Raw genomic sequence first — 115343 nt, 5'->3', positions numbered from 1 at the left:
CATTCTTTCGCTCATATCAACAGAATTGTAATCTCTTCCGCCAACTCCAGCTCCATACGCTGCGAAGTGTTTTACGCATGCCATTACAGAATTTAGATCTCCCAATTTATTTCCCTGGAAACCTTTTACTCTTGCGTAGGCAATTTTAGAACCTAAATAAGTATCTTCTCCTGCGCCTTCCATTACACGACCCCATCTTGGATCACGGCTGATGTCGACCATTGGAGCAAATGTCCAGTGAATACCGCTTGCAGAAGCTTCTGTTGCAGCCACTCTTGCCGCTAATTCAATTGCCTGTAAATCCCAGCTGGCAGCTTCGGCTAAAGGAAGGGGAAAAGTAGTTTTGTATCCGTGAATAACATCCTGACCAAATAACAACGGAATTTTTAATCTTGACTGCATTGCCAATTCCTGATATTGTCTGGTATATTTTGTTCCGATGATATTAAGCATCGAGCCTATTAATCCGGCTTTGATTTCAGATTGTTTGTTTGGGTTAATAGTAATTGGCCCTGTCGCCTGATTGTCTCCAGTGTATTGGTTTAGCTGGCCGATTTTTTCTTCAATAGTCATTTTTTTCAACAGATCATTTACTTTTTGATCTATTGTTTGCTGCTGTGCCGACGCAAAAAGCGAAAGCATAAACAGAGTAATTGTGGTTACTTTTTTCATTCTTGTTTAATTAATTCGATGTAATCGAGGTCATTCTTTGTTTTTAAAGCCTGCCTGAATAGTACAAACATATATTCGTTTTTATTTTTATACTATTAAGGCAGGTGTTAAAATTAAACTCTAGTTTTTATATATAGTATGTGATTCTGAATGGCTGTCAAAAGTAATGTTAACATAATATATACCAGCTGTATAAGAAGTCATACTGAAACCATTGTATCCAACACCAAAAAACGATGTGTTATTCTGTAAAAGCTGCCCATATTGAGAGTAAATACTTATCAGTCTTGCGCTTGATGTTGGTGGTGGAATGTTTGGATCTAATAAACTTATATCAAAATAAGTTGTGACTGGATTTGGTGATACTTTAAAATATTTTGTAGGAGGAGTTGTCGGGGTTGTTGGGGTTGTTGTTGTACCATCATTCCAATGGTAGGTTCTCCAATTCCCCCATCCACATGCATTTCTTACTCTAACTTTAAATTTCGCCGGCTCATTTGTAGGATTGGCACCATTTATATAAATATTAGCCTGTTGCCCTACTGCTGTAGCACTATTATATAATCCATTGTTTAGAAAATAAAAGTTTCCTGAAATTTTTTCCCACTCCCAATCAGCGTTTACAGGGATATAACTGCCAAGAGGGGCATTTAAACTATAAATTAAATAGTTATTATTTGCAGGATTACTTAATGAACAAGGTGCACTTTCTGTAGGACAGTAATAATTATCAATAAGAGGCATTGGAGATCCAACTGTAACTGTTTTTGTTTTTGTAACCGTCTGTCCGCATGAATTTGTAATAACTGCTGTTAACGTAAAAATACCTTGTGCTTTAGAAGTTACAGTTACCTGCGAATTTGTTGGTGAACTAAGTGTTCCTACTGAAGTATTAGAGATACTCCAGGCAACGGTGTTTCCTGCTCCTGCATTAATAGAAAAATTGGAAGCGGTTTGATAAGTACAATATGAATCTATTCCTGAAATTGCTGCTGTACTTGTAAATGGTGCTAAACTCATTATTGAACTACCTCCACTATAATTAACTCCTCCTAATTTAGCAACAACTGAAATATTTGACGGAGGATAACTTGTTGGTGTCAGGGTAAAAGTATTAGTTGTTGTTTGATAAGTCCCTGCACTAAGATTCCATCCTGTACCAATTGTCCATGAATAAGTAACCGAACCTGGAGAATTGTGTACATTTGATTCTGTAAAAGTTATTGGTGCTGTAGAATTACACGGTATACTAACTGATGTTGGTGATACTTTAAACTCCGGAATCACATTTCTTACTACTGCATACGTACAAGATCTTCTGGCAATACCGTCGGAATATTCAACAAAAAATGTCCCTCCTGATGTATCAAATTCATTAACATTAACACTTACTGTTGTTGCTAGTTCTTTAACTGAAGGATTACCAGGTCCCCCTGTGGACCAACTGCCTGATGGAACTGAAATTACTTGTTTTTGTTTTTTTTCAGAAATGGAATTTTTTTGAGTATAAACAAAAACGTTACCATTACCAATTGCCATATCATATGGTTTTGTTAATCTAACCCCAAAATTTATATTCGTATCATTACTTGAAGCTAAATCAATTGTTCCGCAGCTTGCAACATTAACTGTAGGCTCTCCATAATTAGTATACTGTAAATTTTGTATTGAAACTGTAATTTGACTGAATACAGTGACGCTAAATAATAATGCGAATAATTGTAAAATTCTTTTCATAATTTAATAATAGTTAATTGTTAATTAATATGGTTCATTACTTATTCAAAATCTTATAAAACATTAAAATATTAGAAGTCTTTATACTAATTTCTTGGGGTTATAAATTTTACGCTTCTATTATTTAATAACATCTTCTATTTTCATAATTTTCTTTTTTGAGTTATTAAATCATGATTTTATTATGCTTAACTAATTTTAATTTAAATTATCTCATTGTTCGTGCATATCATTGTTTTAAATCTATTTCTATAAAAACAGGTAAATGGTCCGACGGATATTTTAAATCTTTCGAATCACTCAGCACTGCATGTTTTTGAACTGTTAGTCCGCTGTTTTTTGAAATAAAAATATAATCCAGCAATAATGTAACAGGTTCATTGTGTTTAAAATCATTGAATGTTCCTGATGGTCCAAATGGCTTTTCTTTTGAAACATCTTTGGTATCATCCATTACTTTTTTAATTTCTGCAATTTGAGCTGTTTCTGGCTCTGAGTTAAAATCACCCATTAAAAAAGCCGGGTAATTTTTTGTGTTTAATTCTTTCATTTTTGAAAGAGCAAGCTGAACACCTTTTATCCTTGCCACTTCGCCCATGTGATCCAAATGCAGATTAAAAACGTAAAATGTTTTTTTTGTTTTAAGATCTTTAAAAAGTCCGTAAGTACAAACACGATTACAGGCAGCATCCCAGCCTCTTGAAACTACATTTGGTGTTTCTGACAGCCAAAATGTATTGGAATCTAAGACTTTAAAACGATCTTTTTTATAATAAATCGTACAAGCTTCTCCTAATCCTCCTTCTTCACGCCCTACTCCAAATTTGCTGTAATTTGGTAAAGCTGAAGCTATGTAATCAACCTGACCCGGTGTTGCTTCCTGAACTCCAAAAATATCCGGACTATAAAATTGTATTTGAGAAGTAAAATAATCCTTTCGGTTTGGCCATGCATTTTCTCCATCTGATGCAACATCTAAACGAATATTGTAGGTCATAATTTTTAGATTCTGACCGTAAAATGTACTGCTTACCAAAAGGAGCATTACTACAAAAACAATTGAATTTATCTTTTTCATCTTTAAAAAATTTTAATCTGTAAAGCTAATGTTTCCGAAGCCTTAAAGAAAAAAACTTATTTAAAAGTTATGTTAATTAAAGTTGTTACTATCATTAGTATCAAATATGTCATAACTATGATTTTTGCTATTCTGTTTAAACCTGTAAAACCATAAGACTTTACAGGTTTAGTAATTTATTTCAACAGAAAATCCTTTTTTTGATTTCCTATCTGAACAGTAAAAGATCCTTTTTCAGAAATCCATTTTAAATCTTCGTTTACAAATTGAAGATCTTTTTGTTTTAAAGTAAATTTTACTGTTTGAGTTTCATTTGGTTTTAAACTTATCTTTTCAAATCTTTTTAAAGATTTAAATTCAGGTGTAATACTTGCAACGTTATCAGACAAATACAATAAAACGGATTCTTTTCCTGCTTTTGTTCCTGAATTTGTAACGTCTACCGAAACATTTACTTCATCTGTATTATTGATTTCTGTTTTATCAATTTTTAGATTTGAATAAACAAAAGTGGTATACGATAATCCGGTTCCAAATTCAAACTGAGGAGAATAACTTTTCTCGTATTTGGCATCATTATTCTGTTCTCCTTCAGAAATACTTTCAGTATATTTTCTATTGTATTTTTCTAAAGAGTTGGGATATCTAGGATAATTATAAGGCAGTCTTCCACTTGGATTTACGTCTCCGTATAAAATATCAACTAAGGCTCTTGCTCCTTCATTTCCTGGAAGATAACATTGAACAACAGCGCTCATTTTGTCTTCAAAATTGCTTATTAATCTTGGTCTTCCTTCATTTAAAACTAAAATAATCGGCTTATTTACTTTTGCTAAAGCTAAAGCTAGTTTTATTTGAGAAGCACTCATATAAAGATCGCTGATATCGCCCGGAGTTTCTGTATAGTTTTTTTCTCCTAAGCATAAAACGATTTTAGAAGCGTTTTTTGCCAATTCTACTGCTTTCTGAATTTCTGCATCGTCTTCTTTTTCAAGATCTGTTCCGGCTGTATAAAGTACATTTTCTTTGCCTAATTTATTTTGAAAAGCTTCAAGAATGGTGAATTTATCAGCTGCATATGTATCTGAGTTTTCGCCCTGCCAGGTATATGACCAGCCTCCGTTAAGGTATTTCATACTATTGGCCGTTGCACCTGTAACCAAAACTTTTTCGTTTTTACTTAATGGCAGAACTGATGCATTGTTTTTTAATAAAGTAATCGATTCTGCGGCAGTATTATAAGCTTCTTCGATATGCTCTGCTGATCCAAATTTTGGGTAATCTTTTAAATCTGCTACCGTATTTTGAAACAAATTCAGTTCAAATTTCATCTTTAAGATTCTCGAAACGGCATCATCGATTCTTGAAACCGGTACTTCTCCTTTTTTTACTAAATCTAATAAATCAGTATAAAAAGAAAATTCTTCAGGAACCATACTCATATCGATTCCGGCCATAACAGCAATTCGAACAGCATCACGTTTCGATTCGGCAACTTTGTGTCTTGTGTATAGATAAATGATATCTTTCCAGTCAGTAACTACAACGCCAGAGAAACCTAATTCTTTTTTAAGGATATCAGTAATTAAGTGTTTGCTAGCATGAACTGGAGTTCCGTTGATTTCTCCTGAGCTTACCATTACGCTTTTTGCACCGGCATTAATAGCTGCCTGATAAATCGTTAAGTCATATTGTCTTAAAAGTCTTTCCGGAATAATGCTTGGTGTTCTGTCTTTTCCTGTCGTAGTACTTCCGTAGCCTATGTAATGTTTAATGCAGGAAGCTACGCTGTATTTAGAACCTACATTGTTATTTCCTTCAAATCCATCAACTAAAGCTACTGCCATTTTTGATGATAAATAGGCGTCTTCTCCAAATGATTCCCACATTCTTGACCAGGCTGGATTTCTTGGAAAATCTAAATCTGGCGAGAAAACCCACGGAATTGAAGAAGCTCTTGTTTCATAAGCTGAAATAGCTGCTCCTCGTTTTACTAAATCGGTATTAAAAGTTGCTGCCAAACCTATTTGCTGAGGAAATAATGTTGCACCAGCTGTATAACTTGCTCCGTGAATAGCATCGATACCGTATAGCACAGGAATTTTTAGCCTTGTTTTATTTGCCTCATTTGTAATGGCCTGCATAGTTTCCTGCCATCTTTTTAAAGTTGGAGCTCCCGGATTGGGTACATTTAATATAGAACCAATATGATAATCCTGAATTCCCTGCTTTAATTTTGCAGCATCAAAATATCCCGGTTTTTTGGCATCTCCAAAAATTGTTACTGTAATTTGGGTCATTTGTCCCACTTTTTCTTCAAGCGTCATTTTTGATAATAATTCAGAAACTTTAGCATCAATTTCTGCTTTATTATTTTTAACCTGCTGGCTCCAGACTGCTCCGCAAAAAAGGAACATAAGCGCACAAAAAATACTGTTTTTCATTTTATACTTTTAATATTAATATCAAATAATGTCTTAGTATACCAGTGTCTGCATTGCATGTGCCGGTATGGTAATGGTATATTTTTGAGAATTAATTGTTAGGTTGTAAACCACACTTTTGTTTTCCTGATTCATGATTATTGTGGCAATCTTTCCATCAGTATTTTTAAATGAAGTACTTAGAAGTGACTTGTTACTTACCGTTTCATTTATTCTTTTTGCATCAGGACGAATGAATTTTGAAAAATGCCCTATATAATAATACATTGGTGTATAAATAAGCTGTCCTGAATTGGTATCGGCATGAATTGGAGCAAAACAAAAATTACCTACATGATTTGGCCCTCCGTTTTGATCCAAAAGAATATTCCAGTCTGTCCAGCCTACCGTTCCATTATTGAAATCGTTAATCATATTAAGTCCATAACGTTCTGCATTACCCCAAAACTGGTATTTTGAAGCATCAAATTTTTCAATACATCCTTCTGTAAAAAGTAAATTTTTGTTTGGAAAAGCTTCGTGAACTTTAGCTACTGATTCGAATTTTGGCGTGCCTCCATTCCATGTTTCATACCAGTGAAAACCAATTCCCCATGCATATTTTGAAACTTCAGGATCAGAAAAAACAAGCTGTGCTCTTTTTTCTAACATGTCTCCACGGTTGTGATCCCAGATTATTATCTTTTTCGAACCAAGTCCTTCATTTTCAAGAGTCGGTCCTAAGAAATTTTTTAGAAAATCTCTTTCGGCTTCAGGAGTGTAGATACAGGATTCCCATCGCTGTTTTGCCATAGGCTCATTCTGGATAGTTAATCCCCAAATTGGAATACCTTCTTTTTCATATTCCTTTATAAATCTGGCATAATACTTTGCCCATGATTGTGCAAATTCAGGCAATAGAACGCCGCCGTGTAAAATATCATTATTGTCTTTCATGAAAGCTGGGGGACTCCAGGGACTAACAAATAAAGTTAATTTTCCGCCGGCATTTTCAATTGCTTTTTTAAGTAATGGTATTCTATATTTTCTATCGTGATCGATATTAAAAGTTTTTAAATCTTTGTCTCCTTCACTGATATAAGTATAGCTTTCACTGCTAAAATCACAGCTATGAATATTTGTTCTTGCAAGCGAATATCCAATTCCTTTATCCTTATCATAATACGCCGTTAAAAACTCTTGTTGTTTATCTGCTGGTAATTTTGCGAAAACTTCGGCACTTGCATCTGTTATAGCACCTCCGATTCCTAAGAAAGTCTGAAAGGTTTTAGCCGGATCTACTTCTATCGAAACTGCTGTATTTGCCGAAGATTCTTTTGAAATAAGATCATTTGAGAGTGACAATCTTAAATTTGAGTTCTCTGCAGTTGTATACACATCTAACTTTTTACCTGAAACAGATAAATCAATCTTAGAAGAATCAGCATGTTTTGACGGAGAACAACTCAGCTGTAAAATTAGTATCGATGTCAGTACTATACTTTTTGTTGATATCATGTTTTTATGAATAGAAAAACTGTTTTATATAAATTAATATACTAGTGTCTGGATTGCATGAGCAGGAATTTTTACAATTGCTTTTTCCTCAGCAATAATAAAATTGTATGTAATCTCATTATCGGTATGATTCATAACAATAGTTGCCATTTTGCCATCGGTATTTAAAAATGACGTGCTCAATAAATAGCTTCTGCTTACTGAAGAACTTACGCGAACAGCATTTGGACGAATGAATTTTGAAAAATGTCCAATGTAATAATAAGATGGTGTGTAAATTAATTCTCCTGTAACTGTATCAGCATGAATTGGAGCAAAACAGAAATTACCAACGTGATTTGGCCCGCCAAACTGATCTAAAAGGATATTCCAGTCAGTCCATGCAACAGTTCCATTATTAAAATCATTTATCATAGAAGTTCCGTATCGTTCTGCATTTGGCCAAAATTGGTATTTTGCCGCATCAAATCTTTCTACACATCCTTCGGTAAACATTAGTTTTTTATCAGGATAAGCTTCGTGCACTCTGGCAACGTTTTCAAACATTGGCTGTGCTCCTGTCCAGGTTTCATACCAATGAAAGCCTAATCCCCATACATATTTTGAAGCTTCCGGATCTGAGAAAATAACATTGGCTCTCTGTACCATTAAATCTCTGTTATGATCCCATGCAATAATTTTTACATCTCCAAGCCCTTCTTTTTTAAGTGTTGGCCCTAAGTAGTTTTTTATATAATCTCTTTCTTCTTCTGCTGTATATAAACAAGATTCCCAAGTTTGTGTTGCCATTGGTTCATTTTGTACCGATGTCCCCCAGATTGGAATACCTTCTTTATTATATGCTTTTATAAATTTTGCGTAAAAATTTGCCCATGGCTGAAAATATTCTGAAAGTAATTTTCCGCCTTTTAGTACGCTTTTATTACTTTTCATGAATGCATTTGGTGACCAGGGCGTAGCGTAAGTCAGTAATTTTCCTCCTGCAGTTTTTATAACATCTTTAATTAATGGGATTCTGTATTTTCTATCATGATCAATTGAAAACGTTTTTAAATCTTTATCTCCTTCTTCGATATAAGAATAGCTTCCACTGCTAAAATCAGAGCTTTGAATCGTTGTTCTTAGCAATGAATACCCAATTCCCTTTTGAGCATCGTAATAAGCATTTAAAAATTCGGTTTGTTTTTCTTTTGATAATTTAGCAAAGATCTCAGCACTGGCATCTGTTACAGCACCACCAATTCCCATAAAGGTTTGAAACTTTTTTGAAGGCTCTACAAAAACTGATATTTCTGTTTCAACAGGTTGTTTCGAAGCTGTAAAACTTAAGTTGTCTGTCGCAGTTAGTTTAAGATTGGTATCTGCTGCAGTAGTATAAACGGTTATTTTTTTGTTGGCTGTTGTAAATTTCTGTACCTGCTTTTTTGGGTTTGTTTGTGAAAAAACAGATAAAGAGAAACATAAACAAGTTGTGATAATAAATTTCATTTTTTTCATTGTATATGTTTGTTAGTCTATAGGCTTTTGATTTATTTTTCTTGGAAATTAAGCACAGACTGATTTAAAAAATAGCCCATAATCAATAAAGAATATGGGCTATTCTGACAACCAAACTTAAACTTAACTTAACTCAAAATATATTAATAAATGAACTTGTTTGAAGAGTAGATTATTCCGATTAATCTATCATTCGGCTCAAACATTAACATATGTATTTTTTAATAATTTTGGTTTTGAACCATTTTAGTGTTGTTAAACTCACTATAAGGAATTGGGAATGCTTCGTTTTTATTAGCAGTAAATCCTTTAAAAGCAAGTTTTGCTGCTGCCTGACCTGTTCTAACTAAGTCAAACCAACGGTGTCCTTCTCCTGCAAGTTCTAATCTTCTTTCTGCATAAATTGCGTTTAAAGAAACTGGTACAGATCCAAGTCCAACTCTAGCTCTTACAGCATCAAGTAATGCTTGTGCTCTTGCTCCTGTTCCTCCTAAAGCTTCAGCTTCCATTAAATATGTATCAGCTAAACGAATAACATAAGTGTTAATTCCAAAGTTTAGGAAAGGGTTTGCAGCTTTAATATCTTCATTAACTGGTGCATATTTTATAAAGTGATATCCTGTTTCGTTATAACTGTCAGTATACTTTAAAAGTCCGTTTGGATCATCATTTCCAGTACCTCTGTAAGTTCCTGCATCAAAAATTGTAGAAGCATAACGAGGATCTCCCTGCATAGCAGTTTGTAAATCTTTTGTAACTACCATGAATCCCCATCCATTAATGTAATCTGGTAATCCCGCAGTAACACCTGCTGCTTTTCTTGAATAATCTCTAATACCCATTAACTGAGCTGCTACGTTACCTTCATCATCACCTCTTTCAAAGTTACCCCAATCAGCATTTGATTTATCAGAGTAGCTGATTTCAAGAATTGACTCACTATTAAACTCATGTAATTTATCCCATAATTGAGCAAAATTATCCATCAATTTATAACCGTAGCTGCTAGTTCCTCCTGGAGTACCATTTACTAAAGCGAACTGTGCCGCTGCTTCAGGTTTTTTATTGTCATATAAATAAGCTTTTCCTAAAAGTGCTGTTGCAGCTCCTTTTGTCAAACGTCCTAATTCATTAGCTGGTAATGTTATTGGTAAGTTTGGAATTGCTTCAATTAAATCTTTTTCAATTTGAGCATAAACATCTGCTGGTGCAGCCTGCATAACCAAAGGAATTTCTTCTTTTGTTAATGGCGTCAAAATCAATGGAACATTTTTAAACATTCTTACAAGGTCTAAGTAGTAATAAGCACGTAAAGCTTTTACTTCTGCCATGAATCTTGCTTTTTTAGTTTCATCCATAGAAATACCTGGCAATTTTACCACCATGATATTACATCTTGCAACCCCTTTATAATAATCTGCCCAAATATTTGGCGGTATATTAGTTGGAGTAATAGAATAATTTGATGCTACCTGAAGTCCTGGCTGATCACCTGCTCCTCCACCTCCTGCATAAAAATCATCTGATGCAGAATTTAAGAATAACAAAGGTGCGTTTTCCATAGCTCCAGCGTATTTACCTAATTTATCATATGCAGCTACTAAACCAGAATAAGCTTCTGTTTCATTTCTGTAAAAATCTTGTTCGAGTACAACTCCATCACCTTTTACTTCCAACTTTTCATCTGTATCGCACGATGCAAGTGCCAATAACACTCCAAAAGCGATAAATGATTGTTTAAAACTTATAAGTTTCATAATATTTTATTTTTTTAATTAAAATTGCAAATTAACTCCTAACATGTACGATTTTGCCTGAGGATAGTATCCTCTGTCAACACCTTGTACATTGTTCATTCCAGCTGTAGTAGGTCCTCCAATTTCTGGATCAAAACCAGTGTATTTTGTAATCGTAAACAAGTTTTCTCCAGTTAAGTACAGTCTTACTTTTGTTAATGAAATACTGTTTATCCATTCTTGTGGGAATGAATATCCAAACTGAATTGTTTTGAATCTGAAGAAATCACCTTTTTGTAAATTAAAATCAGATGGATTACTAAAGTTTTTGTTTGTATCGTCAACAGTAACTCTAGGATAAGAATTTGTTGATCCTGGTCCTGTCCAACGACCTAAAACTTCTGTCTGGTAGTTCGCATTTGTAATATCTAATCTTCGTAATCCCTGATAAATCATGTTTCCGCCAGCTCCCTGACCAAAAACTAATAAATCAAATCCTTTATAGTCTAAGTTTAAAGTTAAACCGTAAGTAAATTTAGGTAATGAAGTTCCTAAGAAATCTCTATCGTTACCGTCAATTTTACCATCTCCGTTTAAATCCTGCCAACGGAAATCTCCTGGTTTAGCATTTGGCTGGATTACTACACCTGCTGCATTTTTGTAATTATCGATATCTGCCTGAGTCTGGAAAATACCGTTTGTTTTAAATCCGTAAAATGAGTTATAAGCCTGACCAACCTGAGTTCTGTTGATTTCATAAGAAGTTGATTGTACTGTTTCATCTCCTGCAATAAAATTCACTCCTTTATCAATATAAGTGATTTCATTTTTGATGTAAGAGAAGTTTCCGTTTACAGAAAGATTCAATGCACCAATTTTTTTACGATATCCTAATTCAATATCAACACCTCTATTTTCCATATCTGCTAAGTTGGCATAAGTATCACCACTTGCTCCAACATATCCAGGAATTGGCACTTTCATTAAGATACCTGATGTTTTTTTGTTAAATAAGTCAACACTTAAATTGAAGTCGTGGAAAAGTGTACTTTCAAAACCAATGTTTGCTTGTTTAGTTTCTTCCCATTTCAAATCAGGGTTTGGAATAGCGTTAGGGCTTTGTCCTGGAACTGGTGTTCCTCCAATAGTATAATTTCTTTTGTTACCAATAGTTGAAAGGTATAAGAAATCAGGAGAAGAGTCATTTCCTGTTACACCATAACCTCCTCTAATTTTTAAACTAGTTACAACGTTATTTTCTTTCCAGAATCCTTCTTTAGATGGTACCCATCCAAGTGATACTGAAGGGAAAGTTCCGTATTTGTGGTTTGGTCCAAATCGTGTAGAACCATCACGACGAATAATACCTGTAAAAATATATTTTTCTTTATAGTCGTAATTTAATCTTGAGAATAAAGACTCTACTCTGTGCTCAACTGCTGTTGAATTATAAGCATTAACAAATTTATCAGCCAATGGAATATCTACGTTGAAAGACGCTTCATCATGAGTAGTTGCTGGAATTCCTTGGTAAGTAGCATCGTTACCTGATGTAATACCATCTACATAAGTACCTTTACCAATTAAGATACTGAAATTGTGATCACCAAATTTTTTAGTATAATTTAAAGTGTTTTCCCAGTTCCAGCTGAATGATTTTTTGTATGATCTGAACAATTCATTTTTATCTCTTTTTGTAGCTCCGTTTAAGTAGAACACTGGAGTAAAATTGTCAGAACCATAATAAGCTAATTTTGCACCTGCAGAAGATTTAAATTTTAAACCTGGCAATAACTCTGCTTCAATAAAAACATTACCAACAAAATTTTCTGCAAAATCATTATTTCCTAATCTTGTCTGCGTGTATGCTAATGGGTTTGTGTTTTCCTGTGTTACAATAGTAGAAATACCATAGTAATGACCATTTGCATCTTTTAGAGTATTTGGATTAGCATAAATTGAACCTGGACCTGTTTTAGAAGGATCAGTTTCAATAACTGGAGTCAACGGATCTAAGTTGATTGCAGATGCTAACGGTCCTCCAAATTCGTCATTTGTATTACCAATTCCAATCGTTTTTTCATTAGAATATCCTAAAGTCTGACCAACTTTAATGAATTTTCCAATTTTATGATTAGAGTTTAATCGGATATTTTTTCTTGTATAATTAGAAATATCTGTAGTCACAATACCTTCCTGATCTGTAATACCAAAAGACATATAGAATGTAGAAACATCATTACCTCCGCTGAAGCTTAATTCGTGAGAATAACGCTGTGCATGATTGTTAAAAATAGCATCCTGCCAATTTGTACCTTTTCCATAGTTTATAGGCTGGCCGCTTCCATTAACAGTTGGAAACAATGGTGCTTTACCTCCATTAGTATACGCTTCGTTCATGATTGTTACATATTGAGAAGCATCTAATAAATCGATCTTCTTTGCTGCCTGAGATGTACCTGCAAATCCAGTATAGTTTACAGAAATTTTTCCTGCTTTACCTTTTTTAGTAGTAACAATGATAACCCCTGCTGCTGCACGAGAACCATAAATAGCTCCAGAAGCACCGTCTTTTAAAACCTCGATAGATTCAATATCTGATTGATTCAAGTAACCAATACCACCGTTGTCTACCACAACACCATCAACAACCCATAGAGGATCATTATTGTTTAATGTAGTAAATCCACGAATTCTAATTGTAGAAGCAGAACCTGGCTGACCAGCATTTGCTGCAATAGAAACCCCAGAAACTCTACCTTGTAAAGACTGCTCAATTCTGGTAATTGGAAGATTTTCTAAATCCTTTCCTTTTACACTAGAAATTGCTCCTGTAACAACGCTTTTCTTTTGAACTCCGTATCCTACAACAACAACTTCATTTAAGTTTTGAGATTCCGGCTGAAGTTTTACACTTATTTTGTTTCTTCCATTTACTGCTTCCTGTACAGTAACGTATCCAACAAAACTAATTGTTAAAGTTCCATTAGAAGGAACATTGATCTGAAATTTTCCATCAAAGTCAGAAGCTGTAGCTTTATTTGTTCCTTTAATTAAAACTGTTGCTCCCGGGACGGGCATTCCACTTTCATCATTAATAGTTCCGGTTACCGTAACATCCTGTGCCATTGCGATAACTGAGAACAATAGAGATGAAACACAAAAGATAAGTAATTTTGTTAATTTCATTTTTCTAAAAATTTTGGTTAATTAATTAGTAATTTGATGCAATAATAAAGTTAAATTTTTACTATTGGTAATTAAATTTCATTACAAAAACACATCAAACTAAATTTTTATACATTACAAAAACACATCATTTTTTTTGTAAAAAACTGATTTTTAATATTTTAAATAAAAAATATTGAATGTTATTAAAATGTTAATTACAAAAATAAACACTACATTTATTGAAAAACAATTATTTTAGCTTTTCTAGGAAAAAATCAAGAAAAAGTACTGATTAACAACACCGTTATTTAAGATTAAATCAAAAAACAAAACATTTCTTATAAAAATACTCTCATAAAATTATGAAATTCATAAAATCATTTTTTTTAACGTTTGTACTTATACATCTGTCAAATATGCTGTCTGGGCAGGTAAAAAATATTGGATTACCTCAAATAAAAAATTATAAAAGAACAGAATATAAAGGAGGAACTCAAAACTGGAATATAGATCAGGATAAAAATGGAAATATTTACTTTGCCAACAACAGCGGCTTGATTCAATTTGATGGATCAACCTGGCATAAATATTCTTTACCTAACGGAACTGCAATTAGAAGTGTTAAGATTGATTCAGACGGAAAAATTTTTGTGGGAGGAAATGATGAATTTGGATATTTTAACAGCGACCAAAATGGTGTTTTAAGGTATCATTCTCTTTCGAAGTTAATTGATAAAAGTACTAACAAGAATATCAATTTAATATGGAGAATACATATATATAAAGGAGAGGTAATTTTTCAGTCATTTACAAAAGTGTTTTTCTACAAAAACAATAAATTAAGACATATAAATGCTCCTAATAAATTTCAATTTTCATTTTTAGTAAATAATAAACTTTACTTTCAGGATAAAGTATTAGGAATTCTGGAATACAAAAACCAGAAACTAAAACCAATTGAAGGCTCAACTGTTTTTAATGATAAGGAAATATGGTCTGTATTTCCTCTTCCGAATAACAAACTATTAATGGCTACACTTGAAAAAGGACTTTTTGTTTCAGATGGGAAATCGGTTACGCCATGGAATACGGAAGCAAATGACTTCATCAAAAAAAACACATCACTGGGCGGATGTATAATTAAAAATAAATTTATAGTTTTAAATTCAGTTCTAAATGGATTTATCGTCTGCGATTTAAACGGAAAAATAATTCAGCATCTTAATCGTCAAAAAGGCCTTCAAAATAATACCATTTTAACTTCATTTGTAGACAATAAAAACAATCTCTGGCTTGGACTTGATAATGGAATTACATTTATCAATGAAAACTCTCCTTTTACTTTTTTCGATTACAGCTATAATATAGGAACTGTTTATTCATCGGTAATTTTTAATCAAAATTTATATGTAGCAACCAATCAGGGATTATTTTATCATCCTTGGAATAAATCATTTAAAGACGAACCTTTTAATAAAGTAGAAGGTACAATTGCTCAGGCCTGGAATGTTCAGGTAATAAACAATACTTTATTATGTGCCAGTAACAGCGGAGCCTTAGTAATAAACAACAATAAGGTGTCAAAAATTTTAGACACAAAAGGATATTTTGGTTTTAAAGCCATTCCCGGCCATGATAATTATATAATAGGTGAAAGCTATAATGGCTTTTCGATATTTAAAAACGGGCCAAACGGAATTGAATATGTTAATCAGGTAGAAGGCTTTGATGAAACGACAAACACATTTGAAATTGAATTAGATGAAAATTATCTATGGCTGAAAAAAGATCCATATTTATATCAAATGACGCTTTCCAGCGATTTAAAAAGATTTGATCATATCAAAAAACACACTCAAATTTCAGATAAATACAAAGGAATCGAAAGCTTACAGTATATAAATAGAAAAATTTACTTTCAGGCAAAAAATCATTTCTATAGATATTCTCAGGAACAAGAATCATTTTTTGAAGACAAAAAACTCAGCGCTTTATTCGAGAATATCCCAGTAATTAATACTCTGATCGAAGACTCAAATGGAAATCTTTGGTATTCATATAACGAATCGCTGGGAGTTTTATTAAAAAACAAAAATGGCAGCTTTACCCGAAACCAAGCCCCTTTTTCAAATCTTACCGGAAACCTTGTAAATAATTATATTTCAGTAAACACAATCGATCCAAGCAATATATTTATTGGATTAACAGACGGCTTAACACATTATGACTCAAAAATACCTAATTCGTTTATAACTAAACCAAAGGCTTTTATTGAAAGCTTTTCATTTCCAAAAGACACTATATTAATTGGAAATTTAAAAACTGTTTCTAAAGAATTCAGACTGCCATACAGTTCAAATCATGTTAAATTTACTTTTTCGTCTCCAACTTACGAAAATCAGGAAAATCTAATGTATTCTTATAAATTAGAACCATTTGATGACAGCTGGAGAAATTGGTCTACCGTGGCTATAAAAGAGTATACAAACTTAAGAGAAGGCAGCTATATTATGAAAATAAGAGCTAAAAACAGCTACGGAATCATTTCTGATATCAGCGAAGTAAAATTTACGATTTCACCTCCTTGGTACCGCCATTTTCTGGCGTATCTTTTATACTTCTTTTTGGTTATTGGGGCAGTTTATATTATATCTAACAGAATTCAATCTAAGATTAGAAAAAATAAATATTACGAAACTATTGAACAAAGAAGATTATACCTGGAAAAAGAATCCAAAATCAGGTACGAACAGCACGAACTTGAAAAAGAAATTGAAAAACTTAAAAACGACAAACTTCAAATAAAAATTCTGGCAAAGGATAAAGAATTAGTCAATAACTCATTACAAGTTGTTAAGAAAAACAAGGTCCTAAATGGCATTATCCACAAATTAAAAGACATTGATACCAACATCCTAGACGATTCGACAAAATTTGAGTTTAACAAATTACACAAAAGCATTGTAAAAGAAGTAAATACAGACAAAAGCTGGAAAGATCTTGAAAAACACATTAAGAATGTACATTTTGATTTCTTAAAGCGTTTAAAAGAGAAATATCCAACAATATCACCTAGAGAACTCGATTTATCGACTTATTTATTAATGAATATGTCCACAAAAGAAATTGCCGAAATTATGAATATTTCTGGCGGCGGTGTCGAGCTTGCCCGTTACCGACTTAGAAAAAAACTGGGGCTGAATAAGAAAGAAAACTTAATTGGTTTCTTGATGAGTATTTAAAAAAAAGATCCGACAGAAGTGTCGGATCTTTTTTTTATGAGATATAATCTAAAGTGCGTTCCAAAGCCATTCCTCTGGAGCCCTTTATCAAAATCGTATGATCTTTAAATTCAATTGTTTTTAGATAAGCTGCGAAAGCATCAAATGTTTCATAAAATTGAATATTTTCATTCGAAATCTTATTTTCATAAAATGATTTTCCAATCAAATAACATTTTGATTTATTCTGGTTAGATAGAGAATCTACAATAGCTTTATGCTCTTCATGGCTTTCATTTCCAAGTTCAAACATATCGCCCAGAATCATTATTTTATTTTGATTTTCTAATTGCAGAAAATTAGTAATAGCCACAGCCATACTGCTTGGATTTGCATTATATGCATCTAAAATAATCTCATTTGAACCTTTTTTTAGCAATTGAGACCTGTTATTTGCCGGAATATAATTCTCGATAGCTTCTTTTATTAAAGCATCTTCTACATTGAAATATTTCCCTATCGAAACTGCAGCGTTGATGTTATTCGCATTATATAGTCCAATTAAATGCGATTCTACTTTAAAATCTTCATATTCTATAACCACAAAAGGATTTGCCTGAATGTTTTTAATCTTTAAATCGGCAGATTCTTTGTTTACACCAAAAGTAAAGTTTTTAATTCCGGTTGATTTTTCTATCTGAATCGGATCTTCAAGATTTACAAAAACAGTTTTATTGTTTTTTAACAAATATTGATACATTTCACTTTTCCCTTCAATAACCCCCTGCACACCGCCAAAACCTTCTAAATGGGCTTTCCCGAAATTAGTTATGTAGCCATAATCAGGTTGGGCAATTTCGCATAAAAATTCTATTTCTTTTTTATGATTAGCACCCATTTCTACAATTCCAATTTCAGTTTCTTTTGTAAAAGAAAGCAGCGTTAACGGAACACCTATGTGATTATTCAGATTTCCAATAGTGGCTTTTGTTTTAAACTTCTTAGACAAAACGACATTAATAAGCTCTTTCGTCGTTGTTTTTCCATTGCTTCCTGTAAGCGCAACAATTGGAAGTTTTAAATAATTACGATGAAATTTCGACAGTTCCTGCAGTGTTTCTAGACTGTTATTAACTAAGATAGTTCTGTCGTCAATAAAATAAGATTCGTTATCTATAACAACGTATAATGCACCTAAATCCATTGCTTCTTTAGCAAAAGTATTTGCATCAAAATTTTCGCCTTTTATGGCAAAAAACATAGAACCTTTTTCAATTTTTCTAGTATCAATTGAAAGAGATTGGCATTTCAAAAACAAGTTATGAATTTCCTGAATATTCATTTAATATCTTTTTTATAGACTATAAAAGTAGAAAAAAGCAATAAAAAAATTCCAAATTCCGAACTGAAAATGCAGCTTTGGAATTTGGAATTTTTTATGAAATTTTCTTTATCTTAATTTCTTGGTGATTTTCTTCTTTCAGTTTTAGCACCTACTCTAGACATTGCACATCTGAAACCAATGTAATCAGTTGCCATATCCTGAGGGAAGTATCTTCTTTGAGCTGGATCTAACCAATAAGCTCTGTCTCTCCAAGAACCTCCTTTGTAAACTCTTACTTTATCATCGATTAAAGTTGTACGTTTACTAGAGTTATCATATTTTCTAATCATTTTACCTAAACTATCAGTAGTGATATTGTGCTTAGGAGAGTTGTACATTGCCTGATCAGCTTTTGATCCTGACTCAGAATCTCCAAAGTCAAAATATCTTGAAGATTGTTTGTCACCATCTCTGTAGTTGATATTATCACTTGTACTGAAGTTTGTTCTTAAGTAAGTTTCTTGTTCATCAACCGGAACCTGAGCAATTTCTCCAGGAAGGTTTCTTGCAACAACTTTACCATTACTTAAAGTGTCATACTTAATAGTTGCTGTAGAAACGATTTCAATTTTACCGTCTTTACCAATTTTGTTTTTAGCATATTGGTTACCTCTGTAGTAGTTGAAATCATTTGCTTCGTTATCAATAATAGGTCTGTAAACATCGGCAACCCATTCTGCAACGTTACCAGCCATGTCGTATAAACCGAAATCATTAGCTGCATAACTTTTCACAGCATTTGTGATATCAGCTCCGTCATCAGACCAACCTGCAATTCCACCGTAATCACCGTTTCCTTGTTTAAAGTTAGCCAATTGATCACCTCTGTTTTTACGTTTGTTAGAACGTGTGTAATCTCCAGACCAAGGATATTTCTTTTGTCCTTTGTAGATATTGTATTCTCTTTGTCCAACATCAGCTGCCGCTGCATATTCCCATTCTGCTTCAGTAGGAAGTCTGTATTCTGGTAAAATGATACCAGAAGAACGTTGTGCATATACGTTTTTCTCTTCAGGAACAACACCGTCTTTTCCAGCTTTTGGTCTTCTTCCGTTAGGGTTTTTCTTTAATACTAACTCTTCATTTCCACCATAAGTTGTAGATGGAGATGCAACGTAAGCTTCAGTGTTAAATAAACTTTCAGCAGTTACATCATTTGTTTTAGCACCTTTTTTAAGATAACCATTTTTCTCTAAAACAGCCTCGTTTACACGGTCTGTTCTCCATTTACTAAACTCAACAGCTTGAATCCAGTTAACACCAACTACAGGATAGTTAGCATAAGATGGGTGTCTTAAATAGTTGTTAGTCATCGTTTCGTTATAACCTAAACGATTTCTCCATACTAAAGTATCAGGAGATGCTCCTTCGTAAATATTTTTGTAATTTTCTTCTGTTGGCGGGAAAACTTTCTTTAACCACTCTAGGTATTCTAAGTACATACCATTAGTAACTTCGGTTTCATCCATGTAGAATGATTGAACGTGTTGTTGAGTTGGTGTGTTATTCCAATCGTGCATAACATCATCCTGTACTTTACCCATAGTAAACGTACCTCCTTCAACAAAAACTAATCCAGGTCCAGCCTGTTGTTTTTTCCCAGCATTTCTAGCAGCTGTTCCATTCTGACTATCTACATCCCAGCCAGTTGCTCTTGAAGCGTGACTCGAACTCGATTTTTTGCTACAACTAGCCGTGCCCAACATCAATACCATTGACATCATTAATTGCAAGACTACAATTTTGTTTACTTTCATACTCATTCTTAGGTGATAAATTTAGGTGCTGCAATATAATAATTAACATTTAATTAGCAACATCTGTTCTAATAATTTTATTTAGCTGTTTTTTACCAGAAAATAACCTATAGTTACGAACGCAAAAATATACTTTTTATTATTTACTGTAACATGAAATACTATATTTTTACTTACTAATTTTTTTTTGATTAAATTTCGTTTTTGAAACCAATGAAACAAGCCCTGATCGCATACTTTATACTACTGCCAATACTCTCATTTTCTCAGATAAATGGGAGCTTCACGATAGATTGGCAAAATAAAAAAGAGATAAATTACGGCGAGAGTAAAATCACAATTCCATACTTTTCAGGAGATGGTTTCCGCTTCGACATTACAAAAAAAAGCATAACATTACTGCTTAATCTGAACCAATCTAACATTTCAAACGGCAGTTTAGCTACGTTGACCAGTGTAAATTATGAAGCAGTTTCAAGAGCAGAATTAGGCGATTTACTACTTGAAAACATCCCCGATAAGCTTAATGAAACGTTAAAAATTACAAATTCGAGAGATATAAAGCAGGCTTTTCTGTTTCTTTCACCTATAATTAAAGAAGGCAGCAGCTTTAAACGTGTTAAGTCATTTTCATACTCAATTCAAAATACAACAGCCAGAACCAGCAGCTCTTCTACATTTCAAAAATCGGCTGCGATTTCAAATTCTGTTTTGGCTTCCGGTGATTGGTATCGCTTTTACATTGAGAAATCGGGCGTTTACAGAATTTCCAAATCTTTTTTACAAAGTCTGGGATTTGATCCAAGCAAAACTGATCCCAAAAGAATTAAAATTTACGGAAACGGCGGACGAATGCTCCCGCTGGCAAATAATGTTTATTATCCGGAAGATTTAGAAGAAAATGCCATCCAGATCATAGGCGAAAGCGATGGTGTGTTTAACAATGAAGATTATATCTTATTTTATGGTGAAGGAGTTGAAAATTGGGACTCTGAAAACCAAACCAATCTTAATTTATACGATACTAAATCCTATTATTATATAACCTCAGGCGGAAATGAAGGTAAAAGGATTTCTAACTTAAACCAACCTGCAGGAAACAGCACTTTAGAGCTAAACACGTTTGATGACTATCAATTTCACGAAATCGACCAGACCAATATCGCCCATCTGGGACGTCAATGGCTTGGTGAATCTTTTGACATCAACCAAGAACAGGAATTCAGCTTCAGTTTTCCTAATCTTGATACGACAGTACCTGTAAAAATCGAATTAAATGCAGCTTCTGCCGCTTTTACTACAACTTCATTTGGAGTTTCGGCAAACGGGCAAAATATCGGAACAATTAATATTGGAAGCATTACAGCCAATTCTGACATTAAATATTTAACCGAAAAACTTCCAAACAACACAACCTTTACTGGTGCAGAAACCATAAAAATTAAACTTACCTATAATAATAATGGTGTTCCGGGTTCAAAAGGTTATCTGGATTATATTAATCTTACTGCCAAAAGAAAACTGCTGGGAACAGGAAAACAATTTAAGTTTCAATACAATCTTGCAGGCTCAACTACCGGAATCGTAAATTATAGTTTTGGAAACGCTGCAGGAATTTCTCAAATTTGGGATATTACAGACCTATATAATGTATCAAAAATAGAAAATACAAATCAAGCCTCTTTTAGCTTTAAAGCTGCTTTAGGAGAAATTAGAAAATATATTGCCATTGATGCGTCTGACTATTATACTCCTTTAAAAGAAAATCAATCTAAAGTTACCAATCAAAATTTAAAAGGAACTATTTTTAGAAACAGCCAAAACAACTTTCAGGATATTGATTATGTAATTGTAACGCCAAGATCATTAAGTTCTCAAGCTGAAAGACTGGCAAATTTTCACCGCACAAATTCTAATTTAAATGTAAAAGTAATTTCGCTTGAAAACATCTATCAGGAATTTTCTTCGGGAAAACAGGATATTGCAGCTATTAGAAACTGCATTCGATACATATATAATAATGCTTCTTCTTCAGACAAAAGAATAAAATATTTAAACCTTTTTGGAGATGCTTCATTTGATTATAAAAACCGAATTGCAAATAACAATAATATTGTACCTATATATCAAGCCTTAAGAAGCAACTCTGTTGGCGAATCTGGATTTGCCTCTGATGATTTCTTTGGTCTTATGGATTCTAACGAAGGTGTTGTAGCTTTCCCTTTTGGCGGTATTGACATTGCCGTTGGAAGAATGTTAGTTTCAGACAATACACAGGCTCAGGAAATAGTCAATAAAGTTTTAGAATATCACGACGCAAAATCATACGGAAACTGGAAAAACAATGTCGTTTTAATAAGCGATGATTCTGACAGAGCTTCAGACGCCACGTTACAAACACGTCAAAATAATTTAGCTGATAAAATCTCAGCCGAAAAACCTTTTTTAAATGTCGATAAAATTCTTTTGGATTCTTATACTCAGGAAGCTTCTGCCGGAGGCGCTCGTTATCCAAAAGCCCGAACTGATTTTTTCAACGCATTCGAAAAAGGTGCATTAATCTTTAATTATCTGGGACACGGCGGTGAAGACGGTTTGGCAAGCGAAAGAATATGGGAAAAAGCAGATGGTCAAAACTTAAACAATCAATATAAATATCCGTTATTTATAACCATTACCTGCGAATTTTCAAGATTTGACGACCCTTCAAGACCTACTGCCGGAGAATATGTATTTTGGAATCCAAAAGGAGGCGCTATTTCTATGCTGACAACGATTCGCGAAATTGGTCAGTCTAATGCAGAAAATTTTAATGACATTCTAAACAAAAACCTGCTCTCGTACGGATCAAATCAATACAACAGCATTGCAGAATCTCTTAGAATATCTAAAAATGAAAGTCCGAGTTCATCAAGCAATGTTGTAGTATATCTTGGAGATCCTGCTTTAATGCTGGCGATTCCAAAACCCCGAATTAATTTAACGAAAATAAACGATATTGTGATTTCGCAGCCAATTCCTGACTTTAAATCATTGGCAAAAATTAAAATTTCAGGCGAAATTACAGATGAAAACAATGTTCTTTTAAGCAATTATAACGGCGAATTGGCAACAGCAATTTTCGACAAAATGATTACTTCTTCTACCTTAAATAATGATGGATATAGCCCTGCAATGTCATTTAAAACTTTGGGAGAAACCATATTTAGAGGAAACGCAACAGTAACCAATGGTCAGTTCGAATTTAGTTTTGTAGTTCCGAGAGACATACGCATACCGGTAGACAACGGCAGAATCAGCTTTTATTCAAAGAAAAACCAGGCTTTAGAAAATCAGTCGGGTTATAATACTGTTATTAAAATTGGAGGAATAAATGAAAATGCACCTCAGGACAATATAAGTCCGAAAGTTAAGTTATATATGAACGATGAAACATTTGTGTCTGGCGGCATTACAAATGCATCACCGTTTCTTCTAGCCTTTTTGGAAGACGAAAATGGTATTAATACTGCCAGCGGAATTGGTCATGATATTGTAGCTGTATTAGATGGCGATACCAGCAATCCTTATATTTTGAACGATTATTATCAAACAAAATTAGATGATTACACAAACGGAAATTTACGTTTCCCGCTGCGAAATTTATCTGCAGGACTGCACACTATAACCTTTACAGCATGGGATGTTTACAACAATCCCGTAACAAGTGAAATACAATTTGTGGTTGTAGGAGATGAAGAATTAACATTATCACACGTTCTTAATTATCCTAATCCTTTTTCAACTTACACCCAATTTTGGTTTTCACACAACAGACCGTATGAACCTTTAGATGTTCAGGTTCAGGTCATGACAATTACAGGAAAAATTGTCTGGACTAAAAATCAAATTATAACAACAGAAGGCTTTTTATCGAGAGAAATTACGTGGGACGGAAGGGATGATTTTGGCGACCGGATTGGAAAAGGAGTTTATATCTATAAACTTACTGTTAAATCTAATTTAACAAATAAAAAAGCAGAAAAATACGAAAAACTTGTCATTCTATAATATTGTATATATTTGTAACATAAATACCATTAAGCCCACAAATGAAAAAAATATCGCTTCTATTAATTTGCCTATTAATTACCACATTCGCAAAAGCCCAAGATATTGAGCGCCCTATCACAACTGGAGTACCATTTTTATTAGTAGCAGCCGATGCGAGAGCAGCTGGTTTAGGAGACCAGGGTGTTGCAACTTCTTCAGATGTTTTTTCTCAACAATGGAATCCTGCCAAATATGCTTTTGCAGAAGATGCGCAGGGACTTTCTATCAGCTACACTCCTTATTTAACAGATCTTGCCAATGATATTTCTCTTGGTCAGGTTACGTATTACAACAAAATTAATGACCGAAGCGCCTTTGCTGGTAGTTTCCGTTATTTTGGTTTTGGAGGAATTGAACTGAGACAAACCGGAGATCCTAACGAACCTACAAGAGAAGTAAATCCAAATGAATTTGCTCTTGACGGATCTTATTCATTAAAATTAAGCGAAACATTCTCTATGGCTGTTGCAGCAAGATATATTCGCTCTAATTTAAAAGTAGCAACCGAAGAAATTGATGCATCAGCAGCAGGTTCTTTTGCTGTAGATGTTGCCGGATTTTATCAATCAGAAGAAATCGCTTATTCTGACTTTAATGGTAGATGGAGAGCTGGTTTCAATATCCAGAATTTAGGACCAAAAATAAGCTACGACCATGACGATTTAAGCGCCAACTTTTTACCGGCTAATTTAAGAATTGGTGGAGGTTTTGATTTTATTTTTGATGATTACAACAAACTTGGAGTAAGCCTTGAACTTACAAAACTTTTAGTACCAACTCCTCCGGGACCTGGAACACCTTACGATGCTAACGGAGACGGTGACTTTACTGATCCGGGTGATATTTCACAGACTCAGGCTGACGAAGCAAACTATAAAAAATACAAAGATATTGGCTGGGTATCCGGAATTTTCAAATCTTTTGGAGATGCTCCGGGCGGATTCAGCGAAGAATTAAAAGAAATCACCTATAGCGCTGCTGCAGAATATATGTATCAGGATGCTTTTGCAATGCGTTTAGGATATTACCACGAAAGCCCTATGAAAGGAGCTAAACAATTCTTCTCTCTGGGAGCAGGATTTAAATACAGCATGATAAAAGTTGATGTTTCATACTTATTCTCTGCATCAAAAGTTAAAAATCCTTTAGAAAATACACTTCGTTTCTCTTTAACCTTTAACTTTGGCGACAAATACGAAACGTACTAAATAAAAAACATAAAGAAAACTAACAATCCAAATTTCTGCATTTTAGAAATTTGGATTTTTTTTCCTCAAAATAAAATGAAAGAAATAAGCATTACATCGTCATTCACTATTTACGACACCATCAATGAGCTTTCTCAGGATGTTCAGGATTTAATGAATCAAGCCATCGAAATTCGTAAAAAAGCATACGCTCCCTATTCAAAATTTAGAGTTGGAGCCGCCTTACTTCTCGATAATGGAAAAGTAATTCTAGGATCTAATCAGGAAAACGCCGCATATCCGTCAGGTTTATGTGCAGAAAGGACAGCCATTTTTTATGCCGGAAGTATTTATCCCGAAGCTAAAATTTTAAAAATGGCAATTACTGCAGCTTCAGACACAAATCAAACTCAGGCTCCAATTCCGCCGTGCGGTTCTTGCCGTCAGTCAATTGCAGAATATGAAATCAAACAAGACACCTCTATCGAAATTTATTTTATGGGCGAAATAGGTGAAGTTTATAAATCAGCATCCCTAAAAAATTTACTGCCTTTTATGTTTGATAAAAAGTTCTTGTAAAAAAAAGCCAAAAAGTATCGTTTTAATTTTAGTTCTTAAATGTAATGTCTTATTTTTGCATCCCGACCTTTCGGGCGCAAATTTGTGGGAGGAAACTATTTTGCGTTACAGGCAACAATAATCGATAACACAAACAACTTTAGCAAAAGAAAGAATTCAGATGAAAGAAGTTACAAAAGAGGTATATTTAAAGTGGTATGAGGACATGCTGCTTTGGAGAAAGTTTGAAGACAAACTTGCAGCATTATACATTCAACAAAAAGTTAGAGGTTTTCTACACTTATATAATGGTCAGGAAGCTGTATTAGCGGGTGCACTGCACGCTATGGACTTGACTAAAGACAAAATGATTACTGCTTACAGAAACCACGTTCAGCCAATTGGTATGGGAGTTGATCCTAGAAACGTAATGGCTGAGCTTTTAGGAAAAGCAACTGGAACTTCTAAAGGCATGGGAGGTTCAATGCACATTTTCTCTAAAGAACATGGTTTTTACGGTGGACACGGAATCGTAGGAGCTCAAATTCCTGTAGGAGCTGGTATTGCTTTTGCAGATAAATATTTCAACACTGGCGGTGTTACCATGACTTACTTTGGTGACGGAGCTGCTAGACAAGGTTCTCTTCACGAAGCTTTCAACATGGCTATGTTATGGAAACTTCCAGTTGTATTTATCGTTGAAAACAATGGTTATGCAATGGGAACTTCTGTAGAAAGAACTGCAAACCACACTGACATCTGGAAATTAGGTTTAGGTTATGAAATGCCTTGCGGACCTGTTGACGGAATGAACCCTGTAAAAGTTGCCGAAGCAATGCACGAAGCTATCGAAAGAGCTCGCCGCGGAGACGGACCAACTTTCCTTGAAATGAAAACGTACCGTTACAGAGGACACTCTATGTCTGATGCACAATTATACCGTTCTAAAGAAGAGGTTGAAGAGTACAAAAAAATCGACCCAATTACGCAGGTTCTTGACGTAATCTTGGATCAAAAATATGCTACAGCAGAAGAAATTGAAGTAATTGACCAAAGAGTTAAAGACTTAGTTGAAGAGTGTGCGAAATTCGCTGAAGAATCTCCATACCCAGACTTACAACAATTATACGATGTAGTATACGCACAAGAAGACTATCCATTTACACCTCATAAATTATAAGAATTATGGCAATTAAAGTAACTATGCCTCGTTTGAGCGATACAATGACGGAAGGAACGGTAGCAACTTGGCTTAAAAAAGTAGGCGACAAAGTAAGCGAAGGTGATATCTTAGCTGAAATCGAAACAGACAAAGCAACAATGGAGTTCGAATCTTTTAACGAAGGAACTCTTTTACATATCGGAATTCAAGCTGGAGAAACTGCTCCGGTTGACTCATTATTAGCAATCATTGGTAAAGAAGGAGAAGATATTTCTGCCCTTTTAGCTGGTGGTGACGCTCCAGCTGCCGAAGCTCCAAAAGCGGATGCTCCTGCTGCTGAAGCAAAAACTGAAACTGCTGCTCCTGCAAAAGCAGCTGAATTACCAAAAGGAGTTGTAGTTGTAACTATGCCTCGTTTGAGTGATACAATGACTGAAGGTACTGTAGCAACTTGGTTGAAAAAAGTTGGTGATACAGTAGCTGAAGGAGATATTTTAGCAGAAATTGAAACAGACAAAGCTACTATGGAGTTTGAGTCTTTCAATGCCGGAACATTATTATACATAGGAATTCAGGAAGGAAATACTGCACCAGTTGACAGCTTATTAGCTATCATTGGACCTGCAGGAACTGACATCTCTGGAATTGCTGAAAATTATACTGCCGGAGGCGCTGCAACCGCAAGTGCTCCTGCTGCAGAAGAAAAAGCTGCACCTGCTGCTGAAAAAGCACCAGAAGCTGCTGCTGAAACTTCAAACGGAGGAAGAATTTTAGCTTCACCTTTAGCTAAGAAAATCGCTTCTGACAAAGGAATCCAATTAAGCCAGGTTAAAGGATCTGGAGAAAACGGACGTATCGTAAAAAGCGATATCGAGAACTTTACTCCATCTGCTCAAGCACAAACTGCTGCTTCTGCACCTGCTGCTAAACAAGAAGCATCTGCTCCTGCTGCACCAAAAGTTTTTGTTCCTGCCGGAGAAGTTTACACAGAAGAGATCAAAAACTCTCAAATGCGTAAAATCATTGCAAAACGTCTTTCAGAATCTTTATTCACTGCGCCTCACTACAACTTAGTGATCGAAGTAAGCATGGACGAAGCAATGCAGGCAAGAGCTGCTATCAACAGCGTTCCGGATACAAAAGTATCTTTCAACGACATGGTAATTAAAGCTTGTGCTTTAGCATTGAAAAAACACCCAAAAATCAACTCTACTTGGAAAGAAGATGCTATCATCATCAACCACCATGTAAACATTGGTGTTGCTGTAGCTGTTGAAGACGGATTAGTAGTTCCTGTATTGAAATTTACTGACGCAATGAGTTTATCTCAAATTGGCGGTTCAGTAAGAGATCTTGCCGGAAGAGCTAAAAACAAAAAATTGGGACCACAAGAAATGGAAGGAAGTACTTTTACAGTATCTAACCTTGGTATGTTTGGTATTACTGAATTTAATTCAATTATCAACCAGCCAAACTCTGCAATCCTTTCTGTAGGTGCAATTGTTGAGAAACCAGTAGTTAAAAACGGTCAAATCGTAGTTGGAAACACAATGATGTTATCATTAGCTTGCGACCACAGAACAATTGACGGAGCAACTGGAGCTCAGTTCTTACAAACATTAAAACAATACATCGAAAGCCCGGTTACTATGCTGGCGTAATCTTTGTTAATTTTATAATTAAATCCCGTCCCGAAGTTTTTCGGGACGGGATTTTTTATTTAATTTCCCTCTTCAAATCCAATAACTTCACAAAATGAAAAAACTAACCTTTCTAATCTTATTTCTTACAGCAATTGCCTGCCAGAAAAAAGAACAAACAGAAAAAACAACAGTTGTTACAGATGAACACAGCTACTCTAAACCAGAACTTGCAGTAGTAAAGCATCTTGATCTTGACATTAAAGTTGATTTTGATACACAGACAATTTCAGGAAAAGCTTCCTGGACTATTGACAATATCAGTAAAGGAAATGAAATTATTTTCGACGAAAACACACTAAACATTACCAAAGTAACTTTAGGCGACGACGAAAAAGAAACCAAATTCGAACTTGGAAAAGATGTTGAGTTTCACGGAAAACCACTTCATGTTACAATCGAACCAAATACAACCAAAGTAAATATCTATTACAGCACAACTAAAGATGCTGTTGCATTACAATGGTTAACACCTGCACAAACTGCAGACAAAAAGAAACCTTTTCTATTCTCACAAGGAGAAAGCGTTTGGTCAAGAACGTGGATTCCTTGTCAGGATTCACCGGGAATTCGTTTTACCTACAATGCAAAAGTTACCGTTCCTAAAGATTTGTTAGCTGTAATGAGCGCTGTAAATCCGCAGAAAAAAAACGACACAGGAGTTTATACTTTTAAACAAGACAAAGCAATTCCATCTTACTTAATGGCAATTGCAGTTGGAGATATCGAATTTCAGGCAATCGACAACAGAACCGGAGTTTATGCAGAACCATCAATGCTGAAAAAATCGGCATGGGAATTTGCCGAACTTGGAAAAATGGTGGTTGCGGCCGAAAAATTATACGGACCTTACCGTTGGGGACGTTACGATGTTTTAGTTTTACCTCCAAGTTTCCCTTACGGCGGTATGGAAAACCCAAACTTAACATTCTTAACTCCTGGAGTAATTGCAGGAGATCGATCTCTAACGAGTTTATTAGCACACGAATTAGGCCACAGCTGGAGCGGAAACCTGGTTACAAATGCAACTTGGGATGATATTTGGTTAAACGAAGGTTTTACAACTTATGTAGAACACCGTATTGGAGAAGCTATTTTTGGCAAAAAAGAATTTGAAATGCAAAACGTTATCACACGCAAAGAACTTGTTGATAATGTAGCCGAATATGGCGATACAAATCCAGACACCAGACTTAAAGTTTCGCTGACAGGAAGAAATCCTGACGACGGAATCAGCATGATCCCTTATGTAAAAGGTTATGCGTTTTTAAGAGTTATTGAAGATGCGGTAGGCCGTGAAAAATTTGACGTTTTCATTAAAAATTATTTTGATGCACACGCTTTCAAATCAATCACAACAGAAGATTTCGTAAAATACATCAACGAAAACCTTATCAAAGGCGACAAAGCACTGGCTGATAAAATAAAACTGGAAGACTGGATTTACAAACCAGGAATTCCATCAAACATAACTCCTGTAAGTTCTGCTGATTTTGACGCTATTGACACTATCCAAAAAAGCTGGAGAGAAACCGGTGTTGCAGGTTTAAGCAAAAAAATCACTACAACAGCCGAAAAACAACATTTTATTGATCATCTCCCTGATGATATTACGGCAAAAGAAATGGAAGCGATTGACAAAGAATTCAATTTTACAAACGGAGGTAATTTCATCATTAAACGTCAGTGGTTTGTTCAGGCAATCCGCCATCAATACAAAGCTGCAAATCCAGCAATTGAACAATTTTTAATTGGAAGCAGCAGAACCGGATCTGTAATGATGCTGTATAAAGAAATGGCCAAAACTCCAGAAGGAAAAACTTGGGCAAAACAAATTTTTGACAAAGCAAAATCTGGATATCACGCTACAACAATTCAGGCTTTTGAAAGCGTTGTGAAATAGTTTCCAGTCTCAGTATTCAGTCGCAGTTCTCAGCCCTAAGACCACATCTAACTGTTCACTGTGACTGAATACTGTGACTAAAACAAAAGCTAAAAAAAACCGATTACTTTGTAATCGGTTTTTTTTAGCTTTTGTTTTTAGCTTCAATCCATTTAGACATATACATTGTACTTTTATAAGCATGATGCTGCAATAAATTGCCCATAAAATTATGAAGGCGGTGGCTTTTAGAATCTGTCAGCAGAGAATTTACTATTGCAGTTAATTTACCTGAATAATGGCTTTTTTGATAACATTCATTGATAATCACAACGCCATTTTTTTGAGATTCTTTCCAAAGATTTTCATCCTGATAAAGTGTAATTGCTTTTTTTGAAAACTGCTCTGGATCATTTTCAACAATTCCATTCCAAGGCAAAACATCGTGCATAGCTTCAGAACCAATTGTTGTGGTTACACTTGGAGTTCCGCACTGCATCGCTTCTAACAATTTCCCTTTTAAACCTGCCCCAAAACGAATTGGCGCCAGAACAACCCGAGCCTTTTTCACTACTTTATTTGCATCTTCTGCCCTTCCCATAATAAAAAATCCGTTTTTGGGCTGATGCAATTGTAATACTTTTTGCGACGGATAAGCACCGTAAACCTCCAAAACAGCTTCCGAAAAATCTTTTTTGATTAAAGGCCAGATTGCTTCTTTTAAATACTGAACTGTATTCCAATTTGGTTCATGAAGAAAATTACCAATGAAAACAAAATTTTTCCGATCTTCAAATGAAGGTAATTTTAAAAGATCATTATCAGAGATTTTATCAACTAAAAAAGGAAGATAAAAAAGCAAATCTCTGTTTATTCTAAAAACATCTTCCAGAATATCCATTTCAAATTCAGAAATAATAAGAGATAAATCACACCTCAAAATACTGGCAATTTCTCGTTTTGCCACTTCTTCAGACAACAAATCGTGTATTTCAAATTTTCTGTTTTCTTTAAAAGCTTTCTGCCTTGCTGTTCGCAGACAATGCAAATCTTCTGTATCTAAAATCCGGATTGCATTTGGGCACCTTTCCGTCACTCTCCAGCCAAATTGTTCTTCGATCATAAAACGATCAAACAATACAACATTAGGATTTAATGCAACTATAAAATCATCGAAACTGGCAGAATTGAGCTCAATACTTTTCTTTGCTATTCCAAATTCAGATAAATCAACCATAAAATCACTGTCTAGAGCTGCACTTGCAAACGTAATTTCAAAACCATTTTCTTTAAAAATAGAAATCAGCTGCATCATCCTTCCGCCTGCTGCAGAAGAATTTGGCTCAGGCCAGACGAATCCAATTATGAGAAGTTTTTTTATCTGATTCATTGTAATTTATTTCAACTTACAAAATAATGCTTTTTTCGGCGCAATCCCGCGGCATTTCCTGATTTTTAGTAATAAAAAACACTAATTTTGCAGGAATAAAATGTTGGGAAATTATGTTGGGATTAAAATTAGCTACAGACCCTCGCTGGGTTAATATTGTAGAGTCGAATATTGAAGAAATTTTGACAGATCATGCGTGGTGCGAACAAAAAGCGGCTTCAAACGCCATTAGCATTGTAACCTATAATTCTGAAATAGAAGAATTAGTAACCGAAATGCTTATTATCGCCAGAGAAGAACTCGAACATTTTCAAATGGTTCATAATATTATAAAAGAACGAGGTCTTACTTTAGGGCGCGAACGAAAAGACCATTATGTAAATGAGCTTTTTAAATTCATGAAGAAAGACGGAAGCCGACGTGATGCACTCAGCGACCGATTATTATTCTCTGCCATGATCGAAGCCAGAAGCTGTGAGCGTTTTAAAGTACTTTCAGAAAATATTAAAGACGAAAAATTAGCTAAATTTTACCGCGATTTAATGATTTCTGAGGCCGGACATTATACTACTTTTTTAGGTTTTGCCAGAAAATACCAAGATAATATCGACATCGACAAACGATGGAAAGAATGGATTGAATATGAAGGTTCTATTATTACCAATTATGGTAAAAAAGAAACCGTTCACGGATAAATTACGCCCTTTTTTACTCTATTTTTTTATTTAAACACCACAAATTGCTATGCAAAAAAGTAAATCCAGGTCAATCGTATTTAAAATTGCGAAGTATTTAGGGATAACTTTCGCTGTTATTTTAGCACTATTATTTTTAACGCCAATTGTTTTTGAAGATCAAATTAAAGAACAGATCAAAAAAACAGCTAACGAAAGACTGAGCGCAGAACTTAATTATTCTGATGTGTCAGTTTCGTTTTTTCGTCATTTTCCATCACTGACTTTAACCTTAGATAATTTAAGCCTTAATGGTTCTGCACCATACAAAAACGAAAAATTCATTACCGCAAAAGAGGTTTCTTTTGGGATAAATGTGGCGAGTTTAATTTTCAGCAAATCGGTAAAAATTGATCAGATTTATTTATCTGATTCTTTTATAAATGTAAAAGTGAATCCAAACGGACAAGCCAATTACAATATTTATAAATCACAAGCCAAAGCCGCAGAAACCAAAGACAGTACTGATACCGCATTAAAACTGGAGCGAATTGAGATTTTAAACAGTAAAATTATTTACGACGATCAGTCAACAAAAGTGCATTTTGATGCGTTTGGTTTTAATTATTTAGGAAAAGGCGATTTAAACAAAGCCGTTTTCGATTTATACTCAAAAGCTAAAATTGAAAAATTAAATATTGTTTATGAAAACGAACCGTATTTAATGAATAAAAAAGTAGATGCTGACTTAATTACAAAAGTCAACATCAACTCCCTTTCTTTCTTCTTCCAGCAAAACAACTTAAAAATCAATCAGCTTTTGGTCGATTTTAAAGGGAAATTCGACATTTTGAAAGATGGTTATAATATGGATTTTGTTATAAAATCTGACAACAGCGATTTGTATGATGTATTTACCGCTTTTCCGCCAAAATACATTACATGGCTTTCTAAAACAGAATTAAAAGGAAATACAAACCTTCTTTTAACACTAAAAGGAAATTACATCACATCTCAAAATATTGCTCCGGATTTGAATCTGGATGTTAAAATTGATAATGGATTTGTAAATTATAATAAAAGCCCATTCCCGGTTTCTAATTTAAATTTAGACATTAAAACAAAAGTTCCATCTTTAAATCCGGACCTTTTAACGGTTGATGCTAAAAACCTGTCTTTAAACATCAATCAGGATTATTTAAAATCTAAATTCTTTGTAAAAGGCATAAACACACCTGAAATCAATGCCGATTTTAAAGCCAAAATTAATCTCGAAAAACTAACAAAAGCATTAGGTATTCCAGATGTTGAATTAAAAGGATCTTTGGCCGGAGATATTCAGGCGAATGGAAAATTCGACCAAAAAAACAAACTTTTCCCGGTTACCAAAGGTGTTTTTGACTTAGAAAACGGTTATCTTAAAACAAAATATTATCCAAACCCTATTACCAATATTACTATTAAATCTAAAATCGATAACCAAAAGGGAACTTTTGAAGATTTAAAAATCAAACTAAAACCAGCTCAGTTTACTTTTGAAGGAAAACCTGTTTTTGTAGAAGCTGATTTGAGTGATTTTAATGATTTAGCATACGATATTAAGGCAAAAGGAGAATTGGACGTTAACCGAATTTATAAAGTTTTCTCTCAAAAAGGACTTGATTTAGACGGTTTCATTAAAGCCGATTTAGTTTTAAAAGGAAAACAAAGCGATGCCGAAAAAGGAAATTACAGCAAATTATACAATAAAGGAACGCTTGAGCTGCGAAATATTGGCGTAGCATCTGAATATCTTCCTAAAAAATTCATTATCAAAGAAGGTATTTTCAAAATCAATCAGGATAAAATGTCTTTTAATAATTTCCTGGCTGCATACGGACAATCTGATTTTAAAATGAATGGCTATTTACAAAATGTTTTTAACTATGCAACCACAAATACAGGTGTTTTAAAAGGCTCTTTTAAAGTTTCGGCGCGATACATCAATGTAGATGAATTCATGTCGCAGACATCAGAAAATACTTCGGCAACAAAAGCTCCAGCTCCAAAAGCAGAAACAAAAACCGAACCTGAGCAAACTGGCGTTATTATTATTCCAACAAACCTGAATCTGCAATTATTAGCTAATGCTCAAAAAGTAAATTTTGACAAGCTGAACCTTCAAAATGCAACCGGTTATTTAACTATGAACAAAGGTAAATTGACGATGCAAAATACAGGTTTTAACTTAATTGGCTGCAATGTAGCCATGAATGCCAATTATCAGGCCGTAACACCGCAAAAAGCAAATTTTGATTATGCTGTAAAAGCATCAGATTTTGATATTAAACGAGCTTACAATGAAATTGAAGTTTTTAGAAAAATGGCAAGCGCTGCAGAAAAAGCCCAGGGAATTGTTTCTTTAGATTATAAATTAAAAGGCCGTTTAAACGGAAATATGGAACCTGTTTATCCTTCACTTGTTGGCGGCGGCGTACTTTCTGTAAAAGATGTAAAAGTTCGCGGTTTGAAAATGTTTAATGCTGTAAGCAAACAAACAAGTTCTGAATCAATGAAAAATCCTGATGTATCAAAAGTAGATATCAAAAGTACGGTTAAGAACAACATCATTACTGTAGAACGCTTTAAATTTAAATTTGCAGGCTTTAGACCCAGAATTGAAGGAACAACAAGTTTAGACGGAAAACTGAACTTAAAAATGCGTTTAGGACTTCCGCCGCTTGGTATATTTGGAATTCCGTTAACTGTTACAGGAACACAGGACAATCCTAAAGTAAAAGTAGGCCGTAAAACAGAAGATCTGGAAGAAACAAAAGATACTGAAAATTAGATATTTTTAGCACAAAAAAAATCTTTCTAAACCTTTGTCGAAGTTTAACCTCGACAAAGGTTTTTTCTTTTTAGAATGCCGGAGTTACGATAAATAATATTTGAGAAGCATATAATATACCTTTACCCAAAAGCCATAATAACCCGGCAAGACCCATTAATTTCCAAGCCCAGGCTTTTCCTCTTTTCCAATCAGAGAAAAACGAAAAGATCTCCATATATTTTATTATAATAAATATACTGCCTCCTATTAATGAAAACCAGATAATTTCATTTAAGCGGAAAGAATAACTATAAATCAAAACTGACAGAAGAAAAACAACAGTTACAAACTGCATATAGTAATAATTTCTATAACTGTATTTATGATTTATTCTACAAGATAAAATCAGGAACGACAACATTAATAAACTTACCAATGCCGATATTATATTGTTAAAAACAGGGTTAAACTGCCAGGCAAGCGCAATGAAAGCAATAAGAGCTATAACTGTACAAGCTCCTAATGAATTGATACTTCGGCCTCTATTATCATCTTTGACAAACGGAAATAAAACAGGATAAATATATTTCTCTAAAGAACGCCAAAAAGGCAATGCATAAATCGCCGCAATGCCAGAAAGAACTATTTCATAATTGTAGAAAATATCTTCTGGAACTTTATACAATACATAAAAAAGAGCAAGCGTAACAATAACAGCAGGAAAACTGATTGTTTTTACTGTTTCCCACGGATCAGATCCCCAAAAGTTATTTTCTATTTCATAAACATACTTTTTAACCCAGTATTCTTTAGTAAATACAGCTGTCGACTGGCTCCATAATAAAAACAGTCCTAAATGAATAATTACGGTTCTCATTACAAACTCATCGATTACACAGCCATAAAATACACAGGCCGCACCAATTAACAGTAGTTCGTAGGTTAACAAAACCGGAGAAAACAAAAATTTTAATAAAGGCGCCAGACGATTAATTAAAAACTGAATGAGCATACCCCAATATCGTTTAAATAAAGCGATAAGAGCGCAAACAGCAATAAATGCCGATAAATAAAACATCCAATTGGTAAGTAACTGCGTCTGCATCCAGAATTGAATTGCAGAATCTTTTGGCGGGGAATATATTACATGAGAGTTTGCAAAAATCTGCTTTGCTAACTCGTCTCTTACATTTTCATTGAATTGAGGAAACTGGTTTTTATTTTTGAGCCAAAACGGAGCGACATCAAAACCATTCTTTTTTAAAACTTCAAACTCGTATAAAATACTTTTTTGTTTATCGTTTAATAAACTTATGTGATTTGCAATACTGTCTGATACTGTTTTTCCGTACACGCTAAAACAGGACAAGAGTATAAATACTACTATTTTTTTCAACTTTTTTAATTTAAAGAGACAAACCTTTCTTAGCAAATGTAAGTTTTAAAAAGTATAAAAATAAAAAAACCCGATCTTTTCAGAACGGGTTTTTTATAAAAAGTAAATCTTTGATTATTATGCCTCAAAAGGAATAATAGATACATAAGATTTGTTATCTCTTTTCTTTTGGAACTTAACAACTCCAGCTACTCTTGCGTGTAGTGTGTGATCTTTACTGATGTAAACGTTTTCACCTGGATTGTGTTTTGAACCTCTTTGTCTAACGATGATGTTCCCAGCAATAGCAGCTTGACCACCATAAATCTTAACGCCTAAACGTTTTGATTCTGATTCTCTACCATTCTTCGAACTACCGACACCTTTCTTGTGAGCCATGACGTATGAGTTTAAATATTGTTATTATTCTTTAGTAGCTTCTTTCTTTGCTTTTGGAGCTGCTTTTTTTGCTTTTGGAGCTGCTTCTACTTCTTCAGTAGCTGCTGCTTCTTCTGCTACAACTGCTTTTTTAGCTGCTGCTTTTTTAGTTCCTCCTGCTGCAGTAATACCTTCAATTACAATTTGAGTAAGATATTGTCTGTGACCATTTCTTTTTTTGTATCCTTTTCTTCTTTTCTTTTTGAAAACGATAACTTTATCTCCTTTTAAGTGTTGTAACACTTTAGCTTCTACTGAAGCACCTTCTATAGCTGGGGCGCCTAAAGTTACATTTCCATTATCGTCTAACAAAAGAACTTTATCAAAAGAAACTTTTGAACCTTCTTCGTTAGCTAAACGGTGAACATAAACCTTTAAGTCTTTGCTTACTTTAAATTGTTGCCCTGCTATCTCTACGATTGCATACATACCAAATTGATTTATTGATTTTTAAGGTTGCAAATATACAACTAATAATTTACTGTGCAATCTCTTATTCTAAAAATATTTATTTCCGTTTAAAGTCTGTTTTTCAAGCACTTTTACAGTAAATTCTGCGTTTAATTATATGTAATTTACTGTTAAAATAAAATCGATTCTTTTGAAATTTAGAAAACCTCCATAAAAAAGGTTACTTTTGATGTAACTATAAACAAATCTTTACTACCAATCTTTATAGGTATAAATTTTATTAATCTTTATGAAAAATTCAATAATGATGTTAAGTGCTGCACTAATGCTTGGCGGAGTGGCTCATGCTCAAAAAGTAGCTTTTGAAGAATACAATTTAGACAACGGCATGCATGTCATTCTACATAACGATCCATCGGCTCCAGTGGTCATTACATCTGTAATGTATCATGTAGGATCAAAAGACGAACGTCCGGATCGTACTGGTTTTGCACATTTCTTCGAACATTTGTTATTTGAAGGAACACAAAACATTAAACGCGGCGAATGGATGAAAATCGTTACCGCAAACGGCGGTGTGAATAACGCCAACACATCAGACGACAGAACGTATTACTACGAAGTTTTTCCGTCTAATAATTTAGAACTGGGTTTATGGATGGAATCTGAAAGATTAATGCATCCTATTATCAATAAAATTGGAGTTGAAACGCAGAATGAAGTTGTAAAAGAAGAAAAAAGAATGCGTTACGACAATCAGCCCTATGGAAATATTCTTCCGGAGGTTAAAAAGAATATGTTCAAAAATCATCCATACCGCTGGACAACAATTGGATCTATGAAAGATTTAGATGCCGCAACTCTTGAAGAGTTTCAGGCATTTAACAAAAAATTCTATACTCCAAACAATGCTGTTTTAGTTGTTGCAGGAGATTTTGACAAAACAAAAGCAAAAGAATGGATTCAGAAATATTTTGGACCAATTCCGAGAGGCGAAGAAGTTAAAAAACAAACTTTTACAGAAGAACCTATCACGCAGACCATCAGATCAACATACGAAGATCCAAATATTCAGATTCCGATGATTGTCGCTTCGTACAGAACACCGTCAATGAAAACGAGAGACGCAAGAGTTTTAGATTTGATATCCTCTTATTTAAGTGATGGAAAAAGCTCTAAATTGTACAAAAAGATAGTTGACGACAAAAAAATGGCGCTTCAAATTGGCGCTGTAGGCTTTAGTCAGGAAGATTACGGAACTTATATATTATACGGTCTGCCAATGGCTCCAAATACTTCTGCCGATATTTTAAAAGAAATGGATGAAGAAATCGTAAAAATCCAAACCGATTTGATTTCTGAAAAAGATTACCAAAAATTACAAAACAAATTCGATAATAATTTTGTGAATGCAAATGCAAGTGTAGAAGGAATTGCAGAAAATCTGGCTTCGTACTATTTACTTTATGGAGATGTAAATTTAATTAATACCGAAATTGATATTTACCATTCTATTACAAGAGAAGAAATTAGAGAAGTGGCTAAGAAATATCTAAACCCAAATCAACGCTTAATTTTAGATTACATTCCTTCCCCAAAATCTCAGAACTAAGAATATCGAATCATGAAAAATTTACATACTTTTTTAATCCTTTTATTCCTAACTGGAATTATGCAAGCACAAGATCGTCCACAACCAAAACCCGGAAACCCGCCGGTAGTAAACATAAAAAAACCTCAAACCTTTGTATTATCAAATGGTATGAAGGTATTAATTGTTGAAAATCATAAACTGCCCCGCGTAAGTTTTAACCTTACACTAGACAACGCGCCCTTTACAGAAGGAAATAAAAAAGGAGTTGATGAATTAACAACAAGTTTAATTGGCAACGGAACTAAAAAAACTCCAAAAGAAACTTTTAATGAAGAAATCGACTTTTATGGTGCCAATATCAATTTTACATCTCAGGGAGCTTTTGCCAGTGCATTATCTAAATACTCAGGACGTGTTTTAGAACTTCTTGCAGAAGGTGCTTTACAGCCAAATTTTACTCAAACTGAATTCGACAAAGAAAAAGCAAAATTACTTGAAGGGCTTAAAGCCGATGAAAAAAGCGTTCCAGCTATCTCAAATCGTGTAGTTGACGTTTTGGCCTTTGGAAAAAATCATCCTTCTGGAGAATACCTTTCTGAAGAAACCGTAAAAAATGTTACTCTGGAAGATGTTCAAAAAAACTACAATACTTATTTCGTTCCAGAAAATGCATACCTAGTTATCATTGGCGATGTTAAGTTTAAAGAAACCAAAGCAGCTGTAGAAAAACTTTTCAGCGGATGGAAAAAACAGGCAGCGCCAAAAAATACTTATCCAAATCCTGAAAATGCCTCAGCACTTCAAATTGATTTTGTTGATGTTCCAAATGCGGTTCAATCAGAAATTTCTTTGGTAAATACTGTAAACCTAAAAATGAGTGATCCTGATTTTTTCCCTGCCGTGATCGCCAATCAAATTCTGGGCGGTGATTTTAACAGCTACCTAAATATGAATTTACGTGAACAGCATGCGTGGACTTACGGAGCAAATTCAAGCATTGGAAGCGGAAAATATGTAACTAAATTCAAAGCTTCATCTGCTGTTCGTAATACCGTTACAGACAGTGCAGTTGTTCAGTTTATAAAAGAAATAAAAAGAGTACGAACTGAAAGAGTTGATCCAGAAGTTTTAAGAAACGTAAAAGCAGGATACATTGGGCGTTTTGTAATGCAGGTCGAAAAACCACAAGCTGTTGCCCGATATGCTTTAAACATTGAAACAGAAAAACTTCCGGCAGATTTCTACGAAAAATACATTCAGACTATAAACAATGTAACGGCCGATGATATTTTCCGCGTAGCAAACAAGTATTTTTTACTTGACAATATGCGAATTGTTATTGTTGGAAAAGGCTCTGACGTAATTTCAGGTTTAGAAAAACTTCAAATTCCGATTTATTATTTTGACAAATACGGAAATCCGGTTGAAAAACCTGCTGTTAAAAAAGAAGCTCCAACAAACATTACAGCAAAAACGGTTTTCGAAAATTATATTAATGCAATTGGCGGAGAAAAAGCAGTAACAGCTGTAAAAACCCTTAACATGAACGGAACAACAAAAGTACCGCAGGCTCCGGGTCCGTTGACTTTTGTTTCTAAATTGGATTCTAAAGGAAAAATGATGGTTTCTCTTTCTATGGGAACCATGGATTTAATGAAACAGGTTGTAAATGAAAAAGGCGCTTATATAGAACAACAGGGGAAACGCAAAAATCTTGAAGGAAATGATCTTAAAGAAATGAAAGCAAACGCTGCTCCTTTTGAGGAATTACAATTAGTAAAAAGAACTGATTTAAAAGTTCAGGGTATTGAGCCAATCAACGGAAGTGATGCTTATGCTATAAAAGACGGCAATACAACTCATTATTATGATATAAAAACAGGATTGAAAGTAGCTAAATCTAAAGTTCGTGAACAAGACGGAAAATCGGTTACCCAAATTACAAATTTCAACGATTACAGAGTTGTAAAAGGCGTAAAAGTTCCTTTTAATTTAGTACAGAACATTGGTTTTGAATTAGATATTAAAATGACTGATATTAAGATAAACGAAGGCGTTTCTGATGCAGATTTTTTATAAAAAAAGATGCTGAGAAGCTAAGCTGCTAAGGTTCTAAGATTTTTAAGAGCTTTGTCAAGGTTTAAAACTTTGACAAAGCTCTTTTTTTATTTCTCGTTTTGTCATTCTGAGCATCTTAAACTTTTGGCGAGTTTTTTGTCAGGCTGAGCGAAGTCGAAGCCCATTGCACTCATAACTCATAATTCATAACTCAAGAAATCTATTTCTTAGCCGATAAATAAACTCCAATTAAAATAATAAAAGCACCAAAAAACTGAATCGGCGTAAGCATTTCATTATCTAATAATCCCCAAAAGAAAGCAACTATCGGGATTAAATACGTTACTGAAGTTGCAAATACAGGAGATGAAATCTGAATTAATTTAAAGAATAAAACATTCGCAATTCCGGTTCCTAAAACTCCCAAAATCATTACAAACAAAATAGAATGCTGCGCTTCCTGAATATGCATTCTCTGAGAAAAATCGGTAGTACTCAAAATAATCAAAGCCGGAATAAGCAGTATGGCAAAATTTCCTGTTGTGATACTCAGCGAATTTAAATCAGATAAATATTTCTTGATCAAATTAACGTTTATGGCATAACTCAGCGTTGCAATAACTACCAATAGAACATATAAGTAATTTTGCGTTCCTCCTGCAGAATCTCCGCTTAAAACCAAAAGAAGACATCCCAGAAGTCCAATAAAAACACCTAAAACCTGCCGCTTTTGAAACTGGATTCCGAAAATAAGAATTCCCAGTACTAAAGTATTTAAAGGCGTAAGCGAATTCAAAATAGCCACGATTGAACTGTCAACTTCAGTCTCGGCAATAGCAAATAAGAAGGCTGGAGTAAAAGTTCCAAAAAAAGATGTTACGGCAACAAATTTCCATTGACGGCGCGATATCTTTCCTAAACTCTTAAAGCCGACAATTAATAAAAAGAGAGCTGCAAAAATAATTCTAAACGAACCAACCTGAATTGCTGTTAATCCAACCAATCCCCTTTTGATTAAGATAAAAGAACTTCCCCAAATTAAGGACAAGACTAATAAGTAAGCCCACTTTAATTGTTTTGCATCCATATAAACTATTTTACTGCAAATTTGTACTATTTTTATGAACTGACCTCTCGTTTTTTACTAATTTTGCAAAGAACACAATTACTCAATTAAAATTATATATAATGAAATTTACAAAGATCATTGCTTCATTAGCAATTGCAGGTTTAGTATTTGTAAGCTGCAAAAAAGAAGAAGATAAAAATCTGGCTAATATAAAACCATTAGAAACAACTGCTAAAGAACAAAAAGCAATTGCTGCTGAAAATGTACAAACCGCAAGTTTTAAAATTGAAGGAATGACTTGTGCAATGGGATGCGCTAAAACAATCGAGAAAGAATTATCGAACCTTGACGGTGTTGAAAAAGCAGCTGTTGATTTCGACAAAAAAACAGCAACGGTTACTTTTGATAAAACGGTTCAAAATCAAGAATCTTTAACAAAAACTGTTCAGGAAACCGGAGACGGAAAAACATACAAAGTTTCAGACTTTAAATCTTAAGTTTAAACTTTACCCAAACAAAAACGGCGTTCAATTGAACGCCGTTTTTGTTTTCTTTATATTTTTATTTCCACTTTAAAGTTTCCATTATACGCTGCATGTCATTTTTGATATAACTCGCTGCCGGCATGATCGAATCGAAATTAGGTTTTGCATAAAAATAAACCGATCCCGCTATAAAATGTTTTGTACTGTCTGTAACATAAAACTGAGAGTTTGTCGCCGCATTACCATCAACCTGATAAAACATTCCGTAAACCTTTTTTTCAGGATTTATGTAAGGCTGTTCTAAAATATCATCGGCTTTAATAACATGCTCATAAGTAAGTTTTTGTGCATCCTTTAAAAGCTTTTCAATATTACCGTTTACAGGTTTGTAAGTTAAATATATAGTCGCTTTCATTTTTGGATAAGTAATCGCAAATCCGCAGTCTTTTTCGCCTTTAATAACAGCGTCTTCATTCATCTGAAAAACAAACGGGCAGTTATTTTCAAAATTAACGTATTTAGCTTCCGGATAATCTAATCTCAGGAAACTTGCAGGTTTTGGCAGCACATCGTCTTTACAGCTTACGACTGTTAATGTCAGCAAAATTGCAGTTACTGAAAGGATTTTTTTAAACATTTATTCTATTGTTACTTTTATTTGTTTTACACGCTTTTTGTCAACGGTTTCTATTGTAAAAACACAATTCTCAAAAGCTATTTTTTGATCTTTTTTAGGGAAATTACCCAGAATTTCCAGAATAAATCCGGCTAAAGTTTCGGCTTCACCTTTACTGGCTTCAAATACATCTTCATCAACATCAACAATTCTGTAGAAATCTTTAAGATTTATTTTTCCTTCAAAAAGAAAATTCTTTTCGTCAATTTGAGAGAAATTCAAATTCTCGTCATCAAATTCATCGCTTATATCCCCTACTATTTCTTCGATTACATCTTCAAGAGAAACCAATCCTGATGTCCCGCCATATTCGTCTACCACAATAGCAAGATGACTTTTTAGGCTTTGAAAATCTTTTAGCAGATTATCCAGTTTTTTATTCTCAGGAACAAAAAATGGTTCGCGCATTAAAGAAGCCCAGTCAAAATCGTCTTTGTCGATATGAGGCAATAAATCTTTTACGAATAAAACGCCTTCTATCTGATCAATATTATCACGATAAACCGGAATTCTCGAAAATCCTTTTTCGATTATTTTAGGGCAGATTGCAGAAAATGGTTCTGTTATTTCCAGAGCAAATATATCAATCCTCGGACTCATAACCTGCTTTGTATCTGTATTTCCAAAAGAAACAATTCCTTCCAGAATTTTTTGTTCTTCTGTTGATGTTCCTTCAGAATCTGTTAATTCTAAAGCCTGAGAAAGCTGGTTAATCGAAAAATTATTTTTTTGTTTTCCTAATTTATTGTGCAAATATAAAGTAACCCTGCGCATAGGCAAGCTAATTGGCGACAGTAATTTATCTAAAATTGAAATGGAATAGGCAAAACGTTTGGCAAATTTAATATTGTTTCGGCTGGCGTATACTTTTGGAAGTACTTCTCCAAACAATAAAATAAAAAAAGTAACCAGGATTACTTCTAAAATAAATTTTAAAACAGGAGACTCAACGCCCGAAAAAATGTTTCTTCCTATAAAAGAAAACAGGATAACAACTCCAATATTTAAAAAATTATTGGCTACTAATAACGTCGCTAAGAGTTTTTTGGGTCTGTCTAAAAGGTTAGAGATGATTTTCCCTTTTGAGTCATTTTCCTGAAGAGTATCATCGATATCTTTTTGAGATAAAGAAAAAAGTGCAACTTCGGCACCTGAAACAATTGCTGACAAAAACAGCAAAATAAATATTCCGACAAAACCAATAATTAAATTGATGTCTAAAGTTGTAGTAAAAAATAAACTGGGCTCCGGGTCCAAATTACATAAGATTAGTTAAACAATCAAAAAGGCAGGTCATTTATTGGCAAGCCTTCGCTGGGTGCATCAAAGTTAGTGTTTTTTGCTGATTCCTGATCTTGATTTGGTTTATGATTTGCAGTTTCTTTTTTAGTAGTCAGGAAAGTAAACTCAGTCACCTGAATTTCGGTAGTATATTTTGTTGTACCATCTTCTGCCTGCCATTGCCTTGATTTTATACGTCCTTCAACATATATTTTATCTCCTTTGGAAAGATATTTTTCGCAAATTTCAGCTGCTTTATTACGCACAACCAAATTATGCCATTCTGTAGAAGTTATTTTCTCATTGGTAGTTTTATTAATATAAACTTCATTAGTTGCCAGCTGAAAACGCCCGATACAGTTTCCTCCATCAAAATAATGCATTTTCACATCATCGCCCAAATGACCAATAAGCATGACTTTATTTAATGTTCCATTCATAATTAATAGCGGTATTTCTACCAAAGATACATTTTTTTAGCAAATTAATTCCTGCTTTTCTAAAAATTGTAAAGCAGGATGACAAAGAAAATACTTTAACCTAAGCAAAACAATACTATTTTTAGTATGAATGAAAATTTTAATTTTTTCTGAGCATTAAAAAATGAATACAGGCATTAAGTCTTAATAATATTTTGTTAAAAAGAAAAATAATGTATTTTTGGATATGAGAAAAATTGAATTTGTAAGTTGTCACAAACTTCCCGAAAGATCTTTTTTTTACAAAGGAAAACAATTTCCTTTTTGTGCCCGATGTACCGGTATTTATGTTGGTTATTTCATTTTCATACCTTTATTATGGTTCATGAAAATCGATATTTACTGGGCTTTGCTTGCTATTGCACCAACTATGATAGATGGTTTAACCCAAGCCTATTTCAACAGAGAAAGCACTAATTTCCTGCGTTTTTCTACAGGCATCCTGGCTGGTTACGGACTTGCCGGACTTTCTGATTTTATTGCCTATTGGATTGTCTATTTCTTTAAACACCTCTTTATAAATTAACAACTAAAAACTATATAATTATGTCTGAAGGAAATTCAAATTTTGATGAATTCGAAAAGAAAAACGACAAATCGCAACAGGACCTAAGTACTGGATTAAAAGTATTATCCTTTTGTATTCCGCTGGCAGGAGCAATCATTTACTTTGTAAAAAAGAATGACGAACCTGTAGCTGCAAAATCTGCCTGTAATATGGCTTTAATTGGTTTTGCTGTTGGAATTGTTGTTAGAATAATTCAATACGCGACTGCAGGCGTATAAATAAAAAACCGACTTGACAGTCGGTTTTTTATTATAACTTCTCTATAAAATTATAAATTACAATAGGAAAAGGAAACGTTTTAATTTTTTCAAATTCAATTCCTTCCTTTATATTCTCCTTTATTTTAATTTTCCAAAACTGAATATGCAGATGCTGGTGTGAAAGCTTATGTATTACCGCAGCTTCAGCGCATTCTTCAACACTTAATATAGTATATACAGGAAACACCTGATTTTGTACTGCATTAGAAATATAATCAAAATCTACAATTTCACTGGTTTCTAAAAGCGGGAATTCGTATAAATTATGCCAGATACCTTTTGCTGTTCTTTTTTGTATAACTGTATTTCCCAAACTATCTTCTAAAACAAAATAATTAAAAAATCGATTGGTAATTTTAACTTTCTTGGATTTAACAGGAAGAATGTCGACTTTCTTTTTTTGTAAAGCCAGACAGCTCTCATTAAAGATACATATAGTACAATTGGGGCTTTTAGGCACACATTGCAGCGCGCCAAATTCCATAATTGCCTGATTAAAAGTTGCCGGATCATTTTTGGGCATTAATTCATAAGCCAACGCAGCAAATTCTTTTTTAGACGCAGGGAGTGCAATATCTGATTCTATATCAAAATAACGGGAAAGCACCCTAAAAACATTGCCATCGACGACCGGAACGGCTTCATTATAAGAAAATGAAGCAATTGCAGCCGCAGTATATTCACCAACACCTTTTAAATTAAGCAGCTCTTTATAAGTTTCAGGAAAAACTCCATTTAGCTCATAAGCAACATACTTAGCAGTATTATGCAGATTTCTGGCTCTTGAGTAATATCCCAGTCCCTGCCAAAGTTTTAAAACTTGTTCTTCAGAGGCATTTGCGAGGTCAAAAACAGTTGGAAATTCTTGCGTAAAAGCAAAAAAGTAAGGCATTCCTTGCACAACTCTGGTTTGTTGCAGCATAATTTCTGAGAGCCAAATATGGTACGGATTGGCTGTTTTTCGCCATGGAAGATCCCGTTTGTTTTGTAAATACCATTTTATCAACCTGTTATGAAAATTCATCGTCAAATCCTTAAAATGCAAAAGTAAATGTTTATGTAATTAAAATTTAACGAATTAGCTTGATTAATTATTTTTTTAATTCCTATATTTGCAAACTCAAAAAAATAGTACACCATTTATAAAATAAAATAGGAAAGAAAATGACGAAAGCAGATATCGTAGCGAAAATTTCAGAGAAATTAGGTCTTGAAAAAGGAGATGTTCAAGCAACAGTAGAAACTTTTATGGAAGAAGTTAAAACTTCTTTAGAAACAGGAGACAACGTATACCTAAGAGGTTTTGGTAGTTTTATTGTAAAAACCAGAGCTGAAAAAACAGGTAGAAATATCTCTAAAAACACTACAATTAAAATTCCAGCACACAACATCCCTGCTTTTAAACCAGCAAAAGTATTTGTAGAAGGAGTAAAAACTAACAACGAAGCAAAATAATATTAATTAACATAAAATCTGACACGATATGCCAAGTGGTAAAAAAAGAAAGAGACATAAGGTAGCTACTCACAAACGTAAGAAAAGAGCGAGAGCTAACCGCCACAAAAAGAAAAAGTAGTTTTAAACTACTTTTTTCTTTTTAAACGTTCATTGAAATTGGAGTTTGATAGTCTAAGTCACAGATTACAGTTTGCAGCTTAAAACTGCTTACTGCCGCTGAAAACTGAGAACTAACTCCACCGGGTTAATACCTGTTAAAAATATTGTTTAATCCATCCTTGTAGAAGTTGATGATTTTTGTTTTTTGGTTTTTGGTTTCTTTACCAACAACTATCAACAAGCAACCGACAACCAATTCACGGATAAAAATTTACAGTGTGAATAAAGAATTAATCATTAGATCTAGTTCTGAAGCAGTAGATTTTGCCTTATTAAAAGATGGAAAACTAATTGAATTACACAAAGAAGAAGAAAAAAGCAACTTTCAGGTTGGTGATATTTTTATTGCCAAAATCAGAAAACCAGTTGCCGGACTTAATGCTGCTTTTGTAAATGTAGGTTTCGAAAAAGATGCCTTTTTACATTATCATGATTTAGGTCCAAATCTAGCTTCTCAGCTGAAATTCATAAAACTTGTAAGCGCAGGTAAATTAAAAGATTTCTCCCTAAAAACCTTTCAGTTTGAAAAAGAGATTGACAAAGATGGCATCATTACTGATATTTTAAGTGCCAATCAATCTGTCTTAGTTCAAGTAGTTAAAGAACCTATATCGACCAAAGGTCCAAGAATAAGTGCTGAGCTTTCTCTTGCCGGAAGATTTATCGTTCTAGTTCCTTTTTCTGATCGTGTTTCTATTTCTCAAAAAATAGAAGACAAAAAAGAAAAGGATCGTCTAAAAAAACTTGTTCTATCGATCAAACCTAAAGGATTTGGTGTTATTGTTCGCACAGTAGCCGAAGGCAAAAACGTAGCCGAATTAGAAAAAGATTTGCAGAACCTGCTTGGCAGATGGTCTGCAATGTGTAAAAAATTACCAACTGCTCATCATCCATCAAAAGTATTAGGAGAGCTTAACAGAGCTTCTTCAATATTAAGAGATGTATTCAACGATACCTTCAGCGGTATTCAAATAGATGATGAAGAGTTGTACCATCAAACGAAGGAATATCTGCAGGAAATTGCACCTTCAAAACAATCGATTGTTAAGTTTTATCAATCAAATGACACTCCAATTTTTGAGAAATACAATATAGAGAGACAAATCAAAACTTCTTTTGGCCGAACTGTCTCCATGAGTAAAGGTGCTTATCTTATCATAGAACACACTGAGGCTCTTCACGTTATAGATGTGAACAGCGGAAACCGTTCTAACAAAGCAACCAATCAGGAAGATACTGCCATGGAAGTAAATATGATTGCCGCAGCAGAAATCGCAAGACAACTACGCTTGCGTGATATGGGCGGTATAATCGTAGTTGATTTTATCGATATGTCTAATCCAGAAAACAGGAAAGTTTTGTTCGACTTCTTGCGAGAAGAAATGAGCGACGATAAAGCAAAGCATAAAATATTACCGCCGAGTAAATTTGGTTTAGTCCAGATTACAAGACAGCGAGTAAGACCAGAAGTTAATATAAAAACAAGAGAAGAAGATCCAAATAAAGTTAATGGCGAAATTGAAGCGCCAATATTAATAATTGACAAGATCACCTCTGACTTAGAAAGACTTTTAAAAACCCACAATAAGGTTGTGCTTAATACACACCCATTTGTGGCTGCATACCTCAGCAAAGGTTTTCCATCATTACGTTCAAAATGGTTTTTTGAACATAAGAAATGGGTGAAAATCATACCTCGTGACGCTTACACGTATTTAGAATACCATTTCTACGACAAAAAAGGAAATGTTATTACAGAATAAAACAAAAAACCGCCTTTCGAAAGACTGGCGGTTTTTTTGTGCCTTTTTACAAAGTGTGCTTTATGTCTTATAGTGACATAAAAAAAGCTCATACTGCCAGTAAAATTTTTACAATTAAAGTACGTTTGCATAATTTTAAACAACTATACATGAAAGCTGTTGTAACTTCTATTTTTAAGAAAAAATACATTTATATATCAATCCTTTTTTTGTTTACTTCAAAAATATCCGCTCAAAATGATACCATCTTTTTTGATAAAGACTGGAAAATATCTAATAAAGTAACGGCTTTGTATTACAGAATTAAACCTTTAAAAATAAAAACAAAAGACGCGATAGGATACAAAATAAAGAATACCGACTCTCTTTTTGTAATCAAGGATTACTATTTAAATAATAACAAAATACAATTTCAAGGTTATTCACAAGACTATAATGGCGACTATTTAGTTGGCAGAGCAAAATGGTATAATGAAAATGACGGTACAATTGATACAAGAGAATTTGACTATAAGGAAAACTACAATACTCCAAAATTTAAATTTCCAGATTGGCCTATCCTCTATTTAAATTATTCTATTGCCGATAAAAGCCTGTTAACTGCTGGTCTGGAATTTTGTTTAGATTGTCATACTCGCAATAAAATCTTTTTGGGTGCAGGATATGGAATTACAAACAGCTATAATGGCAGGTATTATGGTCTTCCAGACGTTCACCTATCAGTTAATTCAGAATATTTTCTATTTTTAAAAGCTGGAAGTTCTACCAAAAATGCTTATGCAATGGGAGGCATAACTTTATTTAATGCAATGGATTTAGGTTTAGGTTATTCATTTCCATATAACAAAGAAAAAATTCCAACTTATCAAGGATTCACAACTTCAATTACTTTTCGAATTACAAATAATAAAAAAGCATACAACCAACTCAAAGTCATGTAATAGATTTTATTCTCTTACAATCTCGATTCTGCGTCTAATTTCATTTCCAGAAGCATCTACAACCGTGATATAATGTATTCCAGTTGTTGGCGTAATAGGCAGTTCATGAAAGGTTTTGGTTGTTGCTTTATAAACATCGTCAACATACCAGAATAATTCTTTATCTCTTTCAGAATACGCTACTTTTAAAATTACGGGCTGTACGTTGCTGTTAAAGTCCTTTGTTAAATAGATTTTACTATTCGCTTTGGGATAAATAAAATCCATTGTAGTGGTTTGCGTTCCTTCGCATCCTTCTTTAAATGGTGGCAACGGCAAATATTCGATATGCTGGCTTTTGTAATACCAAGCCATAACAGGAGGCAGTACAAACCAGTTTTTAGTAACAATATTATCGATACTCTCACAGCTGCTGTTTACTTGAAACTGCTCTGTTTTATCTAAATGAATTGTTCTGTGATATGGGCAGACCTTGGTCGATTTACCTTTTTTAGTAACCCATTGTTTAATTTTCGGGCAGTTGTCTTTTGCCAAATAACCGCTTAGACGGCAAACCTCAACTTCGGCTAAATCATTATACGGCGTATCAAACCATCGTTGTCTTGGCAGTAAATTAAAAACATCAAATAAAATTGGCGCAGCACTAGTTACTCCTGTCAAAGTTGGTCTTCCCTCACCCGTAGCATTTCCAACCCAAATTCCAACTACATATCTTGAATTTGTTCCAATAGCCCATGCATCTCGATTTCCAAAACTTGTTCCCGTTTTCCATGCAATTTTTAAAGAACTGTCATAAAACTTCCAGGCTTCATCTCCTTCCGGCCTATTAACCTCTTCCATTGCGTTGTAGGTTAACCAAATTGATCCTGCACCCAAGATATTCTTCTGGTCGGTTTCAGACCCAAAATCGGGCTTAAAATCATTTTTGTAATTCAGCTCTGTGAACTCGTTGGTTCTATATTTCCCTTTATTTTTAGTATAATAATTGACCGTAGATGAAAGATTTGCGTATGTTCGGCATAAATCCCATAAATTACTTTCTGCACCACCCAAAATAAGCGACAAACCATAATGATCCGGCGTTTTATTAATATTCTTTAATTTGAACTTTTGCAATTCCTCGTAAAACTTGTTTACCGTAAATTCCTGAAGCATTAAAACCGCAGGAATATTCAACGAACGTGACAATGCACGATGAGCTGGAACTGCCCCATCAAAAGTTAGGTTGAAATTCTGAGGAGTATATCCTGAAATCTGTGTTGGAATATCGGCTACTAAAGTATTAGGCAATAATTCGCCGTCATCTAACATTGCTCCGTACAAAAGCGGTTTCAAAATACTGCCTGTACTTCGCGGCGCATCAATAATATCAACATCTTTTTGATGGTCTTTATCTGTTGGAGAGTTCCCAACATAACTCATTACATTTCTACTCTGAACATCTATTACCAAAATAGCCAGATTATGCACTTCATTCTGCTTATACTGATTGTAATAATATCTAGCAATTTGATTGACACGATTTTGCAAAGCATAATCAATCGTCGTTTTTACTCTCGTTCCTTCTTCATTTTTTGCCACTCTCTGTAATAAATGAGGCGCGATTTGAGGCAGATCATACGGTTTTTGAGGCAAAGGTTCTTCTACAGAAAGTTCATACGTCTGTTTATCGATTATGCCTTCCTGATGCAGTTTTAATAAAAGACGATTTCGTTTGTTGAGTAATTTTATCTGATTTTTTCCGGGATAAATTAAACTTGGCGCATTGGGTAAAACAGCCAAAACTGCATTTTCTGCCCAAGATAATTGATTCGATTGTACTCCAAAATAACGCCATGAAGCCATTTCCAGTCCTACAACATTTCCTCCAAATGGCGCGTGTGCAGCGTACATTTCGAGAATTTCATTCTTAGAATAACCTAATTCTAATCTTGTAGCGAGAATAATTTCTATTAGTTTTTCAAAATACGTTCTATTTTTTCCTTTTCGAGAAAGTCTGATTACTTGTTGCGTCAGTGTACTTCCGCCTCGAACAACCTTACCTGCTTTTCTATTTTGCTTAAAAGCATTTATCATCGCACCGGGATTGAAACCAGGATGTTTATAGAAGTATTCATCTTCAAAATAAACGATACACTTTTTGAATTTATCCGGAACGCTGTCCTGCGCCGGAAAACGCCATTGTCCGTCGCGCGCAATTTTAGCGCCTAGAAGTTCTCCTTCTTTACTTTCAATAACGGTTGAATACGGTTCTTTGAACAAAGTTCGAGGTATTGAAAAATAGTAAATCAGCAAGAGCACAAATGCAATTGCTGATTTTATTTTATTTCTTTTAATCCAGTTTATGACGCGTTGGAAAAACGCTATAAGTTTATTTTTCAAAACATTTAAAGGTTTTAGCCCACAGATTTTACAGATACAACAGGTTTTTACAGAGTAACTTAAAATCTGTGTTAATCCATTTCATCCGTACAATCTGTGGCCCATAAATTTACTTCACAACCTCAACCCAGAATCCTTTTGTTCGGGCTAAGAATGTATTATCGTACATTGCTTCGCATTGTAATCCAGGCAAATAATAGTTTCCTAAATACGATGCATTTAGCAGAATTCGGAAAACTTTGGTTTCTCTGGCTTTCATTCCAAAATAGAAATTCGTTCTGTCGTCACGAATATCAATATAATCGGCGATATTGTTTACTGCGTCTCCGTAATCTGTGAAACGGGTATTTACAATTTCGAATCCTGAAGGCAGAATCTGCGATAACGCTACGTTTTGAACACTTTCTCCTCTTTGGTTTTTAATTGTAACCTCGGCAACAAATTCAGTTCCCTGATTGATTCTTGAAACATTAATTACACTTCCTTTTCTGTTTTTGAAAATAATAGAAGCTGTAACATCACTTTGAACCGCATTTTCTTGTCCGATAGGCAATATTCCTGTATTCAATACACGAACATAAACTGTATTTGCTTTATTGTTTTTCAGCGTAATACTGTTTGCCCCAGAAGCAACAGATAAACTGCGATCTGCAACCGATTTACCTGTGTTTATGGTCTCGCCTTTTCCGTTTTTACTAAACTGAATGTTGATTCCTTTTGGTCCATTGCTCACCGCAAATTTCGACATTGCATATAAACAATAAGCCGTTGTCTGCGTACTCATCCATTGATTAGCCGACATTTCTTTGGCTAATTTAGAAGCTGTTACAAATGCTTTCTGTTTCTGATCTAAAAGAAGCATCGTTTCAAGAGCCATTGCTCTGTTTCTTTCGCTAGAACCATAATAGTAATAACTGTATTCATCTGAACTTCCATCAATGCTGGTTTTCAAGAACAAACTTTGTCCCGCCGATTTCTGTCCAGCTAAAACATAAGCCGCTGCTAAGCGAAGCATACTTTCGTTTGAAATACCTTTTGTTTCACGCAATCTGTTCATTGACGATAAATCGGCATTTCCAGCTAATGCTAAAGTGTACAATCTATAAGCCTGAGCTAAATCATTTCCGTATTTAGGTTCAAAACGCCATTGTTTTGCTTCTTTTTGCTGATAACCTAACCATTTCGATTTGAAATTAATTGGCAGTACATATCCTTTTTTCTCTGCTTCAATTAAGAAATGTCCAGCATAAGAAGTTCCCCAATCGTCTGCAATTGCATTTCCTTGCCAGTACGGCATTCCTCCATTTGATAACTGGAAATTACCCAATCTCTGAATTCCAGCCGCAATATTTTTTTGAATTAAATCTTTACGTTTTGCATCAATATCAGCTACATCTCCCAAATACAATTGTGGGAAAACAGATGAAGTAGTCTGTTCTACACAACCATGCGGATATTGAATCAAGAATTGCAATCTTCCATTTAAATTCATTGACGGCATTGACGAAACTTCTAATCTTGCTTTGTTGCTTCCTGCAATTCCGAAAGTTTTCCATGAAATTGTCTTCGTACTGTTTGGCGTTAAAACAACATCTGTAAAAGTGCTCGTAACTGGATTTGGATTCGTCATGTCAATCTCAACATCATAAGTTGATTTCTCGCTTCCAGATGTTGCGATTACCTGAACTTTTGCAATTCCAGTTGCAGAACCCACAACTAAATTAAAATACGCCATTTTTTCATCTGGCTGTGCAAAACTTAATTTTTGAACCGCACTTCCCATTACTTTCAATCCGTTGCTGGTTTTTACCTGAATTGAAACATTTTTAATTTTATTTTCAGTTGCAAAAACTGTCACTGGCAATGTTACTTTTTCTGACGGCGAAATTTTTCTTGGTAATGAAGCCAATACCATCAGCGGACTCTTAACCTGAGTTGCTTTTTCAACGCTTCCGTAAGCGCTTGTATTTGCATCTCCCGCTACAACCATCGTTCGTACAGAACCAATATATTTCGGAAGTTTTAATTCATGCGATTTTGTTTCTCCTTTTCCTAATTTAAATGGTCCGTAATACAATACTACAGGTTTAAAACGATTGGCTTTTTTAGCTTTTCCGCCTCCTAAATCCTGGTCACCACCAATACTGAAAATCTGATTTATTTTTCCGCCGTAAGCGCCAATTACATCATCATAAACGTCCCAAGTTTTTACTCCCAAAGCTTCGCGAACGTAGAAACTATCCCACGCATTTGGTGTTTTAAAACGAGTTAAATCCAGAAGTCCTTCATCTACAACTGCGATTGTATACGTCATTTCTTTACCTGATTTCTCACCTACTTTTACTGTAAACGGCTGTTCTGGTCTTAATACATCTGGCATATTAAGAGTCGGTGCCAAAATTGTGTTTTTATCTACCACTTCAATTGGTACAATTCCGTACATACGAATCGGCGAATCGTTTTTAGTTGAAGCATGAGGCTGTAATAAGGTAATATTAAAATACACGTTTGGCGCCATAGCTCCTGTAATTGGAACTTCAACTTTTGTTTCTCCATTTTTAGTTTCGGCCCAAATAGTCTGCACGACTCTCGATCCGTTTTCGATAGAAATCAACGCACGTCCGCCTTCACTTGACGGGAAAGAAATGTGTGCTTTTTCTCCAACCGCATAATTCTTTTTATCGGTAGAAAAAACTAACATATTGGCTGTCGAAGCATCTCTGTTTCGTGTTTTTCCAGACCAGATTGGCCAGTCGATATTTACGGTTAAAGATGTTGCATGACCATCTTGCTGATCGGCAACACGAATTAAGTAGCGCCCCCATTCTTCGTCTGTCAAGGCAAACTGGAAACTTCCTTTTCCGTTAGAATCAGTATTGATTACAAAAGTTTTGTATGAAGTTGTTGCATTTGAAGAATTATAATTTGATAAATTATCGCTTGATGAATCCCACCACCATCTCCAGTCTACTTTGTAAACTCTTACTTCGAGATTACGAACTGATTTTGGTCTTCCGTTTTCATCAACCGTTACAACATCAAAACGATTGTTTGTTCTCGTTTCAAGCATGCTGTATTTATTCAGTTCAGGCGTTTTAACTCCAACGTAAGTTTTGTACGGAGAATAGGTCGTTGACATCACATCGGTACTAAAATCCCCTCCTTCTTCATACACTTTTGTAATGAATGAAGCGCGAAGCATTCCCGGTGCCTGACCTTGCAATCTTGGCTGAATGTTTACAGATGCTTTTCCATTTTCGTTTAATTTTCCAGAGAAAATATTGATTTCTTCTGTACTGAATTGGCGTGCCAAATCATCAAAAGTATATTTTTCATAGCCTTTAAATGTTGTGCTTTGCTGAGAGAATTTAGCCTGCATTTCTACATTCAAATTCTTAGCAATTGCACCGTGAAGCCATGTTACTTCAAGATTGTCTGTATTTGGATACGAAGCCGAAAGTGTTTTTCTGCTAAATGTATTCTTGATTTTTAAACGATTTGGTTTGATGGTTTCAATCTTGATGCTCTTATAGAATTTAGCACCACCAACGCTTACCATTGCTTCCCAGTTTCCTGTTGGAGCATCTTGATTTGTTGGCACTATAAAGGCATAATGATTTAAATCGTTCGTTTTTTGAACGGTTTGATAAACCGTCTTACCATTCGGGTCGTTTAATCGGAATTTAATTGGATGTGATTTCGGAAGTTTATTCGCAGCATCATTCAAAATAAATGACAGATACAAATTATCTCCCGGGCGCCAAACACCTCTTTCTCCATAAATAAATCCTTTTAGACCTTTTTGTAAAGTCTCTCCGGCAACATCGAAATTACTTACTGACAATGAAAGTCCGTCGTCTAATTTCACGTAAGTCGATTGATCGCCTAAAGTTACAATCGCAAAATAAGCGAATTTATCCAATTGGAAAGATGCAATTCCTTCGCTGCTTGTTGCTTCTGTTGCAATTTTTTGCTGTTGGAAGTTGTATAAATCTACTCTTGCGTTTGAAACTGGCTCAGTTGTAACGATATTGTTGACAGCGAATAAGTACGATTTGTTTTCGCCTCTTTTTGCAATAACTCCTAAATCTGATGCTAAAATATTTGTTGCAATTCTTGCATTGTAATAGTAAGAACCTGTACAAGGATCCTGGCTTTCTCTCCAATCATAATCATCATAATAGTAATAATCGTCGTAAGAGTTTCCGCTGTAGTTTACGTCGTTTTCATCAACTTCTTCCTCCTCGGTTTCATCGTCATTACCTTCTGATGTTTCACATTTGTAAAGCGAGTATTTCTTTTTATACACAAATTCAACTCTATAAATTGCTCCCGGTTCTGGTTTAATGATTTTAGATAAATCTAAAGCATATGTATTCCATTTTGCCAGATTTACGAGCGTGCTTTCCCTTAAATTTAAAGTAGTTTTGGCAATTGGCTGTGCTACTTTTTTGAGATTTTGTCCGCCGTTTAATTCATTGTATTGAAGAAACTGCAGAATATTGTTTTTGTAAATCTTGTATACTTTTACATCAACCGCACTCAGATTTACGGCTTCGAAATTCAGTTTTAAATTGTTTGAACTTGGCAGAATTGTTCCGTTTTTTACAAAACGAACATTTGGTTTTATCTGGTCAAAAGAGATTTTCTCTGTATAATTATTTTCCAGTTTTTTGCCGTACTGGCTTTCTATTCCCTGAAAAACTTCCAATAATAATTCACCAGTAACAACTTGCTCTGGTTCTTCGTCTGGTACATATTCAACGGCATCTTCTACAACTGCGGCTGCTGAATCTACTGCTACTGCAGCTGAATCAACCACAACGGAAGCCGAGTCTACAGCAACAGCAACAGGCTCTTCTGCAACAACTGTCACTGGCTCTGCTTTTTTAGGCGCATTTTGATTGGTAAAATATACTTTTAGTAAATTTCCTTGTGTAGAAAATTTCAAATTATTGGTGTTTTGAATTGAAACCAATCCAGCAAAATCCTGACCTTTTTCTAATGGTTCAGAGAAATTAATTAAAACCTGCTGATTGTTTCCATCTGGAACTTCAACCTTTATAACTTTAAATTCATTAATGCTTGTAATAGGGAAATCGATTTGTCCTTTCTGGTCAATATCAAAATCATTTCCATCATAAATAATCTCTAAGTTTGAAGCTTCTGACTGACGCTGAATGCTGTCAATTATAAAACGAAACTCTTTTGCCGGCCCGTTTATTTTCTCAAATTTAATTTTAAGATTATTTCCATTATGTTTGGCTTCAACCAGCTTTTGAGCTGTTTCAAGATCAATATTATCTGCCGTTTTTAAAACGCAGTTTAAATATTGGTATTCTTTACTGTAAGATTGAATATCTCCCGTATTTATGGTAAAATCCTGCTTAACTGTCTTAACTGTAAAGTTGAATTTAGACAATTCTTTTTCTTTCTCTTTTGGAATGGCAGTCAGTTTATCTAAGTTTAAAGTGACTTGATATTCTGTCCCTGCTTTTAGTTTTTTCTCCGGAATAAAAGCTAATGTATTAGTAGAAAGTGCTACCACTTTTCCGTGAACACTTGGCGAAATATCAAATAAATCATCGTCTAATTCCTGATTGGGTTTCCAATCGTTTTTATCGAAAGCCAAAACCACACGAATATCTGAATCTGAAGAAACAATTCCGCCTGTGAAACTGGTAATGTAATCTTTGAATAGCGAAAAATCGGAGTTGAAATCAGCAGCCGATTTGCGTCCGCAGGATTGAAAAATAAAAAACACAAAAAATACGAGAGATAGTCCTTTTGCTTTCACTTTTATTTAGAGTTAAATGGTTAACAAATTAAGATTTTAATGCGATTTACCGTTAAAAGTAGTAATAGCAAAATACGAATTAAATCACGATAAATGTAAAATATTTTTTCGTTCCTTTAAGAAGAAAATTCTCTAATTTTATTATTTAACTTTTGTTGAAGTCACAGCTTACTACAGAGGTACTCAGAAGCTTGTTTGAACATTAAATGCATTTTTAAAACTATATTATTTCATGTTCCTAAAACATAAAAATATTATATTCGCTCAACTTAAAAATATAGTGATGCCCCTTAATCGAGAAGGAAAGTTTATTGAAAAGAAATTTGTTACCAATAATAAAAAGATTGTTATTAAGATTTTGTATTTAATTACTTTTCTGATTTCTATTGTTTTTATAGATTATTATTTACTACCAAAAACAAGTACAAACGACAATATTGACTACTACATTGAAAATGTTGGAAAAAATAGAAATGGGCGCTCAAAAAATATAGTTTCCTATAATTATTACACAAAAAAACAAAATACTTTTTCAACCAAAAACTTTCTTGTAGAGGAAGATGATATAGAAATCGAATATACTCTACTATTAAAAAGCGTTACAAAGGTTAAATCAAAAGATGCAGATTATTCAAAATATCTTGTTAACGGTTTAAATCCAAATGGTATTGAACTTTATTGCTGTTTTATAATTCTTTTATCTATAGCAGTAAGTTTAAAAATATTACACTCTAAAAAAGCAATCTCCGAAAATGCATTTTACAATATTATCTGCCTTAATGGCTTTTTATTATTTGTAACAATTTATTTGATGGGTTTGTTTTAAACAGAGAAAATCTCTTCATCTTTTTAAACGTTTAAAATTCTGTTCCCAATTTTGATAAAATTTTATCCATTTCCTGAAAGTGCTCTTCTGTGTTGGAGGAATAAAAAAGTTGATTATTACTCATGATTATAATTACATCGTCATCATAATTTCCATAAAAATTTATTCCGTCAGCCCATTGTTTAAAAGCAACATCTTTATTTTTGAAATTCTCATCAATAAATTTTAAGGCTTTATCATCTATTTCATAAAAACATTCTGAATAGAAATCCAACCCAAAACCAGCCTGAAGATAAGCCATTGCAGTAAAAAAATCTGTCAAAGTTTCGGTTTCCAGATTCCATTCCTTTTCATCAAAACTCATATAAACCGTCGGATTGTTTTTTGACAAATCGTCTTTATGAATTCCCCAAACACAAGCATGCTGATTTTCTGTATAAAAAATCAAATATTCATCAGTCGCATAATTTATTAAACGATCGACAGCAACTAACGAATCTTGTGTATTATTTAATTTTTGAATTTTACCCAATTCAGTATAATAATCAACAAATACTTCTGGAAGATTACCAAAGCTATTTTTAACAATTTGAATTTCATCATTAGAGAAACCGTTAGGTTCTGTAATATGAAATAGCTTTTTTATTATTGAGAAATCTGTCATAGTCATTTAATATTTTGGCACTCCTGCTTTCCACATTTCTTCAACAGTCTTTAGCGGATAATTATCTTCTCCCAGTAAATGGAATTGTTTTAACGGATCAATCCATTGATCATTTTCTATTGACAAAATTAATCTACGAACAAATTCATACCCTGTATTATATCCTATTATTTCATAAGGTCTTGAGTTATATTCTTTTTTATCAATATTATATTTCACAATTTCATTTCCCATAATACCTTGATCTCCAATTTCAGGGTCAATTCTTACCAAATTATAAATAAGTTCTTCATCGGTGAATTCTGAACTACTCCCCCATTGTCCTCTATCTTTACTAATAAATAATTCTGGTATTGCAATATTTAAATTTGGTTTAATATTTTTGATTTTTCCTATAGAGCATTTTTTAAAAAATTCTTTTAAAACCATACATACTCCAAAAGGTTCAAATAGACTTAAGTCAATCTGATCACTATCAAAATCTGAATCTGAACTTTTTAAATTAAAAACCGCAACAAATGGTTTTCTTAAAACCTGAACCACTATAAAAAGATCATTCTTCAATTGTATTGAGTGAATCTCGTTTTCTATCCATGTAAACCTCTTTAGCATTTCTTATCATTTAAAAGAAGCTAAATTACTACAAAAAAAACATTATTTCCTTCTTTCCAGAAAAAAACGTTTCATAAGATCTGCTGCTTCATTTGCCATTACACCAGAAACAACAGTAGTTTTAGGATGCAGTTTTGTTCCCATATTGATAAAGCCGCGCTGTTCGTCGCGTGCACCAAAAACAATCTTTGAAATCTGGCTCCAGTACAAAGCACCAGCGCACATTTGACAAGGTTCGAGCGTTACGTACAAAGTACAATCTTTTAAATATTTTCCGCCAAGAAAATTTGCTGCAGCGGTTATCGACTGCATTTCGGCATGAGCAGTAACATCATTTAGTAATTCTGTCAAGTTATGACTTCTTGCAATTACTTTATCGGCTACGACAATTATGGCTCCTACAGGAATTTCGCCTTTTTCATAAGCGATTTCAGCTTCCTGCAAAGCTTTTTTCATAAAATATTCGTCGGTGAAAGGATTTATCATACTTGCAAAAATAAGATTTTACAACTTATTTTTTATTACATTTAAATCGTGATAATAGAATATGGAAAGAAAACATAAAATAACTGCTAAAACACAGTACTACAGGTTATTTTTACCGGCATTGTTTACAGTTATTGTAACAATTTTGTTTAGCTGCCAAAACAAAGACGAAAGACAACAGAAAACCGAAGATACCCAAACTGTTTCAAATTCTGCTGCAGCAAAATCAGTTGTTACAGACGAAACTTTAGAGAATACAGATAGTTCAGTCAAAATTGTAACGCCTCCAGAGTCTTTAAAGAAAGCTGATGATGTTAAATCTGTAAAAAAAGATGAAAACAACGAACTAAAATCAAGTACGGCATTATCGACTAAAGCGGAGAAAGTAAGCACTTCTTCAAAAAAAGAAATTAAAGAAACTGCCGTGAATACTCCAACTCAAATTAATGCAGAATTTCCGGGTGGTATTGACCAATTTTATACTTTTTTTGGAAAAGAATTTAAAAAACCAGAAAATGTATATTATTGGAAACTCAATCTGAAACTGGCATTTGCAGTAGAAAAAAACGGTTCCGTATCTTTTCTTGAATGTTCTCCTGCTATCGAAGAACCGTTAGAAAAAGAAATTATCAGGGTTTTGAATGCTTGCCCAAAATGGCAGCCTGGTGAATTAAACGGAAAAAAAATCAGGATGCAGTATTCTCTGCCTATTTTCCTGCACAATACTCAGTAATAAAATTAAATTAAAACCGTAAATTTGCTTTTTACCTTACAATGAAAAGCGATTTACTTTCCAACATATACAATCCTGCTGATTTACGTCTTTTAAAAGAAGAACAGCTTACTCAAGTGGCTCAGGAACTTCGTCAGTTTATTATTGATGTCGTTTCGGTAAAAGAAGGACATTTGGGCGCCAGCCTGGGTGTAATTGAATTGACAATTGCACTGCATTATGTTTTTAATACTCCAGATGATTTACTGGTTTGGGATGTTGGGCATCAGGCTTATGGTCATAAGATCTTAACCGAAAGAAGAGAAATTTTTCATACTAACAGACAAATCGACGGAATTTCCGGCTTTCCAAAAAGAACTGAAAGTGTATACGACACGTTTGGCGTGGGACATTCTTCGACTTCAATTTCTGCAGCACTTGGAATGGCGATTGCCTCTAAACTAAAAGGCGATTTAGACAAACAGCACATTGCGGTTATCGGCGACGCTTCGATTGCAAGCGGAATGGCTTTTGAAGGTCTAAATCATGCCGGTGTTACTGATGCTAATATTCTGGTAATTTTAAATGACAATGCTATTGGAATTGACCCAAGCGTAGGTGCATTAAAAAAGTATTTAACTGCGGTTAAAAACGGAAAAAATCCAAAGCAGAACAACATTATAAAATCTCTGAATTTTGATTATTCGGGGCCAATTGATGGTCATGATTTTCCAACTTTAATAAAAGAATTAAAACGTTTAAAAAAGATAAAAGGCCCTAAGTTTCTTCATATTGTAACTACAAAAGGGAAAGGACTGCAGCAGGCCGAGGAAAATCAGGTTAAGTATCATGCGCCAGGAAAATTTGATGCTTCGACCGGAGAAATTCATTTAAAATCTGAAGAAAATCTTCCGCCTAAATATCAGGATGTTTTTGGTTTGACTGTTCTGGATTTAGCCCGAAAAAATGAAAAAATAATTGGAATAACGCCCGCAATGCCATCTGGAAGTTCTTTAAAATTTATGATGGACGAATTGCCGGATCGTGCTTTTGACGTGGGTATTGCTGAACAGCATGCAGTAACTCTTGCTGCCGGAATGACAACTCAGGGCATGATGGTGTATTGCACGATTTATTCGACTTTTTTACAGCGTGCCTATGATCAGCTTATTCACGATGTGGCACTGCAAAATTTGCCTGTTATTTTTTGTCTTGACAGAGCTGGTTTGGTTGGCGAAGACGGTGCAACGCATCATGGTGTTTTTGATATTGCTTATCTGCGTTCGATTCCAAATATGATTATTTATGCGCCAATTAATGAAATTTCGCTTCAAAATATTTTATACACAGCTCAATTAGGTCTGAATAATCCTATAGCAATTCGATACCCAAGAGGACGCGGCGTTATAAAAAACTGGGAAGTAGAAAATTTCGGACAGTATGAAAAAATAAAAATAGGCGAAGGAAACTGCCTAAAAAACGGTACAAAAACAGCTGTTTTATCTACAGGAACGATTGGAAATAATGTAACAGATGCTTTAGCTGAATGCGCAGATGCCGACACTATTGCTCATTATGACTTTCCGTTCATAAAACCACTGGATATCAACTTATTAAAAACAATTTTCTCTACATTCGAAAACATTATTACAATAGAAGATGGAGTTAAAAAAGGAGGGTTTGGAAGTGCTGTTTTAGAGTTTGCAGCCACAAATAATTTTAAAAACAAGGTAAAAATTTTAGGCGTTCCAGATGAGTTTATTGAGCATGGAACCGTGCTGCAACTGCAACAATTGTGTAAAATTGACGTTAAAAGTTTAATAAATCTTTTTTCAAACGGCACAAAATAATTATTTTGCGGCACCAAAAAAAAATTAAAACCTAATGAAATTATTACGTTCAATCTTCTTGCTTTTATTTCTTTTGTGTACATCTAAGAATTTTGCTCAGATTATTCAAACAACATTAGATCCAAACCAAAGTCCTAAACCGCCTTCTAACTGGGCACAAAAAAACCAACTGGGACTCGATCTTTCACAAATTGCTTTTTTAAACTGGAGTGCCGGGGGAACCAGCTCTATTTCAGGATTATTTAAAGGAGAATTTTCCAGAACCTATATAAAAGGAAATCAGAAATGGTTTAATGAACTTATCATGAAATATGGTCTAAATAAACAGGATGGTACTGAATTAAGAAAGACAGATGATGCGGTTCAATTCAACTCAACTTATGGTTACAGAACAGATACAATTTCAAATTGGTATTATTCTGCAAAATTTAATTTCAATACACAATTTTCTAATGGTTACAATTATCCTAATAGAGATGTAGCTATTTCCAGACCTTTTGCGCCAGCATACATATTTCTGGGAGCTGGAGCTGAAAACTCTAATAAAGAGAAAAACAGAACTTTTTATTTCTCACCTATTACGTTAAAAACCACATTAGTATTAGATCAAAATTTAGCGAATCAAGGTTCTTTTGGTGTTAAAAAAGCCGTTTATGCACCTGATCCCTTAGATCCTACACAGCAGATTTTAGTTGAAGAAGGACAAAAAGTAAAAGCCGAATTTGGTATACTTTTGACAGCCTACATGAAAAATGAAATTTATAAAAACGTTTTTTACGAAAACAGGCTGAGTTTGTATACTGATTATTTAAACCGTTTCGGAAATGTCGATATTGATTATGACACACGTCTGGACCTGGTTGTAAATGCCTATGTAAAAGCAAATATTGGCGTTCACTTAATTTATGATGATGATATTAAAAACAAAAAAGATGTTGTAGATCCTGCTACAGGAACAAAAACCCAAATTAATGAAGGCCCTAAGATGCAGTTAAGACAAGTTCTTGGTGTTGGTGTCGTTTATGCCTTCAAGTAAATCCCAACGCTTTTAATTATAAAAAAACACCCCATAAAGATTTTATGGGGTGTTTTTTTGTTCAATATTAATTCTTTTTTCGTCCCTGAATCATTTCATATAATTCTAAAGCATTTCCATCTGTTAAAAGCGAAACGTAATGACAGATGTGAAGCAGACGTTCGTATAAATTACCTTTCTCTAAATGATGCTTTTCCGGGAGCATTTTCAAAATCAATTTATCGTAATTTGATGCCGTCCCTTCGTACTTATTATTAAAAGCTGTGATAAATTTATCCAGCAATGTCTGAATGATTTGATAACCTACAATTTCCTTTTCTATTACTTCACGGCTTTGATAAATTTTATCAACACTTAATTTGATAATGTCATTCATCTGCGCTTTATATTTGCTTTTATCTGTCAATGCAAAAGGAAAATTGCCCGCCAGAATTGCTTCTTCATTTTCAATAAAAACATCTACAGCATCGTTAATTAAAGCTCCAATTGCCAAAGCACGTAAATAACTAATTCTGTCTTCTTTGGTTTCTAACATATTGTATTTATCAACTCCAATATTATCTTTTACCAGTTTGATTAAATATTCAAGAGCGTAATCTTCAGAAACTAAACCTAGATTTATTCCATCTTCAAAATCAATAATTGTATAACAAATATCATCAGCTGCTTCGACTAAATATGCCAAAGGATGTCTTTCAAAACCAATATCACCATCTTCTTTATTTGCTATTAATCCCATATCAGCGGCCACTTCTTCAAAAAAGGTTTTGTCTGACTGAAAGAAACCATATTTTTTATCGGCAATATTATTTGTTGGTTTTTTCGGAAGACTTTCTTTTGGATATTTCATAAAAGCTCCTAAAGTGGCATACGAAATTCTAAGTCCGCCTTCGATTCCCGGACGGCTTGCTGTTAAAACTGAAAATCCATTGGCATTTCCTTCAAAATCAATTAAATCCTGCCATTGTTTTGCTGTCAGTTTATCTTTGTATTTTAATCCTTTTCCACTCGAAAAATACTCTCCAATTGCCTTTTCACCAGAATGTCCAAAAGGCGGGTTTCCAATATCATGCGCTAAAGAAGCCGCTGCCACAATTGCACCAAAATCATTCATATGATATCCGTGAACTTCTTTTAAATAAGGATATTTTTCGATGATTTTTTTACCAACCAAACGTCCTAAAGATCTTCCTACAACCGAAACTTCTAAACTATGCGTTAATCTGGTATGCACAAAATCTGTTTTAGAAAGCGGAATTACCTGAGTTTTATCTTGTAAAGAGCGAAAGGCAGCCGAAAATATAATTCGGTCATAATCGACCTCAAAACCTAATCGTGTATCATCTTGTTCTGCACGCAATCTTTTAATTGTATCTCCTTGACGTTTTAATGATAAAAGTTGTTCCCAGTTCATTTTTCAATTTTAGATATTAGATGGATGATTTTAGATTTATCATCTAAAATTCAAAAATACGTTTTATTTAGGATTTTGTTCAACCAAAATCCATTGATCCTTATAAATAATTTAATGTTTTAAAATTCAAGAGCAGTGCTGTGCTTGATTTCTCCCATTACAAAAATACTGTTCGTGTTTCCAATATTTTCAATGGTTGACAGCTTATTCATGACAAAATCCTGATAGCTAGCCATATCCTGCACCAATATTTTGAGCATAAAATCGTAATCGCCGGCTATATTATAACATTCTATAATTTCTGGAAGCGCCACAATATCTTTTACAAAATTACTCCCTACATTTTTTGCGTGTTCTTTTAAACGAACATTACAAAAAACGGTCATGCCGCGGTTCATTTTTTTCTTATCCAAAAGTGCTACATATTTTGTTATGTAACCATCTCTTTCCAGTCTTTTGATACGCTCGTAAACAGGCGTTACCGTCAGAAATAATTTACTCGCAAGATCTTTTGTATTGATATTACAGTCTTCCTGAAGGTATTTCAGGATCAGTAAATCGGTTTTATCTAAATTTTCCATAGTTTTTTTTACGGCTAAAAGTCAATTTAAAACAACTTAAAAGTAATTAAATCTTTAAAAAGTATATTTAATGACACTTTTTACTGAAATAATATTCAAATATAAGTTTAAAAAACCAATACAATAAATTTGTACAGTAAAAAATACTGAAATAGAAATGAAAACAAACAATTTAGGTTACCCAAGAATTGGCAGCAACAGAGAACTGAAAAAAGCCAGTGAACTGTATTGGGCCGGAAAAATTTCGGCAGATGAACTTCTGGATGCCGGAAAAGAAATCCGTCTTAAAAACTGGTGTTTACAATCTGAAGCCGGAGTTGATTTAATTCCGTGTAATGATTTTTCTTTTTATGATCACGTACTTGATTTAACATTGGCTGTTGGTGCAATTCCACAGCGTTATCATGAATTAGCAAAATCAAACTCTTCTTTAGATTTGTACTTTGCAATGGCAAGAGGATCACAAAAAAACGGGCAAGATGTTGTTGCAATGGAAATGACAAAATGGTTCGATACCAATTATCATTATATTGTTCCTGAATTCACTAAGAACCAAAAATTTGAATTGTTTTCAGAAAAAATAATTACTGAATTTAAAGAAGCAAATGCTGTTGGAATTAAAACAAAACCTGTTTTAATTGGACCTGTTTCTTACCTTTTACTAGGAAAAGAGAAAGAAGAAGGTTTTAACCGAATTGATCTTATTGATGCTTTACTTCCGGTTTATTTTGAAATTCTCGAAAAATTACAAATAGAAAACGCCGAATATATTCAGCTTGATGAACCTTTTTTAGCTTTAAATTTAACTGATAAAGAAAGAAAAGTTTTTACAAAAGTTTACAACGAAATCAATGTTCGTTTTCCAAAACTTAAAATTATTTTAGCCAATTACTTTGATTGTTTTGGAGAGAATCTTGAAACGGCTTTAGCGCTTCCGGTTGATACTTTACATTTAGATTTAGTACGTTGTCAGCTTCAGTTAGATGATATTTTAGAATCAGGAAAACTGGCTCCAAATGTAAACCTTTCGCTTGGAGTGGTTGACGGAAGAAATATCTGGAAAAACGACTTCAAAAAATCGTTGGAATTAATCAAAAAAGCAACTGATGCTTTGGGCGAAAACCGAATCTTGGTTGCTCCGTCTTGTTCTTTAATTCACAGTCCGTGCGATTTAGATCTAGAAACAAACGATCAGACTTTAACACCGGAAATTAAACAATGGCTTGCTTTTGCAAAACAGAAAATCAACGAAATTGTACTTTTAAAACAATTTGCTTCTGGCGAAGTTAACCCTGAAAACTCTGCTGATTACGAAAGAAATGTTATTGCAAATGAAAACCGCAAAACTTCAAAATTAATTCATAATAACGAAGTTAAAGCACGTGCTGCCGGAATTACCACTGCCGATGACAAACGTAAAAGTGCTTTTGCTTCAAGAAGAAAAAGCCAGATCGATGCTTTAAATCTGCCGTTATTTCCAACTACAACAATTGGATCTTTCCCTCAGACTGCAGAAGTGAGAAGCTGGAGAGCAAAATTCAAAAAAGGTGAACTAACTACTGAACAATACAACGATTTAATCGAAAAAGAAACTGAAGCTGCAATTCGTTTTCAGGAAGAAACTGGAATTGATGTTCTGGTACACGGAGAATTTGAGCGTAATGATATGGTAGAATATTTCGGCGAGCAATTAAACGGATTTACTTTTACTAAAAACGGCTGGGTTCAAAGCTACGGAAGCCGTTGTGTGAAACCGCCGGTTATTTATGGAGACGTTTCAAGACCAAACCCAATGACTGTAAAATGGTCAAAATATGCGCAGTCTCTAACTTCAAAATGGGTAAAAGGAATGTTGACTGGTCCTGTAACAATCTTACAATGGTCATTTGTTCGTAATGATCAGCCTCGTTCTGAAACTTGTACACAGATTGCTCTTGCCATTCGCGATGAAGTTGTAGATTTAGAAAAAGCAGGAATCAAAATTATTCAAATCGATGAGCCGGCAATTCGTGAAGGTTTACCTTTAAGAAAAGAAGAATGGGCAAAATATTTAGACTGGGCTGTAAAAGCTTTTAGAATTTCTGCAAGCGGTGTAAACGACGACACGCAGATTCACACGCACATGTGTTACAGCGAGTTCAACGACATCATCCAAAACATTGCCGACATGGATGCCGATGTTATTACAATCGAATGTTCTCGTTCGCAAATGGAACTTTTGGATGCTTTTGCCAACTTTAAATATCCTAACGAAATTGGACCTGGTGTTTATGACATTCACTCGCCGCGTGTTCCTTCGAGTAAAGAAATGGTTCGATTACTGGAAAAAGCTTCGGCTGTAATTCCTGTTGACCAGCTTTGGGTAAATCCGGATTGCGGTTTAAAAACCCGTCATTGGGACGAAACTAAAAAAGCCCTGATTGAAATGGTTGCTGCAGCTCAGGAAATGAGAAAAGCTATAGAAAATCCTCTTACTGAATAGTTTTATTTAGAATATATTTTTGTTTTTTTATTCCGGCAGGTGAGACCGAATTTAGTTATGATTCGTTTCGGTTTCACTTCTGTTGGTATACTATTTTTAGAGGAAGAAGAATTTCATTTTCATAAAATCTTTAACAAACAAAAAGCACTTCAAATGAAGTGCTTTTCTATTTTACATTAAAATCTAGAACTAGAAGTTTTTAGAAATCCCAATGTTTACTGTTTTTCCAAAATTGAAGTAAAAAGATTTAACATCTACACCATTATTATCATAGCTTAAAGTTTCATAGCCTAAACCTCCAATACTAAAATTAAGTCCAAAACCTTTTTTCATATTGATAAAAAGTGCCGGTGTAAGCCCAACATACATACCATCTGCTTTAGCATCAGATATCAGTGGATCATTTTCATAAGCTTTATTTCTTCGATTTTGAAAACCTGCTCCTAAATCACCAAAAACAGAAAAAGTTTCACTCAAAGGAACAGTATAACGTACAAATGCTCCAGCTTTAAAAGAATTAGATTTTGTTTTATTAAGATCTCCTTCTTGTTTAGAAGAAGATACTTTAAATTCTGCCCCAACGGTCCAATTATCATGAAATTGATAACCTGCTTTTGGAGAAAAATCAAAGCTTGTTGCTTTAACCTTATTAGATTGGTAATCATAAGTGTCAGAAGTATAACCGATATTTCCTCCAACTAAAATTGTTCCCTTTTGGGCATTTGCAAAGCCAAAAACTGACAATGCAAGAATAAGTAGCATTTTTTTCATAATGTGATATTTATTAAGATTTCACATACATACAACAACAAAAATACCACTGAATGCCAATACTAATTTTCTTAACAATTAATTAAAAACAGACCATTATAAATAAACTGAAAATTAAAATAACAAAAAGAAATAGTTATAAAAAAAGCACCTCGATTGAGGTGCTTTCTGAAATTGAATATATAATTTAAGATTAGAAGTTTTTAGAAATTCCAATGTTAAATGTTTGTCCAAAGTTAAAGTAGAATTTGCTGTAATCAGCTCCGTTGTTATCAAAACTTAAAGTTTCGTATCCTAAACCACCAATGCTGAAATTTAAACCAAAACCTTTTTTCATGTTAATGAAAAGAGCTGGAGTAACACCAACATACATACCGTCTCCTTTGTATTTTGCATAAGCATTTCCAGGTCCGTAAACTTTATCTTTTTGAGTTTGAAAACCAGCTCCCATATCAGCAAAAACAGCAAATGTTTGGCTTAATGGCACAGAATAACGAACAAATGCTCCTAATCTGAAATTGTTGTTTTTTTCTTCGATACCAGCTGTTGTTTCGTCGTTAGATGAGCTTACTGCAAACTCTCCTCCTACTGTCCAGTTATCGTTAAATTGGTAACCTACTTTTGGAGAAAAAGTAAATGTACTTGTTTTGTCTTCGCTGAATCTGTATTCTGATTTTTCAGAAGTATAACCGATGTTTCCACCTACTAAGATTGTTCCTTTTTGAGCGTTTGCAAAACTGCAGATAGCCAAAGCAGCCATCACTAGAATTTTTTTCATAATTTGGGTATATTTTTATTTTAGCATTCCTTTAACAATAACGATGCCGTGAATACTGGGCTGATGATTTTTTTTATATTTTTTTTAAGAGATGAATTTTTAGCAATCGAGACTATTTCTGTTTACTTTTGTAACAAATAAAAAGTCATGTCGATAGAAGTAAACAGTATATCAAAAAGTTACGGAGAGCAAAAAGCTTTAAATGAAATTTCTTTTAAAATTGAGAAAGGAGAAATCGTAGGATTCCTCGGTCCAAATGGAGCCGGAAAATCTACTTTGATGAAAATCCTGACCACTTATTTACTTGCCGACAGCGGCTCAGCCCTTGTAAATGGTCACGATGTCATGACAAATGCAAAAGCAGTACAACAGTCTATTGGTTACTTACCAGAGCATAATCCGTTATATTTGGATTTGTATGTTCGTGAGTATTTGGCTTTTAATGCCGATGTTTATAAAGTGCCAAAGTCAAGAATTGAAGAAGTAATCCAACTGACAGGACTGACACCGGAAAGTCATAAAAAAATCAGCCAGCTATCAAAAGGATACCGCCAGCGTGTAGGGCTTGCAAATGCTTTGTTACATAATCCGGATGTTTTAATTTTAGATGAACCAACTACAGGTCTGGATCCGAATCAGTTAATGGAAATTCGAAACGTAATTAAAAATATCGGAAAGGATAAAACCATTTTTCTTTCGACACATATTATGCAGGAAGTCGAAGCGATCTGCGACCGTGTCATAATTATTGACAAAGGACAAATTGTAGCCGACAATAAATTAGATCATTTAGTTGCTGCAGACAAGGAACAAGTTATTGAGGTTGAGTTTGATTATCAGATAGAAGAACAGCTTTTAGCAAAGCTTGAAAATATCGCTTCATACAAAAATACGCATGACATGACTTGGGAGCTAACTTTTATTACTGACAAAGATATGCGTCCTGCCATTTTTGACTTTGCTAACGAGAATGGATTAAAAACATTACAATTGAATCAGAAAAACAAAAACCTCGAAGCTGTATTTAGAGAGATTACTAAATAATTTTCAGTCTCAGTTTACAGTCTCAGTTTCTTATACCAACCCAATTTATTCCAGGAATAAATTGGGTTTTCTTTTTTAGAATTGTTATTTCTCTTAATAATTCTTTTTACCTCTAAAAATATTATTTATTCGTTATCAGACGATTATGCTTTATTTAAGCAAATTTTAACTATTTTTATTTAGACTTGTTATAAATAGTGTTATATTTGCCAAGCAAAAACATAATAATACCCTACCAAATGTTATCCTTTATCCACCATATAAAAGTCTTCTTCTGTTCAATTTTAAGCCAAACTGAAAGCTTTCAAAAAAAACTTTCTGATAAAATTGAAGAAATCGTTTTACAGTAAAAATATAAGCCTATTTAAAATTTAAAAGCCCAAAACGACATGAAGAATATTTTAACCTCAATTATGCTGGCATTTTCAGTATACTCCTATTCACAGACAGAACAGGAAAATGACAGCATAGTTGAAACCTCAATTAATGTTTTAGATGAAATCGTAATTACAAAAAAGAAAGTTTTATACACTCAAAAATCTGATCGATTGGTTTTCAATGTCGAAAATAGTATAGTTTCTGAAGGCGGCACAGCATTAGATGTTTTATCGCGTGCGCCCGGCGTTGTAGTTTCGCAGGACGGCGATTTATCTATTCGCGGACAGCAGGGTGTTGCCGTAATGATAAATGGCAAACTAACGCAGCTTTCGCAGAAAGAATTAGCCAATTACTTAAAATCGACTACTTCTTCGAATATTAAACAAATAGAAGTTATCACGAATCCTTCATCTAAATATGATGCTGCCGGAAAAGCAGGAATTATTAACATCATTTTAAAAAAACCAAGTAATTCAGGATTAAAAGGAACGGCATTTACCAGTTATGGCAGAGGCCGAAAAAATAGAACTAATTCTGGTGTTAACTTAAGTTACAACAAAAATAAACTGGGCCTTTTTGGAAATTACAGCTATACTTTTAGAGGTGAAGAAGAACTTAAAGAATTTAATCAGATCCAATATACAGATGCTGCGCGTACACAAATTTCGACTAAAAATCATCAGACTTCAATTACTGACGAACCGTTGACATCAAACAATTTTAAAGTTGGAGCGCAATATGAGATTTCTCCAAAAACAAATATCGAAGCTTATGTTGATGCTAAAATTGGACGTTATCAAAACATGGCAAACGGTACAAATACGGTTGTAAACGCAATGAATCAGCTTCAATTTGATGCTGTAACTTATAATGACAGCAAAGAAAAGTGGTTTGATTATACATACGCTTTTTCCGGACTTCATAAATTTAATACTGAAGGAAAAAATATGGCTTTTGATTTTGAATACGAAACTTCAAAATTCAGATCAAATCAATTTCAAAGTTCAAACGATCTTTCAAATACCACTGCTGTCAATGACCGAAGAGGTTATATTCCGTCACAATTAAAAGTTTTTACAGGAAAAGTTGATTTTACAAATCCTTTAAAAGAAAAACAATCTATTGAATGGGGTTTTAAAGCCAGTGTAAAAAATAATGACAATCCTTCGGTTTATGAATATTTAGACAATAATCAATGGGTTATAGATGCCAATTCTTCTAATCATTTTGAATATAAAGAACAGATTTATGCGGCTTATGCCAATTATAAATACCGAGTTGGGGACTTGAGCATTCAGGGTGGTGTACGATCTGAATATACAGCGATCGACATTTTACAAAAAACTTTAAACGAAGAACATAAAGACGATTATTTAAAATGGTTTCCAAGTCTTTCTTTAAAATATGAATTTACAAGCAGTCACTCTATTCATGCATCATACAGTAAAAGAATCAACAGACCTAGTCAGTTTGATCTGAATCCGTTCCGTTTTTATGATGACCCGTTTAACTATTCACAGGGAAATCCAAACTTAGTTCCTGAGATTACACACACGGCAGAAGTGGGATATGCCTGGAAAAGTGCTTTTATGGCGTCATTATATTTTAACACTACAAAAGATGTTTTTACAGATGTGTACAATTATAATCCAGACACTAATATAACTGTAACAACTCAAATTAATTTATCGAAATCATACAATTACGGATTAAATATTACTCATTCTGCCGAACTGGCAAAGTACTGGTCTGTAAATACACTTTTTAATGTTTTTGAAAACAGGTTTGAAGCAAATGCGCTCAATTCTTCTACAATTGACCCAATTGTGACTTTAAATTTAAATGTTCAGAATTCATTTACTATTACAGAAAGCCTGAAAGCAGAAGCGAATGCTCAATATCAGTCAAAATCAAATTTAGGAGTTTATGAACGTGACGGCTTTTTTGATCTGAGTATTGGAGTTTCAAAACAGGTATTGGCTGGCAAAGGAAGCTTTAAACTAAATTTTACAGATGTTCTTAATACGAATAATTTTTATATAAACTCAGCAGTTGGGCAGACTGCAATCAATAAACGATACAACTTGGATAATCGTATCGCTACATTAGCCTTTACATACAGAATTTAAATTCATCCCTTGAACTTGTTTTTTTGTTTTTTATTTTTTTTTGAAAAAAGAGCCTGCTGATTTTTGCAGGCTCTTTTATTTTTAGCCTATAAATTCTCCAAAATAGTTTTCATTTCTTCGATAACGATTCTAATATCTTCTTCATTTGTTCTCCAGTTTACAAATGAAGCACGGATACCTTTTTTATTTTGGTAAACAGTCGGCGTCATAAACACTTTACCAGTATCGTTCAGTTCAGTTAAAAATGCTGTTACTTTTTCCTGATTTTCATCACCTTTTAAAGTAAAACAAACATTATTTAATCGAATTGGAGCTAAAAGCTCAAATCTTCCCTCATCAACAAGTGCATTTGCAAAATGAAGTGCCAGTAAAATACTTTTTTCAATAATATCACAAAAACCTTCTTTTCCGTAAGCCACTAAAGAAAACCAAACCGGCAGTGCTCTTAAACGGCGTGAATTTTCCGGAACTACATTTAGGTAATTAAAATTCTCCAACGGATTCCCTAAATAAGGCGCGTTTGAATTTTGGAATGTTTCAATCTGCAGATTAACATGCTCTTTTTTTATCAAATAAAAAGCACTTTCGTACGGAACATTCAGCCATTTATGGCAGTCAATCGTAATGCTGTCTGCTCCTTCCCAGCCTTTTACATAATGTTTGTATTTTTCTGAAACTGCCGCAAATCCGCCAAAAGCACCGTCAATATGCCACCAGAAATTGTATTTTTCTTTCAATTCTGCTATTGCTTCAAAATCATCAAAGTCGGCTGTATTTACTGTTCCAGCACTTGAAATCAGAATAAAAGGTTTTCCGTTTAGATCTTTAATCTTTTCTTCTAAATCGGCAATATCCAAAGCTTCACGATTACCTTCGATTGTTTTTACAACAGTATAATTCTGGCTTCCAATTCCTAACATCGATAATGATTTTATAGAAGAAGAATGCGGTGTTGCTGTTAAAATATTGATGGTTTCAGAAATTCCGTTTTTAGCAAAATCTTTTCCAAACTGTTTTCCAAACCATTGTCTCGCAACGGCTAAACTTGTGAAATTAGACATTGTGGCGCCCGTTACAAATCCGCCTAAAAACGAATCCGGAAGTTCTAATAATTGCAATAATAAATTAATAGTTTCGAATTCTATTAAAGCCGAATTACCTCCCTGTGAAGTTACAGATTGTGTATTTTGATCGTAAACTGATGCCAGCCAATCTCCAACAATAGAAGCTGGGGTTGATCCGCCGGTTACAAATCCCCAATAACGCGGACCTGGCGATGAGACTAATAGAGGTGCTAATCTTTCTTTAAACTCGCTTAAAGCTTCTTCAGAACCTAAACCTAATTCGTTCAAATCACGTTTTGGATCAATTACATTTTTATTTGAAGTTGGAATAGTTTCCAAATTGTTCAGAAAATCAATTCCCTGCTGTTTTGCCTTTTCTAAGATATTCTCAAAATTGTCGAGATCATGCTGTAATTTTGAATTCATATTATATAGTTATTTACATCACGCAATGTCAGGCTGAGCGAAGTCAAAGCCATTTCACACGAGATAAGTTGTTATTAGTATTTATTTTAAGAATTGAAATTTTATAGAGAAGCTACCATTTCGTCTTTTCAGAGAATCTTGAAACCATCATAGAACAGATTACGTCTCCATTGGCATTTAATAAAGTAGCAATTGGATCTACTAAAGTCCCTAGAATCATGGCAACTGGAAGTGCTTGTTCCATTGGAAAACCATAAACAGTTATGGCTAAAATTTCGCCAATATAACCTCCATTCGGGATTCCGCCTTCGACAATTGAAACTATAACCGTAATTCCAAGTGCTAAAAGAATTGTCATCGGATCTGAAAAATCTTTCCCAAACATGGCAAACAAAAAAGTTATTTTTAAAATGGATGACATACTCGAACCATCTTTGTGCAGAGGCGCGCCAAGCGGAATTACCAGATTTCGTACATGTGCCGGAATTCCCATTTTTTCTGTCGCAGTTAAATTAGCCGGAATCGTTGCAATGCTGCTGCAGGTTCCAACTGCTGTTAAAGAAGGCATTATGTTATTGCTCCAAAAAACTTTGAAAGCTCGTTTTCCGCCAGCAGCAAAAGCATATAAACTAAAGAACACAAAGAAATAGAAAATGCAGGCAGCATAGTAAACTGCCATTGGTTTTGCATAAACTCCTAACAATTGTGGTCCGAAAACACCAACCTGATAAGCAAAATAAGCTCCCAAACCAATTGGCGCAAATTTCATGATGATGTTTAAAAGCTGTTTCATTACCTCGTTTCCTGAATCCAGAAAACTCTTGAATGCATTTCCTTTTTCTCCTGATTGTAGTGTTGCAAAACCCACTAAAAAAGAAAAAATAATCAACGCCAGCATGCTTTTTCGAGACAATAATTCGAAGAAATCATTGGCTGTAAGCAATTTCGCAATTTGATCTCCCGCCGATCCTGATGCTGTTTCTTCAAAAGCAACCTTTGCAATCGCAATATGTTCATGAATTGGAAAAAGGTAAACAGCACAAATCATTACAATTGCTGAAATCAAAATGGTAGCTAGAAAAACCAATACCATTATAACAAACAGTTTTCCTAGCTTTTCTGTTCGCTCCAGATTCGCAACCGAAGAACCAATCGTAAAAAAGATAAGTGGAATAATGGCTGTAAAAAGTAAATTCAGGAATATATCGCCAAGTGGTTTTATAATCAAAACATCTTCTCCAAATACCAATCCGAAAATGCTCCCGATTATAATACCACCAAGAAGCCATAAAATACTGCTGTAACTCTGCAAAAAATTGATTTTCTTAACTTCCATAATTATACAAGGGTTTAGAATTCAGCAACCTTTATTTTTAACACATAGAAACATAGTTCTCTTTGTCTATAAAGGCGTTTCACTTATTTAAACAAACATAGCTATATGTGAAAAATGTATTTTTCTTTTAATTCTTCTCAACTAAAATTAAGAAAAATCTATGTTTCTATGTGTTTAAAATTTCAACTACTTCTCCAGAACAATAGTAGTAAAAGCTCTGTCGACTAATTCTCCTGTTTTGCTTTTTACTTTTTCGGTTTGTGTTTCTGTATACACAATTTTAAAATCCGATTTTTTGATTAATTCCTGCGCTTTTTCTGTACTGTACAATTCAAATTCGAATTGTGTAAAAGGCAGTTTTTTCATGAAATCTTCTTCGGCAAATGTTAAGCAGAAATTTCCATTTGGTTTTAAAACCCTGTAGATTTCCGATAGTAATTCCTCAGGCTTCTGCCAGAAATAAATGGTATTTACTGTAAATATTTTATCAAATAATTCAGCTTCAAACGGAATCGTATTTCCGTCATAAAGCGAAAAGAAAGCCTGTTTTTGAGAAACAAAATTTCTATTGATCTGGCGCGCTTCCTGAAACATCAGTTCCGACATTTCCAGTCCGTAATACTTTAGATTTTTGGCTTGTTCAAACAAAAATTCTACGTGACCAGCGTTTCCGTGGCCTAGTTCCAGGATTCTGTTTTCGTTTGAAATATTTAGATTCTGAATCGAATGCTTGGTCATGTTGATGTTCGTTTCGTTCATCATATTGCCCATTTCGATTCCTTTTTCTCCCGATGGATGTTTTAATTGAGAGGCTATGGCTTGTAGTTCTTCTTGTTTCATAATGGTTATTTTTAAATTCCAATTAAAAAATTCCAACTTTTTTGTCATTCCGAGGAACGAGGAATCACACTAGAAACTCCGCAAAGTAGATTGCCAATCTTTGTCGACACCCGAGTGAGATTCCTCGTTCCTCGGAATGACAAACTATACTTGAACAACTTTGTCACAGTTTTAAAACTTTGACAAAGTTCCTCGCAAAGACCTTAAAAAACCTGACTTGCAATCTGGCGGATATTCTCAGATTTACCCATTGAATAATAGTGTAAAAATGGAACTCCTGCGGCTTTTAATTCTAATGACTGCTGAATCGCCCATTCGATTCCGACTTGTTTGATTTCAGCGTTGTTTTTGCATTTATCTACAGCATCGATTAAATCTTCTGGTAAATCGATTCTGAAAATCTGCGGTAAAACTTGTAAATGTCTTTGAACGGCAATGGGTTTAATTCCAGGAATAATCGGAATTGTGATTCCCATTTCTCTTGCTTTTTCTACAAAAGCAAAATACTTTGAATTGTCAAAAAACATTTGTGTTACTACGTAATCAGCTCCTGCATCTACTTTTTCTTTTAATCTTTTTAAATCTGATTGTAAAGATGGTGATTCTAAATGTTTTTCTGGATAACCGGCAACTCCAATACAGAAATCTGCTTTGTTATCAGCATCTATTACTTCATGCAGATATTGCCCGCAGTTTAGATCTTTAATTTGTTTAACCAAATCAATTGCATAATGGTTACCGCCTGCTTTTGGCACAAAAGATTGTTCATCTTTCATGGCATCGCCGCGAAGCGCCATTACGTTGTTAATTCCTAAATAATGACAGTCAACCAGCATGTATTCGGTTTCTTCTTTTGTAAAACCACCGCAAAGCAAATGCGGCACAGTGTCAACATTGTATTTATGTTTTATAGAAGCGCAGATTCCAAGCGTTCCCGGACGCATACGAGTCAGTTTTTTGTCCAAAAGTCCGTTGCCTTTATCAATGTAAATATACTCCTCACGTGAAGTCGTTACATCAATAAACGGTGGATTAAACTCCATTAACGGATCAATATTATCGTATAATTCCTGAATGCTTTTCCCCTTTTGAGGCGGAATAATTTCAAATGAGAATAATGTTTTTCCTTTGGCGTTTTCTATATGTTCTGTTACTTTCATTATTAAGTCTTAAAGTTGTAAAGCCTAAAGTCTAAAGTCTTTCCTTTCGGACTTTACGACTTTTGACTTTCGACTAATTTAATCTGCTATATTAGGATTTAACCATTTCATTGCGTAATCAAGTGGCACATTTCGGCGTTTTGCGTAATCTGTAACCTGATCTTCTTTTATTTTTCCGAGTCCGAAATAGCGGCTTTTTGGGTTTCCGAAATAATATCCTGAAACCGAAGAAGCCGGCCACATTGCCATACTTTCTGTTAGTTTCACTCCTATTTGTTTTTCAACATCTAAAAGCTTCCAGATTGTTGGTTTTTCCAAGTGATCTGGACAAGCCGGATAACCTGGAGCTGGACGAATTCCTTTATAACTTTCTTTGATCAATTCTTCGTTGGTTAAAGATTCTTCGCTGTCATAACCCCAGAAATCTTTACGGACTCTCTCGTGAAGATATTCGGCGAAAGCCTCAGCAAAACGATCGGCAAGCGCTTTTACCATAATCGAATTGTAATCGTCTAAATTCTTTTCATATTCCGCCGCCCATTCGTCTACACCAAAACCTGTTGTTACGCAAAAAGCTCCCATATAATCTTCTATTCCGCTTTCTTTTGGCAGAATAAAATCGGCTAAAGCGATGTTTGGAGCACCTTTTGTTTTTTGCGACTGCTGACGAAGCGTTAAGAATTTCTCCAAAACTTTTCCGTTTTCATCACGCAATTCGATATCATCGTCATTTACCTGATTCGCAGGGAAAATTCCGTAAATACCTTTTGCTTTTAGTTTTTTCTCTTCTAAAATTACTTTTAGCATTGCCTGAGCATCATTAAAAACAGAAGTTGCTTCTTTACCCACAACCTCATCCGTTAAAATCGCAGGATATTTTCCGTACAATTCCCAAGTTTGAAAAAATGGCGTCCAGTCGATATACGGAACCAAAACATCCAGTTCTATTTCGATAGTTTGTGTGCCAATTACTTTTGGTTTAGTCGGCGTATATTCGCTCCAGTCCAATGGTAATTTGTTTTTGCGGGCATCTTCAATCGTCAGGAAGTTTTTATCTCTTGAACGATTTAAGAATGTTTCTCTAAACGAATCGTATTCTGCGCGAATATCAGCCGCATATATTTTTCGGTTATGATCCAACAGATTTCCTGCAACGGTAACAGCTCTCGAAGCATCGTTTACGTGAATTACAGTTTCTCTATATTGAGGTGCAATTTTCACGGCTGTATGCGCGCGCGAAGTGGTTGCCCCGCCAATCATAATCGGGATTTTAATATCTTGTTTGTCCAGTTCTTTGGCTAAATATACCATTTCGTCAAGCGAAGGTGTGATCAGTCCGCTTAAACCGATAATGTCTACATTGTGTTCAATCGCCGCCGCAATAATTTTTTCCGGAGGCACCATAACACCAAGATCTACAATCTCGTAATTGTTACAAGCCAATACCACCGAAACAATGTTTTTACCAATATCGTGAACGTCACCTTTTACGGTTGCCATTAGGATTTTTCCGTTTCCTTGTTTGTCTCCCGCTTGTTTACTTGCTTCAATAAATGGCAATAAATAAGCAACCGCTTTTTTCATTACACGAGCTGATTTTACAACCTGAGGAAGGAACATTTTTCCACTTCCGAATAAATCTCCAACTACATTCATTCCCGTCATCAAATTGATTTCGATAACTTCGATTGGTTTTGTCGCTGCCAAACGTGCTTCTTCTACATCTTCTTCAATAAAAGCATCAATTCCTTTTACTAACGAATGTGTAATACGCTCCTGAACAGTTCCAAAACGCCATTCCTGAACTACTTTTTCATCGCTCTTTGCTTCTCCTTTTACATTTTCTGCAAAATCTAAAAGTCGTTCTGTAGCATCGTCGCGTCTATCTAAAATAACGTCTTCAACGTGTTCTAATAAATCTTTCGGAATATCATCATAAATCGTAAGCATCTCTGGATTTACGATTCCCATCGTCATTCCGTTTTTAATCGCGTGGTATAAAAACACCGAGTGCATTGCTTCACGAACCGTATCGTTTCCTCTAAAAGAAAACGAAACGTTACTTACTCCACCACTAATATGTGCGTGCGGAAGATTCTCCCGAACCCATTTTGTTCCTCTAAAAAAGTCCAGAGCATTCAGGCGGTGTTCTTCCATTCCTGTTGCAACTGGGAAAATATTCAAATCGAAAATAATATCCTGCGGAGGGAATCCTACTTTGTTTACCAAAATATCATACGAACGCTGACAAATTTCCACTCTACGATCGTAATTATCCGCCTGACCCACTTCGTCAAAAGCCATTACAATAGCAGCTGCTCCGTAACGTTTGATTAATTTGGCGTGGTGAATAAAGGCTTCTTCTCCTTCTTTTAACGAAATCGAGTTTACAACGCTTTTTCCTTGTACTACTTTTAGACCTGCTTCGATGATTTCCCATTTCGAACTGTCGATCATAATCGGCACTCTCGAAATGTCTGGTTCTGCAGCAATTAAATTCAAAAATTTAGTCATTGCAGTAACTCCGTCAAGCATTCCTTCATCCATATTAATATCGATGATCTGTGCCCCGCCTTCTACTTGTTGTCTTGCAATATCAAGCGCCTCGTCATATTTCTCTTCCTTGATTAATCTCAAGAATTTTCTTGAACCTGTTACGTTTGTACGCTCACCAACATTCACGAAAACACTTTCCGGCGTAATAATCAACGGTTCTAATCCTGATAATACAAGGTCTCTTCTTTTTTCTGTCATTTTCTACCAATCCATTGTTCCTATGGAACATTTAATTTACTTTTTGCTTGTCTTTGTGAGGAACGAAGCAATCTCATTCTAATATTTCAAATCCTAAAAACTATTTTAGGATTATGTATTTATTCTTCAATCTTATTTTGGGCGTGTCCCTTCGGACCGGGCTATCCGCTATTAGTCCTCGCTCTTCCTTCGTCAGGCTGTGGGCTAACCGCTTCTATTCCTCACGCAAATTCAGTTTCATAAGAAATTCATTCTCACGATTCTCTCAATTATCCCCTTTATATTCAATTTGCCAGTTAAGGCTATCCAATTTATCAAGAGTGATAAAATATTTTTTACTGTAAATATTGTTAGCAAATATTGTTTTCCAACCATATTTATCTACACTATCCTTTTCTACTATAAATAACCTTGCTTTTTTGTCTTCTAATCTTTGAAAATAATTATTCCAATATCTCGGTCTATCGCTATTAGCAATCATTTTTCCGCTCATGATTTCCTCGAAAACAAATGGAGCATCATAATCTTCTCTTTTACTTTCATTAAAATCATCTTGATATTCATAATAAAAGCCTGAATCATTCATACTATCATTTTCGGATAGAATACTATATATTATTTTATCAGAACTATTTTTAACAATCAGTTCTCTTGTATCTAATTTATCACAAGAACAAAAATTAAGTAAAATAAAAATCAAAAGAATTTTACTTGTTTTTAGCATAATTTTTATTTGTACAAAATTTTCTAAATTATTCAAAAGTTGGCGCAACTCTCGGTTTATAATCCTTCGCCACCTCAGCCATTAATCGAATATGATCTGGCGTTGTTCCGCAACAACCTCCGATGATATTGATTAAATTATCTTCTAAATACTCTTTAATGAATACCTGAGTCTGTTCTGGTGTTTCGTCATATTGTCCGAAAGCATTTGGTAAACCTGCGTTTGGATGTGCCGACACATTAAAGCTTGTGTTATGCGCTAATGTTTTTAAATACGGTTTCAACAAATCGGCTCCAAGAGCGCAATTGAATCCTACACTTAATAACGGAATATGCGAAACTGAAATCAAGAAAGCTTCAACAGTCTGCCCAGAAAGTGTTCTTCCAGAAGCATCTGTAATTGTTCCTGAAACCATGATTGGAATATCGATGTTGCGTTCTTCTTTTACTTCTTCGATTGCAAAAAGCGCAGCTTTTGCATTTAGCGTATCGAAGATTGTTTCTACTAAAAGTAAATCGCATCCTCCATCCATTAAAGCTTCTGCTTGTTGTTTGTAAGCAATTCGTAAATCGTCAAACGTTACGGCTCTGTAACCTGGATCGTTTACATCTGGCGACATACTTGCTGTACGGTTTGTCGGTCCGATTGAACCGGCTACGAAACGAGGTTTGTCAGGATTTTTTGCGGTAAACTCATCGGCTACTTGTCTTGCAATTTTTGCCGATTCGTAGTTTAATTCGTAAACCAAATCTTCCATATGATAATCGGCCATACCGATTGTCGTTCCTGAGAAAGTATTGGTTTCTACGATATCAGCACCAGCTTCATAATAAGCCGCATGAACATCGCGGATTGCTTGTGGTTGTGTTAGGGATAGTAAATCGTTGTTACCTTTTAACGGATGCGGGAAATCTTTGAAACGCTCTCCTCTGAAATCTTCTTCTGAGAAATTATAGCGTTGCAACATTGTTCCCATTGCTCCATCAAGGATTAGGATATTTTTTTTTATTGCTTCTTGAATTGTTATTGCCATGGCTTCTTTTTTTAGCTTCTAAAACTATCCCGATAGCTATCGGGACTAAGATGCTAAGTTTTTTTATTATAATTATGAAGTTTAAACCTATCGATTTACTTCGGATATTTTTTTTACATTAATTCCAAAAGGGCACTATTGCTGGCTCATTAGCCCCGATTGAAGAGGAAATCATTTTGCTTTTATCTTTAAAAAGCAAAATGATTGCAACGAAAAGCGGGAACTATTGACTGCAAAAATGCGCCAATGATTCGCTCCTTTACTGAGTTATTTCAGTAAATATTGTATGTTGTCTGGAAAAGTTTTGAGAAATACGAGTATGTATTTGTGTTATCTATCTTTAATACTGGAAAATGTCGTATAAAGTAGAATTTAGCACCTTCTTTATGATAAAGGGTTGCTAAGGTTTCATCGGGTCTATCCCTCCGCCTTTCGTGATAACTGACAATAATTTTAAGAACAGTGCAAAGGTATGAAATAGGGTTTCGATTTGCAAATGTTTTTTTTCTAAGGTTCTGAGGGACTTAGGCGCTAAGGCGCTAAGGTTTCTGTCAGACACAAAAAAAGTAAGATACTGAGTTTTGGTTTTACTTTGTTTTTGAGATATGACGGGAATTATAACTAAACTAGTTTGCGTTAAATCTTCTTATGAGTTTTATGTTCGAATAATCATTATTCTCTTCTATTCCAATTACTATAAAAGATTCTACAATCATTTTGTCATATCTAAGAATATCAATCATAGTTTCATTTTTTACAGAATAAACAGCAAGAGTAAAATAGTCGCTCGGATGTTTCAAAACTTTTCTAGTTGAAGGCTCATCACAGCTTGATTCTTGACCTAAAATAAACGCATTATTTCGATAAAATGTCCAATCAATTAATTGACAGAAGTTTTTATGTTTTGATGATTTATACACAAAAGCGTTTAGTGTATCTTGTTTAAAATACAAACTGTCTGCATTGTTAAATTTCCAAGATTTATCTGAAGGCAAAGAAAATTTACCCTTTTTCATTTCTACCTTACTGTTTCTGATTATTTTCTGAACTTCTGATTTTTCTGGTCTCACTTGAGCAAACGAACAAATAGGAATTAGAAGAACAATATAAATTAAACTGTATATTTTCATTTGATTTCTTCCACAATTAACTTTATCATTTTCAATAACTTAAGCGCAAAAATTTTTTATTTTTTTATCAAATTTAATAAACTTGAAAGATACAAATAAAAAAAACCCAAACTAAAAGTTTGAGCTTTCTATATAAAAAAACCTTAGCGTCTTAGTCCCTTAGAACCTCAGCATCTCAGATTAAACAATCGCTTTCACAACCGCTTTTGGAGCTTCTTTACGAGTTCCGTCGAAACCGTCTACACCAGAAACTGTTGTATATTTCAATACATATTTTTTACCTGGGTTGATGATTCCGTATGCAGCCTGGCACATTAAAGTTGCTTCGTGGAAACCACAAAGGATTAACTTTAATTTTCCTGGGTATGTATTTACGTCTCCAATAGCGAAGATTCCTGGAATATTAGTTTGGTAATCTAATGCATTGTTTACTTTAATGGCATTTTTCTCGATTTCTAATCCCCAGTCGCCAATTGGACCTAATTTTGGTGTTAATCCGAAAAGCGGGATGAAATAATCACATTCGATTTTACGGTGTGCTCCGTTTTCTTCGATATCTAATGACTCAACATGCTCAGCACCATTGATTCCGATAACTTCTGCTGGAGTGATTAATTTAATTTTTCCAGCTGATTTTAATTCCTGTACTTTTTCTACTGAATCTAAAGCTCCTCTGAATTCGTTTCTTCTGTGGATTAAAGTCACTTCTGAAGCTACGTTTGCTAAGAAAATTGACCAGTCTAATGCTGAATCTCCTCCTCCTGCAATAACAACTCTTTTATCTCTGAATTTCTCAGGATTTTTGATGAAGTATTTTACTCCTTTATCTTCATAAAACTCGATATCTTCGATAAGTGGCTTACGAGGCTCAAAACTTCCTAAACCTCCTGCGATTGCAATAACTGGTGCGTGAAATTTAGTTCCTTTGTTTGATGTTACAATGAAAGTTCCGTCTTCTTGCTTTTCAACAGTTTCAGCACGCTCTCCCAAAGTAAATCCTGGTTCAAATTGTTTAATTTGCTCCATTAATCCGTCAACTAAATCTCCAGCTAATACTTCTGGGAATCCAGGAATATCATAAATTGGTTTTTTTGGATATAACTCTGATAGCTGTCCTCCTGGTTGTGGAAGAGCATCTAAAATGTGGCATTTTAATTTTAACAATCCTGCCTCAAATACGGCAAATAAACCTGTTGGGCCTGCTCCAATTATAAGTATATCTGTTTTAATCATTATGTTGTTGTTTATAATCATTCTTAATAACGCAAAGAAACGAATAAATCCTTGTACTTTCAATGATTTTTATCATTTATTTCTTTCCGAAACTTTTTTACTCTTTATTTTTTAATTTCATTGTTCATCGGGTTAAAACCCGACGCTACAATATGAAACGTCCTTCCTTCATCGGGTTGAAACCCAACGCTACAATATGAAACGTTCCTCCGGAACTCTTACAATCCCTTATTTTTCAATGAATCGGTTATCTCATTCATTCTTTTAACCTTTTCTTCAAAATTGCCTTTTAGCGTTTTTCGATATTCGTTCAGATTCTCAACCATTTGGTTGATATCTTCTGGAATTACTTCTTCAAAAAATTCACGCAATCTTTTTGCCGTTGTTGGCGATTTTCCGTTTGTTGAAATCGCAATTTTTACATTCCCTTTTGTTACGATTCCCCCCAGATAATAATCACATAAATCTGGTGTGTCGGCTATATTGCAAATCAAATAGCGTTTTCTTGCTAAATCGTAAACCTTTTTATTTACTTTCAAATCGTCTGTACAGGCAATTACCATGTGACGTTTTTTGAGCATTTTCTTTTTGAACTTCGATTCTGTCAATTTAATCGAAGGATGTTTTTCGGCCAGAACTTTTATTTCTAAATGAAATTCTTTCGCCACTACCTCAACATTTGCATTCGGACTTGACTTGAGCAAGAAAGAAAGCTTTTCCAGACCTACATTTCCTCCGCCCACAATCAAAACATTTAAATTGTGAAGCTTTAGAAATATTGGATATAATTCGTTTTGTTCCATGTTACCAATATGTTGTTCCTAACGGAACAATTAATAATGCAAACTTCGGGTTAAAACCTGACGCTGCAAAATCGGTGTCAATCATATGTTCCTAACGGAACATTATTACTGTGAAAACATTTTTTTTTCTACCGATGAAATGTTCCTAACGGAACATATAAATTCTAACGAATTTCTTCTTTTGATAGAAATTCTTCGTAAAATCCTTTTAGTTTATTGCTTTCTCTGACAACTTCGCCTAAAACAATAATAGCTGGCGAACCTAATTCTTTTTGTTTTACAACTTCTAAAATTGAATCAACTGTTCCAACTCCAACTTTTTCTTTTGCTGTTGTTCCATTTTGGATGATCGCAACGGGTAAATTTCCTTTATCTTCTTTTTGAAACAAATCGATGATTTGAGGCAATTTGTGCATTCCCATCAAAATAACAACTGTTGCTGATGATTGTGCTGCCAAAGCTACATCTGACGATAATTTTCTATCAGAAGTTGTTCCGGTAATTGCCCAAAAGCTTTCTGAAACTCCTCTTTTTGTTATTGAAATTCCTTGACTTGCAGGAACAGCAACTACAGATGAAATTCCTGGAACTACGATGGTTTCAATTCCGAAACTTTCTGCAAAATCAATTTCTTCTCCGCCTCTTCCAAAAATAAATGGATCTCCACCTTTTAATCTTACAACGTTTCCGTACGTCAGTGCATTATCCACAATCAACTGATTGATTTGATCCTGCGTGTAAGCATGATTTCCGATTCTTTTTCCAACAAAAATCCGAATCGCATTTTTTGGTGCATAATCCAGAATTTCTTCATTGGCCAAAGCGTCGTATAAAACCACATTTGCTTCAGCCAATGCCTTTACAGCTTTTAGCGTCAGTAAATCGGGATCGCCCGGACCTGCACCGACTAAAGTTATTTTGGGTTTTATATTATGCATTTGCTAATTCCTGAGATCTGAAAGTTTCGATTTTATCAAAGAAAACTGTTGCTTGTGCAATGTAATCTTTAGCGAAAGCTTCAGACGGTTCATTTTTATTGATTTGGTAAACCAAGTCTTTAAAAGTTGAGTTTAATTCTATTTTATTAGTGTCGATAAAAACAGTATCAAACAAGTCTACAATTCCTGCGTGGTGATTTGTTTTTTGGTTTTCTGCCAATAACAATGCTTTTGCACCGTTTACAAATCCTGCATATGCATGGTAAATTGCATCTGACCATTTTTTCTCGTCGAAAGATTCCTGAGCCAAGATCAATTTTTCTTTAGCTTCGAACAATAAAGTTGCCACTAAATCGATCACTACTCCAGCACATTCTCCAACTCCAACTGCTTTTACGTAATTGTCTGCGTTACCCCAATCCACAAAATCAGCTTCTGTTAAATTGGTTACATCTGCAAAAGGCTTTAAGATTTCGTAGAAATATTTTTCTCCTTTTGTATCATAATAATCTAGGAATTTTTGTCCGCTTCCGTTGGCATCAAAATCATTTAAAATGGTACGTAACGCATCAGGACCTCTACGACTAGGTACTTTAATTACTTTATCAGCAAAACGTCCTGCTCCGTTTCCTAATCTTCCTCCACCCAATAAAACTTGTAAAGCCGGAGCTACTAGTTTTCCTGAGTTGATAGACATTCCCTGGAATCCAATTGCAGACATATTGTGCTGTCCGCATGCATTCATACAGCCTGAAATTTTAATTTCGATTTCGCGGTTGTTTAAATACTGAGGATATTCTGCACTTAAAACTCTTTCTAATTCTTCTGCAATACCGGTACTACTTGCAATCCCCAAGTTGCAAGTATCAGTACCCGGACATGCCGTAATATCTCCAACTGAATTATATCCTAATTGAACAAAGTCAAGTTTGGCTAATTCTTGATAAAAGAAAGGAAGATTCTCTTCTTTTACGTGACGTATTACAATATTTTGACGCAATGAAAAACGTAATTCATTTGCTGCGTAATTCTTAATTAAAGCGGCTAATAATCGTGCTTTATCAGTATAAAAATCTCCTAATAAAACTTTGATTCCGATAGCATAATAACCGTCTTGTTTCTGCTTGATTACATTCGATTTTTTCCATGCTTCATAAGCTGCAGTATCTTCGATTGTAACTTGCGGCACTTCTAAAACTGGCTCTGGAATTGGACCATCAAAAGCAGTTGTGTCAATTTCGTATGTTTCAAAAGCAATGGCTTTTTTCTCTTTTTCAACCAAATCAAGGAAAACATCTCTTCCCATTTCTTTAATTAAGAATTTCATACGCGCTTTCATTCTTTTTGCACGTTCTCCGTATCTATCAAAAATACGGATGATTCCTTCTGCTGTTGGAATGATTTCGTTTACAGGAACAAACTCTGAAAGCAATTCGGCGTGCGCTGGCTGAGATCCTAAACCTCCTCCAAACATGATTTTAAACCCACGTTGTCCGTCTTTAATTTTCGGAATAAATCCTAAATCGTGCAAGTAACTCAACGCCGTATCTTCGTCTGAAGACGAGAACGAAATTTTGAATTTACGTCCCATTTCCTGACAAATCGGGTTTCTTAACAAATATTGAAAAAGTCCGTGCGCATAAGGCGAAACATCAAATGGTTCGTTTACATCAACTCCAGCCAATTCACTTCCTGTAATATTTCTTACTGTGTTTCCGCAAGCTTCACGAAGCGTAATATCGTCTTTAGCCAAATCTGCCCAAAGTTCAGGAGTTCTGTCTAAACTCACATAGTGAATCTGGATATCCTGACGCGTTGTAATGTGCAAACGTCCCGTAGAATATTCATCAGAAACCTGTGTAATACGCACTAATTGCTCGCTGGTCACTTTACCATAAGGCAATTTGATACGAATCATTTGAACGCCTTCCTGACGCTGACCGTAGATTCCACGCGCTAAACGAAGACTACGAAAACGCTCATCATCAATTTTTCCTCCACGGAATAAGTGAATCTTTTTTTCTAATTCGATAATCTCCTTCTGAACTACCGGATTTTCTATTTCTGTTCTAAAACTTTCCATTTTCTTTTTCTTGCTTTAGGCTTTAAGCTGTAGGCTATAAGCTTTTTAAACTTTGTGTCTTCAATCTTTTAAGCTTAAGGCTTATTGCTTAAAGCTTATAGCAGGTTTACCTAATAAATCCTACTCCTGCTGTTGTGTTAGTTGCTGTATCAATTAAGATGAAAGCTCCGTTTGATTTGTTTTCGTTGTATGAATCAAAATATAACGGCTTGCTTAATTTGATCGTTACTTCTCCAATTTCGTTGATTGCCAATTGCGAAGCTTCTGTCGTTCCAGAGTAATCTGTTGCAATTGTATTTTTAATGCTTTCTACTTTTGCTAAAACTCTGTTTGTATTGTGTTGTACTAAATATTTTGTTCCTGGAACCAGTTTTTTACTGTCCATCCAGCAAACTGTTGTGGTAATGTCTTTTTCAATTTTTGGAAGTTCATCTGATTTTACAATCATATCGCCTCTTGTTACATTGATATCATTTTCTAATTCGATTGTAATTGAAGAACCTGCAACGGCTTCATCAAATGTTTTATCGAAAAAGTGAATTTTAGATACTTTAGATTCTGTTAAAGAAGGAAGAACCGTTACAGCATCTCCAACTTTAATTGAGTTTCCGTATAATTTTCCTGCGTAACCTCTAAAATCGTGGTATTCTTCTGTTTTTGGACGAATAACGGTCTGAACTGGGAAACGTGCTTTTCCAGCTTCAAAAACATCAGAAGCGTGTAATCCTTCTAAATGTTCCAATACCGTTTGTCCGTCATACCAAGGCATATTTTCAGATTTATCAACCACGTTTCCGCCGTTGATAGCGCTTAACGGAATATAACTTACGTTTTGTTCTTTGAAAGTACTTTTTGCATTTAATGCCTGAAAATCCGCTTTGATTTTATTGAAAACTTCTTCAGAATAATCAACTAAATCCATTTTGTTAATCGCAACAATTACTTCTTTTACTCGCAATAAATTATTGATGAAAAAGTGACGGTAAGTCTGCTCGATAACTCCTTTTCTGGCATCAATTAAAATGATAGAAACCTGAGAAGTCGAAGCTCCTGTAACCATGTTTCTTGTATATTCTACGTGCCCCGGAGTATCGGCAATAATGTAACTTTTCTTTGCAGTCGAAAAATAAATATGCGCAACATCAATCGTGATTCCCTGCTCTCTTTCTGCTACCAAACCATCTGTTGCCAAAGAAAAATCAAGGTAATCGTATCCTTTTTGTTTACTGCTTTTTTCGATTGCTTCTATTTTATCAGTTGTCAATGATTTTGTATCATACAATAATCTCCCGATCAAAGTACTCTTTCCATCATCTACACTTCCTGCTGTTGCTATTTTTAAAACGTCCATTCTTTTTATGTTGTTGGTTGTTGGTTTATGGTTGTTGGTTTTCTAAAACATCAACTAAAACCATCAAAATATTTAATCTGCTTTTTTTTGTTATTGTTGTAATTATTGAAGTTTTCAGCTATCAACTAAAAACTATCAACCAACAACTTAAAAATATCCTTGTTGTTTTCTCTTTTCCATTGCAGCTTCAGAACGTTTGTCATCGATTCTAGCTCCTCTTTCAGAAATAGTTGACGATCTGATTTCGCCTACCACTTCTTCGATTGTTGCGGCGTAAGATTCAACGGCAGCTGTACAGCTCATATCTCCAACGGTTCTGAAGCGAACAATTCTTTCTTCGATTTGTTCGTCTTCTTCTTGGTACACAAAAGGAGAATGCGACCAGATTAAACCGTCTCTCAAAAAAACTTTTCTTTTATGTGAGAAATAGATTGACGGAATCTCGATTTTTTCTTTCTCGATATAACTCCAAACATCTAATTCTGTCCAGTTTGAAATTGGGAAAACACGAACGTTTTGTCCATTTTCAATTTTTCCATTTAAAATATCAAACAACTCAGGTCTTTGATTTTTCTCGTCCCATTGTCCGAAATCATCACGAACAGAGAAAATACGTTCTTTAGCTCTTGCTTTTTCTTCATCACGACGCGCACCACCAATACAAGCATCAAACTTAAATTCTTCAATTGCATCTAAAAGTGTTGTAGTCTGCAAGCTGTTACGGCTTGAATATTTTCCAGTTTCTTCCACTACTTTTCCTTCATCAATAGCATCCTGAACATTACGAACGATCAACTCTAAACCTAATTCTTCTACCAATTTATCTCTGAAAGCAATTGTTTCAGGGAAATTGTGTCCTGTATCAACGTGTAATAGAGGAAACGGAATCTTAGCAGGGAAAAATGCTTTTTGCGCTAAACGCACTAATGTGATAGAATCTTTTCCTCCTGAGAAAAGTAAAACCGGTTTGTCAAACTGTGAAATTACTTCTCTGAAAATGTATATCGCTTCACTCTCTAAAGCGTTTGTTTTTAATACTGAACTCATTGTTTTTTTGTTTGATATTTTATGTTGTGAAAATTTTGTTTCAGGTTTAAGTTTCATATTTTCGCCTAGTCTAAAATCTTCACTCTTTATTATATTCTCTTTATTCTCTCTTCAATAGATAAAATCTATTATTTTTTATCACCTCTCCCCCCGGATTAAAATCCGGCGCTACAATATGGATCGTTCCTTCGGAACTTTAAATCTATTTTCTTTGCTATTGCTTCTTTCTTCTACTTACTCTTTTTTCGCACTGTGAAGCCCACACTCTTTATGGCTTGATTCCCACCACCATCTTCCGGCTCTGATGTCTTCTCCAGGAAAAATGGCTCTGGTACAAGGTGCACAACCAATACTTACGAAACCTTGTTTGTGTAAAGCGTTTTGAGGAACATTGTTTTCTGATAAATACGTTTCAACTTCTTCTAAAGTCCATTTTAGCAACGGATTGAATTTGATGATTTCGAAGTTTCCGTCGTATTCAAACAAGTTTAGATCTTGTCTGTTTTCTGATTGTTCTGCTCTTAAACCCGTAATCCAAACTGAGTTTCCTGATAAAGCTTTTCTTAACGGAACTACTTTTCGAATAAAACAGCACTCTTTTCTGTTTTCAACTGAATCGTAAAAGCTGTTTGGTCCTTTTGCTTTTAGTAAATTTTCTACAGCAGGCGCTTCTGGAAAAAAAACTTCAATAGGTCTTTTATACTTTTTTAATGTTTTGTGAAAAACGTCATACGTTTCCTGAAATAATCTTCCTGTGTCTAAAGTAAAAACAGTAATATCTGTGTTACTTTTTGCAATAAAATCAGTAATTACCTGATCTTCCTGCCCAAAAGAAGTCGAAAAAATTACTTTTCCCGGAAATTCTTCTGCTAAAAAAACTAAGGTTTCGTCAAGTGAGAAATCTTTCGTTTTCTCTAATAATTCTTGTACAATAATCGCACTCATAATCTCTTTCTCCCTATCTAAAGAATTATAATAATTTAGATAATGTTTTTAAACTCAATAATATAATTAGAACTCCAACAGCAACCATCATTGGTTTTCTTTTGATTTTATTTACTAAATAAGCTGCTAAAGGTGCTGAAAATACTCCTCCTAAAATCAGTCCTATAATAACCTGCCAGCCGTGGATTCCTCCAAAAAGCATAAATGTGATACCGCTTGCAAATGAAATGGCAAACTCTGCAGCATTTACAGAACCAATAGTATATCTTGGGTTTCTTCCTCTTCCTAATAAAGTTGAAGTCACAATTGGCCCCCAGCCTCCGCCTCCAACAGAATCCATAAATCCGCCGAAAACTGCTAAAGCACCTAATTTTTTAGTTTTCTTTTTTACAATATTCTTTTTTAACGCTTTTCTGATAATGATAACTGCCAAAATAATCATGTAAACTGCAATAAATGGCTTAATAACATCGCCATTAATTACGTCTGACAACAAATAAGCTCCTGTAATAGAACCTAAAACTCCCGGAATCAATAAATGCTTTACCAGTTTTTTATTGATGTTCCCAAAACGATGGTGAGAAAGTGCCGATGCGCCCGTTGTAAACATTTCAGAAACGTGAACTGCGGTACTGCTCATAACCGGCGGTACTCCATAAGCCAATAAAAATGAGGTTGAAGTAGCTCCATATCCCATTCCCAGTGTTCCGTCTACCAATTGAGCAAAAACTCCAATGGCAAAAAACACTAAAAATTCCTGATTGAATCCTGCTACAAATCCGTCCCAGGAAAATTCAGCGTGATGCTTGTATATTAAAGTGAATAATAAACCTACTAGTAAAACAACAGGAATTCCAATCCAAAGCTTCTCTTTAAAAGAGGCTGTATTATTTATTTTCAGTTCTTTCTCCATATTAAAAAGTTTAAATTTGCTTCAAAAAACCATTACCCTATCGGGTTAATAGATTACTTTGCAAAAATACTACTTATTTCTAAATTACAAAGCAATATTATTATTTTTTTGAGCCTTCAATTAGTCATTTATTACATTCTAAAAGAGTATATTAAGAATTATGCAGTATAATTTCACAAATAATGCCGTATTGCAGGATATTTCAACAATTTAGACGTCAAAAATATTTGGTAATTAAATACATTTTCTAATCTCTATAAAATCGATAGGATTATTATAAAATTATTGTATTTTAGCCCCAAACTTTTATTTATGGATTTTCAAATAGGTCTTGTAATTGCAGGATTAGCCGTTGGTTTTATTGTTGGACTGACCGGAGTTGGCGGCGGTTCCTTAATGACTCCAATTTTATTATACTTCAATATTCCGCCAACAACCGCTGTAGGAACCGATTTATTATATGCCGCATTTACTAAAGCTGGAGGCGTTTTTGTTCACAATAAAAAAGGGAACATAAACTGGAAAATTACAGGCTGGCTTACTCTTGGCAGCGTTCCAGCAGCTTTAGTTACTTTATGGATTTTAAACAGTATTAAAACTGATATTGAAACAATAAATCGTGTTATTAAATATAGTTTGGGCTGGGCTTTATTGTTCACATCAATCGCTATTATATTTAAAAATAAAATTTTAAAATATTCTCAAAAACATGCCGGAGATAAATTTCACAGTGAAAGTACCACACAAAATATGCTCACGATTGCAATTGGAGTTTTACTAGGCGCAACTGTAACTTTAACTTCTATTGGAGCAGGAGCTTTAGGAACTGTAACTTTATTTTTCCTTTATCCATTACTGCCAACACCTCGTTTAGTTGGAACCGAAATTGCACATGCTGTTCCTCTCACATTGGTTGCCGGAATTGGTCATGCTTCAATGGGAAATTTAGACATAGCTTTATTAGGACAATTACTAATGGGATCTCTTCCCGGAATCTATATGGGAAGTATGTTAAGCGGAAAAGTTCCTGATCAGTTTCTTAGAAATGCCATAGCTGTAATGCTTTTTATGGCCGGATATAAATTGATTTTTTAAAACTAAAATTTCTTAAAAAATAAAAAAGACCATTTCAAATTTAGAAATGGTCTTTTTTATTATGGATTAACTAATTCTTAGAACGCAATATCTGCTAAAGAATTACTTTCTAATATTTTGAGTGTATTATCACGAACTTCTGTCATTAACCGTCTTGCAGCACAAGTAGATTCGTCATCGCAGTCGTCGCATTTTTCGTAGAAATTATGGCTTGCACATGGAAGCAGCGCAATTGGACCTTCTAAAATACGGTATACTTTAGCCATACTAATATCTTTCGGGTCTTTAATTAAATAGTAACCACCGCCTTTTCCTTTTTTGGCACCAAGAAATCCTGAATTTCGAAGTAATAATAAAATACTTTCCAGAAATTTAATCGAAATATGTTCACTTTTGGCTATTTCGGCAATTTGTACAGGTTCGTTATTTTCTCTCCTGGCTAAATATGTAAGGGCTTTAATTCCGTATTTTGTCTTCTTTGAAAGCATTTTTATATTTTAGATGAGACTGTAAATTTTAGATTTTTTCTAAAACAAACAAACTTCATATTTTTCTGCAACAAAAATAGTCTTTTTAAATGAGAAAAATAACAGACGAATAGTTAAATTCTACCAATTCTATCAAATTACTTCTTTACTTCCTATTAAATTAAATTCATGAAATATTTTAATTTCTTCATCCAATGCTTTTTTATTAACCACATAAGTATGAGAAATAGAATCATGCCAGCCTCGTGAACCACCTAAAAAAGTAAATGCATCAAACGGGATAAAACGACATAAATTTCTTTTAAAAATAGTTCCAAAGTCAGGTTTTTGACCGTTTTCATCAACCACAATAGTTCCGGTAATAAATTTCCCTATTGATCTTGAAAATAAGCCTTCCATCACTAGATAATAAATTAATGAAATAAAAAGAGCAATAACATTCCATCCAAAATCTCCCATATTATCCATCCACACTCCAATTTCTGTAAATCCTAAACCTATTAAAATTCCCAAAAAAAGTGCTGTTATCACAAAAAGAATTATAAAAGCAAAAAGATCTATAATATAATTTAAAAACCGTGCTCCAACAGAAGCTAATAGTTTATCATCAAGAATGTAAGTGGATTGACTCATGGTTATATGGTTAATTTTGACTGTATTAGTTTTTCTTCCGAAACAAAAATATAATTTTTACTCAAGTATCACTCAAAAAGAATGACGATTTTTAACAGTAATAAATTTACAGTCAAAAATCGTCACTAATATATAATTTGAATTCTTAAATCTAAGAGATTTATCCAAGCGCTTGTTTTAAATCGGCAATTACATCTTCTACAGTTTCTAAACCTACAGAAACACGAACCAAACCTTGCGTGATTCCTACTGCTAATTGATCTTCTTCAGATAATTTACTGTGTGTTGTCGATGCCGGATGCGTTACGATTGTTCTTGTATCTCCAATATTTGCAGATAATGAGCAAAGTTCGATTGAATTCAGAAATTTTCTTCCTGCTTCGATACCACCTTTAATTTCAAATGCAATAATGTTTCCACCTGCTTTCATTTGCTTTTTAGCAATTTCATACTGTGGATGCGATTTCAAGAACGGATATTTTACGCTGTTTACATTCGGATGACTTTCTAAAAACTCAGCTACTTTTAAAGCATTTTCGCAGTGTCTGTCTACACGAACGGCTAAAGTTTCTAAACTTTTTGAAAGAACCCAGGCATTAAATGGTGATAATGCCGGTCCTGTATTTCTTGAAAACAAATAAATCTGTCTGATCAAATCGGCATTTCCTACTGTTACCCCGCCTAAAACGCGTCCTTGTCCGTCGATTAATTTTGTAGCAGAATGAATTACTAAATGCGCCCCAAATTTAATTGGCTGTTGTAAATATGGCGTTGCAAAACAGTTGTCGATAATTAAAATCAAGTTGTGTTTTTTGGCAATATTTCCTAACAATTCTAAATCGATAACATCTACTCCGGGATTTGTTGGAGATTCGGCGTATAAAATTTTAGTGTTTGGCTTGATGAAACTTTCGATTGTTTCCGGCTTATTAATTTCGAAATAAGAAGTTTCGATATTCCATTTTGGAAAATAAGTCATAAACAAAGCGTGAGTAGAACCAAAAACACTGCTTGCAGAAACGATATGATCGCCTGAATTCAATAAACCGGCAAAAGTAGAATATACAGCAGCCATTCCTGTTGCGAATGCATAACCAGATTCAGCTCCTTCCATTTTGCAGATTTTCTCCACAAACTCAGTTGTGTTTGGATTGCTGAAACGGCTGTAAATATTTCTTTCTTTTTCTTCTGTAAAAGAAGCTCTCATATCTTCGGCATCTTCAAAAACAAAGCTTGATGACAGGTACAAAGGCACCGAATGTTCTAAATATTGTGATCTTTCTAATTGTGTTCTAATGGCTTGTGTTTCAAAACCAAATTCTTCTGTATTCATTGTGTTGTTTTTTTTTGTTTTTTGAACGGTTATTTCGCGGAGATTCACAAAGTGAACACAGAGTTTCGCAAAATAATCTTTCTAGTTTTTTTTCAATTAACAGAGAATTATCTAATTCCCTAATTGACTAATTTTCTAATTCTATAAAGCTTCGTTGTTCAAGATAACTTTGTATTTAATTGTTGCTGTTGGTTCAACTGTTTTGGCAACTGAACAGTATTTTTCAAAAGAAAGCTGCGCTGCTTTTTTTGCTTTTTCCGGGTTGATTTCTCCTTCTAAATAGAAAACCACATCGATTTCTTTAAAAGGTTTTGCTTCTTCAATCTGCACTCGTGTTCCTTCAACCTCAGCGTTAAAAGAAGTGATTTCCTGGCGCTGTTTCTTTAAAATCGAAATCATATCAATAGCGCTGCATCCTGCAACTCCCATTAAAACTAATTCCATTGGACTTGCACCTAAATCGCTTCCGCCAAATTCAGCTCTGCTGTCAACGTCAACTATGTGTCCGCGTTCATTTTTTACTTTAAAATGAAATGCGTCATTTACTCTGTTAAGTGTTACTTTCATTGTGTTGTTATTTTTTTGTTTTGTTTGAATTCAAATCTTAAATCTATCCCGATAGCTATCGGGACTAAAATCTGCAATCTAAAATCAATTATCCTTTATCAGATAATCTCAAAATATCTCCAAAAACTCCTCTTGCTGTTACGGCAGAACCTGCACCGGCTCCCTGAATAACGATTGGACGATCTCCGTAAGATTCTGTATAAATTTCGAAGAAAGAATCTGAACCTTTTAATCCGCCTAATGCAGTATCTGAAGGTACTGAAACTAATTTTACTTCTAAATTTCCTTTGTCATTCTGCAAATCTCCAGACAATTCACCAATATATCTTAATACGTGATTTGGCTGTTGTTCTGCTTTTATCTTCGCATAAATTGGGTCAAATTCTTTTAATTTTGTCAAGAAATCGGCAGCGCTTCCTTCACGTAAGTGCTCCGGAATTAAATTTTGAATTGAAATTTCTTCAAACTCATTTTGCAAATCTAATTCTCTTGCCAGAATCAATAATTTTCTTCCCACATCATTTCCGCATAAATCTTCACGCGGATCTGGTTCTGTATATCCGTTATCAATTGCTTCCTGCAGAATTTCGCTGAACGGAGCATCTTTTGCAGAAAAATTATTGAATAAATAACTTAATGTTCCTGAGAAAACACCTTTAATTTTTGTGATATTTTCTCCTGAAAGGTGAAGCAGTTTAATTGTATCAATTAACGGTAATCCAGCTCCAACATTGGTTTCGTACAAATAATTCTTTTGATTTTCTGCTAAAGCTTTTCTCAATTCTTTATAGAAACCATACGTTAAAGTATTAGCGACTTTATTTGACGAAATTAAGTCGAAACTGCTTTCTACCAGTGTAACATAGTTTTCTACAAATGAAGCACTCGCTGTATTATCAACTGCAATTAAGTTCTCTAAATGGTACTCATTTGCATAATCAATAATGTCCTGAATCGTATATGATTCGCCTTTTGTTTCAATATCGTTTTTCCAGCTTGAAGTTACGCCATTTTTATTTAAAAGCAGTTTTTTAGAGTTTGCGATAGCAAAAACATTCAGCTTAATATCTTTTCGTTTTTCGATTGCAGAAGCCGATTCTAAAATTTGATTAATCAAAGTTCCGCCCACTAATCCGTGACCGAAAATCGCAATGTTGATTTTTTTAGAAACTCCAAAAATCTCTCCGTGAATTACGTTTAAGGCTTTGTTTAATTCTTCTTTTTTAACAACCAAACTCACGTTTTTACCTGTAACGGTATTGTTGAATAAAATTGGAACTATTTTATTTTTAATTAAAGCTGTATACGGTTTATGGAATGTACTTAAATCCTGCCCGATGATAGAAATTACCGAAACATTATCAGTCACTGTAATTTGGTTTACATCTTTAGAATAAAAGTCGTTTTCGAACTCTTTTTCTAATTCAACCATTGCAAGAGTTGCTTTGTCTTTAGCCACAACTAATCCAATTCCTCTTTCAGAAGAACCTTGCGAAATGATGCTTACGCTGATGTTGTGATCGCCCATTACTTTAAAAATTCGGGCATCGACTCCGGCTTTTCCAAGCAATCCGCGTCCTTCAAGATTTACAAGAGATACGTTTTCTAAAACAGAAAGGGTTTTAATTCCTTCTTTTGCAGAATTAGAAGTGATTAAAGTTCCGTGATTTTCGTGATTGAATGTATTTAAAATACGAAGGGGAATGTTTTTTTCTAATAAAGGAATTATCGTTTTGGCATGCAGAATTGTTGCTCCAAAATTGGCTAATTCATTTGCCTCATTAAACGATAAAAATTCGATTTTTTTAGCATCGGCAACTAAATCTGGATTTGCTGTATAGATTCCGTCAACGTGTGTAAAGTTTTGAAGTTCTTCGGCATCCAGATAATTAGCAATTAACGAAGCTGTATAATTGCTTCCGTTTCTTCCTAAAGTTGTGGTGTCGTTGTTGTTGTTTGAACCAATAAAACCGGTAACGATATTTACTGTTTCACCATTATGAAGTTTGAAATAATTGATAACGTTTTTCTTTGAAAGCTGTTCTAAAGGCTGGGCATCGCCAAATTTAGAATCTGTTTTCAACAATTCTCTCGTATCGACAAAATTGGCAGGAATTCCTTTTTCAATTAAAATTGAAGTCAATAATTTAGCCGAAAGCAATTCTCCTTTTGACAAAATCTGATCTTTAATTTTATTGCTGTAATCACCAATAAGACTAACTCCTTCAAATAATTTATCTAAAATATTGAATTCCTCAGATAAATCTACCTGCGGATAATCTGAAGTCTGGTATGCTTTAAAACTTTCTAATAAAGGCTTATAATTACCGTTTTTAGCAGCAATTCTTAAGATATCTTCTAATTCATCTGTCGCATTTCCTCGGGCAGAAACGACTACGGCAATTTGCTCGCCTTGATTTACTTTATCTGAAATGATTGAAACTACTTTGTTAAGTCCTTCTCCGTTTGATAATGATTTACCTCCAAATTTTAATACTTTCATTTTATTTTGCTATTGTTTCTGCCTTAAAAATATCGGCAAGTAAATGATCTAATTGTTTGTACTCGATTAAAAAAGCGTCATGTCCGTGAACCGAATCAATCTCGCTGTAAAAAACATTGTTTTTAAATTTCTTTAATTCATTGTAGGTTTCCAGATTTTCTTTTGGTGTAAAAAACAAATCTGAGTTGATAGCCACGATATGAATCGCAGCATTTGATTTGGATATTAACGTTTCGAAATCTTCACTATTTCTGGTAATATCGATGGTTTTAAGCAATTGGTTCATCAATTTATAAGATGACAACTGGTATCGCTGCTGCAATTTTTTGCCATGATGTGCCAGCCAGCTTTCTATATTAAAAATCAAAAGATCCTGATTGATGGTTCGCTGAAATTTTTCTTTAAATGATTCCGGAGAACGGTAACACAACATAGCGTGTATTCTGGCATCTTCGATTGGTCTCGAAGAATTGTTTAAAATTTGTTCTTGCAGGAAACAGTTGGCAATCATCCAGTCAGTCGATTTCCAATCGGTAGCAATAGGAATTAAATGTTCTGTAATGTTGGGTTCCAGAGCCAGAATTTCCCAAGCGATTCCTCCGCCGACAGAACCGCCTATTATGGCAAAAACTTTTTCAATATGCAGTGCTTTTAATCCTTTGATGAAGATTTTGGCAATATCTCTGGTTGTAAAATCCTGATAATTCTCGATTATAAACGAATCGGTTCCGTTTCCGGGAACATTAAATGCTAAAACGGTATATTGATTGGTATCGATAGTTTTGGCTTCGCCGATTAGATCACTCCACCAGCCATTTTCGCCGGTAACTTGTGCGTTTCCGGTTAAGGCATGATTAACCAAAACAATTGGAGCTGTATACAACGGTTTTCCGGAAAGTGTAAAACTTAACGGTAACGATTGATACAGTGCACCACTTTCGGTGATGAAATCTTGAATTATAATGGGACTTGGTATATTTTCCAATTTCAAATCTTTTTACTTTTTGATTTGTATGTGGAAATATTAGAAAGAAAGTCTAGAGTTGAAACTAGAAAAATTCTTGTTGTTATCTTTCCACGTTTGGGCGTGGTAGAATGCAGCACCTTCTTCGAATTAACGAAGGGTTGCTAAGGATTCATCGGGTCTAATCCCTCCTCCTTTCTTTATAACATTTTCAATACGTTTTTGAACTTAACGGTGCAAATTAACTACTAATTTCTTAAACTAACAAATTTTATCGAAACTGATTATTCAATTTCTTAAACATAATTCAATCAGAAACTATTGTACGCACAAAATTACCGAACGTTATGCCCAGTAATGTTATGCAGGTTTCAGCCCTGTATGATGGTACTTTTCAACTTAGATGAAAAGCGTTTCATTTTCTTTAGAATACATCAAAAACAATAATGAATTTGGTGCTTTTTTTACCGCTTTTTTATCTGTTTCAGTTATTCCAAAACTTGGGTGGATCAATTCATTTGCTGGCGGCGGATTGTTTCTTTCAGTTTTTGTACTTCTGAATTTTTTTCTTAAGTAGTTAATTGCGCTCATGATGTTTAAGTTTATGTTAGTTATTTTTTAATCTTTATGTTTACTTTAATTCTTTGTTATGATGCTAAATGGAATAAAAAAACCCTTTTGGATTTTTAATACCAAAAGGGTCTAAGTTTTATACAACTTATATATACTTTTAGTATCAACAGACGCATACACAAATACGTGCGACATTGAACATCTTGTTCATCTGTAGGGACTTATTCATTTGTGATTTGACTGTTATTTTTAAAAAATCTTGCATTTAGTATTTTTTATAAACTTTTTTGATGTGATTAAAATCGAAAAAGTGTTTTTGTCTATTTTAACAATTATTACTGCTTTTTTAACAGTTCTAACTTGTCTTACAAATTTGCGAATATTTTTTTAATATTGCAAGTTATAAAAGCTTATTTTTTCTTAAAAAACGTTAAAAAACAGCTTTTTATCGTTAAAAAACATCTTACAAAATTACAATTTGAATTAAAGAAGGTTAAATCCTACAAAAAATATCTAACTTTCTATTTCAATCTGTCAAAGAACTATGTAATATTGAAAACCACTAAAGCCAGACTGCTTCTTTATTTTTTATTTTTTCTGCAACTTTTAGAATATCGGTTATTAAACCTCTCGAAATTGCCTGTTTGCACGGTGATGCACTTTGAAGCACAATTGGAGTATTAGCATATGATTGTGTGTAAATTTCGAAAATAGAATCTGAACCTTTTAACTGGCCAATTGCTGATGTTACAGGTTCTGATACTAATTTTACTTCCAGCGTATTTTTCTCGACATCAAATTCTCCAATATATCGTAAGACGTGATTGTCTTTTTGGGTTATTTTGGCAATTTTAAATGATTTATCAATAGCATCTTTATTCAGTATTCCATTTTTTTCTAAGTGTTCTTCTCTTATCAGAGGATGAATTTTGATATCTGAAAATTCGAATTCTTTTCCTATTTCTCTCGTCAGGATCAATAATTTTCTGGCTGTATCATTTCCAGACAGATCTTCTTTAAATGTAGAACGCATTAATCCGAGAAGGCTGGCATCTTTTAAAATAGAGGAAAAAGTGTTTTCTTCGGCAGAAAAACGATTAAATACATAACTCAGGTTATCTGAAAACACACCTCGTATTTTGGTTATTTTTTCTCCTGAATAATACAAATCTCTTAATGTCTGCAAAACCGGAAATCCTGTATCTACAGAGGTTTCATACAAGAATTCTTTGTCGTATTTTTTAAGATTTTCTCTTATTTTTTTATAGAGATCAATTGGGAGAGTATTGGCTTTTTTATTTACAGCCACGATATTGAATCCGTTTTCGATTAAAGTATTATAATGACCAATCAATTCGTCGCTTGCAGTGGCATCAACGGCAATAAGATTTTCGAATTCGTTTTCTTTTGCAAATTCAATAATATCTTCGACTCTAAACGGAACAGCCAATTCTCTAAAATTGGTTTCCCAGGCATATCCAACACCTTCTTTCTCGAAAAAGGCTACTGTAGAATTGGTGATAATAGGAAAATGAAAATCAACATTTTTGCTTTGCAGAAAAAACTCCTGACTTTCGATAATCTGATTGATTAATGTGCTTCCTATATTTCCTATTCCAAATAGGATGATATTTATTTTAAGCTTTGACATAATTTTAATTTTTAAAATATATCTGTATTATGATTTTCTTTTCATAAAAAATCACCTCTAGCAGAACTCACGCTGCTAAAGGCAATTTTTCAAACAAAAAACAAAAAAACCTAATTCTTATTGATGCTGTACTGCGATTGGGTTACGCTTTCAAAAACCGCTTGTAAGTCGGCAATTAAATCTTCAACATCTTCTATTCCAACAGAAAGTCGGACTAAATCTTTTGATACTCCTGTAGCCAATTGGTCTTCTTCAGACAATTGCTGGTGAGTAGTGCTTGCAGGGTGTATAATCAGCGATTTTGTGTCGCCAATATTGGCCAAAAGCGAGAATAACTTCGTTTCGTCTACTACTTTTTTAGCAGCGTCAAAACCTCCTTTTAATCCAAAGGTGATAATACCGCTTTGCCCTTCCGGAAGGTATTCTTTGGCTAAATCATAATATTTATTTGATTTCAAACCTGGATAATTTACCCAGACTACCTCATCTTGTTTTTCTAACCATTCGGCCAGAACCAAAGCATTTTCACTGTGTTTTTTAATTCGGATTGGAAGTGTTTCTAATCCCTGAATTATCTGAAAAGCATTAAACGGACTCAAAGCAGCTCCAAAATCTCGTAATCCTTCGATTCGTGCTTTTGCAATAAAGGCTGCATTTCCTAAAGCTTCGTGATATACTAATCCGTGATATCCTGCAGATGGTTCTGTAAATTCAGGAAATTTTCCGTTAGCCCAGTCAAAGTTTCCGGCATCGATAATTACACCGCCTAATGATGTTCCGTTTCCGGCTATATATTTAGTTAATGAGTGAATTACAATATCGGCACCATATTTAATTGGGTTTAACAAATAAGGTGTCGCAACTGTATTGTCTACTATAAATGGCACTTTAAATGCTTTGGCTTCTGCCGAAATTGCTTTTAAGTCTAATACGTCTAATTTTGGATTTCCTAAAGATTCTACAAAAAATGCTCTGGTATTTTCTTTTGCTGCTTTAGTAAAATTTTGTGGATCTGAAGGATCTACAAAAGTGGTTGTAATTCCTAAACGAGGTAATGTTACACTTAATAGGTTGTAAGTACCGCCGTATAAACTATTTGATGCTACGATATGATCGCCGGCTCTTAATAAAGTTAATAAAGTGGTAGAAATTGCTGATGCTCCAGATGCCGTAACTACAGCTCCAATACCGCCTTCGAGTGTGGCAAGTCTCTGTTCTAAAACATCGTTTGTTGGGTTATTTAATCTGGTGTAAATAAATCCGGCTTCGGCAAGACCAAATAAATTGGCCGCATGATCGGCGTTATTAAATACGTATGATGATGTCTGGTAAATTGGAACTGCTCTTGTTCCAGAATTTTTAGTAACATCGTGTCCTGCGTGTAATGCGTTTGTTGCAAATTTTTGTGTGCTCATGATTTCTTAGTTTTTTAGGTATTGTTAATACTATTATATATTGTTATCTGATTGTAATTAAATTTTGTGGTGATTAAGCAAAAGAAAATTCTCCTTCTGTTTCAAGATCATACATTTGAAACAGTAATGATTTTTGAACTTTTCTATCCTGTTCTGAATTGATTCTTGTGATTTCTTTTGTTAGATTTTCTGATTTGTTATTGTCATTTTGAGAATCGTTTCTCAATAAATATTCTACTGCTATGGAATTTAATGTCTTCATGATTTTTAATTTAAAGTGTTGAAATGAAAAAAGCCCTTTCGGATGGCGACCAAAAGGGCTTATAGTGTAACTATAACAAAGATTGTATCTTTTACTTTTGGCAACAGCAAGGTTGGATGCACATTTGCATCATACTACAACACATCATATTTTTTCCTGCTATTGTTTTCATTTCTATTTAAAATTTAATTCCTTTTTAAACTCGACTAGTTTGATAGAGTAAATGTAATATTTATTTGTTTAACTGCCAAATAAAATTTTGATATTTAACATTAAATTTTTGTAAGTCACTAAAATCAAACCTTTCAGCTCACTAAATTATTCTGAAAGGTTAGCCACAGATTAAAAAGATTACATTGATTTTAAAAATCAGCGCTAATTCGTTTAATCTTTATAATCTGTGGTCTATTCTTTTACTTTAAAATTTAAAACTTAAACGTGCAAAACCAAATCTTCCGTTTAATCCAAATTGCGATACAGCTCTTGAATATGCAAACTGATTTGCGTTTGTTAAGTCTGTACTTGGCGCCGGAGATAAAGTTGGAGTTGTGTTTGTAAAAGCCGGAGTCGAAGGATTATTTCTGTCCGGATAAACATCTCCTATATTATTAAATCCAACGGTTGCTCTAAAATGTTCGTTTATCTGGTATCCGAACGACAAATCAGTTACTAATTTTGCGCTGTATTCCGGATGTTCGTAAACAGAAGAAAATCCATCTAAATTAACATCTGTTGCTCCCGGATCTGTTACTTTTCCAAAATAACTGTTTCTTAAATATATATCCAGTTTTTTGATACTGAAAGTCGTTGTTAGGTTTGCTTTTAATTTCGGAATTGCTTCTTCTAAATAAATTCGGCTTGACTCAGGAAAAAATGAATATATATAAGGATCGCCGCCTGCATCAATAATAGACTGTGGTACATTTAAAGCGCCTACTCTTTTTGTTTCATTAAAACTTAAAGCAAAATCATTTCTAATTACAAAATCCTGAATTACATCATATTTTTGAGAAATTACTAAATCAATTCCTTTTGTTTCTGAGTCAATTCCATTTGTCCAGAACGAAGCTCTCTCAACACCTTTTAAATCAAATGCCTGTTGAAACAATGTCAAAGCATCTTTTTGTGTCTGCGATGTTGCTGCATTTATCTGCGCATCTGTTGGTCTAGCATATTGTCCTGATAAAACAATTCTGTCGTTGATTCTTGTATAATAAGCATCTGTAGAAATTGTAATGTTTGCTTCTGGAATTTTAAATGTAAATCCTGTGCTGATGCTTTTTGATTTTTCTGGTTTTAAATTTTCTACACCAATACTTTTTGCCGCCTGAGAATCATTTGTAAAATATCCAACCTGATAAGGCGAACCATTAATGAATTGGGTAGAACTGCTTTCAAAATATTTTTGCTGTAATGATGGCGCTCTAAAACCTGTCTGCCCTGAAACTCTCCAATTGATATTATCTGTTAATTTTAAAAGAGAAGCTAATTTAAAAGTAACTGTACTTCCAAAATCTGAATAGTTTTCATAACGTGCCGCTCCGTTTACCAGCCATTTTTCGGTTGCATTCAACTCTAAATCAATGTAGGCAGCGCCGCTTTGTCTGTCTTTTTCTTTAGCATCTGAAGGCTGAAATCCTGAGAATCCCTGCGCTCCTGCTCCACGTTTGTTACCAAAGAAATCAGTAACAATTAAAGGTGAAGTACTTGGTAAAATTCCGGTTACCAAAGCTCCGTTTACATCATATAATCCGTATGAAGCTTCTTCTCCAGCTTTAATTTCGTAATTTTCATATCTAAATTCTCCTCCAAAAGCAACATTCAGTCCAGAAAGAACATCAAGCTTTTTACTGAAATCTAAATTGGTTGTGCTTTGTAAAAATGAAACTTTTCCGGCATCAAAACTCAAAGGTGAATTGGTTCCTAAAGTCGCATTGATAGTATTGTTTACATCATAATTAAATGAATTGGTTCCTAAATTGGTGCTTAAATCTGTATCGAAGCCTAAAATATTTGTAGTAACTCCAAGTGCAGCCGAAGCATCTAAAATCTTAGATTCAATTTCTGGTAAAAATCCGTTTTGATACACTTGCGTGAAAGTTCCTGAACCGTTTGGCAGTCTGTTAAAAGCATACGATTTCCCATTTCTATAAGAGATTCCTCCAAATGAATATAGTGAAGTTGTTTCGGTTAAAGGATATTTTGCATTATAATATGCCTGTCCCGAAGCCAATTCTGACTGTCCTACACTCATATTATAATCTGCTCTTTGCTGTCCTCTGTAAGCTAACTCATTATTAGTAACATCAAAATTAAGTGCTGTCTGCATTTGAGCAATTGTTGTTGCCGATGCAATTGCATTTTGCTGTGCTGTTGTAAAATAACTTACCTGCGGCGCATATTGCTGCAGCGAACTTATAATTTGTGCCGAATTTCCAGTCGTATTAATATTACTGAACAATGAATTGATTTCGACTCCATTTTGAGCCGCTCTGTTTTCTACAGCATTATAAGCATTAAAAATTCCGTTATTTCTAATTCCTGCCCTGCTTGTTGCCTGTCTTGTTACACCAACAGCAGTTAGGTTTAAATAACTTCCGGGTTTTCCTAAAGAAGTTCCGTAATTTAAATCAATCTGGGTTGTTTGTCCATCAGAACCGCCTTTAAAGTTATTTGAACCTGATGACAAGTTAGCTCCATACTGAACTCCTCCTGAAAGATAGTTGGCATTTTTCTTTAATACAATATTGATAACTCCTGCAATAGCATCTGAACCGTATTGTGCTGCCGCACCATCTCTTAAAACTTCAATTCTTTCAATTGCAAAAGATGGAATGGCATTTAAATCTGTTCCTACAGATCCCCTTCCTGGCGATCCGTTTATGTTTACCAGTGCGCTGGTGTGCCTGCGTTTTCCGTTTACTAAAATTAAAACCTGATCTGGTCCTAAACCTCTTAATTGCGCCGGATCAACGTGATCTGTTGCATCGGCAGTTGATGTTGCGTTACTTGTAAAAGATGGCGCAACATAATTTAAAATTTGAGTTACGCTGGTTTGCGGCGCTCCTTTTGTAATATCGGCAATATTAAAAACATCAACCGGAACCGGCACATCTGTTTTTACTCTGTTCTTACTTCTTGATCCAATTATGGTTACTTCTGACAATTCATTATTCTTCAAAGAATCCTGCTCGGTTTTGTTGTCCTGAGCATAAAGGCCTGAAAATGTCACAAGACCCAAAACGATTAGTACATTTTTTTTCATTTCTTTTTAGTGATTAATTTGTTTTTGGCTTAAAAGACTTACAGTTTTTTCGGTTTGAAACAAAAAAAAACCTCTGCGGCGGGCAGAGGTTCTATTATATTGTTGAAAAAAATCTACAATAGAGTCTCTGCGGAGAATTCCGGCATCTTACAAGACATCATATTGCAAACTGTAAATTTCATTTTTGTTCTGTGATTTTAACAAGGCAAATTTGCGAACTATTTTTTAATCAGCCAAACAAAAATCAAAATATTTTCTATTACCCTATCAAAATAGTATGCTTTTGTTAAATTTCTGCTATAAAAAATAAAAAAAGTTGAACTTTAATTTGCAAATCAAAATGGTTTTATACCTTTGCACGCGAATACAGAGGAAAAATTTGAACTGATTGCAACCTCTTCATAATGAAACGGTTCATTATGGATGCCGAAATAAAGATTTTGGTAGTAAAAAATGCTAAAGCAGGAACTCTCCTTTAGCACTTTCAGCAATTACTTTTCCTCGCTTAATGTTAATTTAATAAATTATTATGGCTTATTTATTTACGTCAGAATCTGTTAGTGAAGGGCATCCAGACAAAGTTGCAGATCAAATTTCGGATGCTTTAATTGATAACTTTTTGGCATTTGACGCTGATTCGAAAGTAGCTTGTGAAACATTGGTTACTACAGGTCAGGTTATTTTAGCAGGTGAGGTAAAATCAAATACTTATCTTGATGTACAACAAATTGCACGTGAGGTAATCCGTAAAATTGGATATACTAAAAGTGAATATATGTTTGAGGCAAATTCTTGTGGAATTTTATCAGCTATTCACGAGCAGTCTGCAGACATTAACCAAGGAGTTGACAGAGCTAAGCCGGAAGAGCAAGGTGCTGGAGATCAAGGAATGATGTTTGGTTACGCTACAAACGAAACTGAAAACTTCATGCCATTGGCACTTGATTTATCTCATAAATTATTACAAGAATTAGCTATTTTAAGACGTGAAAACAAAGAAATCACGTATTTACGTCCAGATGCTAAATCTCAGGTAACTTTAGAATACAGCGACGATAACAAACCAACTCGTATTGACGCGATTGTTATTTCAACGCAGCATGATGATTTTGATGAAGAAGCTGCAATGCTTGCTAAAATCAAAAAAGATGTTATCGAAATTTTGATTCCAAGAATTATCGCTAAAAACCCTGAGCACGCTCATTTATTTAACGATAAAATCAACTACCATATTAACCCAACAGGAAAATTCGTTATTGGAGGACCTCACGGAGATACTGGTTTAACAGGAAGAAAAATTATTGTTGACACTTACGGAGGTAAAGGTGCTCACGGTGGTGGTGCATTCTCTGGAAAAGATCCAAGTAAAGTAGACAGAAGTGCTGCTTATGCAACTCGTCATATCGCTAAAAACTTAGTTGCTGCAGGTGTTGCTGACGAAATCTTAGTTCAGGTTTCTTACGCAATTGGAGTTGCTGAGCCAATGGGTATTTTCATTGAGACTTACGGAACTTCTAAAGTAAACTTAACAAACGGTGAAATCGCTAAAAAAGTAGAAGCTATCTTCGATATGCGTCCTTACTTTATTGAGCAGCGTTTAAAATTAAGAAATCCTATTTACAGCGAAACGGCTGCTTACGGACACATGGGACGTAAACCAGAAACGGTTACTAAAACTTTCTCTGCTCCAGGCGGAAACGAAAAAACGGTTACTGTTGAGTTGTTTACATGGGAAAAACTTGATTTTGTTGACCAGGTAAAAACTGCATTTGGATTATAATTTTTTTAAGCTTCAAAGCTAAGTTTCCTTAATCTTACTTATATATAAATCCCGAATTCTATTTGTTTAGAGTTCGGGATTTTTTATTTGTTTATTTGACGGCATTTGCTTTCCTTAGTACAAAATAACTGACTAAAAAATGAGCAGACTTCCTTCATTACAGAACGTGTTAAATGCAGCACAAAAAACCATTCTGAGATTTCCTTTAGAAACTATTACAGCAATTTGTGGTACCATTTTCGCTGTTTTAAATATTAGACAGGATTATTCAAACCATGACGAATTCTATTTAAAAGCAATCATGAGCTGTTCTTTATGTCTGGTTTGGTTTGTTTCTGCAAGTTTGTTTTTTGCTGCCAAACACAAAAACAATATCATACGCTTTACTGTTAGTATACTAGTCAGCGTACCTTTAATTGCTTTTGTATTTAATTTTGGAGAAAGAGTCTCAGATGCGCAATGGCAGCAGTTTTTTGTTCTCAACCTTGCTTTACATTTATTGGTTTCTTTCGCAGGTTTTATTCCAAGGACATACAATCAGGAAGAGTTTTGGGAATTTAATAAACAGCTATTTATACGAATTCTTACATCTGGTTTGTATAGTATTGTTCTTTATACTGGTTTAGCTTTAGCAATTTTAGCCGTCGATCAATTATTTAAAGTAGAATTTGATGGCAAAATATACGGATATCTATTTTTTGTCATCGCAGGAGTTTTTAATACTATTTTCTTTTTAAGCGGTGTTCCTGAAACGAATAGCAAAGAATTTCCGCTTGAATTAAATTACCCAAAAGGACTTAAAAATTTCACTCAGTTTGTGTTACTTCCTCTTATAAGTATTTATCTGGTAATATTAATTTGTTACGAAGCAAAAATTCTGGTTACGCTTTCGCTTCCTGTAGGATGGGTTTCGTATCTGGTTCTGGCATTTGCTATCGTTGGAATTCTTTCTTTTTTATTGATACATCCTATTGCAAATGAAAGCGGTAATTTATGGATGCGTACCTTTAACCGCTGGTTCTATTTTTTATTAATTCCGTTGTTGGCATTGCTTTTTTGGGCCATTTTATACCGAATTAATCTTTACGGATTTACTCACGAACGTTATTATGTTTTATTATTATCTATTTGGCTCGCGGTTGTTGTGACTTATTTTTTAATTGCAAAACATCCAAAAATAAAATTCATCCCTATAACCATGTGCATTGCCGGTTTGTTTTCGATTATTGGACCGCAAAGTGCTGATTCTGTTTCAAAATACAGTCAGTTATCCCGATTCGAAAACTATCTGCAAAAAGCTCAAGGCAAAACATTAACTTTTGAGGAAGAAAAAGAATTAAGCAGTATTGTTTATTTTTTACAAAGAAATTACTCTTTTGAAATTATGCTTCCGTATGCGCATAAAAAATTAGATGCGCTGTACAAAAAAGACAAAGATCCGGGATCAACTAAAATAATGGAAAGTTTAGGTTTTCAGTATCGATCTGAATATGAAGACAAACCTAAAGAAAATGATTATTTTAACTATTATTACTATGAAAACAATAATAATGTTGTGGATAACATTCATGGTTATGATTTCATTTTTATTTTGAATAAAAACAATGCATTCGACTGTAACCAATGTATTACTTTGAATGGTACTACATATTCAATTAAGTCAAAAACTACAAATTATGGTCAGGAATTACAGATTAATAAAGACATTATTCCTCTTAAAATAAACGATTTTATTAATGCAAATTCTGCTTTTAAAAGAGATTATGATTCAGAAAATAAAATAGAACAGAAAATAGAAACTTCAAAATATATTATTTTACTGAATTATCTAAGTGTAAATGGCAAGATAAAAAACAATAAAAAAGATCCTGCACATTATCAAATCAAAGTAATGGCAGGCATTAAAAAATAGGAAAAGAAAACCCGGCAAAACTAAAATTTGCCGGGTTTCTTTTATTCTGATATCTTAATATTAATAGGTTCCGTTCTGCATTTTAGATAAAACTTCTTTTATATCATTTGCAGTTTCTTCTTCAACAGTATCGGTTAAATATTTTACTGCCAGAGTCTGAGTAGCAACAGCTTTATCTTTTTGTCCGTCTTTGTAATACAACTGTGCCAGCGTATCTAAATAATATGGATTGTTTTTAGATATTACTAAACTATATTCAGACCATTTTATAGCATCTTTAATAAAGTTAGAATTCTGAGATTTTAATACAACCATCCAGGCTGCATTATTGCAAATATCTGAATTGTAAAGTTTAAATGAGTTCCATCCGTCATACGAATAACTAGAGTTCGGGTCTAATCCTGAATAAATAACATCTAATTTTTCAATTGGATTTGCCCCTGCTAATGTATTATCAAAATAAGTATTAAACTCTTTTAAGTAGGTTGTATTAGAACCGTCATTGTCTGTAAACTGACCTAAATAGTCAAAATAGTTTCTATAGGATTCAAAATTTCCTTTTCCAGATGCAATGATTTTTTTATAAATCGAATTGACTTTGTCTTTGTTTTTTTCTCCTCCTGCTCCATCTTTAGAAACATTTAGATTACCCTGCAATGCATTGGAAATTTCAGAAAAAACATTGTCTATATAATGAACTTCCGGTGCATCATTATTGAATGCTGCACGATTACTTTCTATTTCATCAGAATGTTTTAACAAATAATCAATGGCTAAGAAGTCTGTATCGTCTAAAATTCTGTCTTCGTTAAAAAGCTGTTTGGTAAATCCAACATTCTTAATTTCTTTTATAATGGTTTCTGCCAAACTCATATCTGGATTTTTATCTTTTTGATGTGCCTCAATTAATTTTTTCCAGGTTTGAGCCACTTCTTTTTTATCTAAGGCTGGTTTAGAAATTACCAGATCAGCAGAATCATATGCAGTATAATCATCATCATAAGATGTTTGCAGTGCTGCCGTTTTATTAAAAGCCTGAATCAAATCAGCATCAGATGCTTTTTTATTTTTCAGGACTTTACCAATAGACATAGAAGCATCTGCACGCAATAGTTTAAGATAATAGCTGCCATTATAACTAAACTGATATTGGTTTGATATTAAATCAGATTTTGCAACAGCTAATAGATCACCGTTTCCGTTTAAAATGAATATACTTGGGTCGTTTGTTATTTTATTGTTTTTCAGCCATTTTTTATCATCGGCACCGGCCATGTAATAATTATAAACATCATATTTTGCATCATATTTATCATACATGTTGTATCCTGTCTGTGATTCCTGACTTTTTATGAATGCATCAAAATTTGCTTTTGCAGAGGGATTTTTGCTGTCTACAATTCCAACTAAAAACTTAGTTTTAGCATCTTTAGTTGCAGCAAGAGCACTTTTTAGATTATTTTCTATTTTAAGTTTAAAATTATATGAATAATCTGCCGAAGCGTATGCAGTTGTGTCAACAGCAACACTATCAATTGCATTATTTTGAGTACTGTCTACAGCTGTTCCATAACTGTCATAATAAGAACTTTTTCCTGGATAAGTCCAGTTTGTTATGGTTTGATTTTCTAATGGAACAACTTTAGGCGTTTTATCCGGCTGTACATCTTTTTCGTTTACAAATACGAAAGGCTCGTTTACTAATGGTTCAGAAACTTTCAGCTGGTTTGTTTTTCTGTCATAAAACCCGGCAAAATTGAGATTACCTAAAGGCTGTGACTGATAATCAATTGCTGCTTCTGAAACATCTTTGTCTATTGCATATTTACTAATATTACTTTTTCCGTCATGATTTTCTATAACCAAATACAAAAAATCTGTTTTGTCTATTTCAAATTCTAAATCTGTTGATGTCCAGTTTGGATCTACTTTTGCTCTAATATCAGAAATTCTTTGATACTGAACTGTTTCTGAAGCTTTTTGAGTACCTATATAAAAGTTAGGCCCTATATAAACTGAATAAAGAGTTGGGTCTAAGATTTTAATCTTAATCTTTTTGGCTTTTTTATCATTTTTAAACGAAAGATTAAACCCGTTTTCTGATTGTGCTTTTTTAGAAAAAACTAACGAATCGCCTTTAATTTCATATTCTCCCGTATAAAAGACCAATTCGTATTTGTTATCGTCTAATAAATTTAGTTTTATTTTTCCACCTTTATTTGTAGATAAATAAGTTCCTTTTTGAATACCATTTGTTTGAGCGAAAGAAACAAACATTCCGGCAAACAAGAGTGATAAACTCCAAACAATATTGCGCATGACTATTTTGTATTTAATATTAGTACAAAATTATCTGATTCACTTTCAAACAAAGCCAAAAAAATCATAATATTGTAGTTAAAATACTACAATAAAAAAATCCAATGACTTATTCGCCATTGGATTTTTTTATTGTGTTTAAAAGATTTTAGTATGTTCCGTTCTGCATTTTAGATAAAACTTCTTTTATATCAT

At 34.1% G+C, this 115343-nt stretch carries 83 protein-coding genes and 2 riboswitches (1 of these 85 running past the window's edge); of the genes, 27 read left to right on the top strand and 56 right to left on the bottom strand.

Translation table 11 applies throughout. From position 1 onward, the window contains the following. The 8 genes from ACTJIW_RS09605 to ACTJIW_RS09570 form a co-directional block, all read right to left on the bottom strand. Positions 1–672 carry the start of a glycoside hydrolase family 3 N-terminal domain-containing protein gene (locus ACTJIW_RS09605; RefSeq protein WP_440714527.1) on the bottom strand. The gene continues 1560 nt to the left of window position 1, outside the view, so the window shows 672 of its 2232 coding nt (coding positions 1–672); its start codon is at positions 670–672; the stop codon falls past the left edge of the window. A 120-nt stretch (positions 673–792) separates the two neighbouring features. Then, positions 793–2409, bottom strand: coding sequence for a T9SS type A sorting domain-containing protein (locus ACTJIW_RS09600; protein ID WP_440714528.1), 1617 nt, complete (start codon positions 2407–2409; stop codon positions 793–795). 229 nt (positions 2410–2638) lie between these two features. Beyond that, on the bottom strand, positions 2639–3487 hold the full coding sequence (locus tag ACTJIW_RS09595; RefSeq protein WP_440714529.1) for an endonuclease/exonuclease/phosphatase family protein: 849 nt from the start codon (positions 3485–3487) through the stop codon (positions 2639–2641). A 176-nt stretch (positions 3488–3663) separates the two neighbouring features. After that, positions 3664–5931, bottom strand: coding sequence for a glycoside hydrolase family 3 N-terminal domain-containing protein (locus tag ACTJIW_RS09590; protein WP_440714530.1), 2268 nt, complete (start codon positions 5929–5931; stop codon positions 3664–3666). Between the two features lie 33 nt (positions 5932–5964). Further along, entirely contained in the window at positions 5965–7428 is a 1464-nt protein-coding gene (locus ACTJIW_RS09585) for a glycoside hydrolase family 30 protein (protein WP_440714531.1), read from the bottom strand. 33 nt (positions 7429–7461) lie between these two features. After that, positions 7462–8925 carry a glycoside hydrolase family 30 protein gene (locus ACTJIW_RS09580; protein WP_440714532.1) on the bottom strand — a complete coding sequence of 488 codons (1464 nt, stop codon included), beginning with the start codon at positions 8923–8925 and terminating at the stop codon, positions 7462–7464. Positions 8926–9146: 221 nt separating this feature from the next. Continuing rightward, complete coding sequence (locus ACTJIW_RS09575; RefSeq protein WP_121362406.1) at positions 9147–10682, bottom strand: RagB/SusD family nutrient uptake outer membrane protein; 1536 nt, start codon at positions 10680–10682, stop codon at positions 9147–9149. Between the two features lie 18 nt (positions 10683–10700). Continuing rightward, positions 10701–13850, bottom strand: coding sequence for a SusC/RagA family TonB-linked outer membrane protein (locus ACTJIW_RS09570; RefSeq protein ID WP_012023636.1), 3150 nt, complete (start codon positions 13848–13850; stop codon positions 10701–10703). Between the two features lie 344 nt (positions 13851–14194). On the opposite strand from ACTJIW_RS09570, the gene ACTJIW_RS09565 reads away from it, so the two are divergent. Further along, positions 14195–17074 carry a triple tyrosine motif-containing protein gene (locus ACTJIW_RS09565; protein WP_440714533.1) on the top strand — a complete coding sequence of 960 codons (2880 nt, stop codon included), beginning with the start codon at positions 14195–14197 and terminating at the stop codon, positions 17072–17074. Between the two features lie 34 nt (positions 17075–17108). On the opposite strand, the gene ACTJIW_RS09560 is transcribed toward ACTJIW_RS09565, so the two are convergent. Beyond that, entirely contained in the window at positions 17109–18395 is a 1287-nt protein-coding gene (locus ACTJIW_RS09560) for a UDP-N-acetylmuramoyl-tripeptide--D-alanyl-D-alanine ligase (RefSeq protein WP_440714534.1), read from the bottom strand. 113 nt (positions 18396–18508) lie between these two features. Next, on the bottom strand, positions 18509–20194 hold the full coding sequence (gene gldJ / locus ACTJIW_RS09555; RefSeq protein WP_012023633.1) for a gliding motility lipoprotein GldJ: 1686 nt from the start codon (positions 20192–20194) through the stop codon (positions 18509–18511). A gap of 213 nt (positions 20195–20407) precedes the next feature. Between gldJ and porU the strand changes: the two genes are divergently transcribed. From porU to ACTJIW_RS09525, 6 genes are all read left to right on the top strand, one after another. Beyond that, the gene (gene porU, locus ACTJIW_RS09550) at positions 20408–24244 is read left to right on the top strand and encodes a type IX secretion system sortase PorU (RefSeq protein WP_440714535.1); all 3837 of its coding nucleotides are present in this window, start codon (positions 20408–20410) and stop codon (positions 24242–24244) included. A gap of 41 nt (positions 24245–24285) precedes the next feature. Beyond that, positions 24286–25494 carry a type IX secretion system outer membrane channel protein PorV gene (porV, locus tag ACTJIW_RS09545; RefSeq protein ID WP_440714536.1) on the top strand — a complete coding sequence of 403 codons (1209 nt, stop codon included), beginning with the start codon at positions 24286–24288 and terminating at the stop codon, positions 25492–25494. Positions 25495–25569: 75 nt separating this feature from the next. Next, a complete protein-coding gene (gene cdd, locus ACTJIW_RS09540) occupies positions 25570–26052 on the top strand; it encodes a cytidine deaminase (protein WP_440714537.1) in 483 nt (160 codons plus the stop codon). Positions 26053–26212: 160 nt separating this feature from the next. Continuing rightward, the gene (pdhA, locus tag ACTJIW_RS09535) at positions 26213–27211 is read left to right on the top strand and encodes a pyruvate dehydrogenase (acetyl-transferring) E1 component subunit alpha (RefSeq protein ID WP_012023629.1); all 999 of its coding nucleotides are present in this window, start codon (positions 26213–26215) and stop codon (positions 27209–27211) included. A 5-nt stretch (positions 27212–27216) separates the two neighbouring features. Continuing rightward, the gene (locus tag ACTJIW_RS09530) at positions 27217–28854 is read left to right on the top strand and encodes a 2-oxo acid dehydrogenase subunit E2 (protein ID WP_440714538.1); all 1638 of its coding nucleotides are present in this window, start codon (positions 27217–27219) and stop codon (positions 28852–28854) included. A gap of 94 nt (positions 28855–28948) precedes the next feature. Beyond that, on the top strand, positions 28949–30796 hold the full coding sequence (locus ACTJIW_RS09525) for a leukotriene A4 hydrolase C-terminal domain-containing protein (protein ID WP_440714539.1): 1848 nt from the start codon (positions 28949–28951) through the stop codon (positions 30794–30796). Positions 30797–30920: 124 nt separating this feature from the next. Here the strand turns inward: ACTJIW_RS09525 and ACTJIW_RS09520 are convergent, their stop codons facing one another. Next, entirely contained in the window at positions 30921–32165 is a 1245-nt protein-coding gene (locus ACTJIW_RS09520; protein ID WP_440714540.1) for a glycosyltransferase, read from the bottom strand. 113 nt (positions 32166–32278) lie between these two features. Here ACTJIW_RS09520 and ACTJIW_RS09515 point away from each other — a divergent pair, with 113 nt between their 5' ends. Next, the gene (locus tag ACTJIW_RS09515; protein WP_012023625.1) at positions 32279–32860 is read left to right on the top strand and encodes a tRNA-(ms[2]io[6]A)-hydroxylase; all 582 of its coding nucleotides are present in this window, start codon (positions 32279–32281) and stop codon (positions 32858–32860) included. Positions 32861–32909: 49 nt separating this feature from the next. Beyond that, the gene (locus ACTJIW_RS09510) at positions 32910–35669 is read left to right on the top strand and encodes a hypothetical protein (RefSeq protein WP_440714541.1); all 2760 of its coding nucleotides are present in this window, start codon (positions 32910–32912) and stop codon (positions 35667–35669) included. Positions 35670–35739: 70 nt separating this feature from the next. Here ACTJIW_RS09510 and ACTJIW_RS09505 read toward each other — a convergent pair whose 3' ends face one another. From ACTJIW_RS09505 to rplU, 3 genes are all read right to left on the bottom strand, one after another. Next, entirely contained in the window at positions 35740–37047 is a 1308-nt protein-coding gene (locus ACTJIW_RS09505) for a hypothetical protein (protein ID WP_440714542.1), read from the bottom strand. Positions 37048–37164: 117 nt separating this feature from the next. After that, on the bottom strand, positions 37165–37425 hold the full coding sequence (gene rpmA / locus ACTJIW_RS09500) for a 50S ribosomal protein L27 (RefSeq protein WP_012023622.1): 261 nt from the start codon (positions 37423–37425) through the stop codon (positions 37165–37167). A gap of 24 nt (positions 37426–37449) precedes the next feature. Then, positions 37450–37893, bottom strand: a complete 444-nt coding sequence (gene rplU / locus ACTJIW_RS09495) for a 50S ribosomal protein L21 (RefSeq protein ID WP_012023621.1) — start codon at positions 37891–37893, stop codon at positions 37450–37452. 271 nt (positions 37894–38164) lie between these two features. Here rplU and ACTJIW_RS09490 point away from each other — a divergent pair, with 271 nt between their 5' ends. Beyond that, a complete protein-coding gene (locus tag ACTJIW_RS09490) occupies positions 38165–39487 on the top strand; it encodes a M16 family metallopeptidase (RefSeq protein WP_012023620.1) in 1323 nt (440 codons plus the stop codon). A gap of 12 nt (positions 39488–39499) precedes the next feature. Next, a complete protein-coding gene (locus tag ACTJIW_RS09485; protein WP_440714543.1) occupies positions 39500–41548 on the top strand; it encodes a M16 family metallopeptidase in 2049 nt (682 codons plus the stop codon). A 199-nt stretch (positions 41549–41747) separates the two neighbouring features. Here ACTJIW_RS09485 and ACTJIW_RS09480 read toward each other — a convergent pair whose 3' ends face one another. Next, positions 41748–42614 (bottom strand): DMT family transporter, encoded by an 867-nt coding sequence (locus ACTJIW_RS09480; protein WP_440714544.1) that lies wholly within the window; start codon positions 42612–42614, stop codon positions 41748–41750. Between the two features lie 101 nt (positions 42615–42715). Here ACTJIW_RS09480 and ACTJIW_RS09475 point away from each other — a divergent pair, with 101 nt between their 5' ends. After that, positions 42716–43093 (top strand): heavy-metal-associated domain-containing protein, encoded by a 378-nt coding sequence (locus ACTJIW_RS09475; RefSeq protein WP_073407967.1) that lies wholly within the window; start codon positions 42716–42718, stop codon positions 43091–43093. A gap of 64 nt (positions 43094–43157) precedes the next feature. Here the strand turns inward: ACTJIW_RS09475 and gldD are convergent, their stop codons facing one another. The 3 genes from gldD to ACTJIW_RS09460 are packed head-to-tail and all read right to left on the bottom strand — an operon-like array spanning position 43158 to position 45478. Beyond that, positions 43158–43718, bottom strand: coding sequence for a gliding motility lipoprotein GldD (gene gldD, locus ACTJIW_RS09470; RefSeq protein WP_121362425.1), 561 nt, complete (start codon positions 43716–43718; stop codon positions 43158–43160). Beyond that, a complete protein-coding gene (locus ACTJIW_RS09465) occupies positions 43719–45014 on the bottom strand; it encodes a gliding motility-associated protein GldE (RefSeq protein WP_440714545.1) in 1296 nt (431 codons plus the stop codon). It lies immediately after the preceding gene. 23 nt (positions 45015–45037) lie between these two features. After that, a complete protein-coding gene (locus ACTJIW_RS09460) occupies positions 45038–45478 on the bottom strand; it encodes a single-stranded DNA-binding protein (protein ID WP_012023614.1) in 441 nt (146 codons plus the stop codon). A gap of 226 nt (positions 45479–45704) precedes the next feature. On the opposite strand from ACTJIW_RS09460, the gene ACTJIW_RS09455 reads away from it, so the two are divergent. Together ACTJIW_RS09455 and ACTJIW_RS09450 are read left to right on the top strand one after the other, a co-directional pair. Further along, positions 45705–46043: a DUF2085 domain-containing protein gene (locus tag ACTJIW_RS09455; protein WP_012023613.1), complete on the top strand. Its 339-nt coding sequence runs from the start codon at positions 45705–45707 to the stop codon at positions 46041–46043. 20 nt (positions 46044–46063) lie between these two features. Further along, a complete protein-coding gene (locus ACTJIW_RS09450; RefSeq protein WP_012023612.1) occupies positions 46064–46303 on the top strand; it encodes a hypothetical protein in 240 nt (79 codons plus the stop codon). 31 nt (positions 46304–46334) lie between these two features. On the opposite strand, the gene mutY is transcribed toward ACTJIW_RS09450, so the two are convergent. After that, positions 46335–47369 carry an A/G-specific adenine glycosylase gene (gene mutY / locus ACTJIW_RS09445; protein ID WP_073407970.1) on the bottom strand — a complete coding sequence of 345 codons (1035 nt, stop codon included), beginning with the start codon at positions 47367–47369 and terminating at the stop codon, positions 46335–46337. A gap of 140 nt (positions 47370–47509) precedes the next feature. Between mutY and ACTJIW_RS09440 the strand changes: the two genes are divergently transcribed. The 3 genes from ACTJIW_RS09440 (at position 47510) to ACTJIW_RS09430 (ending at position 50666) form a co-directional block, all read left to right on the top strand. Next, positions 47510–47800 carry an HU family DNA-binding protein gene (locus ACTJIW_RS09440; protein WP_007805026.1) on the top strand — a complete coding sequence of 97 codons (291 nt, stop codon included), beginning with the start codon at positions 47510–47512 and terminating at the stop codon, positions 47798–47800. A 380-nt stretch (positions 47801–48180) separates the two neighbouring features. Beyond that, complete coding sequence (locus ACTJIW_RS09435; RefSeq protein ID WP_044048260.1) at positions 48181–49725, top strand: Rne/Rng family ribonuclease; 1545 nt, start codon at positions 48181–48183, stop codon at positions 49723–49725. A gap of 149 nt (positions 49726–49874) precedes the next feature. Next, on the top strand, positions 49875–50666 hold the full coding sequence (locus tag ACTJIW_RS09430) for a hypothetical protein (RefSeq protein WP_440718450.1): 792 nt from the start codon (positions 49875–49877) through the stop codon (positions 50664–50666). A gap of 6 nt (positions 50667–50672) precedes the next feature. On the opposite strand, the gene pbpC is transcribed toward ACTJIW_RS09430, so the two are convergent. Further along, positions 50673–53048: a penicillin-binding protein 1C gene (gene pbpC / locus ACTJIW_RS09425; protein ID WP_440714547.1), complete on the bottom strand. Its 2376-nt coding sequence runs from the start codon at positions 53046–53048 to the stop codon at positions 50673–50675. 109 nt (positions 53049–53157) lie between these two features. Beyond that, on the bottom strand, positions 53158–58845 hold the full coding sequence (locus tag ACTJIW_RS09420) for an alpha-2-macroglobulin family protein (RefSeq protein WP_440714548.1): 5688 nt from the start codon (positions 58843–58845) through the stop codon (positions 53158–53160). A gap of 232 nt (positions 58846–59077) precedes the next feature. Here ACTJIW_RS09420 and ACTJIW_RS09415 point away from each other — a divergent pair, with 232 nt between their 5' ends. Next, a complete protein-coding gene (locus tag ACTJIW_RS09415) occupies positions 59078–59671 on the top strand; it encodes a hypothetical protein (RefSeq protein WP_440714549.1) in 594 nt (197 codons plus the stop codon). A 31-nt stretch (positions 59672–59702) separates the two neighbouring features. On the opposite strand, the gene ACTJIW_RS09410 is transcribed toward ACTJIW_RS09415, so the two are convergent. Genes ACTJIW_RS09410 through ACTJIW_RS09400 form a run of 3 tightly spaced genes read right to left on the bottom strand, consistent with a single transcriptional unit; the run spans position 59703 to position 61433 of the window. Then, on the bottom strand, positions 59703–60335 hold the full coding sequence (locus ACTJIW_RS09410) for a hypothetical protein (RefSeq protein ID WP_440714550.1): 633 nt from the start codon (positions 60333–60335) through the stop codon (positions 59703–59705). A gap of 6 nt (positions 60336–60341) precedes the next feature. Further along, a complete protein-coding gene (locus ACTJIW_RS09405) occupies positions 60342–60947 on the bottom strand; it encodes a hypothetical protein (RefSeq protein WP_440714551.1) in 606 nt (201 codons plus the stop codon). A 42-nt stretch (positions 60948–60989) separates the two neighbouring features. Next, positions 60990–61433 carry a nucleoside deaminase gene (locus ACTJIW_RS09400; protein WP_012023603.1) on the bottom strand — a complete coding sequence of 148 codons (444 nt, stop codon included), beginning with the start codon at positions 61431–61433 and terminating at the stop codon, positions 60990–60992. A 61-nt stretch (positions 61434–61494) separates the two neighbouring features. Between ACTJIW_RS09400 and ACTJIW_RS09395 the strand changes: the two genes are divergently transcribed. Genes ACTJIW_RS09395 through ACTJIW_RS09385 form a run of 3 tightly spaced genes read left to right on the top strand, consistent with a single transcriptional unit; the run spans position 61495 to position 65031 of the window. Then, a complete protein-coding gene (locus tag ACTJIW_RS09395) occupies positions 61495–62166 on the top strand; it encodes a hypothetical protein (RefSeq protein WP_440714552.1) in 672 nt (223 codons plus the stop codon). Positions 62167–62207: 41 nt separating this feature from the next. Then, the gene (locus tag ACTJIW_RS09390; RefSeq protein WP_440714553.1) at positions 62208–63995 is read left to right on the top strand and encodes a 1-deoxy-D-xylulose-5-phosphate synthase; all 1788 of its coding nucleotides are present in this window, start codon (positions 62208–62210) and stop codon (positions 63993–63995) included. A gap of 34 nt (positions 63996–64029) precedes the next feature. After that, complete coding sequence (locus ACTJIW_RS09385) at positions 64030–65031, top strand: DUF3078 domain-containing protein (RefSeq protein ID WP_121362436.1); 1002 nt, start codon at positions 64030–64032, stop codon at positions 65029–65031. A 67-nt stretch (positions 65032–65098) separates the two neighbouring features. Here the strand turns inward: ACTJIW_RS09385 and ACTJIW_RS09380 are convergent, their stop codons facing one another. Next, positions 65099–66445 (bottom strand): deoxyguanosinetriphosphate triphosphohydrolase, encoded by a 1347-nt coding sequence (locus ACTJIW_RS09380; RefSeq protein ID WP_012023599.1) that lies wholly within the window; start codon positions 66443–66445, stop codon positions 65099–65101. Between the two features lie 119 nt (positions 66446–66564). After that, positions 66565–67026 carry an Lrp/AsnC family transcriptional regulator gene (locus tag ACTJIW_RS09375; protein ID WP_012023598.1) on the bottom strand — a complete coding sequence of 154 codons (462 nt, stop codon included), beginning with the start codon at positions 67024–67026 and terminating at the stop codon, positions 66565–66567. A gap of 157 nt (positions 67027–67183) precedes the next feature. On the opposite strand from ACTJIW_RS09375, the gene metE reads away from it, so the two are divergent. Then, positions 67184–69508: a 5-methyltetrahydropteroyltriglutamate--homocysteine S-methyltransferase gene (metE, locus tag ACTJIW_RS09370; protein ID WP_440714554.1), complete on the top strand. Its 2325-nt coding sequence runs from the start codon at positions 67184–67186 to the stop codon at positions 69506–69508. Between the two features lie 189 nt (positions 69509–69697). Here metE and ACTJIW_RS09365 read toward each other — a convergent pair whose 3' ends face one another. Together ACTJIW_RS09365 and ACTJIW_RS09360 are read right to left on the bottom strand one after the other, a co-directional pair. Next, positions 69698–70279 carry an outer membrane beta-barrel protein gene (locus ACTJIW_RS09365; RefSeq protein ID WP_012023596.1) on the bottom strand — a complete coding sequence of 194 codons (582 nt, stop codon included), beginning with the start codon at positions 70277–70279 and terminating at the stop codon, positions 69698–69700. A 193-nt stretch (positions 70280–70472) separates the two neighbouring features. Further along, positions 70473–71057 (bottom strand): outer membrane beta-barrel protein, encoded by a 585-nt coding sequence (locus ACTJIW_RS09360; protein ID WP_012023595.1) that lies wholly within the window; start codon positions 71055–71057, stop codon positions 70473–70475. 147 nt (positions 71058–71204) lie between these two features. Between ACTJIW_RS09360 and gldA the strand changes: the two genes are divergently transcribed. Both gldA and ACTJIW_RS09350 read left to right on the top strand, forming a co-directional pair. Further along, a complete protein-coding gene (gldA, locus tag ACTJIW_RS09355) occupies positions 71205–72101 on the top strand; it encodes a gliding motility-associated ABC transporter ATP-binding subunit GldA (RefSeq protein WP_012023594.1) in 897 nt (298 codons plus the stop codon). 389 nt (positions 72102–72490) lie between these two features. Further along, positions 72491–74608, top strand: coding sequence for a TonB-dependent receptor domain-containing protein (locus ACTJIW_RS09350; protein ID WP_440714555.1), 2118 nt, complete (start codon positions 72491–72493; stop codon positions 74606–74608). A gap of 86 nt (positions 74609–74694) precedes the next feature. On the opposite strand, the gene ACTJIW_RS09345 is transcribed toward ACTJIW_RS09350, so the two are convergent. From ACTJIW_RS09345 to ACTJIW_RS09270, 16 genes are all read right to left on the bottom strand, one after another. Further along, positions 74695–76098 carry a pyridoxal phosphate-dependent decarboxylase family protein gene (locus tag ACTJIW_RS09345; RefSeq protein WP_440714556.1) on the bottom strand — a complete coding sequence of 468 codons (1404 nt, stop codon included), beginning with the start codon at positions 76096–76098 and terminating at the stop codon, positions 74695–74697. Between the two features lie 112 nt (positions 76099–76210). After that, positions 76211–77434, bottom strand: a complete 1224-nt coding sequence (locus ACTJIW_RS09340) for a dicarboxylate/amino acid:cation symporter (RefSeq protein WP_440714557.1) — start codon at positions 77432–77434, stop codon at positions 76211–76213. A gap of 186 nt (positions 77435–77620) precedes the next feature. Next, positions 77621–78274 carry a class I SAM-dependent methyltransferase gene (locus tag ACTJIW_RS09335; RefSeq protein ID WP_121362441.1) on the bottom strand — a complete coding sequence of 218 codons (654 nt, stop codon included), beginning with the start codon at positions 78272–78274 and terminating at the stop codon, positions 77621–77623. 203 nt (positions 78275–78477) lie between these two features. Further along, complete coding sequence (gene metF / locus ACTJIW_RS09330) at positions 78478–79434, bottom strand: methylenetetrahydrofolate reductase [NAD(P)H] (protein ID WP_179003207.1); 957 nt, start codon at positions 79432–79434, stop codon at positions 78478–78480. Between the two features lie 78 nt (positions 79435–79512). Further along, positions 79513–82188 carry a methionine synthase gene (gene metH, locus ACTJIW_RS09325; protein WP_440714558.1) on the bottom strand — a complete coding sequence of 892 codons (2676 nt, stop codon included), beginning with the start codon at positions 82186–82188 and terminating at the stop codon, positions 79513–79515. A 265-nt stretch (positions 82189–82453) separates the two neighbouring features. Further along, on the bottom strand, positions 82454–82912 hold the full coding sequence (locus ACTJIW_RS09320; RefSeq protein ID WP_440718449.1) for a hypothetical protein: 459 nt from the start codon (positions 82910–82912) through the stop codon (positions 82454–82456). A gap of 28 nt (positions 82913–82940) precedes the next feature. Next, entirely contained in the window at positions 82941–83945 is a 1005-nt protein-coding gene (locus ACTJIW_RS09315) for a homocysteine S-methyltransferase family protein (protein ID WP_440714560.1), read from the bottom strand. 327 nt (positions 83946–84272) lie between these two features. Then, positions 84273–84389, bottom strand: a riboswitch (SAM riboswitch). Between the two features lie 182 nt (positions 84390–84571). Beyond that, positions 84572–85075 (bottom strand): hypothetical protein, encoded by a 504-nt coding sequence (locus tag ACTJIW_RS09310; protein ID WP_149205599.1) that lies wholly within the window; start codon positions 85073–85075, stop codon positions 84572–84574. Between the two features lie 180 nt (positions 85076–85255). Further along, positions 85256–86308, bottom strand: a complete 1053-nt coding sequence (locus tag ACTJIW_RS09305) for an NAD(P)/FAD-dependent oxidoreductase (protein WP_044047573.1) — start codon at positions 86306–86308, stop codon at positions 85256–85258. Between the two features lie 218 nt (positions 86309–86526). Further along, positions 86527–87111: a precorrin-2 dehydrogenase/sirohydrochlorin ferrochelatase family protein gene (locus ACTJIW_RS09300; RefSeq protein WP_121362445.1), complete on the bottom strand. Its 585-nt coding sequence runs from the start codon at positions 87109–87111 to the stop codon at positions 86527–86529. A 164-nt stretch (positions 87112–87275) separates the two neighbouring features. Further along, positions 87276–88049, bottom strand: coding sequence for a uroporphyrinogen-III C-methyltransferase (gene cobA / locus ACTJIW_RS09295; protein ID WP_440714561.1), 774 nt, complete (start codon positions 88047–88049; stop codon positions 87276–87278). Then, complete coding sequence (locus tag ACTJIW_RS09290) at positions 88042–90132, bottom strand: HEPN domain-containing protein (RefSeq protein WP_440714562.1); 2091 nt, start codon at positions 90130–90132, stop codon at positions 88042–88044. Before ACTJIW_RS09290 ends, cobA begins: the two co-directional genes overlap by 8 nt. A gap of 106 nt (positions 90133–90238) precedes the next feature. Further along, on the bottom strand, positions 90239–91483 hold the full coding sequence (locus ACTJIW_RS09285; RefSeq protein ID WP_121362448.1) for a GTP-binding protein: 1245 nt from the start codon (positions 91481–91483) through the stop codon (positions 90239–90241). Positions 91484–91630: 147 nt separating this feature from the next. After that, on the bottom strand, positions 91631–92587 hold the full coding sequence (cysD, locus tag ACTJIW_RS09280; RefSeq protein ID WP_440714563.1) for a sulfate adenylyltransferase subunit CysD: 957 nt from the start codon (positions 92585–92587) through the stop codon (positions 91631–91633). Positions 92588–92764: 177 nt separating this feature from the next. Beyond that, complete coding sequence (locus tag ACTJIW_RS09275) at positions 92765–93475, bottom strand: phosphoadenylyl-sulfate reductase (protein WP_440714564.1); 711 nt, start codon at positions 93473–93475, stop codon at positions 92765–92767. A 25-nt stretch (positions 93476–93500) separates the two neighbouring features. Further along, complete coding sequence (locus tag ACTJIW_RS09270; RefSeq protein ID WP_121362450.1) at positions 93501–94388, bottom strand: sulfite exporter TauE/SafE family protein; 888 nt, start codon at positions 94386–94388, stop codon at positions 93501–93503. Positions 94389–94700: 312 nt separating this feature from the next. On the opposite strand from ACTJIW_RS09270, the gene ACTJIW_RS09265 reads away from it, so the two are divergent. Further along, the gene (locus ACTJIW_RS09265; protein WP_274252248.1) at positions 94701–95483 is read left to right on the top strand and encodes a sulfite exporter TauE/SafE family protein; all 783 of its coding nucleotides are present in this window, start codon (positions 94701–94703) and stop codon (positions 95481–95483) included. 77 nt (positions 95484–95560) lie between these two features. Here ACTJIW_RS09265 and ACTJIW_RS09260 read toward each other — a convergent pair whose 3' ends face one another. The 11 genes from ACTJIW_RS09260 to ACTJIW_RS09210 form a co-directional block, all read right to left on the bottom strand. Next, positions 95561–95971, bottom strand: a complete 411-nt coding sequence (locus ACTJIW_RS09260) for an RrF2 family transcriptional regulator (protein WP_012023576.1) — start codon at positions 95969–95971, stop codon at positions 95561–95563. Between the two features lie 132 nt (positions 95972–96103). Beyond that, complete coding sequence (locus ACTJIW_RS09255; protein ID WP_440714565.1) at positions 96104–96604, bottom strand: RDD family protein; 501 nt, start codon at positions 96602–96604, stop codon at positions 96104–96106. Positions 96605–96764: 160 nt separating this feature from the next. Next, the gene (locus ACTJIW_RS09250; RefSeq protein ID WP_012023574.1) at positions 96765–97937 is read right to left on the bottom strand and encodes a trans-sulfuration enzyme family protein; all 1173 of its coding nucleotides are present in this window, start codon (positions 97935–97937) and stop codon (positions 96765–96767) included. 141 nt (positions 97938–98078) lie between these two features. Continuing rightward, positions 98079–98504 carry an OsmC family protein gene (locus ACTJIW_RS09245; protein WP_440714566.1) on the bottom strand — a complete coding sequence of 142 codons (426 nt, stop codon included), beginning with the start codon at positions 98502–98504 and terminating at the stop codon, positions 98079–98081. An 88-nt stretch (positions 98505–98592) separates the two neighbouring features. Then, positions 98593–101007, bottom strand: coding sequence for a bifunctional aspartate kinase/homoserine dehydrogenase I (gene thrA / locus ACTJIW_RS09240; RefSeq protein ID WP_073407999.1), 2415 nt, complete (start codon positions 101005–101007; stop codon positions 98593–98595). Between the two features lies 1 nt (position 101008). Further along, on the bottom strand, positions 101009–101992 hold the full coding sequence (locus ACTJIW_RS09235) for an alpha/beta fold hydrolase (protein ID WP_254796513.1): 984 nt from the start codon (positions 101990–101992) through the stop codon (positions 101009–101011). 79 nt (positions 101993–102071) lie between these two features. Beyond that, positions 102072–102180: riboswitch (SAM riboswitch) on the bottom strand. 190 nt (positions 102181–102370) lie between these two features. Then, positions 102371–102562: a hypothetical protein gene (locus ACTJIW_RS09230; protein ID WP_044047570.1), complete on the bottom strand. Its 192-nt coding sequence runs from the start codon at positions 102560–102562 to the stop codon at positions 102371–102373. A gap of 544 nt (positions 102563–103106) precedes the next feature. Next, positions 103107–104195: an aspartate kinase gene (locus ACTJIW_RS09225; RefSeq protein WP_440714567.1), complete on the bottom strand. Its 1089-nt coding sequence runs from the start codon at positions 104193–104195 to the stop codon at positions 103107–103109. Between the two features lie 110 nt (positions 104196–104305). Beyond that, positions 104306–105610 (bottom strand): O-acetylhomoserine aminocarboxypropyltransferase/cysteine synthase family protein, encoded by a 1305-nt coding sequence (locus tag ACTJIW_RS09220; RefSeq protein ID WP_440714568.1) that lies wholly within the window; start codon positions 105608–105610, stop codon positions 104306–104308. A 73-nt stretch (positions 105611–105683) separates the two neighbouring features. After that, on the bottom strand, positions 105684–105872 hold the full coding sequence (locus ACTJIW_RS09215; protein ID WP_121362455.1) for a hypothetical protein: 189 nt from the start codon (positions 105870–105872) through the stop codon (positions 105684–105686). A gap of 418 nt (positions 105873–106290) precedes the next feature. Further along, complete coding sequence (locus tag ACTJIW_RS09210) at positions 106291–109137, bottom strand: TonB-dependent receptor plug domain-containing protein (RefSeq protein WP_440714569.1); 2847 nt, start codon at positions 109135–109137, stop codon at positions 106291–106293. Between the two features lie 529 nt (positions 109138–109666). Here ACTJIW_RS09210 and metK point away from each other — a divergent pair. After that, on the top strand, positions 109667–110917 hold the full coding sequence (gene metK, locus ACTJIW_RS09205) for a methionine adenosyltransferase (protein ID WP_012023567.1): 1251 nt from the start codon (positions 109667–109669) through the stop codon (positions 110915–110917). A 139-nt stretch (positions 110918–111056) separates the two neighbouring features. Next, on the top strand, positions 111057–112829 hold the full coding sequence (locus tag ACTJIW_RS09200) for a DUF4153 domain-containing protein (RefSeq protein WP_440714570.1): 1773 nt from the start codon (positions 111057–111059) through the stop codon (positions 112827–112829). A gap of 60 nt (positions 112830–112889) precedes the next feature. Here ACTJIW_RS09200 and ACTJIW_RS09195 read toward each other — a convergent pair whose 3' ends face one another. Beyond that, the gene (locus ACTJIW_RS09195) at positions 112890–115148 is read right to left on the bottom strand and encodes a hypothetical protein (RefSeq protein WP_440718448.1); all 2259 of its coding nucleotides are present in this window, start codon (positions 115146–115148) and stop codon (positions 112890–112892) included. Positions 115149–115343: the final 195 nt, after the last annotated feature.

The sequence above is a fragment of the Flavobacterium sp. 22659 genome, from assembly GCF_052044235.1.
Classification (GTDB): Bacteria; Bacteroidota; Bacteroidia; order Flavobacteriales; family Flavobacteriaceae; genus Flavobacterium; species Flavobacterium johnsoniae.
Note: the sequence above shows the minus strand (reverse complement) of the source record. Positions and strands in the feature narration are given on the sequence as shown.

Bases quoted from the DNA above. Each gene is read 5' to 3' on its own strand.
- ACTJIW_RS09600 (WP_440714528.1), bottom strand. From the start codon at position 2,409: ATGAAAAGAATTTTACAATTATTCGCATTATTATTTAGCGTCACTGTA.
- ACTJIW_RS09595 (WP_440714529.1), bottom strand. From the start codon at position 3,487: ATGAAAAAGATAAATTCAATTGTTTTTGTAGTAATGCTCCTTTTGGTA.
- ACTJIW_RS09590 (WP_440714530.1), bottom strand. From the start codon at position 5,931: ATGAAAAACAGTATTTTTTGTGCGCTTATGTTCCTTTTTTGCGGAGCA.
- ACTJIW_RS09585 (WP_440714531.1), bottom strand. From the start codon at position 7,428: ATGATATCAACAAAAAGTATAGTACTGACATCGATACTAATTTTACAG.
- ACTJIW_RS09580 (WP_440714532.1), bottom strand. From the start codon at position 8,925: ATGAAAAAAATGAAATTTATTATCACAACTTGTTTATGTTTCTCTTTA.
- ACTJIW_RS09575 (WP_121362406.1), bottom strand. From the start codon at position 10,682: ATGAAACTTATAAGTTTTAAACAATCATTTATCGCTTTTGGAGTGTTA.
- ACTJIW_RS09570 (WP_012023636.1), bottom strand. From the start codon at position 13,850: ATGAAATTAACAAAATTACTTATCTTTTGTGTTTCATCTCTATTGTTC.
- ACTJIW_RS09565 (WP_440714533.1), top strand. From the start codon at position 14,195: ATGAAATTCATAAAATCATTTTTTTTAACGTTTGTACTTATACATCTG.
- ACTJIW_RS09560 (WP_440714534.1), bottom strand. From the start codon at position 18,395: ATGAATATTCAGGAAATTCATAACTTGTTTTTGAAATGCCAATCTCTT.
- gldJ (WP_012023633.1), bottom strand. From the start codon at position 20,194: ATGAAAGTAAACAAAATTGTAGTCTTGCAATTAATGATGTCAATGGTA.
- porU (WP_440714535.1), top strand. From the start codon at position 20,408: ATGAAACAAGCCCTGATCGCATACTTTATACTACTGCCAATACTCTCA.
- porV (WP_440714536.1), top strand. From the start codon at position 24,286: ATGAAAAAAATATCGCTTCTATTAATTTGCCTATTAATTACCACATTC.
- cdd (WP_440714537.1), top strand. From the start codon at position 25,570: ATGAAAGAAATAAGCATTACATCGTCATTCACTATTTACGACACCATC.
- pdhA (WP_012023629.1), top strand. From the start codon at position 26,213: ATGAAAGAAGTTACAAAAGAGGTATATTTAAAGTGGTATGAGGACATG.
- ACTJIW_RS09530 (WP_440714538.1), top strand. From the start codon at position 27,217: ATGGCAATTAAAGTAACTATGCCTCGTTTGAGCGATACAATGACGGAA.
- ACTJIW_RS09525 (WP_440714539.1), top strand. From the start codon at position 28,949: ATGAAAAAACTAACCTTTCTAATCTTATTTCTTACAGCAATTGCCTGC.
- ACTJIW_RS09520 (WP_440714540.1), bottom strand. From the start codon at position 32,165: ATGAATCAGATAAAAAAACTTCTCATAATTGGATTCGTCTGGCCTGAG.
- ACTJIW_RS09515 (WP_012023625.1), top strand. From the start codon at position 32,279: ATGTTGGGATTAAAATTAGCTACAGACCCTCGCTGGGTTAATATTGTA.
- ACTJIW_RS09510 (WP_440714541.1), top strand. From the start codon at position 32,910: ATGCAAAAAAGTAAATCCAGGTCAATCGTATTTAAAATTGCGAAGTAT.
- rpmA (WP_012023622.1), bottom strand. From the start codon at position 37,425: ATGGCTCACAAGAAAGGTGTCGGTAGTTCGAAGAATGGTAGAGAATCA.
- rplU (WP_012023621.1), bottom strand. From the start codon at position 37,893: ATGTATGCAATCGTAGAGATAGCAGGGCAACAATTTAAAGTAAGCAAA.
- ACTJIW_RS09490 (WP_012023620.1), top strand. From the start codon at position 38,165: ATGAAAAATTCAATAATGATGTTAAGTGCTGCACTAATGCTTGGCGGA.
- ACTJIW_RS09485 (WP_440714543.1), top strand. From the start codon at position 39,500: ATGAAAAATTTACATACTTTTTTAATCCTTTTATTCCTAACTGGAATT.
- ACTJIW_RS09480 (WP_440714544.1), bottom strand. From the start codon at position 42,614: ATGGATGCAAAACAATTAAAGTGGGCTTACTTATTAGTCTTGTCCTTA.
- ACTJIW_RS09475 (WP_073407967.1), top strand. From the start codon at position 42,716: ATGAAATTTACAAAGATCATTGCTTCATTAGCAATTGCAGGTTTAGTA.
- gldD (WP_121362425.1), bottom strand. From the start codon at position 43,718: ATGTTTAAAAAAATCCTTTCAGTAACTGCAATTTTGCTGACATTAACA.
- ACTJIW_RS09460 (WP_012023614.1), bottom strand. From the start codon at position 45,478: ATGAATGGAACATTAAATAAAGTCATGCTTATTGGTCATTTGGGCGAT.
- ACTJIW_RS09455 (WP_012023613.1), top strand. From the start codon at position 45,705: ATGAGAAAAATTGAATTTGTAAGTTGTCACAAACTTCCCGAAAGATCT.
- ACTJIW_RS09450 (WP_012023612.1), top strand. From the start codon at position 46,064: ATGTCTGAAGGAAATTCAAATTTTGATGAATTCGAAAAGAAAAACGAC.
- mutY (WP_073407970.1), bottom strand. From the start codon at position 47,369: ATGAATTTTCATAACAGGTTGATAAAATGGTATTTACAAAACAAACGG.
- ACTJIW_RS09440 (WP_007805026.1), top strand. From the start codon at position 47,510: ATGACGAAAGCAGATATCGTAGCGAAAATTTCAGAGAAATTAGGTCTT.
- ACTJIW_RS09430 (WP_440718450.1), top strand. From the start codon at position 49,875: ATGAAAGCTGTTGTAACTTCTATTTTTAAGAAAAAATACATTTATATA.
- ACTJIW_RS09415 (WP_440714549.1), top strand. From the start codon at position 59,078: ATGTTCCTAAAACATAAAAATATTATATTCGCTCAACTTAAAAATATA.
- ACTJIW_RS09410 (WP_440714550.1), bottom strand. From the start codon at position 60,335: ATGACAGATTTCTCAATAATAAAAAAGCTATTTCATATTACAGAACCT.
- ACTJIW_RS09405 (WP_440714551.1), bottom strand. From the start codon at position 60,947: ATGCTAAAGAGGTTTACATGGATAGAAAACGAGATTCACTCAATACAA.
- ACTJIW_RS09400 (WP_012023603.1), bottom strand. From the start codon at position 61,433: ATGATAAATCCTTTCACCGACGAATATTTTATGAAAAAAGCTTTGCAG.
- ACTJIW_RS09395 (WP_440714552.1), top strand. From the start codon at position 61,495: ATGGAAAGAAAACATAAAATAACTGCTAAAACACAGTACTACAGGTTA.
- ACTJIW_RS09390 (WP_440714553.1), top strand. From the start codon at position 62,208: ATGAAAAGCGATTTACTTTCCAACATATACAATCCTGCTGATTTACGT.
- ACTJIW_RS09385 (WP_121362436.1), top strand. From the start codon at position 64,030: ATGAAATTATTACGTTCAATCTTCTTGCTTTTATTTCTTTTGTGTACA.
- ACTJIW_RS09380 (WP_012023599.1), bottom strand. From the start codon at position 66,445: ATGAACTGGGAACAACTTTTATCATTAAAACGTCAAGGAGATACAATT.
- ACTJIW_RS09375 (WP_012023598.1), bottom strand. From the start codon at position 67,026: ATGGAAAATTTAGATAAAACCGATTTACTGATCCTGAAATACCTTCAG.
- metE (WP_440714554.1), top strand. From the start codon at position 67,184: ATGAAAACAAACAATTTAGGTTACCCAAGAATTGGCAGCAACAGAGAA.
- ACTJIW_RS09365 (WP_012023596.1), bottom strand. From the start codon at position 70,279: ATGAAAAAAATGCTACTTATTCTTGCATTGTCAGTTTTTGGCTTTGCA.
- ACTJIW_RS09360 (WP_012023595.1), bottom strand. From the start codon at position 71,057: ATGAAAAAAATTCTAGTGATGGCTGCTTTGGCTATCTGCAGTTTTGCA.
- gldA (WP_012023594.1), top strand. From the start codon at position 71,205: ATGTCGATAGAAGTAAACAGTATATCAAAAAGTTACGGAGAGCAAAAA.
- ACTJIW_RS09350 (WP_440714555.1), top strand. From the start codon at position 72,491: ATGAAGAATATTTTAACCTCAATTATGCTGGCATTTTCAGTATACTCC.
- ACTJIW_RS09345 (WP_440714556.1), bottom strand. From the start codon at position 76,098: ATGAATTCAAAATTACAGCATGATCTCGACAATTTTGAGAATATCTTA.
- ACTJIW_RS09340 (WP_440714557.1), bottom strand. From the start codon at position 77,434: ATGGAAGTTAAGAAAATCAATTTTTTGCAGAGTTACAGCAGTATTTTA.
- ACTJIW_RS09335 (WP_121362441.1), bottom strand. From the start codon at position 78,274: ATGAAACAAGAAGAACTACAAGCCATAGCCTCTCAATTAAAACATCCA.
- metF (WP_179003207.1), bottom strand. From the start codon at position 79,434: ATGAAAGTAACAGAACATATAGAAAACGCCAAAGGAAAAACATTATTC.
- metH (WP_440714558.1), bottom strand. From the start codon at position 82,188: ATGACAGAAAAAAGAAGAGACCTTGTATTATCAGGATTAGAACCGTTG.
- ACTJIW_RS09320 (WP_440718449.1), bottom strand. From the start codon at position 82,912: ATGCTAAAAACAAGTAAAATTCTTTTGATTTTTATTTTACTTAATTTT.
- ACTJIW_RS09315 (WP_440714560.1), bottom strand. From the start codon at position 83,945: ATGGCAATAACAATTCAAGAAGCAATAAAAAAAAATATCCTAATCCTT.
- ACTJIW_RS09310 (WP_149205599.1), bottom strand. From the start codon at position 85,075: ATGAAAATATACAGTTTAATTTATATTGTTCTTCTAATTCCTATTTGT.
- ACTJIW_RS09305 (WP_044047573.1), bottom strand. From the start codon at position 86,308: ATGATTAAAACAGATATACTTATAATTGGAGCAGGCCCAACAGGTTTA.
- ACTJIW_RS09300 (WP_121362445.1), bottom strand. From the start codon at position 87,111: ATGGAACAAAACGAATTATATCCAATATTTCTAAAGCTTCACAATTTA.
- cobA (WP_440714561.1), bottom strand. From the start codon at position 88,049: ATGCATAATATAAAACCCAAAATAACTTTAGTCGGTGCAGGTCCGGGC.
- ACTJIW_RS09290 (WP_440714562.1), bottom strand. From the start codon at position 90,132: ATGGAAAGTTTTAGAACAGAAATAGAAAATCCGGTAGTTCAGAAGGAG.
- ACTJIW_RS09285 (WP_121362448.1), bottom strand. From the start codon at position 91,483: ATGGACGTTTTAAAAATAGCAACAGCAGGAAGTGTAGATGATGGAAAG.
- cysD (WP_440714563.1), bottom strand. From the start codon at position 92,587: ATGAAACTTAAACCTGAAACAAAATTTTCACAACATAAAATATCAAAC.
- ACTJIW_RS09275 (WP_440714564.1), bottom strand. From the start codon at position 93,475: ATGAGTGCGATTATTGTACAAGAATTATTAGAGAAAACGAAAGATTTC.
- ACTJIW_RS09270 (WP_121362450.1), bottom strand. From the start codon at position 94,388: ATGGAGAAAGAACTGAAAATAAATAATACAGCCTCTTTTAAAGAGAAG.
- ACTJIW_RS09265 (WP_274252248.1), top strand. From the start codon at position 94,701: ATGGATTTTCAAATAGGTCTTGTAATTGCAGGATTAGCCGTTGGTTTT.
- ACTJIW_RS09260 (WP_012023576.1), bottom strand. From the start codon at position 95,971: ATGCTTTCAAAGAAGACAAAATACGGAATTAAAGCCCTTACATATTTA.
- ACTJIW_RS09255 (WP_440714565.1), bottom strand. From the start codon at position 96,604: ATGAGTCAATCCACTTACATTCTTGATGATAAACTATTAGCTTCTGTT.
- ACTJIW_RS09250 (WP_012023574.1), bottom strand. From the start codon at position 97,937: ATGAATACAGAAGAATTTGGTTTTGAAACACAAGCCATTAGAACACAA.
- ACTJIW_RS09245 (WP_440714566.1), bottom strand. From the start codon at position 98,504: ATGAAAGTAACACTTAACAGAGTAAATGACGCATTTCATTTTAAAGTA.
- thrA (WP_073407999.1), bottom strand. From the start codon at position 101,007: ATGAAAGTATTAAAATTTGGAGGTAAATCATTATCAAACGGAGAAGGA.
- ACTJIW_RS09230 (WP_044047570.1), bottom strand. From the start codon at position 102,562: ATGAGCGCAATTAACTACTTAAGAAAAAAATTCAGAAGTACAAAAACT.
- ACTJIW_RS09225 (WP_440714567.1), bottom strand. From the start codon at position 104,195: ATGTCAAAGCTTAAAATAAATATCATCCTATTTGGAATAGGAAATATA.
- ACTJIW_RS09220 (WP_440714568.1), bottom strand. From the start codon at position 105,610: ATGAGCACACAAAAATTTGCAACAAACGCATTACACGCAGGACACGAT.
- ACTJIW_RS09215 (WP_121362455.1), bottom strand. From the start codon at position 105,872: ATGAAGACATTAAATTCCATAGCAGTAGAATATTTATTGAGAAACGAT.
- ACTJIW_RS09210 (WP_440714569.1), bottom strand. From the start codon at position 109,137: ATGAAAAAAAATGTACTAATCGTTTTGGGTCTTGTGACATTTTCAGGC.
- metK (WP_012023567.1), top strand. From the start codon at position 109,667: ATGGCTTATTTATTTACGTCAGAATCTGTTAGTGAAGGGCATCCAGAC.
- ACTJIW_RS09200 (WP_440714570.1), top strand. From the start codon at position 111,057: ATGAGCAGACTTCCTTCATTACAGAACGTGTTAAATGCAGCACAAAAA.
- ACTJIW_RS09195 (WP_440718448.1), bottom strand. From the start codon at position 115,148: ATGCGCAATATTGTTTGGAGTTTATCACTCTTGTTTGCCGGAATGTTT.